The 115343-nt window shown below is 43.4% G+C and carries 100 protein-coding genes (1 of these 100 only partly in view); 43 read left to right on the forward strand and 57 right to left on the reverse strand.

Annotation, left to right across the window (positions count from 1 at the left end):
• Positions 1-178, reverse strand: the 5' portion of a protein-coding gene (gene bioB, locus L6421_RS00915; RefSeq protein WP_237262097.1) for a biotin synthase BioB. It extends 842 nt beyond the left edge of the window; the window shows 178 of its 1020 coding nt (coding positions 1-178); its start codon is at positions 176-178; the stop codon falls past the left edge of the window.
• Positions 179-472: 294 nt separating this feature from the next.
• On the opposite strand from bioB, the gene L6421_RS00920 reads away from it, so the two are divergent.
• From L6421_RS00920 to L6421_RS00930, 3 genes are all read left to right on the forward strand, one after another.
• A complete protein-coding gene (locus L6421_RS00920; protein ID WP_237262098.1) occupies positions 473-1150 on the forward strand; it encodes a ComF family protein in 678 nt (225 codons plus the stop codon).
• Between the two features lie 160 nt (positions 1151-1310).
• Positions 1311-2207, forward strand: a complete 897-nt coding sequence (locus tag L6421_RS00925; protein ID WP_237262099.1) for a cation diffusion facilitator family transporter — start codon at positions 1311-1313, stop codon at positions 2205-2207.
• A gap of 78 nt (positions 2208-2285) precedes the next feature.
• The gene (locus L6421_RS00930; protein WP_237262100.1) at positions 2286-3533 is read left to right on the forward strand and encodes a diguanylate cyclase; all 1248 of its coding nucleotides are present in this window, start codon (positions 2286-2288) and stop codon (positions 3531-3533) included.
• 21 nt (positions 3534-3554) lie between these two features.
• Here the strand turns inward: L6421_RS00930 and L6421_RS00935 are convergent, their stop codons facing one another.
• Positions 3555-4241, reverse strand: coding sequence for a zinc metallopeptidase (locus L6421_RS00935; protein WP_237262101.1), 687 nt, complete (start codon positions 4239-4241; stop codon positions 3555-3557).
• Between the two features lie 391 nt (positions 4242-4632).
• On the opposite strand from L6421_RS00935, the gene L6421_RS00940 reads away from it, so the two are divergent.
• Positions 4633-7353, forward strand: a complete 2721-nt coding sequence (locus L6421_RS00940; protein WP_237262102.1) for a methyl-accepting chemotaxis protein — start codon at positions 4633-4635, stop codon at positions 7351-7353.
• A gap of 223 nt (positions 7354-7576) precedes the next feature.
• Here the strand turns inward: L6421_RS00940 and L6421_RS00945 are convergent, their stop codons facing one another.
• The 10 genes from L6421_RS00945 to hisB all read right to left on the reverse strand — a co-directional run bounded on the left by L6421_RS00945 (position 7577) and on the right by hisB (position 15143).
• Positions 7577-9409 (reverse strand): thioredoxin domain-containing protein, encoded by a 1833-nt coding sequence (locus L6421_RS00945; RefSeq protein ID WP_237262103.1) that lies wholly within the window; start codon positions 9407-9409, stop codon positions 7577-7579.
• Between the two features lie 28 nt (positions 9410-9437).
• Entirely contained in the window at positions 9438-10556 is a 1119-nt protein-coding gene (tatC, locus tag L6421_RS00950) for a twin-arginine translocase subunit TatC (RefSeq protein WP_237262104.1), read from the reverse strand.
• 8 nt (positions 10557-10564) lie between these two features.
• On the reverse strand, positions 10565-11077 hold the full coding sequence (gene tatB / locus L6421_RS00955) for a Sec-independent protein translocase protein TatB (RefSeq protein ID WP_237262105.1): 513 nt from the start codon (positions 11075-11077) through the stop codon (positions 10565-10567).
• A gap of 28 nt (positions 11078-11105) precedes the next feature.
• Entirely contained in the window at positions 11106-11351 is a 246-nt protein-coding gene (tatA, locus tag L6421_RS00960; protein WP_237262106.1) for a Sec-independent protein translocase subunit TatA, read from the reverse strand.
• Positions 11352-11586: 235 nt separating this feature from the next.
• Positions 11587-11913 carry a histidine triad nucleotide-binding protein gene (locus L6421_RS00965; protein WP_237262107.1) on the reverse strand — a complete coding sequence of 109 codons (327 nt, stop codon included), beginning with the start codon at positions 11911-11913 and terminating at the stop codon, positions 11587-11589.
• 36 nt (positions 11914-11949) lie between these two features.
• Positions 11950-12291, reverse strand: coding sequence for a phosphoribosyl-ATP diphosphatase (locus tag L6421_RS00970; RefSeq protein WP_237262108.1), 342 nt, complete (start codon positions 12289-12291; stop codon positions 11950-11952).
• Positions 12288-13061: an imidazole glycerol phosphate synthase subunit HisF gene (gene hisF, locus L6421_RS00975; RefSeq protein WP_237262109.1), complete on the reverse strand. Its 774-nt coding sequence runs from the start codon at positions 13059-13061 to the stop codon at positions 12288-12290. The genes L6421_RS00970 and hisF overlap by 4 nt, the downstream gene beginning before the upstream one ends.
• A gap of 99 nt (positions 13062-13160) precedes the next feature.
• Complete coding sequence (gene hisA / locus L6421_RS00980) at positions 13161-13901, reverse strand: 1-(5-phosphoribosyl)-5-[(5-phosphoribosylamino)methylideneamino]imidazole-4-carboxamide isomerase (RefSeq protein ID WP_237262110.1); 741 nt, start codon at positions 13899-13901, stop codon at positions 13161-13163.
• Between the two features lie 15 nt (positions 13902-13916).
• A complete protein-coding gene (gene hisH, locus L6421_RS00985; protein ID WP_237262111.1) occupies positions 13917-14555 on the reverse strand; it encodes an imidazole glycerol phosphate synthase subunit HisH in 639 nt (212 codons plus the stop codon).
• Positions 14556-15143 carry an imidazoleglycerol-phosphate dehydratase HisB gene (hisB, locus tag L6421_RS00990; protein WP_237262112.1) on the reverse strand — a complete coding sequence of 196 codons (588 nt, stop codon included), beginning with the start codon at positions 15141-15143 and terminating at the stop codon, positions 14556-14558.
• A gap of 464 nt (positions 15144-15607) precedes the next feature.
• Between hisB and ccoN the strand changes: the two genes are divergently transcribed.
• The 9 genes from ccoN to ccoS all read left to right on the forward strand — a co-directional run bounded on the left by ccoN (position 15608) and on the right by ccoS (position 24300).
• Entirely contained in the window at positions 15608-17038 is a 1431-nt protein-coding gene (ccoN, locus tag L6421_RS00995; protein ID WP_237262113.1) for a cytochrome-c oxidase, cbb3-type subunit I, read from the forward strand.
• A gap of 78 nt (positions 17039-17116) precedes the next feature.
• On the forward strand, positions 17117-17947 hold the full coding sequence (gene ccoO, locus L6421_RS01000) for a cytochrome-c oxidase, cbb3-type subunit II (RefSeq protein WP_237262114.1): 831 nt from the start codon (positions 17117-17119) through the stop codon (positions 17945-17947).
• A 6-nt stretch (positions 17948-17953) separates the two neighbouring features.
• Entirely contained in the window at positions 17954-18136 is a 183-nt protein-coding gene (locus L6421_RS01005) for a cbb3-type cytochrome c oxidase subunit 3 (RefSeq protein WP_237262115.1), read from the forward strand.
• A gap of 22 nt (positions 18137-18158) precedes the next feature.
• Positions 18159-19067: a cytochrome-c oxidase, cbb3-type subunit III gene (ccoP, locus tag L6421_RS01010; protein WP_237262116.1), complete on the forward strand. Its 909-nt coding sequence runs from the start codon at positions 18159-18161 to the stop codon at positions 19065-19067.
• A 109-nt stretch (positions 19068-19176) separates the two neighbouring features.
• The gene (locus tag L6421_RS01015; protein WP_237262117.1) at positions 19177-19317 is read left to right on the forward strand and encodes a hypothetical protein; all 141 of its coding nucleotides are present in this window, start codon (positions 19177-19179) and stop codon (positions 19315-19317) included.
• A gap of 139 nt (positions 19318-19456) precedes the next feature.
• Complete coding sequence (ccoG, locus tag L6421_RS01020; RefSeq protein ID WP_237262118.1) at positions 19457-20923, forward strand: cytochrome c oxidase accessory protein CcoG; 1467 nt, start codon at positions 19457-19459, stop codon at positions 20921-20923.
• Between the two features lie 106 nt (positions 20924-21029).
• Entirely contained in the window at positions 21030-21551 is a 522-nt protein-coding gene (locus tag L6421_RS01025) for a FixH family protein (RefSeq protein WP_237262119.1), read from the forward strand.
• 1 nt (position 21552) lies between these two features.
• Entirely contained in the window at positions 21553-24018 is a 2466-nt protein-coding gene (locus tag L6421_RS01030; RefSeq protein WP_237262120.1) for a heavy metal translocating P-type ATPase, read from the forward strand.
• A gap of 33 nt (positions 24019-24051) precedes the next feature.
• On the forward strand, positions 24052-24300 hold the full coding sequence (ccoS, locus tag L6421_RS01035; protein WP_237262121.1) for a cbb3-type cytochrome oxidase assembly protein CcoS: 249 nt from the start codon (positions 24052-24054) through the stop codon (positions 24298-24300).
• A 167-nt stretch (positions 24301-24467) separates the two neighbouring features.
• Here the strand turns inward: ccoS and L6421_RS01040 are convergent, their stop codons facing one another.
• The 13 genes from L6421_RS01040 to L6421_RS01100 form a co-directional block, all read right to left on the reverse strand.
• The gene (locus tag L6421_RS01040; protein WP_237262122.1) at positions 24468-25127 is read right to left on the reverse strand and encodes a hypothetical protein; all 660 of its coding nucleotides are present in this window, start codon (positions 25125-25127) and stop codon (positions 24468-24470) included.
• Positions 25127-25726, reverse strand: a complete 600-nt coding sequence (locus L6421_RS01045; protein ID WP_237262123.1) for a hypothetical protein — start codon at positions 25724-25726, stop codon at positions 25127-25129. The genes L6421_RS01040 and L6421_RS01045 overlap by 1 nt, the downstream gene beginning before the upstream one ends.
• Positions 25727-25798: 72 nt before the next feature.
• Positions 25799-26137 (reverse strand): Hpt domain-containing protein, encoded by a 339-nt coding sequence (locus L6421_RS01050; RefSeq protein WP_237262124.1) that lies wholly within the window; start codon positions 26135-26137, stop codon positions 25799-25801.
• 31 nt (positions 26138-26168) lie between these two features.
• Positions 26169-28247, reverse strand: coding sequence for a two-component system response regulator (locus L6421_RS01055; RefSeq protein ID WP_237262125.1), 2079 nt, complete (start codon positions 28245-28247; stop codon positions 26169-26171).
• 132 nt (positions 28248-28379) lie between these two features.
• Positions 28380-28853, reverse strand: a complete 474-nt coding sequence (dtd, locus tag L6421_RS01060) for a D-aminoacyl-tRNA deacylase (protein WP_311195286.1) — start codon at positions 28851-28853, stop codon at positions 28380-28382.
• Complete coding sequence (gene pip, locus L6421_RS01065; protein ID WP_237262127.1) at positions 28819-29775, reverse strand: prolyl aminopeptidase; 957 nt, start codon at positions 29773-29775, stop codon at positions 28819-28821. The genes dtd and pip overlap by 35 nt, the downstream gene beginning before the upstream one ends.
• 111 nt (positions 29776-29886) lie before the next feature.
• Complete coding sequence (locus L6421_RS01070) at positions 29887-32202, reverse strand: ATP-binding protein (RefSeq protein WP_237262128.1); 2316 nt, start codon at positions 32200-32202, stop codon at positions 29887-29889.
• A 2-nt stretch (positions 32203-32204) separates the two neighbouring features.
• Positions 32205-33044 carry a molybdate ABC transporter substrate-binding protein gene (gene modA / locus L6421_RS01075; RefSeq protein WP_237262129.1) on the reverse strand — a complete coding sequence of 280 codons (840 nt, stop codon included), beginning with the start codon at positions 33042-33044 and terminating at the stop codon, positions 32205-32207.
• 189 nt (positions 33045-33233) lie between these two features.
• Complete coding sequence (gene typA, locus L6421_RS01080) at positions 33234-35054, reverse strand: translational GTPase TypA (RefSeq protein ID WP_237262130.1); 1821 nt, start codon at positions 35052-35054, stop codon at positions 33234-33236.
• Positions 35055-35326: 272 nt separating this feature from the next.
• On the reverse strand, positions 35327-35845 hold the full coding sequence (locus L6421_RS01085; RefSeq protein ID WP_237262131.1) for a DUF6691 family protein: 519 nt from the start codon (positions 35843-35845) through the stop codon (positions 35327-35329).
• 17 nt (positions 35846-35862) lie between these two features.
• The gene (locus L6421_RS01090; protein ID WP_237262132.1) at positions 35863-36351 is read right to left on the reverse strand and encodes a YeeE/YedE family protein; all 489 of its coding nucleotides are present in this window, start codon (positions 36349-36351) and stop codon (positions 35863-35865) included.
• Between the two features lie 215 nt (positions 36352-36566).
• Complete coding sequence (locus L6421_RS01095) at positions 36567-37451, reverse strand: DUF808 domain-containing protein (RefSeq protein WP_237262133.1); 885 nt, start codon at positions 37449-37451, stop codon at positions 36567-36569.
• An 18-nt stretch (positions 37452-37469) separates the two neighbouring features.
• Entirely contained in the window at positions 37470-37664 is a 195-nt protein-coding gene (locus tag L6421_RS01100; RefSeq protein ID WP_237262134.1) for a CPXCG motif-containing cysteine-rich protein, read from the reverse strand.
• Positions 37665-37813: 149 nt separating this feature from the next.
• On the opposite strand from L6421_RS01100, the gene L6421_RS01105 reads away from it, so the two are divergent.
• Entirely contained in the window at positions 37814-38032 is a 219-nt protein-coding gene (locus tag L6421_RS01105) for a YjfB family protein (protein WP_237262135.1), read from the forward strand.
• Positions 38033-38552: 520 nt separating this feature from the next.
• Here L6421_RS01105 and metH read toward each other — a convergent pair.
• The gene (metH, locus tag L6421_RS01110) at positions 38553-42263 is read right to left on the reverse strand and encodes a methionine synthase (RefSeq protein WP_237262136.1); all 3711 of its coding nucleotides are present in this window, start codon (positions 42261-42263) and stop codon (positions 38553-38555) included.
• A 259-nt stretch (positions 42264-42522) separates the two neighbouring features.
• Here metH and trmA point away from each other — a divergent pair, with 259 nt between their 5' ends.
• From trmA to L6421_RS01125, 3 genes are read left to right on the forward strand one after another with little or no spacing between them, the layout of a single operon-like run.
• Positions 42523-43620 carry a tRNA (uridine(54)-C5)-methyltransferase TrmA gene (gene trmA / locus L6421_RS01115; protein WP_237262137.1) on the forward strand — a complete coding sequence of 366 codons (1098 nt, stop codon included), beginning with the start codon at positions 42523-42525 and terminating at the stop codon, positions 43618-43620.
• Entirely contained in the window at positions 43621-44385 is a 765-nt protein-coding gene (locus L6421_RS01120) for a sulfite exporter TauE/SafE family protein (protein WP_237262138.1), read from the forward strand.
• A gap of 49 nt (positions 44386-44434) precedes the next feature.
• Positions 44435-45124: an MOSC domain-containing protein gene (locus L6421_RS01125; protein WP_237262139.1), complete on the forward strand. Its 690-nt coding sequence runs from the start codon at positions 44435-44437 to the stop codon at positions 45122-45124.
• 120 nt (positions 45125-45244) lie between these two features.
• Here the strand turns inward: L6421_RS01125 and L6421_RS01130 are convergent, their stop codons facing one another.
• The gene (locus tag L6421_RS01130) at positions 45245-46270 is read right to left on the reverse strand and encodes a DUF3616 domain-containing protein (RefSeq protein WP_237262140.1); all 1026 of its coding nucleotides are present in this window, start codon (positions 46268-46270) and stop codon (positions 45245-45247) included.
• Between the two features lie 148 nt (positions 46271-46418).
• Here L6421_RS01130 and L6421_RS01135 point away from each other — a divergent pair, with 148 nt between their 5' ends.
• The 3 genes from L6421_RS01135 (at position 46419) to L6421_RS01145 (ending at position 49251) form a co-directional block, all read left to right on the forward strand.
• Positions 46419-47285: a tRNA 2-thiocytidine biosynthesis TtcA family protein gene (locus tag L6421_RS01135; RefSeq protein ID WP_237262141.1), complete on the forward strand. Its 867-nt coding sequence runs from the start codon at positions 46419-46421 to the stop codon at positions 47283-47285.
• Positions 47285-48217: a lysophospholipid acyltransferase family protein gene (locus L6421_RS01140; RefSeq protein WP_237262142.1), complete on the forward strand. Its 933-nt coding sequence runs from the start codon at positions 47285-47287 to the stop codon at positions 48215-48217. Before L6421_RS01135 ends, L6421_RS01140 begins: the two co-directional genes overlap by 1 nt.
• A 107-nt stretch (positions 48218-48324) precedes the next feature.
• On the forward strand, positions 48325-49251 hold the full coding sequence (locus L6421_RS01145; protein ID WP_237262143.1) for a DMT family transporter: 927 nt from the start codon (positions 48325-48327) through the stop codon (positions 49249-49251).
• Between the two features lie 14 nt (positions 49252-49265).
• Here L6421_RS01145 and L6421_RS01150 read toward each other — a convergent pair whose 3' ends face one another.
• The 11 genes from L6421_RS01150 to def form a co-directional block, all read right to left on the reverse strand.
• Entirely contained in the window at positions 49266-50018 is a 753-nt protein-coding gene (locus L6421_RS01150; protein ID WP_237262144.1) for a CHAD domain-containing protein, read from the reverse strand.
• Between the two features lie 160 nt (positions 50019-50178).
• On the reverse strand, positions 50179-51084 hold the full coding sequence (locus tag L6421_RS01155; RefSeq protein WP_237262145.1) for a DMT family transporter: 906 nt from the start codon (positions 51082-51084) through the stop codon (positions 50179-50181).
• The gene (locus L6421_RS01160; RefSeq protein WP_237262146.1) at positions 51081-51671 is read right to left on the reverse strand and encodes a class I SAM-dependent methyltransferase; all 591 of its coding nucleotides are present in this window, start codon (positions 51669-51671) and stop codon (positions 51081-51083) included. Before L6421_RS01160 ends, L6421_RS01155 begins: the two co-directional genes overlap by 4 nt.
• Before the next feature lie 10 nt (positions 51672-51681).
• Positions 51682-53133: a TrkH family potassium uptake protein gene (locus tag L6421_RS01165; RefSeq protein WP_237262147.1), complete on the reverse strand. Its 1452-nt coding sequence runs from the start codon at positions 53131-53133 to the stop codon at positions 51682-51684.
• 28 nt (positions 53134-53161) lie between these two features.
• Positions 53162-54562 (reverse strand): Trk system potassium transporter TrkA, encoded by a 1401-nt coding sequence (gene trkA / locus L6421_RS01170; protein ID WP_237262148.1) that lies wholly within the window; start codon positions 54560-54562, stop codon positions 53162-53164.
• A 150-nt stretch (positions 54563-54712) separates the two neighbouring features.
• The gene (locus tag L6421_RS01175; protein ID WP_237262149.1) at positions 54713-56053 is read right to left on the reverse strand and encodes a sigma-54-dependent transcriptional regulator; all 1341 of its coding nucleotides are present in this window, start codon (positions 56051-56053) and stop codon (positions 54713-54715) included.
• Entirely contained in the window at positions 56050-58230 is a 2181-nt protein-coding gene (locus L6421_RS01180; RefSeq protein WP_237262150.1) for an ATP-binding protein, read from the reverse strand. Before L6421_RS01180 ends, L6421_RS01175 begins: the two co-directional genes overlap by 4 nt.
• On the reverse strand, positions 58227-58910 hold the full coding sequence (locus L6421_RS01185) for a DUF4390 domain-containing protein (RefSeq protein ID WP_237262151.1): 684 nt from the start codon (positions 58908-58910) through the stop codon (positions 58227-58229). Before L6421_RS01185 ends, L6421_RS01180 begins: the two co-directional genes overlap by 4 nt.
• 3 nt (positions 58911-58913) lie before the next feature.
• Positions 58914-60251 carry a 16S rRNA (cytosine(967)-C(5))-methyltransferase RsmB gene (gene rsmB, locus L6421_RS01190; RefSeq protein ID WP_237262152.1) on the reverse strand — a complete coding sequence of 446 codons (1338 nt, stop codon included), beginning with the start codon at positions 60249-60251 and terminating at the stop codon, positions 58914-58916.
• The gene (gene fmt / locus L6421_RS01195; RefSeq protein WP_237262153.1) at positions 60248-61213 is read right to left on the reverse strand and encodes a methionyl-tRNA formyltransferase; all 966 of its coding nucleotides are present in this window, start codon (positions 61211-61213) and stop codon (positions 60248-60250) included. Before fmt ends, rsmB begins: the two co-directional genes overlap by 4 nt.
• Positions 61214-61219: 6 nt before the next feature.
• The gene (gene def, locus L6421_RS01200) at positions 61220-61726 is read right to left on the reverse strand and encodes a peptide deformylase (protein ID WP_237262154.1); all 507 of its coding nucleotides are present in this window, start codon (positions 61724-61726) and stop codon (positions 61220-61222) included.
• 48 nt (positions 61727-61774) lie between these two features.
• On the opposite strand from def, the gene dprA reads away from it, so the two are divergent.
• Positions 61775-62893 (forward strand): DNA-processing protein DprA, encoded by a 1119-nt coding sequence (gene dprA, locus L6421_RS01205; protein WP_237262155.1) that lies wholly within the window; start codon positions 61775-61777, stop codon positions 62891-62893.
• Here dprA and L6421_RS01210 read toward each other — a convergent pair.
• On the reverse strand, positions 62886-63791 hold the full coding sequence (locus tag L6421_RS01210) for an ATP-binding protein (protein ID WP_237262156.1): 906 nt from the start codon (positions 63789-63791) through the stop codon (positions 62886-62888). The two genes, dprA and L6421_RS01210, sit on opposite strands and share 8 nt — an antisense overlap.
• 346 nt (positions 63792-64137) lie before the next feature.
• On the opposite strand from L6421_RS01210, the gene topA reads away from it, so the two are divergent.
• From topA to L6421_RS01225, 3 genes are all read left to right on the forward strand, one after another.
• The gene (gene topA, locus L6421_RS01215; RefSeq protein WP_237262157.1) at positions 64138-66660 is read left to right on the forward strand and encodes a type I DNA topoisomerase; all 2523 of its coding nucleotides are present in this window, start codon (positions 64138-64140) and stop codon (positions 66658-66660) included.
• Positions 66661-66831: 171 nt separating this feature from the next.
• Entirely contained in the window at positions 66832-68595 is a 1764-nt protein-coding gene (argS, locus tag L6421_RS01220; RefSeq protein ID WP_237262158.1) for an arginine--tRNA ligase, read from the forward strand.
• Entirely contained in the window at positions 68596-69270 is a 675-nt protein-coding gene (locus tag L6421_RS01225; protein ID WP_237262159.1) for an SPOR domain-containing protein, read from the forward strand.
• A 79-nt stretch (positions 69271-69349) separates the two neighbouring features.
• Here the strand turns inward: L6421_RS01225 and L6421_RS01230 are convergent, their stop codons facing one another.
• Positions 69350-70405 carry a GGDEF domain-containing protein gene (locus tag L6421_RS01230; protein WP_237262160.1) on the reverse strand — a complete coding sequence of 352 codons (1056 nt, stop codon included), beginning with the start codon at positions 70403-70405 and terminating at the stop codon, positions 69350-69352.
• A gap of 185 nt (positions 70406-70590) precedes the next feature.
• On the opposite strand from L6421_RS01230, the gene L6421_RS01235 reads away from it, so the two are divergent.
• From L6421_RS01235 to L6421_RS01245, 3 genes are read left to right on the forward strand one after another with little or no spacing between them, the layout of a single operon-like run.
• On the forward strand, positions 70591-70845 hold the full coding sequence (locus L6421_RS01235; RefSeq protein ID WP_237262161.1) for an accessory factor UbiK family protein: 255 nt from the start codon (positions 70591-70593) through the stop codon (positions 70843-70845).
• An 8-nt stretch (positions 70846-70853) separates the two neighbouring features.
• Positions 70854-72389, forward strand: a complete 1536-nt coding sequence (locus L6421_RS01240) for a YifB family Mg chelatase-like AAA ATPase (RefSeq protein WP_237262162.1) — start codon at positions 70854-70856, stop codon at positions 72387-72389.
• Positions 72390-73076 (forward strand): sulfite exporter TauE/SafE family protein, encoded by a 687-nt coding sequence (locus tag L6421_RS01245; protein ID WP_237262163.1) that lies wholly within the window; start codon positions 72390-72392, stop codon positions 73074-73076.
• An 88-nt stretch (positions 73077-73164) separates the two neighbouring features.
• Here L6421_RS01245 and L6421_RS01250 read toward each other — a convergent pair whose 3' ends face one another.
• The 9 genes from L6421_RS01250 to rep all read right to left on the reverse strand — a co-directional run bounded on the left by L6421_RS01250 (position 73165) and on the right by rep (position 86310).
• Positions 73165-74508: a TolC family outer membrane protein gene (locus tag L6421_RS01250; RefSeq protein ID WP_237262164.1), complete on the reverse strand. Its 1344-nt coding sequence runs from the start codon at positions 74506-74508 to the stop codon at positions 73165-73167.
• A gap of 55 nt (positions 74509-74563) precedes the next feature.
• Entirely contained in the window at positions 74564-75160 is a 597-nt protein-coding gene (locus tag L6421_RS01255) for a response regulator transcription factor (RefSeq protein ID WP_237262165.1), read from the reverse strand.
• A gap of 116 nt (positions 75161-75276) precedes the next feature.
• Positions 75277-76665 carry an HlyD family type I secretion periplasmic adaptor subunit gene (locus L6421_RS01260; RefSeq protein ID WP_237262166.1) on the reverse strand — a complete coding sequence of 463 codons (1389 nt, stop codon included), beginning with the start codon at positions 76663-76665 and terminating at the stop codon, positions 75277-75279.
• 2 nt (positions 76666-76667) lie between these two features.
• Positions 76668-78860 (reverse strand): type I secretion system permease/ATPase, encoded by a 2193-nt coding sequence (locus L6421_RS01265; RefSeq protein ID WP_237262167.1) that lies wholly within the window; start codon positions 78858-78860, stop codon positions 76668-76670.
• Between the two features lie 281 nt (positions 78861-79141).
• Positions 79142-81082 carry a bifunctional diguanylate cyclase/phosphodiesterase gene (locus L6421_RS01270; RefSeq protein ID WP_237262168.1) on the reverse strand — a complete coding sequence of 647 codons (1941 nt, stop codon included), beginning with the start codon at positions 81080-81082 and terminating at the stop codon, positions 79142-79144.
• 125 nt (positions 81083-81207) lie between these two features.
• On the reverse strand, positions 81208-81870 hold the full coding sequence (locus L6421_RS01275) for a transglutaminase-like cysteine peptidase (RefSeq protein ID WP_237262169.1): 663 nt from the start codon (positions 81868-81870) through the stop codon (positions 81208-81210).
• 79 nt (positions 81871-81949) lie between these two features.
• Positions 81950-82888 (reverse strand): OmpA family protein, encoded by a 939-nt coding sequence (locus L6421_RS01280; RefSeq protein ID WP_237262170.1) that lies wholly within the window; start codon positions 82886-82888, stop codon positions 81950-81952.
• 158 nt (positions 82889-83046) lie between these two features.
• Positions 83047-84237 (reverse strand): iron-containing alcohol dehydrogenase, encoded by a 1191-nt coding sequence (locus L6421_RS01285; RefSeq protein ID WP_237262171.1) that lies wholly within the window; start codon positions 84235-84237, stop codon positions 83047-83049.
• 39 nt (positions 84238-84276) lie between these two features.
• Positions 84277-86310 carry a DNA helicase Rep gene (rep, locus tag L6421_RS01290; protein WP_237262172.1) on the reverse strand — a complete coding sequence of 678 codons (2034 nt, stop codon included), beginning with the start codon at positions 86308-86310 and terminating at the stop codon, positions 84277-84279.
• Between the two features lie 94 nt (positions 86311-86404).
• On the opposite strand from rep, the gene L6421_RS01295 reads away from it, so the two are divergent.
• The 6 genes from L6421_RS01295 to mobA all read left to right on the forward strand — a co-directional run bounded on the left by L6421_RS01295 (position 86405) and on the right by mobA (position 93595).
• Positions 86405-86989, forward strand: coding sequence for a class I SAM-dependent methyltransferase (locus tag L6421_RS01295; protein ID WP_237262173.1), 585 nt, complete (start codon positions 86405-86407; stop codon positions 86987-86989).
• A gap of 119 nt (positions 86990-87108) precedes the next feature.
• The gene (locus L6421_RS01300; protein WP_237262174.1) at positions 87109-88101 is read left to right on the forward strand and encodes a Tim44 domain-containing protein; all 993 of its coding nucleotides are present in this window, start codon (positions 87109-87111) and stop codon (positions 88099-88101) included.
• 57 nt (positions 88102-88158) lie between these two features.
• Positions 88159-88614 (forward strand): hypothetical protein, encoded by a 456-nt coding sequence (locus L6421_RS01305; protein ID WP_237262175.1) that lies wholly within the window; start codon positions 88159-88161, stop codon positions 88612-88614.
• A 150-nt stretch (positions 88615-88764) separates the two neighbouring features.
• The gene (gene truD, locus L6421_RS01310) at positions 88765-89982 is read left to right on the forward strand and encodes a tRNA pseudouridine(13) synthase TruD (RefSeq protein WP_237262176.1); all 1218 of its coding nucleotides are present in this window, start codon (positions 88765-88767) and stop codon (positions 89980-89982) included.
• A 100-nt stretch (positions 89983-90082) separates the two neighbouring features.
• Positions 90083-92956 carry a PAS domain-containing hybrid sensor histidine kinase/response regulator gene (locus tag L6421_RS01315; RefSeq protein ID WP_237262177.1) on the forward strand — a complete coding sequence of 958 codons (2874 nt, stop codon included), beginning with the start codon at positions 90083-90085 and terminating at the stop codon, positions 92954-92956.
• Between the two features lie 18 nt (positions 92957-92974).
• Positions 92975-93595 carry a molybdenum cofactor guanylyltransferase MobA gene (gene mobA / locus L6421_RS01320; protein WP_237262178.1) on the forward strand — a complete coding sequence of 207 codons (621 nt, stop codon included), beginning with the start codon at positions 92975-92977 and terminating at the stop codon, positions 93593-93595.
• Between the two features lie 41 nt (positions 93596-93636).
• Here the strand turns inward: mobA and hisI are convergent, their stop codons facing one another.
• Together hisI and L6421_RS01330 are read right to left on the reverse strand one after the other, a co-directional pair.
• Positions 93637-94077 carry a phosphoribosyl-AMP cyclohydrolase gene (hisI, locus tag L6421_RS01325; protein WP_237262179.1) on the reverse strand — a complete coding sequence of 147 codons (441 nt, stop codon included), beginning with the start codon at positions 94075-94077 and terminating at the stop codon, positions 93637-93639.
• A 12-nt stretch (positions 94078-94089) separates the two neighbouring features.
• Positions 94090-95157, reverse strand: a complete 1068-nt coding sequence (locus L6421_RS01330) for a 3'-5' exonuclease (protein WP_237262180.1) — start codon at positions 95155-95157, stop codon at positions 94090-94092.
• A 266-nt stretch (positions 95158-95423) separates the two neighbouring features.
• Between L6421_RS01330 and L6421_RS01335 the strand changes: the two genes are divergently transcribed.
• Positions 95424-96284 (forward strand): UDP-2,3-diacylglucosamine diphosphatase, encoded by an 861-nt coding sequence (locus L6421_RS01335; RefSeq protein WP_237262181.1) that lies wholly within the window; start codon positions 95424-95426, stop codon positions 96282-96284.
• 97 nt (positions 96285-96381) lie between these two features.
• Here the strand turns inward: L6421_RS01335 and L6421_RS01340 are convergent, their stop codons facing one another.
• The 3 genes from L6421_RS01340 to L6421_RS01350 form a co-directional block, all read right to left on the reverse strand.
• Positions 96382-97497, reverse strand: coding sequence for a GNAT family N-acetyltransferase (locus tag L6421_RS01340; RefSeq protein ID WP_237262182.1), 1116 nt, complete (start codon positions 97495-97497; stop codon positions 96382-96384).
• A gap of 5 nt (positions 97498-97502) precedes the next feature.
• On the reverse strand, positions 97503-98819 hold the full coding sequence (locus tag L6421_RS01345) for a BtaA family protein (protein WP_237262183.1): 1317 nt from the start codon (positions 98817-98819) through the stop codon (positions 97503-97505).
• Positions 98820-99037: 218 nt separating this feature from the next.
• Entirely contained in the window at positions 99038-100159 is a 1122-nt protein-coding gene (locus tag L6421_RS01350) for a glycerate kinase (RefSeq protein ID WP_237262184.1), read from the reverse strand.
• A 236-nt stretch (positions 100160-100395) separates the two neighbouring features.
• On the opposite strand from L6421_RS01350, the gene L6421_RS01355 reads away from it, so the two are divergent.
• From L6421_RS01355 to L6421_RS01390, 8 genes are all read left to right on the forward strand, one after another.
• Positions 100396-103431, forward strand: coding sequence for a response regulator (locus L6421_RS01355; RefSeq protein WP_237262185.1), 3036 nt, complete (start codon positions 100396-100398; stop codon positions 103429-103431).
• 2 nt (positions 103432-103433) lie between these two features.
• Positions 103434-105773, forward strand: a complete 2340-nt coding sequence (locus tag L6421_RS01360; RefSeq protein WP_237262186.1) for an EAL domain-containing protein — start codon at positions 103434-103436, stop codon at positions 105771-105773.
• Between the two features lie 495 nt (positions 105774-106268).
• On the forward strand, positions 106269-106844 hold the full coding sequence (gene ectA / locus L6421_RS01365; protein ID WP_255695490.1) for a diaminobutyrate acetyltransferase: 576 nt from the start codon (positions 106269-106271) through the stop codon (positions 106842-106844).
• Positions 106845-106850: 6 nt separating this feature from the next.
• On the forward strand, positions 106851-108119 hold the full coding sequence (gene ectB / locus L6421_RS01370; RefSeq protein ID WP_237262187.1) for a diaminobutyrate--2-oxoglutarate transaminase: 1269 nt from the start codon (positions 106851-106853) through the stop codon (positions 108117-108119).
• The gene (locus L6421_RS01375) at positions 108116-108514 is read left to right on the forward strand and encodes an ectoine synthase (RefSeq protein ID WP_237262188.1); all 399 of its coding nucleotides are present in this window, start codon (positions 108116-108118) and stop codon (positions 108512-108514) included. The genes ectB and L6421_RS01375 overlap by 4 nt, the downstream gene beginning before the upstream one ends.
• 114 nt (positions 108515-108628) lie before the next feature.
• The gene (locus L6421_RS01380; RefSeq protein ID WP_237262189.1) at positions 108629-110074 is read left to right on the forward strand and encodes an aspartate kinase; all 1446 of its coding nucleotides are present in this window, start codon (positions 108629-108631) and stop codon (positions 110072-110074) included.
• Complete coding sequence (locus L6421_RS01385) at positions 110062-110955, forward strand: tetratricopeptide repeat protein (protein ID WP_237262190.1); 894 nt, start codon at positions 110062-110064, stop codon at positions 110953-110955. Before L6421_RS01380 ends, L6421_RS01385 begins: the two co-directional genes overlap by 13 nt.
• A gap of 57 nt (positions 110956-111012) precedes the next feature.
• Positions 111013-112458, forward strand: coding sequence for a sodium/proline symporter (locus tag L6421_RS01390; protein WP_237262191.1), 1446 nt, complete (start codon positions 111013-111015; stop codon positions 112456-112458).
• A gap of 57 nt (positions 112459-112515) precedes the next feature.
• Here L6421_RS01390 and L6421_RS01395 read toward each other — a convergent pair whose 3' ends face one another.
• Positions 112516-113070, reverse strand: coding sequence for a thioredoxin family protein (locus L6421_RS01395; RefSeq protein WP_237262192.1), 555 nt, complete (start codon positions 113068-113070; stop codon positions 112516-112518).
• 205 nt (positions 113071-113275) lie between these two features.
• Here L6421_RS01395 and L6421_RS01400 point away from each other — a divergent pair, with 205 nt between their 5' ends.
• Positions 113276-114172 (forward strand): diguanylate cyclase domain-containing protein, encoded by an 897-nt coding sequence (locus L6421_RS01400; RefSeq protein WP_237262193.1) that lies wholly within the window; start codon positions 113276-113278, stop codon positions 114170-114172.
• A gap of 45 nt (positions 114173-114217) precedes the next feature.
• On the opposite strand, the gene L6421_RS01405 is transcribed toward L6421_RS01400, so the two are convergent.
• Both L6421_RS01405 and L6421_RS01410 read right to left on the reverse strand, forming a co-directional pair.
• Positions 114218-114826, reverse strand: coding sequence for a superoxide dismutase (locus L6421_RS01405; RefSeq protein WP_237262194.1), 609 nt, complete (start codon positions 114824-114826; stop codon positions 114218-114220).
• A gap of 138 nt (positions 114827-114964) precedes the next feature.
• Positions 114965-115261: a YcgL domain-containing protein gene (locus L6421_RS01410; protein ID WP_237262195.1), complete on the reverse strand. Its 297-nt coding sequence runs from the start codon at positions 115259-115261 to the stop codon at positions 114965-114967.
• Positions 115262-115343 lie beyond the last annotated feature (82 nt).

A 115343-nucleotide genomic window follows, 5' to 3' on the forward strand; every position in this document is an offset into this window, starting at 1 on the left:
CTTCAGCGCAACCTCCAGATTTGATGTTTACCAGAGTGCTGGTTTGCACCTCATTTGGATTGAAGTACTGGCGATGAACACTTTGCGCTTGGAACATCAAGTCGTTGAAAGGTTGATCCATAATCGCGCGGATTTCATCCACAGTCCAATCATGTCTAATTTCTCCAATATTTTGCATATTCATCACTCTATTCCAGTATGGTGTTTTGTGCCTTGAGCCAATGGTCGTTTTGTATTGGCAGCTAAGGAATCAATTTGTAATTACGTTATTATAGCTTATAGAGAACTTTACACGAGTGAGCTGCGAAAGAAAAATGAGAGAAAATTTTCCTGAATGGGGCGGGAAATGCAGTCAATAGCTAGTTATTGGCCAATTTTCCAATGAAATCCAGGTGAGTTTAGCCATTTATATTCGAGCCTTGAACTTTGCGAAGGTCTCAAGTAACCCCTTTTACAAGAAAAGGAGTCTGAAGTGCATTGGTTAGAAAAGTGGCTGTTGCCACCCAAATGTGTCATTAGCGGTCAAGAGTCGGCTGAACGTGATATTGCAGAACAATTGGTTGAGCAATGGGCTGTGCCTAAGGCGGTGTGTCCACAGTGTTGTGAACCGAGCTTTGCAGGAGAAGTTTGCGGAAGGTGTTTAACCCAACCACCAGCGTTTGATCAAACGCAAGTTGGGTTTTATTTTGATGCCGAATTGACGGATTTGATTCATGGGCTTAAATACCAAGGTAAGCCGGCTTATGCACGTGTTTTGGGGGAGTTGTTAGCGGAAAAAATACAACCCCAAGGGGTGGAAGCCTTGCTTGCGGTTCCTTTGTATTCTGCTCGTTATCGACAAAGGGGGTTCAATCAAGCGGAGTTGATTGCGGAAACCCTTGCCGACAAGTTGGCGATTCCGCTAATTAAACAAGCGGTCTTTAGGGTTAAGGATACGCCTAGCCAAACCCATTTGAATGCCAAACAACGCGGTCATAACCTAAAAAACGCTTTTGATGTCGATTCCGCCAGGCTACAAGGAATCGAAAAAATCGCTTTGCTGGATGATGTCATTACCACAGGTGCGACCATGCAGTCGTTAGCCCAAAAAATCAAACAACATACCTCAATCGAACAAATACAGGCCTGGGCGGTAGCCAAAACTAAATAGTTTAATTTTTATCACTTAAATCTTATATTTTAGGATTGATATTTATACTTAATAACTAGGTGAGATTTTTAATCAAGATGGTACAATCAAACCCGATATTCAATTCAATATCTAAGCCCTATTGCTAACCAGTCGTTATTTAATCCCGCTAGGAAAATTTATGGACGTTCAGCCGGTTTCACATCATCACAATCATATTGCCAAAGTCGATAATTCCAGTCAACGTAAAGTCCTGATTGCCGGAGTCATTACCGCAAGCTATATGCTGGTTGAGATTATCGGTGGATTATGGGTGAACTCAATCGCTTTAGTGGCCGATGGGGTGCATATGCTGACCGATGCCATGGCGTTGGGTATCGCCTGGTGGGGGTTTTATATGGGACAAAAGCCCGCCAATGAACGTATGACATTCGGTTATCAGCGTTTTCAGATTTTAACGGCGTTTGTAAATGGATTTACTCTGTTGTTGATAGTGGTTGGGATTATCGGTATGGCGATACATCGATTTATGGAGCCTCAGGAGGTGATGGGTAAAGAGATGTTCATTATTGCGGTGATAGGTCTGTTGAATAACTTGATCGTGTTTTGGATTTTACATTCAGGTGACCAGCATAATATGAATATGCGTGGGGCTACTCTACACTTTTTAGGGGATACCTTGGGTTCCGTGGCGGTTATTGGCGGTGCGATATTGATTTACTACACCGGTTGGATGCCGATAGACCCAATTTTATCGGTCATTATGGCGGTAATCATCGGTATAGGGGCTTATCGTTTAACGCGTGAATCGTCCCACCTTTTATTAGAAGGGGTTCCAGCGGGTTATGAAATTCAGGATATTAAAGAAGATTTGGAGTGTCATTTTGATTATTTGACTTCCGTCCACCATATTCATATTTGGGCGATTGCCGAGGATCAAGTGGTGATGACCCTACATGCCAAGACCGATTTACAGCATATTAATGATAGGACTTTGTTGGAAATAAAAGATTATCTCTTGCATGAACATAAAGTACATCATGTCACGCTTCAACTGGAAACAGAATATCTTTTATAAATTTTGAATGAAACGTCCAATGAATTTGAAGAGTGAAATTTACAAAAAATCTAAGTAGATGAAAGGATAACTTATTTCATGCCACAAGAAATTATCTTGGTGATTGAAGATCAAAAATCAATCGCCCAGTATTTGCAGCAAAGACTAAGTGAGGTTCTACCCTATTCAGTAGAGGTGGCCGAAAGCTATGCTGAAGCTAAAAGAGTCATAAACTCTGGTGTACCTATTTTAGTCTGTTTGAGTGATTTGAACTTGCCGGACGCGGCTGAGGGGGCAACGGTTGAATTGTTGCGAAAAGCGAACATCACAACGGTGGTGTTAACGGCCAGCTACAGTGAAGAGACTCGCCAGAAAATGCTCGCACAACGGGTAGCCGACTATGTGGTTAAAGATGGCGCATCAGCGATTGATTACGCGATTAGTGCGGTTGTGCGTTTAGCGCAAAACTCCGATAAATGTGTCTGGTTGATTGCTTCCGGTTCACGTTCTTCAAATAGACTGTTGGGTTTATTAAATATTCAACGTTATGTCGTTAAGGTGTTCGATGACTTCAAAAGTGCGCTTAAAAAATTAGAAGGGGGCGCGGTACCTGAGCTACTGATGTTGGAAGGTGCTGAGAAGATAAAAGGGGGTGATGTTTTGGCATTTATCGCCAATGTACGCTCAAGTTATTCAGTCAATCAGTTGCCAATAATGGTGTGTGAGACTTCCGAGAATGTAAGTTTGGCCATCAAGTTGATGAAGTACGGAGTGAATGATTTCTATAATTTAAGCCTTTCAGCAGAAGAGTTGTTTGTGCGATTAAACCAAAACATAGACCAAACCCATTCTTATAAAGAGATTGAACGTATATCAAGAACTGATGCATTGACCAATTTATATAATCGGAGGTGTTTCTTTTATTTTGGTGAAAGCTATTTCAAGCAGCTTCAGCAATTAAATACCCCGTTTTTTGTCGTGATGGTCGACATCGACCATTTCAAGAAGGTCAATGATACTTATGGTCATCAAAAAGGTGATGAGGCGATTGTCTTTACCGCAGGGGCTTTAGCCAAGTTGTTTAGCGGATTTACCATCGCCCGATTTGGGGGTGAAGAGTTTTGCGTGTTGGGTGAAGCGAAAGATAAAGCGTCAATTTTGAAAGTTTGTGAGGATTTTAGGCAAGAGGTTGAAATCTTTTCAAAATTTCAAACGGATGTCGGATTTACCGTCAGTGTCGGGGTGAGTTTTAAGGGCGAGAACCTTGAACAAGCGATAAACTTTGCCGATAGCGCGCTTTATTTGGCAAAAGAGAGTGGGCGCAACCAGGTGCAAGAATACAAATAAATGAGACTCGACAAATTAAAACTATCGTTTTAAAGCCTTCAGCCATTTCCATAGATTAAATAAACTCGATAGCGAGGCCGCCACGTAAGTCATTGCGCAGGCAAACAAAATACGTTTGGCTGTTTTGTGGTCTTTTTTGTTAAGGTATTCACCTTGTTCTAAAAGCGGCAGAGCACGTTTAAAACTGGCATCGAACTCCACCGGCAAGGTGCTTAAGTGGATGATTACCGGTACACCCATCGCAATAAACCCTGCACCAAAAGTCAGTAGCGCCACCATCGGAGTATGCGCTAAAGGAATCAATAACGGCGTTATCATTAATGCCATACCCGCAAACTTTTGCATGATGGCGGCACGTTCGATCAGTGCGGTACGCTGCTTGAGTTCTGGGTAGTCGTATTTGTCTTGTAAAGCGTGACCGATTTCATGAGCCACCGTGGTAATCGCGGTTAATGAATTGCTATGCGCGTTGGCTGTTGAAATTCTAACGACTTTTTCAATCGGGTCATAGTGGTCGCCTTGTTCGGTCTCTTCCACTTTCACTCCAGTGAGTTCATGTTTTTGTATCAGGTGCTCGGCAAACTGTAATCCCGTTCCGGGGATGTATGGATGCGGGGTGCGGTGTTTGTTTAAAATCGCTTTGGTCCACAAGCTTGGCAGGGTGGTCAGAATAAATAAAACGATAAACAATACAATCAGAATACCCATGGGATGCTTTTCAGTTCTTTTGGTAATTGCGTGCTATTTTACGGGATTTGATCAAGTTTGTTTTACTACGTTGTGTTGTTCATGACTAAATAATCATATTTGAATTATTTTTATAATTCACAGCCTAATTTCGTTTAATAGAGCTATCATCGGGAGTATTTATATACTGCTAATTTAAAGATTATGCCGTTATTAGCTTTAATAACACAATAATTGAGTATGATTTTTAGAGTAACATTAACCTCACTAAAGTAAATACATTGATTGCTTGAGTTGATAAAAGGTGGCAAGATTTTCTGGCATAAACAATGCTGTTAATGCTATCGTAAATCGAAGACGGTTTGCTGAATATTTAATATATTTCAATTAGATAGGGTAAGGGTGGTTAAATATGTTTTCAAAGTTGAAACTTAAACAAAAAATTCTCGGTGCTTTGCTTCTGGTTGGGATCATACCTTTTGGTTATATTGCGACTAAATCAGTCATGACGGCAAGTTCTTCCTTGGAAAAACAAGCTTTTTCACAATTGGAAGCCGTTCGAGATATTAAAAAAGCGGCTATTAACCGATATTACGCGACCTTTGAAAATCAACTTATTACAACGGCGAGCAATGCGACGCTTATTTCGGCGACTTCTGAGTTGAATAAGGCTTTTCAGGAGTACTCTCTAGAAGCAGGTGTTACTAACACGGAACTACCTGCAATAACTAAGAAAGTTAAAAGTTATTGGCAAGATGAGTTTGGTAAAGAATACCAGAAGCAAAGTGGTACAGACTTCAATCTTAATGTTTTCGATGCCTTATCTGAAACCGCAATAAATTTACAATATGCTTACATTGCCAATAACCCGAACCCTTTAGGTAATAAAAACAAACTAAGTCAATCTGAGGATGTATCGAGTTACAGTAAACTTCACGGTATTTATCATCCTTGGCTAAACCAATTGTTAGAAAAATTTGGCTATTACGATATATTTTTAATCAATACTGAAGGTCAGGTGGTCTATTCAGTATTTAAAGAGCTTGATTATGCAACCTCTTTAGAAAATGGTCCTTGGAAAGATAGTCCTTTAGCTCAATCTTATCAGCAAGCTAAAAGCTTAAAAGAAGGTGAGGTAACCGTTACCGATCTTGCTCTTTATTCTCCATCCTATAATGCCCCGGCAGGATTTGCAGCAACACCAATCACTCAAGATGGACAACGTATTGGAACTTTGATTTTTCAACTTCCGTTAGCGAATATTACCGAGATTATGTCTGATCGTTCTGGAATGGGTAAATCAGGAGAGACTTATTTGGTGGGGTCTGATCAATTAATGCGTTCAGAATCATTCCTTGATCCAGTTAATCATTCGGTTATAGCTTCTTATCGAGATCCTGTTAAAGGAAAGGTTGATACTCAAGCATCTGTTGCGGCGATTCAAGGTCAGACAGGTGCTGAAATTATTAAGGATTACAATGGGAATCCGGTGTTGTCGGCCTATGCTCCGGTTAAGTTTGGAAGTCATCAATGGGCGATTCTAGCTGAAATCGATGAATCAGAAGCTTTTGCCGATATAAGCAATTTGGAGAACATCATTTTTATCAGCTCTATTGTGATACTTGCGATTATTGTTAGTTTTGGTTTGTGGTTGTCAAATACACTCGCCTCTCCGGTTATTCGTTTAACGAAAACAATGAATGAAGTCGGTAAGCAGTTTGATTTTTCTCAACGAGTTTCAGTTTCAAGTCAAGATGAAATCGGTCAGATGGGTAGTGCCTTTAATAACTTGCTCATGACGACTGCAGATGCTTTAAATGATGTCAATCAAACAATGAGTGATATCGCTAAAGGTCAATTTGAAAGCCGGATTCAAGCCGAATTGGTTGGAGATTTAGCTGTATTAAAAAGCAATGTGAATGCATCAGCTGAAAGTGTTGACAACACTATGAAGGCTTTAGATGAAATTATGATAGCAATCAGTAATGGTGATTTTAAAGCTCGTATGAATCAAAAAGTGGAAGGCACATTTCGAAATAATGTTGATAATGCTATGCAATCAATGGATGCAGCCATTACCGAACTGGGTCATGTGATCCAACAACTTAGTATTGGTAATTTTTCAGCTCGTGTTAAAACAGAGTTAAAAGGTGACTTAGATAATCTTAAAAACAGTACCAACCAGTCTGTTGATCAGCTTGAAAAGGCCATGAGTGAGATTATTTTAGCCATAATTGCACAAAGCCAAGGTGATCTAACGGTTACTGTACATGGTCAATACCAAGGTGAGTTATTAAAATTAAAAGAGGCATATAACCTTAGCAAACAGAAGCTAAACAGTGTGTTACAACAAGTCAACAATGCGGCCAATATGGTCAGAACCGCGAGTGAGGAAGTTGCTACAGGAAGTATCGACCTGAATGATAGAACTCAGAACCAAGCAGCCGCTTTAGAGGAAACAGCCGCATCTATGGAGGAGCTTACTGCAACCATTAAGCACAACACTGATAATGCCAGTACCGCAGATAAGCTTTCAAGAGATGCGCGTATGCAAGCTGAAAATGGACAGGTAGTGATGCAAGAGAGCATTGAAGCCATTTCTGAAGTTGAGGCATCCAGCAAAAAGATTGAAGAAATCATTGGTCTGATTGATGGTATTGCATTTCAAACCAACTTGTTGGCTTTAAATGCCGCTGTAGAGGCCGCTAGAGCGGGTGAGCATGGAAGAGGTTTTGCGGTTGTTGCTGGAGAGGTTCGAAATCTTGCTGGTAAATCAGCAGAAGCTGCAAAAGACATTAAGTCATTAATTGAAACAACATCCAGAAATATTGTTAATGGATCACAGAAAATTGAACATACCAGTGAGTCTTTGAAAACAATCAATGAGGCTATTCAAAAAGTCAGTGATGTTGTTAGTGAAATCGCAGCGGCTTCATCCGAACAGCAACAAGGGGTTGAGCAGGTTAATCAGGCAATTACGGCCATTGACCAAACGACACAGCAAAATGCAGCATTGGTCGAAGAAACCACTTCTGCAGCTCAATCTATGAGTCATGAAAGCGTCAATCTTTCCAAAGCCGTTTCTGAATTTAAGTTGGAAGTGACGACCCAATTACCAAAGCGTAAATCGTAACTGTTTGCGAGTTAAGAAACGATGCTAAAAATTTTGCATCGTTTCTTAACTTTAGTTTCATCATCTTATGAAAAACGCCCATACAAAAAATCTAATTTTAAGTTCACTCTTTAAAAAAACGATAATTATAGATGTGTTTCTTTCTTTGTCTTAAACGACAAATGACTTTAATAGGCACAGGGTAATTAACTAGGTTTAGTGTTACTTTATTAGGTGCTGACCATTATTGAATACATTTCAATGTAGCTAAATAACTTGGATAGTTAACTGGTTGAGCTAACAGCTTGTCTTGTTCGATGTTCACACTTTGTAACCGAATGGTTTTGTTCATATCACAACTGATTAGCGCGGTTGGGCTGGGAATAGAACCATCTGCCATAATCCATTCACCTTGCTGTTGTGGCAAAATTTTGCTGGCGCCATATTGCCAGCCACTGTCGTCATAGAATTTTTTCGGAATCGTTGTCTTTAGTTCGTGAATCACATCGTTAAATTGTTGATCGTCTGTGTCGTGTTGATAATCCTTCAAGCCATTCAGAATGAATGCATAATCTTGCAGGTTGGCTTCGCCCATTAACTGTCCGTTATCGGCAATGGCTCGTGGTGGAGAGTCGTTTTGAATGAGCTTACTTAGTTTTGTTGCCAGTTGTTGTGCTTGGTTTTGGTATTGGGGTTCTCTCAAAACCTGCCAGGCCTGGCTAAAGGCGCTCAGCACCAAGCCGTTCCAGCCTAAAATGCTTTTTTTATCAATCGGGATTTGTTCTATGGGCGTTTGTAATTTATTGCGAATAACCTGCCAAGTTTCGATGGGTTCTATTGGTAGAGGGTGCCAACCCAGTTCATAAGGCGGAGGATTGCCAAGTAACCAGGCCTGGTCGAGTAATTGATACTCTGTATCCGTTAGTTTGTTTTTTAATTGCGCTTTACTCAATAGATAGTCGCCGCCTTCCCGTTTGTTTAGGTCAATCGCGGATTGGCTACTACGATAGAGCTGCGTTTTTGGTGAATACAGGTGATTTTGCAAGTAATTCAAGGTGTCTTTGGCAGTGGTAATATAGTCAGGGCGATTGTACTTTTTACCTGCGGTCAAAAAGGTCGTTGCTAACAATGCATTGTCATACGTCATCTTCTCAAAATGGGGTATCTGCCAGTTGGGGTCTACGGTATAGCGGTAAAATCCACTGTTGATATGGTCAAATAAATGCTCATTCTGAATATGATCCAAAGTCACAATAAGCCACTCTTCAATTCCTGCCGGTAAATTTTCAATTGCAAGCAAAGCATTCAGTAACGGCGCTTTAGGGAATTTGCTGGTACCTTTTAAGCCTCCGCTAAAATCATCTTTAATGGTGGTAAGATGATGGAATAAACGTTCTTCAAAGGCATTGGCCGTGATTGAGGTTGATTGCTTTTTAATCGGTTTAGATTGTACTGTTTGACTCGCGTTTTGGGCGAGCAGTGAGATGGCTTCTGGTTGGAGCTGCCACAGTGTGACCACTCGTTTCAATGTCTTTTGGAATGCTCGATTGGGCAAATAAATGAAGGCGGCGAACGGGTAGCCATCCGGGGTCAAAATGACATGTTGCGGCCAGCCTGCTTGTCCTGTCGTTTTTTTAGCGAATTCGATCAGGGTTTTATCGAGTTCAGGATTAAGTTCACGGTCGATTTTGACAGGGATGAAGTGTTGGTTTAAATACTCGGCCGTTGTGGGGTTTTGATAGTTCTCTTGTTGCATGACATGGCACCAGTGACAGGCAAAGTAACCACTAGAGATAAACACCAATTTGTTCGCTTTCTGAGCTTGCTGAAGAGTTGTGCTGTCCCAGATTTGCCAATGCACCGGGTCTTGAGCATGCATCGCTAGATAGTCACTATTGTGATTAAGCAGGGCATTGTTTGGCTGAGATTCTGATTGTTGAGACGTTTGTGCAAACAGTGAGGTTGAAAGCAATAAAACAAGGATAAAAACAAAGGAGCTTAGGATGTTTTGAAAAGCCACCAGGCCTGGTAGCTTTTGCATTTTTTTTAAAATCGTTTGTATAAACATTGAAAGCATAGCCAGCACTATGCCGTAAACCTGAGGATTAAGCTTTATGCTCAGGCTTGTCTTTGGAACTGGTTGCATCCTCGGCTGTATCCCCGTTAGAGTTTGGCTCTTGAGGAATGCCCTGGTCGGCCTCGCTGGTTGACGGAATGTTTTGTTCATGAGCGTTTTTTGAAGACTCTTGTTTGTCCTTTTCAGCTTTCTCGGTTTTTTGACGTGCTTCGTAATCTTGTTCTAGTTTACGCATTTCAGCATCGATATTGTCAAATTCCGCATCCCAGTCCAAATCGTCATCGACTTGATCAGCATAACGGTCATCAAACTCATATTCTGGCGTAGTGTTTGAAGCAGTTGTCGAACTTGTTCTTGAGGTTTCATCTGTGGATTCATATTCCTCATCGTCAGCAATCTTATTTTTGCTGCGTTTCTTAACCACGATAGCACCAATGATTAAACCTAACTCAAACAGTAACCACATTGGTACGGCAAGTAAAGTCTGGGAGATCACATCGGGAGGGGTTAACAGCATGCCGATAACAAAAGCACCGACAACGATATATGGACGAGCGTGACTCAGCTTCTCAGGTTTGGTCATGCCGCTAACAATAAGCAAAATGGTGACAATAGGCACTTCAAACGCCATGCCGAAAGCGAAGAACATCTTTATGACAAAGTCTAAGTAGAGCGAGATGTCGGTCGCGATGGTAACGCCTTCAGGGGCGGTTTGCGATAAAAATCCGAAGACTAGCGGAAAAACCACATAGTAGGCAAACAGACCACCAGCATAGAATAGGAAAGAGCTAAAGAATAAAAGCGGTGCCACAAGCTGACGTTCATGCTGATAGAGAGCAGGAGCGATAAAACGCCATAACTGATAGAGCAGGTACGGCATGGCCAAATAAATCGATAATACAAAACTCAATTTAAACGGTGTCAAGAACGGCGAGGCGACCGCGGTCGCAATCATGCTGGTGCCTTCCGGCAAATAGCGTGTTAGCGGTTCTGAAATGTAGGTATAGATTTCATTGGCAAATGGAAAAAGAAACACAAAAAATACGATAATCGCCAAAATACCACGAGTTAGACTCGTTTTCAGATCCAGCAGATGCTGGACTAAAGTCATTTCTTGGTCGTTAGGTGGCAGCGCAGCGTTGCTCATAAGGGCGATTAACTTTTTTGTGTTTCTTTTGCAGGCTCTGTTACTGCAGGCTCAGAAGGAGCCTCCGCTTGAACAGGTTGTGCGGGTTGTTCTGGTGAGTTTGAAGCTTGGCTTGCCGTATCGTTGCTGGCACTCGGTTGTGCCGATGCGGCTGGTTTTATTGGCGCAACCGGTTGGGCTGGCGCTTTATTAAACTGGCTAGTGGTTTCTGGAGGGGCTTCACCACCGAAGGTCGGGCGCTGAAAATCATCCAGATTAACATCGTTAAAGTTCAGACCTTGCTCTAACTCTTTACCGATGCTATCCATCTGCTTTTTCTCTTCTTCAAGATTCATAGATTGCTGAATCTCTCTAAGAGTTTCTTGAACCTGGCCATCTTCTTTAACAGAATTGACAAAGCGACGCATCTTGCCCATGAAAGTCCCGATTTTACGGGCAACTTCAGGCATACGCTCAGGGCCAATCACTAGCAACGCAATGACTAGTATGACCATTAGTTCAAGAAAACCGATATCAAACATCTATGAAGTACTCAGTTAAAAGCAAAGGTTATGCTTTGTCTTTTTTCTCTTCCGCTTTCTTTTCATCGGCAACTACGTCAAACACGTTTTCGCCTTCCTTTTGCGCAAGTTTCTTCTCTTCTTCAGTCGGTTTGGCTTCTTCTTCTTTTACAGCAGATTTGAAACCTTTGATTGCACCACCTAAGTCGCTACCAATGTTACGTAGACGTTTTGCACCGAATAATACTAATACGATTGCAAGGATGATAAGTAATTGCCAAATGCTAATGCCCATGGTTTTGCTCCATTTTTAAATCTAATCTGTGGCTATTTCACTATTGGATAAATTAAAGATTTACCCAATGATACGTTTGAAATTTTTTAATGACCGCCAATCATACCAAATTCAATGATTTGTTGGCACTAAATAATATTCAATTCATGGTATTTAATTGAGATTTTCTGGTAGCAAACAGCCCAAAAAGGATTTTCAGGTCAGTTTGACTACCTCAAAGGTTAGGTGTCAAAGCCTATTTATTACCCATTAGGTGAATGTGGATATGGAAAACCTCTTGTCCACCCGATTCACCGGTATTGATTTGGGTTTTAAAGCCCTCTAAGCCTTGAGATTGTGCAAGCTGAGGCAATAACAGCATCATGTGCCCCATGCAATCCTTGTCTTCTGGAGTGAGTTCAAAAAGAGTTGGGATCGGCTTTTTAGGAATGATCAAAAGGTGAACCTTGGCTTTAGGGTTTATGTCTTTGATGACAATGCATTTGTCATCTTCATAGACGATATCTGCTGGAATTTCACGGTCGATGATTTTACAAAATAAAGTTTTATCTTCTGTACTCACGGGTCTCATCCTTTATTGATTCTGACTTGAGTGGGATTATTCACTACGGCTGGCTTTTTCGTCATGTCCAGAAAGGCCAAAACGTCTTTGTAATTCTGCTGTAACATCGTTGCTCGACAGATTTTGCGAGGCTAATAGTACCATAGTGTGAAACCACAAGTCGGCGATTTCATATACGAGGTGTTCTTGGTCTTGTTTAGCGCCGTTGCTATGTTGTAAGTCTTTGGCCGCCATCACGGTTTCTGCAGCTTCTTCAGCGACTTTTTTTAGGATTTTCTCCACGCCTTTGTCATATAGGCTGGCGACATAGGAACTTTCGGGAGTATCGGCTTTACGTGCTTCTAAAACGGCATCGATCTGTTTCAGGATATCGCTCATAGTCGCACCTCAATACCTTCTTTTTGCATTGCAAGTTTGGCTTCTTCAACGGTGTGCTCACCAAAGTGGAAGATGCTTGCGGCCAATACCGCCTCAGCATGGCCTTCGGTAATGCCTTTGGCTAGGTGGGACAGCTCGCCTACGCCACCAGACGCAATGACGGGGATGGATACGCTGTCGGCTATGGCGCGTGTTAGCTCTAAATCAAAGCCGATTTTTGTACCATCACGATCCATGCTGGTAACCAGTAGTTCTCCCGCCCCTAAGCACGCCATGCGTTTTGCCCAATCTACGGCATCAATACCAGTTTCTTTACGACCGCCGTGGGTGAAAATCTCCCATTTGTTCTCTTCATCTGGTTGGCTGACTTTTTTGGCATCGATGGCTACCACGATGCATTGTGAACCAAAGGCATCGCAAGCTTCTTTAACAAAAGCGGGGTTGAAGATGGCAGCCGAATTGATGGCGACTTTGTCCGCACCGGCATTCAGCATGGTGCGAATGTCTTCGACACTACGAATCCCTCCGCCGACAGTCAGGGGGATGAATACCTGGCTGGCGACTTGTTCAACCATATGAACGGTGGTGTTGCGTTCGTGAGCGGTGGCGGTTATGTCTAAAAAGGTGATTTCGTCCGCGCCTTGCTGGTCGTAGCGTTTGGCAACTTCAACTGGGTCGCCGGCATCGCGAATATCAACAAATTGTACACCTTTGACAACACGGCCGTCATCAACGTCTAAACATGGAATAATGCGTTTTGCGAGACTCATGTGATTTCCTATTAAGAATCTTATTGGGCTATATATAACGGTTTATGTATTTAACAGTTTATATATGGCTTTAAATTTAGAGTTACCAGGCCTGGTTAATTATTTGGGCGCAAGTTGGTCTGAAAGTGCTTGGCCTTCTTTGAAGTCTAAAGTACCTTCGTAGATTGCACGTCCGGTAATCGCGCCAGTCACGCCGTCGGCTTCAATTTCAGCAAGTTTGCGAATATCGTCTAGGTTAGTGATTCCACCCGATGCGATAATTGGAATGGTTAGGGCTTTGGCGAGTGCTTGGGTCGCTTCAATATTCACACCTTGCATCATGCCGTCACGACCAATGTCTGTATAGATAATGGCTTCTACCCCATCGTTTTCAAACTGTTTGCCAAGTTGTGTCACTTCGTGGTCGGTGACTTCCGCCCAGCCGTTGATGGCTACCATGCCGTCTTTTGCATCTAAACCGACCATAATGTGGCCTGGAAATGCTTTACAGGCTTCGGCGACAAATTCAGGATTGTGAACCGCTTTGGTGCCGATGATACAGTAACTTACGCCCGCATTCAGGTAGGCTTCGATGGTTTGCAAGTCGCGGATACCACCACCAATTTGAATCGGTAGGTTAGGGAAAGCTTGGCGAACCTGGTAGACGGCTTCGCCATTGACCGGTTTGCCGTCAAAAGCACCGTTCAAGTCAACCATATGTAGGCGACGCGCATCTTGATTGACCCATCTTTCTGCCATGGCAACGATGTCGCCTGAAAAAACTGTCGCGTCCTCCATGATACCTTGACGAAGGCGGACACATTCACCATCTTTTAAGTCGATAGCTGGAATTAATAACATGATTGAACCTTTAAACTATTGTCCGTTCCACTGTAAAAAGTTTTTGAATAGCTGTAGACCGTGGTCAGCACTTTTTTCAGGGTGGGCTTGAATTGCAAATAAATTGTTATGGCTTAACACTGAAGGGAAGGTGATTCCATGGGTGGTTAGGCCTGTGATAATGTCTGGGTTTTTTGGCTGTACATAGTAGCTGTGCACAAAATAGAAACGGCTGTCTTGTGGGATGTTATGCCACATTGCGTGTTCTTGGGTTTGGTGGATTTGATTCCATCCCATATGTGGGGTTTTAAGATTTGAGCCAGGCTCAAATTCAAAGTGTTTCACTTCACCAGGGATGACATCCAGACATTTTATGCCTTGATTCTCATCGCTATGGCTCATCAAAACCTGTAGCCCCATACAGATGCCAAGAAAAGGTTTCTCTTTAGCGGCTTGTTGTACAGGGTGAATCATTCCGGTTTCCTGCAAAGCGGCCATGCACGCTTTGGCCGCACCTTGACCTGGGAAAATGACCGCGTCTGCAGCGGCAATGTCATCAGGATTATGGGTTACCAAAATACGGGTATTAGCTGGTGCAACATGTTCTGCGGCTTTTGAAACCGAGCGTAAGTTCCCCATGCCGTAATCAATAACCGCAACTAACTTTTGATCCATTTACAAACTTCCCTTGGTAGATGGCATCTTGCCAGCCATGCGTTCATCTTCAGTCAGCGCCATGCGTAGAGCACGACCAAAGGCCTTGAAAATGGTTTCCGCCTGGTGGTGTGAGTTATGGCCTCTCAAGCAATCGATATGCAGTGTTGCGTTGGCGTGGTTCACAAAACCTTGGAAAAACTCAAAAACCAATTCGGTTTCAAAATTGCCGATTTTCTCACGAGTGAAGTCGGCGTTGAATACCAGGCCAGGTCTTCCTGAAAGGTCAATGACAACACGTGACAAAGCCTCATCTAATGGCACGTAGGCGTGTCCATAACGAGTGATGCCTTTCTTGTCACCAACCGCTTTATTGATGGCTTGGCCTAAGGTGATGCCCACATCTTCAACAGTATGGTGGTCGTCGATGTGAGTGTCGCCGTTCGCCTTGATGTTCAGGTCAATCATGCCATGACGAGCTATCTGGTCAAGCATGTGTTCAAAAAAAGGTACGCCTGTATCGAGTTGAGCGCTACCTTCACCATCCAGATTAACGGAGATTTCGATTTGAGTTTCTAGCGTATCGCGTTTTACATTTGCAGTGCGCATAACATGATTCCTGTGATTAAGATGGCAATATGATAACTGAAAATTAACTTATTGGATATGGTAGGGCGTTGTTTGCTATTAAATTTACCACATCTTGTGGTTGCTTATATAAGAACGTGCTTATATGGGTTTACCCTTAGTTTCAGTATGGGGTAGAAATTTTATTGATGTGTGCCATAAATAATTTTTGGTGTGCATAAGTAGCGCTTTTTTGGGATAATTCGAGAGATTTTTTGAGGATGTTTGGCTCTATAAAGCTTCTAGCGAAGCCTAATTCTGTCGGTTTTCTTGATGTGAATTAAGTTTTAACGGGGTTTTGACTGAGATGCAGTAGTTTAAGTAGGTATAATGCCAACTGAGGAGTCTGTATCTTAAATGGTCCGTCTTTCCGAGGGTAAGTAGTTAGTCTTGGTTAGGTGATAGGTAAAGACAAAATATTAAGACTATAAAGGGGAATCCGACTGATGGATACTACAGCAAAACCACAATATGATAATGGTGTGGTTAAGTATTTAACAGTAGGTGCAATCGTTTTCTTGGTGTTAGGTACTTTAATGGGTACTTATGCAGCAGCAGAACTTGCGTGGCCTGCGTTAAACTTTGATATTGCGGAAATCACTTTTGCTCGACTACGTGTTATTCATACGAATACCGTTATCTTTGCATTTGGTGGTATGACGTTAATGGCGACAGCGTTTTATACGGTTCAAAGAACCAATGGTGTAAAACTTTGGAGTAATGGTCTGGCTTGGTGGACAGCGATTTTGTTCACAATCGGTCTTTTAGCGGTAGTGGTAACACTAGCTCTAGGTATGACGACTGGTAAAGAATACCACGAGCAAGAATGGCCTTTAGCAATTGCTATTGCAATCGTTTGGACAATGTATACGTTCAACTTTGTAATGACAATCGCTTCACGTAATAAAGATACTCATCCGAGTGTTTACGTTTCAAACTGGTTTTTCATGGGGATGATGATTGCGATCACTTACCTATATGTGGTAAACGGTTTAGCTATTCCTGTTTCTTTATTCCGTTCTTACTCTATGTTTGCCGGTGTACAAGATGCCATGATTCAGTGGTGGTGGGGACATAACGCAGTAGGTTTCTTCCTGACAGCTGGATTCCTTGCAATCATGTACTACTTTGTTCCTAAGCAATCACAGCGTCCGATTTATTCGTACCGTTTATCTGTAATCCACTTCTGGGCATTAATGTTCGGTTATGTATGGTTAGGTGCTCACCACCTTCAGTACACCGCTCTTCCAGACTGGACAGGTTCTTTAGGTGCGGTAATTTCACTTGCGATGATCATTCCTTCATGGGGTGGGGCATTGAACGGTATGTTAACGCTTTCAGGTGCTTGGGATAGACTACGTACAGATTACATCCTACGTTTCTTGATTATCTCTTTAGCATTCTATGCAATGTCTACATTTGAAGGGCCAGTAATGGCGGCTAAAACTGTAAACGCGCTATCTCACTATACGGATTGGACAGTTGGTCACGTTCACTCTGGTGCGTTAGGTTGGGTTGCAATGGTTTCTATCGGTGCGCTATATCACATGGTTATGAAACTATGGAACACTGAAATGTACTCTATGCAGTTAATCAATTTCCATTTCTGGTTAGCAACTATTGGTACTGTGTTCTACATCGTAGCAATGTGGGTATCAGGTATTATGCAGGGTCTAATGTGGCGTGCTTATGATGAGTACGGAACACTTGCTTATACTTTCGCTGAATCAGTTTCAGCTATGCACCCTTACTACGCAATGCGTGCCTTCGGTGGATTATTATTCTTCTCTGGTGCGGCAATCATGCTTTATAACGTTGTGATGACGGTTCGTATGGCAAATGCAAAAGCTGCAAACACAGTTGAAGCACACGCATAAGTAGTAAAGTCAGATTAAGTGGCTGTGTGATAGCAGCCCTTAAATTGAAAAAATTTATGAGTTGAGGAGCACAAACTCATGTCAGATAATGAAGCACCAAAAAATATCCAGGAAAGTTTAGAGAAGAATATCTTCGCTTTATTCCTGGCGACGGCGCTAGCAGTTTCGATTGCTGGTATTGTTGAAATCGTACCGTTGTTTTATCTTAAGTCTGCTGTTGATTACACAGAAAAAACAGATAAGTACGGTAACGCTAAAAATGAAAAGTTCCCAGAGTTGGTTTGGGAACGTACTTTTACTGAAGATGCTAACGGTAAGTTAGTTTCAGACAAAGCACTTTATAAGCAAGATAAGAACGGTAAGTGGGTTCTTGCGGATTGGAAAGCTGGCGACGGTGTTCGTCCTTACACTCCTCTTGAATTAGCTGGTCGTGATTTATATCTTCGTGAAGGTTGCTATATTTGTCACTCTCAAATGATTCGTCCATTCCGTGATGAGCGTGAGCGTTATGGTCACTTCTCACTAGCGACGGAATCTATGTATGATCACCCGATGCAATGGGGTTCTAAGCGTACTGGTCCTGACCTAGCTCGTTTAGGTGGTAAGTATTCAGATGAATGGCAAGTATTACACTTGTTACGTCCTCAGGATATGGTTCCAGAATCAGTAATGCCTGCATATCCATGGTTGGCTGAAAGAAAAGTATCTGAAGATTTCTTTGGAACTAAGCGTGATATGTCAACACGTTTATCAGTAATGCGTACATTAGGTGTGCCTTACACAGACGAAGAGATTGAAAACGCTAATGCGGCTATCGAGGGTTATACCGAGATGGATGCAATGGTTGCTTACCTACAAGTATTAGGAACGATGGTTAAGCTGGATGACAGCAAAGTCTACCGTCGTTAATAAATTGTGAGTAATTTAGAACGTTATTTTAGTACAGACTGGGCGTCGATGACGACCCAGGATTGGGCAGGTTTAATCATTACAGTGTTGGTATTTCTTGGCATGCTCATTACGTTTTATTTGGCATTGCGTCCTAGTAAGCGTAAAGAGATGGAAGAGCAAAAGTACAAAATACTGAATGATGACTAGTCATTTTTGAGGAGATTTAAATATGGCACATCATAATCCATGGCCAGATGAAGGTAACACTGGTCATATTTGGGATGAAGATATCCGCGAATTAGATAACCCACCACCGCTTTGGTGGATGCTATCTTTCTATGCTGGTTTCATCATGATTGTTTTCTACGCTTTGTATTATCCAACGATTCCTTTAACGGATGAGATGGGTGAGCATACAAAGGGTATGGCAGGATGGACTCAGGTTAATGAATACAATGAAGATTTTGCAGTATTGAAAAATTGGCGTGTAGCTAAGTTTGCAGATAAAGAAGAGAAGTTGGCTTCAATGTCTGTTACCGACATCATGAATGATGAAGAACTTAAGTCATATGCTGTTGCTACTTCAAAAGTATTATTTGGTGATTACTGTGCAGCATGTCACGCTGCCGGTGGTGCTGGTAACCCAAACTTCCCTGTATTGGCTGATGATGATTGGCTATGGGGTGGTAATATCAAACAAATTGAAGCTTCATTGATTCAAGGACGTATTGGTAATATGCCTGCTAAAGGTATGATGGGTAACCTTACAGATCAAGAAATTGAAGATGTGACTGATTACGTAATCGCGTTATCAGAAGGTAAAGGTGGTGATGCTTCAGTTGCTGCTGGTAAAGCGGTTTATACTAAAGGTATGTGTTTAGCATGTCACGGTCCTGCTGGTAAGCCATTGGCTCCTGCTGGTGCGGCAAACTTAACAGACCAGGTATGGCGTTTCTCATCTGATCGTGATGCGATTAAAGGTGTAATCACATACGGTGTGAATGTTAAGAAGAATGGTGAGTACATCGCTGGCACACGTCAAGCAATCATGCCATCATTTAAAGAACGTTTACCTAATGCGGATGTAAATATTAAGCGTTTAGCGGTATATGTACACTCATTAGGTGGAGGTCAGTAAGTTGGCTTTCAAACCACAAAACTGATAAAGTAAAAGGAGAGCTTATGTTCTCCTTTTCTGTTTTTGGTAGTTTAAAAATCTTGATTTTAATCAACTTTGGAGAGAAGTTATGAATGAATTAAATAGTGATTTTGTTCTTTGGATTTCAATTGGCGCTTTAGTATTGAGTATTGTTGCATTGATTGGGTTTGGTTGGAAAGCAACTCGTGGTATTGAAGGCCTTGAGTCTGACGAGCATAAAAAAGATTAAGCTTTTCTATAAACAAAAATAGGTCCATTGATTGGGCCTATTTTTGTTTATAGAAATAGATAAAAAACATTACTTATGCTAAGCCTATTATTTTTAATAGAATAGGTTTTCATTTTCGACTGGTAGCAAGGATAGCCCTATGTCAGATAAAAAAGAGTTGTACCGTGATAATGGTCAAACTGGTTCAGTACTCGATGAGATGTCTCTAGATAACAAGAATCTTCAGAATATTGGTGTAGAGATACTTCCAATCCATACCGGCGGAACGGTTCATGCCAAACGTATGCCAGGTAAGTTTCGCTCGATCAAGTGGATTACCGCCTCATTTTGGATTGCTTTGTTTGTGTTTCCTTATCTGCGTTGGGATGGACATCAGGCTTTGCTGTTTGACCTAGCTAATCGTCAATTCCATATTTTCGGTATTACCATTCTGCCGCAAGACATTTGGATGCTTGCGATGGTGTTGCTGTTTTTTGCATTATTGCTGGCTGCTTCTACCGCTGTTGCCGGTCGTTTGTGGTGTGGGTATTTCTGCTTTCATACCGTCTGGACAGACGTTTTCACATGGTTAGAAGAGAAGTTTGAAGGTCAGCCTAATAAACGTATCAAATTAGATGAATCGAAAATGAGTCTTGAAAAACTCAAGATTAAGTTACCTAAGTTTGCGGCATGGGCGTTCATCGCATTCATGACTGCATTTAGTTTTGTTGCTTACTTCACCGATGCATTTGACTTGTGGGCACGTTTGTTCAGCTTTGAATGGGGGACAACAGAAACCACGGTCATTTTAGTGTTGGCGACTTCTACCTATTTCTTCGCAGGGATTTTACGTGAACAAACCTGTATTGGTTTTTGTCCATATGCACGTATTCAAGGTGCAATGATTGACACTCAAACGGTTGTTCCAACCTATGATGTCGATCGTGGTGAGCCAAGAGGAAGAATGAAACGTGTCAAGCCAGGTGAGGAAGCACCGGAGTTGGGTGATTGTATCGATTGTAACTTGTGTGTCGCGGTCTGCCCAACTGGCGTTGATATCCGTCGTGGTCAACAATTCGGTTGTATTACTTGTGGATTATGTATCGATGCATGTGACTCGGTTATGGATAAGATCAAGAAACCGCGAGGATTGATTCGTTATGCATCACTCGCTGAATTTGCGGGTCAAAAATTACCTCCGTTATTTAAAAGACCGCGAGTCATTGTCTATAGCGCGATTATGGGGTTTGCCGCCATTATGATGGTATATGGTTTGTTGACCATGTCACCTATCGATTTGAAAGCGCTGCATGAGCGTTCACCTCTATTTGTGCAGATGAGTGACGGTAATATTCAAAATAAATGGACCATTAAGGTGGTAAACAAATCCAATGAAACGATGCTTGCCAATATCTCTGTTAGCGGGCCTGAAGGGTTGACTTTCGTAGCTGACAAACAGATAACGATTCAACCAGGTAACGTTGGCGCCACGACCTTATTGGTGAGAATTCCTAAAAAGAATTTAGTCGACACCAACACACCAATTACCATCTTGGTGAATGATGTGAATAATCCGGCTATTAAAGCTTCTTACAATACCAGCTTTCTCAGTCCTAAAAAACGTTAATAAGTTAGTCATAATGTAATGTAAATTAACGTTTGATTTATCGCTATAATAGCCCTACTTGGAAAGCCCTAAGTAGGGCTTTTTTGTTTATTTTAGGAGAAATTCAATGACTGATTCTAAGCCAGATACTCGTGATTGGAGCGTAGCTTGGAAAAATCCCTTTGTAATCGCATGGGTAGTAATTCTAGTAATAGTGTTAAGTGTGAACTTCTTTATGGTGAGTATGGCAATAGTCACCAATCCAGGGCTGGTAGTTGATGACTACTATGAGCAAGGCAAACACATGGATACCATTCTTGCCGAAGAGAAACGTATGGAGCAGATTGGATGGCAATTAGAAGTCGATTTGCCGATTTTAAGCGAAGCTAAACCTGATACGATAAAACTGGCGGTTAAAGATAAAGAGGGTAATCCTTTAGAGGTTGATACGGCAATTCTCTATTATTATCGTCCTTCAGATAGAAAACTGGATGGGCAGATCAGCATGAATAAAGTCGATGGTGTTGGAATGTACCAGCAGACCATCAGTCTACCTGTTAAAGGAAAATGGGATTTGATAATGGAAGTCACTAAAGGGGATATCCGTTTCAATATTGGTCGCTCAATTATGGTTCAAGATCCTGAATAAAATGTCAAACTCCTGCTTTCATTGTGGTCAAGCCATTCCAAATGAAGATTTGGTATTAAGGCCGATCAAGGGAAAAACCCAAAGTTTCTGCTGTAATGGCTGTGCCTCTGTTTGTGAGGTCATTCATGAAGCCGGAATGGAGAGTTTCTATAAAAGAACCCCTTCTGGGGAGCTTCTATCTCCTCCACCTCCACCCAATAAAGACGTGGAGTTTTTCGATTACGATGAAGTGCAATCGCAATTTGTTGAAAACCTATCAGACCGCCGTGAAATTACCCTAATGTCAGAAGCGATCCATTGTGCGGCATGTGTATGGTTGATAGAGCATACTTTGGCAAAAATGGATGGCTTATTGCTCGCACGGGTAAACTTCACCAATAAGCAGATCAAAATCCGTTGGGATAATAGCAAAACCAAACTCTCTACCATCATTAAAGAGTTAAATTCGATTGGTTATGATGCGACCCCTTATGACCCTTCAGCTAGTGAAGCCGCTTATAAAAAGGCGAATCGAGATTTACTCTATCGTTTAGGCTTTGCCGGCTTTGCGATGATGAACGTGATGTGGTTCTCCGTTGCACTCTACACGGGTGCGGCGGATGATAGCGAGTATCGAAATTATTTTCATTGGTTAGAGTTCATCATTGCCACTGCGGCATTGGCCTATTCTGGTCAACCTTTCTTGAAAGGTGCATTGACTGCACTTAAATCTCGAACCGTTGGCATGGATGTTTCCATCAGCCTGGGGATGTTAACCACCTATTTTTATTCATTATGGGTGACCATCGAACCCACACATTCCGGTGATGTCTATTTCGATACCCTAATCGATTTTATGTTCTTACTGTTGATTGGGCGTTATTTAGAGGCGATATCTAAAAACAAAGCGATTGATTCTTCACGTCGATTAATGGAATTGCAACCTAAGGTTGCCAGAAAAACCCATGATGGAGTGGAAGCGATTGTTCCAGTAAGAACGCTACTTCGCGGTGACTCTATCGTCGTCAAGCCAGGTGAACAGATTCCGGTGGATGGTGTTGTTCTAAACGGGCAAAGCATGGTGAACGAATCCATGCTAAGCGGGGAATCCAAAGAGGTCAGCAAGGGTGTCAATGATGCCGTCATTGCCGGCACATTGAATGTCGATGGCCACTTGACCATCACGGTCGAGAAAATCCTTCAGGATACTCAGTTAGGTAAGATTGTGCATATGGTGGAGGAGGCTCAAGGTTCTAAAGCACCTATCCAGTGTACTGCCGATAAGATTATGCCTTGGTTTGTCTCCACCACCATTTCATTGGCATTGGCGAGTTTTGTGTTTTGGTTTTTCAATGAAAGCCTCGAATTTGCCGTTATGACGGCGACGGCTGTTTTAATCATTACTTGCCCATGTGCGTTTGGATTGGCGACACCGATGGCGATTGCTGTGGCTTCTGGTGTGTCTGCGCGTAATGGCATCTTGGTTAAAAATGGTACGGTGTTGGAGATTCTGCACTCGATAGAGCATTTTGTGTTCGATAAAACCGGTACTTTGACTAAAGGTAAGATGAAGGTGGTTAAAGAAGCCTACGTGGATTCTGATTCGCGCGAAACCATTCTCAAAGCCACGGCTTCAATCGAGCATTTATCGGAGCACAGTCTGGCTACTGCCATCGTAGAGTCTGTAAAACAAGAGTTCAATTATGGAACAAATAGTTGGCTTAAAGTAGATGGATTCAAAATCACTGCAGGTAAAGGTGTCGAAGGCAGTATTGATGGTGTTTTCTATCAAATAGGTACGGCGGGTTGGCTGGCTTCATTGGGGATTGCCATTCCGCAAGAGTTGAATGTACAGGCACTTAAGCAAGCAAAATTGGCGCAAACCGCTGTTTGGATTGCCAAAGACGCCGTTGTGCAAGGGGTGCTGTTTTTGGAAGACGAGATTCGTCCAGAAGCGGTTGAACTGATTGCCAGGCTAAAAGCCAAAGGTAAAAAGGTGACCTTGCTGAGTGGCGATTTGCAGGTTGTCGCTGATCGAGTTGCCGAACAGTTGGGTGGTATGAATGTCATTGCCGAAGTGCTTCCCGACGATAAGAACGAAGTCATTCGCAGTCTTCAAGCAAAAGGGCAAACGGTTGCCATGATTGGTGATGGTGTCAATGATGCCCCGGCATTGGTGAGAGCGAATGTGGGGATTGCTCTAGGTTCGGGAACGGACGTTTCGATGGAAAGTGCGGATATCGTGTTGATGAATAATGAATTGCTTGCGGTTGACACGGCGATTGAGCTTTCAGCGAAAACACTGCGCACCATTAAACAGAATATCGCCAGTTCGATTACCTATAACTTGATTATGGTTCCGCTTGCAATGACGGGGGTATTAACCCCCTTGATTGCCGCGATCACGATGCCATTAAGTAGCTTGGTTGTTATTGGTAATGCCGCACGAATTCGCAGTTTTTTCAATAAGAAAAAGCAGACAAACTAACACTGTGTATAGGAAGATTTAGGAAACAGGCTGATGGATGTGATTTATGGGTTAATCCCGATGATGTTGTTTTTTGGGTTTTTAGTTGTTGTGGTCTTCATCTGGATGGCTAAAAACGGTCATTTTGATGATATGGATGGTCAAGCCAATAGAATTTTTATGGATGATGACTTTCCTGAAGATATTCAATCGGATACCCCAAAAAACACCGATAAAAAGAATCAAGAACAAGCTGGTGAAGCTAAAAAGCAATCGACTAAGCCCGAACCTGAAGCCAAATAGCTCAAAATGGAGAGAATTTGGGTAGTAAGTAGGGCTAAGACTGATTAAATAAAGTTTGGTTTGTGGCTTTCAAATCAAACCTACCAGGCCTGGTAGGTTTACAGAGTTTTCCAATTGCAATGAACTAAAAATTGTACGTATGCTAGCTGTTTGTATTGGTAGGGTGGCTACTGTTTTGAGGTGTATTGCAACGCTTCCGGACCTTCCGCATCAATAATAAGCTCCAAACCTAACTTATCAAAAAACCAATGCGCTAATCCATCCGATTGGATTTCCTTGCGATCAGGTTGTCCAAAACGTTTATCGATTGCACGTTCAGTTAAATTGTTTCTAGGGATAAGAGCCATGCTCGAAATCGGCGAATTGAAGAACTTGGCTATTTCAGAGGTGTAAAGCTCAACCTCACGCTCACCAGAGGTGGTTAGAGAGGTTTTTTTCCCATTGCTATAGGCATTCTCTAGTTCTTCATTCGTCGCTTCTAATTTTAGGGTTAAGCCGGCTTTAATTGAGCCGATATAGATAACCGGAAAATAAGCCTCCAGCGATTTATTCGATTCATCCTTATCGGAGAATAGTTTAACCTCAACATCCTTGCCATAAAGTGCCATAGCATCGCTTAATGTGGATTTATGTAGGGTCAAGCCTAAAGCATGCAGTTTTCCTTGCCCATCAAAGCTCGAGTTCCATGGTAAATGAGCCGTGTCTACCGGTTCACGATCTGGCTGAATTAACAGCATTAATGAAAAACCAATCGTACTGATAAAAAATAGAATCCAAAAAACAGGCAGTTTCTTTGGAGTGTGTTTTGTCTGACTCGGTTTGGACATTACTGGTTATCATCCATTTTTTTGGTATTACCATGTTGTGCTTCGTCACTGCCTTCGCCCAGCTCTTCATTAGCCGTTTCACCACGTGGTAGGAATTTTTCGATTGCAGGATTCGAGATACCGTTTCCGGCATCATATACCGCAATACCTGTCTGCATGAAGGTGATCAAGACTGCGACAAAGATAACCACTGCGGCAAAACGTAATGTAATCACTTCACCTAAATTGGTCTGATTGCCTTCGGTTGAAAAGTCATTCATACTGAATCCGCCAGGGAAAATCATATCAATCAGTAGATACAGTCCGACCATTCCTAAAGCGATGGCATAACTGATCAGCAATATTCTGCCTCGTCTCCAAGCCATAATCCAATGTGACGCAACAAACCAAGTATCATTTTGAGATACCCTTTTGCTGGTCATGTATAGGTATCCAATCACTAAGCTAGAAATCAAAGGAATAAGAATTAATTCCAGGGAATCGCCAATCTCTAGAATGATCATCGACATGAAAAGGTGGGTGATAATGATGTTTATATTGAAAATATGGTGAGGTGTTTTAGCACGTCTTTTTTCATCGTCGGTTACGCGATAATGCATGTTGGCTGGTTCCTTGTTTGTCTACCCGTAGGCAATCAATAAAATAAGCAATCTATTTTAAGGCAGGAGTTTTTAAAATGTATTGATATAGTCTTTAAGTTCTTGTTCAACTGCAATACTTGCCGTTTTAATTTTGCTGAATAGTGAATCGAAATCGGCGGCATCATCGTTTTTAGCCTTTTGTTCCAACTCAGCACAGAGCATCGATAAATTATTTGCACCGATATTCGCAGAACTTCCTTTTAATGAGTGCGCTTGAGATTGCACTGTAGCCGATGTCTTGCTGGCAACGGCATCCTCAAGTTTAAAAAGGGTGTCAGGGGTGGATTCAAGATAGACGTTTAAAACTTCCTTGAGGTCATCGCCAATGATTTCTTTGAGCATGTCCAAGTTGCTGATATCAAGCTGCATGTTGGTCATATTCCTTTTAGTAAATGTAAAATTAGAGTGTGTTATATTTTTGTAGCCAAACAGTAAACTCATCTTTTGGCATAGGTTTACCGAATTTGTAGCCTTGCAAAATATTGCAATTATGAGACTGCAAAAAGGCTTGTTGCTCTTTTGTTTCAATGCCTTCGGCAACCACGGAAAGCTTCAAACTATCCGCCATGGCTAAAATGGTTTTGGCAATCGCCTGGCCTTCTTTGGTATCCAAGTTAATCACAAACGAACGGTCGATTTTTATGGTGTCGATAGGAAAGCTGTGTAAGTAAGCGAGTGATGAATATCCTGTACCAAAATCATCGATTGAAAGCGAAGCGCCAATCGCTTTGAGGCCATTCAAGATATTGATATTGGTCTCGGCATTACTCATCGCCAAGCTTTCCGTGATTTCCAGGTCAATGAAGTGAGCGGGTAAGGTCGTGTTGGTCACGACGTGTTGCACCAGTTCCATCAGGTTTGACTGGGTAAATTGGCGGCTGGATAAATTGATACCTATATGAAGTTCAGAATAACCCAAGGAGTGCCAAGTTTCAGTGTCTTTTACGGCGGTTTCCAGTACGAATTTACCAATTTCAATAATCATTCCAGTGCTTTCGGCGATAGGAATAAAGATACCAGGAGGGATAATGCCGCGTGATGGATGTCGCCACCGAACAAGAGCTTCAGAGCCTGTCGGTACCAGGGTGTTCGCATCTACCTGCGGCTGGTAGAACACTTCGATTTCATTGTTTTGCAACGCACGGCGCAAGTCATTTTCCAGGGCAAGAATATCTTGCGCGTTGTCATTCAACTCGGGTTTATAAAAGATAAATTGATTTCCGCCACGGGATTTTGCCGTAGTACGAGCGATATTGGCATTTTTGAGCAGTATTTCCGAGTTATCAGCATCATCAGGAAAGATTGAAATCCCAATGCTGTAGCTGATAAACAGCTCTTTTTGATCAATAATGAATGGTGCGTTCAAATCCTGGGAAAAACGGTTCAGTAAAAGGTTCAATTCATGTTGAGATTGTAGGTTTGTAATCAATACAGCAAACTCATCACTGCCTAAACGAGCAACAAAATCACCCTCTCGGGTAATTCGACTTAATCTTTGCGCCAAAGAGGTTAATAGCTGGTCGCCTTGCTCTTGTCCCAGGTTCTCATTAATCTGTTTAAAGCGGTCAATATCAAAAATGATGACGGCACTTAAACGTTGAGAAGATTGATTGGTCAAGTATTCATTTACCGTAGCGGTGAAGCTAGCCCGGTTAGGTAGTTCCGTGAGGCTATCGTGTTGAGATTGATATTGAATCAGAGATTCAGCCTTATGTAAGCGGCTTATATCCTGGGCAGAGCCAGTAATTTTAATGATTTGGTTGTCTCTGTCAAAGGTGACTTCACCCAAACACTCGATGTGTGTGAGATTACCATCATGTTGCAATATTCGGAAGCTGATTTGAATATGAGACTGACCTTGACCCGCTTCTGCGATAGCTTGTTGAATAATCGGTTTATCTTTGGGCAGAATGTTAGATAAAAACTGTTCAAGGCTAATCCCCGTTTGTTTTGGGATTCCAAATAAGGCAAAAGCCGATTCGGAGCCAGACACTTCGTCGGTGGTGGCATCCCATTCCCAATATCCGAGTTTGGCGAGTTTTTGGGCAAAAATTAACTGGGACTGGCTACGGCGGAGTTTTTCCTCAATTTCGGAAGAGCGTAGCGCGTATTTCACACGCTGTGCCAGCAATTCCCAGTTAAGGGGTTTGGTTATAAAATCGGTTGCGCCAGAATCGAAGGCGAGTTCTATCGATTCGGTGTCTTCTAAGGAGGTGAGCATCAAAATAGGAACAGAGTGTTCTAATTCATAATTTCGTATCGCTTTAATGGCCTCATAGCCATTCATTTCCGGCATCATGGCATCAAGCAGGATGAGATTGGGCTTGTTTTCAATATAACTGGAAAACCCCTCTCTACCGTTTTTTGCATCAATAACCTGATAGCCATAATGTCGAAGTACTTTAGATACCGTTAAGCGTGTAACGGGATCGTCTTCAATAACCAGAATAAGTGGTGGGTTAGCGGTTGTCGATAGCATGAAGAATTATGTTTTCCAAAGTTATGATGCGTATAGATTAGTTTAGCGATTTATACAGTGAATTAAAATAAATAATCCAATGAATGGGTGTTTAATCCCATAAAGCTTAACTGAGATTAACTCTTGCTCAATTCAAACTTCCAACCAAAATGTCACTGGGCCATCATTGGTCAATGAAACTTGCATGTCAGCCCCAAATTTACCCGTTTGGATGGAGGGGTGTTGTTGACGGCAATGTTCGACGAATTGATCGAAAAGCAGGGTGGCTACCGCCGGTGATGCCGATGATGAAAAGCTGGGACGTAGCCCGCTTTTGGTATTGGCGGCTAAAGTGAATTGCGGCACCAATAATAGTTCCCCCTTTACCTGCTTCACGTTTAAGTTCATTTTGTCGTTTTCATCAGAAAAGAGTCGGTAGTTTAATAACTTATGAGTCATTTTTGTTATAGAGTCAATGTTGTCGTTCGGTTGAAATGCTGTCAAAACGACCAGGCCTGCTGATATTTCACCAACCGTTTTTTGTTCTACCTCAACTTTACCTTTCGTGACTCTTTGGATTAAACAGATCATCTTAACCAAGTAACTCCGCATACCATTCAGTTGCACTGACTAAGGCTTTAGCCGTTTCAGGTTCCATCGCAGAGTGGCCTGAATGATTACAGATAACCAGTTTTGAGTTCGGTAACGCTTTATGCAGTTCAAACGCTTGGTTAACCGGGCAAACCATATCATAGCGTCCATGAACAATGGTCATGGGAAGGTGGCTAATGGAGCTGGCATTGTTGATTATTTGATTGGGTTCGATAAAGGCTTGATGTTGGAAATAATGACATTCGATTCTGGCCATAGCCAAAGCGTGGAACGGTTCCCCGAAATGGTTGACGGTGCTTTGATCGGTTTCAATATTTGAGGTACGACCTTCCCAGACAGACCAGGCCTCAGCGGCTCGCATACGGGCAACTTCGTTGTCGCTTGTCAATTGCTCATAATATGCCGCAATCATATCGTTACGTTTGTCAGGTTCTATCGGGGCAATAAAGTCCTCCCAGTATTCGGGGAAAAATGTATCCGCTCCCTTTTGGTAGAACCAGGCTAGGTCTTGGTCTCGGCATAAAAATATACCGCGCAAAATCAGACCTAAAATCCGTTCAGGATAGGTTTGCGCATACAGTAGCGATAAGGTAGAGCCCCAAGAACCTCCAAACAGTAACCATTTATCAATCTGTAGATGACGACGGATCTTTTCAATGTCCTCAATCAGGTGAGCCGTTGTGTTATTGGTCAAACAGGCATGAGGTCTCGATTTACCACAGCCCCTTTGGTCAAACAAGACAATACGGTATACGGCAGGATCAAAGAACTGTCTATGAATCGGAGCATAACCACCACCCGGGCCACCATGTACAAACAGTACCGGAATTCCAAATGGGTTGCCGCACTCTTCAATATGTAATGTATGGGTGCTATCAACTTGAAGACTGTGTTGGACAAAAGGTTCAATTGGGCTGTAAAGGTATTGAGCAAACATAGAATCTATAATCTTCCAGATTGAATATTGATTGTTATCAGTTTACTAGAAAAAATGCTTTTTTAAAGCGCTAAGCATCATAAGGCTTCAATTGAAAGGCTTCTTGGCGCTTTAAGGGATCTCTTTTTTAGGTAAGAAATGTCTGAAAATGGCAATGAGTTTAGGCAGGTTAACAGGTTTGGTTAGGTATTCGTCCATGCCTGCAGAAACAAAACGTTCGCGATCTCCAGTCATCGCATTGGCGGTAAGTGCAACAATCGGTGTTAACCGGTTTTCTGAGTTTTGTTTTTCCCATAATCTAATCTGTTTGGTCGCTTCAATGCCATTTAAATTCGGCATGTTTTCATCCATTAGGATTAAGTCATAGTGTCGGTTTTTGACCGCTTCAATCGCTTGAAGCCCATCTTCGGCCAAGTCGAACGTTAAGCCTTGTTTTTTGAGGATAGCACTCATCAGTAATTGGTTGGTCTTATTGTCTTCTACCAATAAGATATGGCCATGATAATCTATGGCTTTATTGTCAAGTGCCACAGGTTTTTCATTGATGGTGACGGTTTCGGCAGGAATGCTGAAGTAGAATCGACTGCCTTTGCCAAGAGTCGACTCCACCTTGAGTTCACCACCAAGCATACTGACTAATTTAGAGCTAATAGCTAATCCTAGGCCGGTTCCACCAAATTTGCGAGTAGTAGAGGTTTCTGCTTGAGAAAAAGCTTCGAAAATTCGCTCAACAGCATCTGGCGATATCCCAATCCCTTGGTCTTCCACTGAACAGTGAAGCAAGCCGTTGCTATAATCGATTTTTAAAGAAACCGACCTGTTGGCCTCGGTGAATTTGATTGCATTTGAGATTAAGTTTGAAAGCACTTGTTTGATTCTTAAAATATCGCTTTTTAGACCATTAGGCAAAGTTGGTGAAAGTATGATTGAAAATGAAATGTGTTTTTCACTGCAGCGGGCACGGAACAGATCCGCGGTGCTTGCAAACTCTTTACTTGGATTGAAAGCCACAGGGTCAATATCAAGTTTGCCACTCTCAATTTTACTGAAGTCTAGAATATCATTGATAATGCCTAATAAAGAATGACTTGAATTATCAATCGTATTTAAATATTTGGTGCTTTCAGGGTCATGATGCTTATCTTTCAGTAGTCCAATAAAACCAAGAATGGCGTTGAGTGGTGTGCGGATTTCATGTGACATATTCGCCAGGAATACCCCTTTGGCTTGAGTCGCCTCTAATGCTCGGTTTTTCTGTTCCTGTAGGTCGGCGTTGATTCGTTCATTCTCAGAAATGTCAAACATGGAAATAATATAGCGATGGTATTTGTCGGATTTAACGGCATTAATCTGAAAGGTGGTGATGCTGCCTTTATAGTCGATTTTGCATTTATGCGTTAAATTTGGGAACTCAATTAAGTAATCTATCCAGTTTCGGTCGTCGAATTGGTAGACCAGTCCAGGCTCCTTAACGAATAAGTCACATATACAGTTATAGTCCTCAGCAAAAGATTCTAGGGAGTCGTAGTCGGAGAATAGTTTGAAGAACCCGCCACTGGCATCAATGATTTTCACCCCGTCATTGACGATAATGATATTGGATTGCGAATCTAAAATATCTTGGGTGTAATCTTGATTGGTCTGAATTTGGTGGGTTGTGGTACGTATATTACGGCTTAATTTATAAAATCCTAAAAGGCCTAGTAGCAAAACGCTGATTGTCAAAGTCAGCTGAAGGTTTCGATATTGGTTTTTTTTCTCATTAACGATCTTCAAAGTCTGTTGAAAGTCGAGCTTGTTTTGGTAAAAGATATGGTTCGCATCTTCTTTAATGCGATGGAATATGGGTTTGAAAAACTTAACTTGTAGTTTTAAGTCTGAAATCGCCTCGGCAAGCTCGGGAGATTGAGAATTTCTGAGGCTGTCGATATGTATCAATTGCTGGGTAAGTAGAGTGATTTTTTGATTGATGATATTAAATTTCGGCAAAATATCTGAATACGAGAAAGAAAATTTATTTAACAGTTTTGGCTGGTAAAAAAGGATTTCAAATTGCTCTTCGGTATTAGGTAAATTCAAATCAATCCGATGTTTATAGGTTCCACCTTGGTTAAGTATGCTAAGAACGTGTTCGATTTCCGCTTCTGATTCAAGGATTTCATTGGTGATAATTCTTCTCAAGTGAACGTTTGGAAAAGCCGCCATTTGGAAAAAGTTAGATTCGATTTTGTGAATTTCCAGAACAATTTCTTGGCCAAGAATATTTTCGACTTCTGAGTTTCTTACTTGGCGATCCAGGTCAGATATGAAGTTTGAGATGCTCAAGTTTAGAACAGCTTGCGAGCCAATCCCGATAATGAAAATAATCAAAAGCCAAAATAGGTTTTTGGGGGTTTGGTTGATGAGTTTGTTCGGTTTAGGTAGCATTGTTATTGAACCCTCTCGGCAATGGGTGTTATGTTTTTCAATGCGATTTGTAACTCTTCATCGGTTAAAAAGCCATACTCTGCAAACACCTCCAAACCATGTTTGCTACTGGCAAAGTTCATGAATTGGATGGTTAAATTAGGTTTTTTTGAGTAGGAGAGTAGGCTCATTTCTAATTTTTGAGGCTTTGCAATGGATTCGGGTAATAGAATGGCATCCATAAAGTCAGCGGTTTCAGGCCATTTTGTGGTGGCATACCAGTTCAATGCAACATCGGCATCTTGTTCTTTGATGGCACGAAAAATTCGATGTGAATCCGTCGTGAAGTAGGTGGCGTTATCGTAAACCGCTTTCGTTAATCCGGCTTTATCTAGGATTGCTTTGGCATTTTTTCCTACCGCTCCAGATTCGGGTGAGGAGAGTACCACTGAATACTGTGGATTAGTGAGTTGCTTAAGATCATTGGTTAGGTGTTTTGGGTTGCCTTTAGCGACAACCAAGGCGATTCGGTTATAACCGACAAATACTTTTTCTTGGAGAAGGGTTTCACCTTGCTTAAGGCTTTTAATTCGATAAGAATCTGTACCAGGGAAGAATATGTCCCCTTTCTTTTCCGCTTTAATCGTTTTATAGAGGAAGCCCGAACCACCTTGCTTGATGTCTATTTTTACCGAGTGTTGCTGTTCAAATTCTTTGGCCAATACACTTAATGGGCGGATCATGGTGATGCCGCTATAGATTGTTAAGTCGATGGTATTGTTATTGGTGGGGTTTTCAGGGGTGTCACATCCGCTTAATAAAGAAGAAGTCAGTAACGCTAACAGTAAAAAATATTTACGCATCTGGTACGAAACCCTTAATGATTCGATAATAAACGGTTCTTCAACTTGTCTTTCAATATATCTTTTATATCCAAGAAAATGTCAGAAGATGAATTTTTATTCTATCACCTAAATTGTTAAGGTTTTTGGAATTTTAGGCATAAAAAAACCGGCTTAAAAGCCGGTTTTTTATTAAATTAATCTTAAAGATTAACCTTTAGAACGACCTGCACGTTTACGTTCGTTTTCAGTTAATAACTTTTTACGAATACGTACGCTTTCAGGCGTTACTTCAACTAATTCATCATCATCGATAAATTCTAGAGCTTGCTCAAGAGAGAAACGAACTGGTGGTGTCAATGTTAAGGCTTCATCTGTACCAGAAGCACGCATGTTGGTTAACTGCTTACCTTTGATAGGGTTTACCGTTAAGTCATTTGCGCGGCTATGAAGACCGATAACCATCCCTTCATAAATCTCTTCACCATGACCAACGTATAAACGACCACGGTCTTGTAGGTTGAATAATGAGAATGCTAAAGCTTTACCGGTTTCCATCGAAATCAATACACCACGAGTTCTTTCACCAACCGTTCCTGCAAATTTAGGACCGTAATGAGAGAAACTTGAGAAGATTAAACCTTCACCCTGAGTTGCCGTCATGAATTCAGTACGGTAACCGATCAATCCACGTGAAGGGATGATGAAGTCGATACGTACACGACCGTGTCCGTCTGGAACCATGTCTTGCATTTCTGCTTTGCGTAAACCTAAACCTTCCATGATAGTTCCTTGCGCTTCTTCAGGAACATCAACCGTTAGGGTTTCGTAAGGTTCTTGCATCTCGCCATCCACTTCACGGAAGATAACTTCTGGACGAGAAATCCCCATTTCAAAACCTTCACGACGCATGGTTTCGATTAATACTGATAAGTGAAGTTCACCACGACCAGATACACGGAACTTGTTCGCATCTTCAGTGTCTTCAACACGTAGCGCCACGTTAGTTAACAATTCTTTGTCCAAACGCTCACGAATCTGACGAGAGGTCAGTAATTTACCTTCGCGACCAACAAACGGCGAGTTGTTAACCTGGAAAGTCATGCTTACAGTCGGTTCATCAATCGTTAATGCCGGTAACGCTTCAGGGTGGTTAGGATCACAAATCGTTTCTGAAATGTTTAGAGGGTCGAAGCCAGCGAATGCAACGATGTCACCCGCATGTGCTTCATCAATGTTAATACGCTCAAGACCGTGGAAACCAAATAGTTCACCCATCTTACCGTTACGAATATTACCTTTTGCATCGACAACACGAACCTGCATACCTACCTGTACCGAACCACGTTTAATACGTCCAGTACCGATAACACCTTTATAAGTATCATAGTCTAGAGAGATACACTGTAGCTGGAAAGGTCCGCCTAGATCAACGTCTGGTGGAGAAACTTTATCGATAATCGTTTGGAAAACAGGCTGCATGTCGCCTTCACGAACGTCTTCATCGAAACCAGCAAAACCATTTAAACCAGAAGCGTAAAGCACATCAAAATCCATCTGCTCGTCTGTTGCACCTAGACGGTCAAACAGGTCAAAAGTCTGGTCTAAAACCCAGTCAGGACGTGCGCCAGGACGGTCGATCTTGTTGATAACAACAATCGGCTTTAGGCCTTGGGCTAGTGCTTTTTCAGTTACAAAACGTGTTTGAGGCATAGGGCCTTCAACCGAGTCAACCAATAGTAAAACAGAGTCAACCATCGATAAGATACGTTCTACTTCACCACCAAAGTCGGCGTGGCCTGGAGTGTCTACAATGTTGATACGGTAATCATTCCACTTAACAGCGGTGTTTTTAGATAGGATGGTGATCCCACGCTCTTTTTCAAGATCGTTAGAATCCATCATACGCTCACCCATATCTTTACGTTCATCCAACGTACCAGATTGCTTTAATAGTTGGTCTACCAAGGTTGTTTTACCGTGGTCAACGTGGGCAATAATTGCGATATTGCGAATATGTTGAGTTGTCATCAAATGGCTCTCTATTTTACGAGTGGTTTCTTAGACTTAGATAATCCAGATAAGATTTTAAGAGGATTGTGTAGGTTTTAAGAATTAAAAAAGAGGGTATTATAATGAAATTAAACGGAATTTATAGGAAATTGATGAATTTTATTTATAGAACTTGTTAATAAGATTAATCACTTAGCGGATTTTGAACTTACCGACTGGTTTGGAATTGCGTTGTATCGATAAAATAATCAGTAAGTTCAGATACTGTGTCTTGAGTTAGGGAGGAGGTTTTATTTTTTAAAAGTATCGGCATAACTTCCATTATGGGCGATAAAGCTTTGTAAAACCCCATAAGCCATGGTGCCCAATAACAGTCCAATCAAAGTGAATAATGCGCTGATTTTACCTTCACCGAGCATGGCCGGTACCGTGCCGGGGCAAGAAGCGGTCATTGCCCAGCCAATACCAAATAAAAACGCGCCGGCTACTAGACCCTGCTGATAAGGTTTTTTAACGAAGTCCACTTCCATGCCAGTCGTTACCGCTTGAATATGGTATTTTTTCATCAGATAGACACCGATCATCGCAACCACAACCGCCGTGCCGATGACTTTCATTAATTGCAGGTCGATAAACAAAAACATCTTGGCGTGGTAGTCGAAGGTGGTGGCGCCAGCATGGCTCATCAGGAACCCAAAAGTTGCTCCCATGATTAACGCCAAGATATTTGCTCTATAAGCATATACAAAGGAGATGATGGTTAGCTTTAAGCTCTCAATAGGCGGTTTTTTATGCGATTCATTTTCCATAACGATAACCGTGATTCTCAAAAATTAAATAAAAGTTGAGTCATTAAAAATGCACTCATAAAAAACACCACACCCGCTAAAAGGCTAGGAGGGTTCATCATCGCGCCACCCACCAAGGCGTGGCCTGTTGTGCAAGCACCTGCTAAACGAGCCCCAAAGCCCAGTAGCATGCCTCCAAAAATCAGCCAAATTGCCTTGGCTGCATTTGATTGAGGCAACACTTGGTCATACATGCCCATGTCAAAACTCCAATGCCAAGGTTCTGCTGAACCTAAAGCACTGAGTAAACCACCGATTGGAATTCCGATCAAAAACCAGAGTTTTGGGTTGTTTTTATCGCGGTACTCACCTTCATGGTAGTAGCTCATGTTTTTACATATATAGCCACATACATTTCCGTAACCGGTTGAACAACCAGCTGGTTTACCAATTAGCCAAAAATGCAAAATTACAAATAAACCAATCGCTAAGCCTCCGAGCCATCCACTCCAGACCGTAATTTCCATAACCGCAAACCCTAATAACTTCAAAATATAGGGTATTGTTAATGGTTTTATTAAGCGAGTCAATACAGGGTTTTTAGTAGATGGATAAGGAGGGCTTATTTAGGAAAACGGTGATATAAGTTCGCCCTAATGTGAAGTTGGTTAACTTGTTGATTATAAGTCGCTATTTTGGCTAAGAGGAATATGGTTCAGCATTGGTGACGAGCTGTGTCGGTCTAGGTGTTGTGATCTGGTTTTTTCTTTAGGTTTTTTATCAAAACGATTACTGTTCCAACAATTAACCCTGCAACAAACTCGCTAACCAAACTTGGCCACGTTTCCATAAGATGATGCACGTATTCGATGTTGTGGACAAACATTCCTCCACCAACCAATAACATTGCGATAGTACCGATAATCATCAGTAAACGGATGAGTCTGGGTAATGATGTCACTAATGCTTGGCCGACTATGGTCATTATTTTGGAGGTGAAGCCTGAAGTTTCCAGTGATTTTTCCTGGAGGCGAAATCCCAAATCGTCCATGCGAACCATTAGAGCAACCAAACCATACACTGCAACCGTGGCGATTAACGCAATCAGGCTAACGATTAGAATTTGAGTTGTTAGAGGTTGTTCTATTACTGTTTCAAGTGCGATGAGGATGATTTCAATGGAAAGTATAAAATCAGTACGAATCGCCGCTTTGATTTTAACGGATTCATTTTCTAGGAAATCTGTGCTGACTGATTCTTCTGTATGTCTAGTCTGATGTGTGGTGGTTTTTAGATGCATTAGCCATTCATAGATTTTTTCGGCACCTTCATAGCTCAAATATGCGCCACCAATCAATAAAATCGGCACCAGTAGCCAAGTAGCGAAGTAGCTTAATAAAAAAGCCAGTGGCAAGATGATAATCTTATTGAGGATAGAGCCTTTAGTGATTTCCCAAAGTACCGGCAGTTCACGCGATGCGTGAAACCCGGTGGCTTTTTCAGCGTTGACCGCCAAGTCGTCACCTAAGAGGCCTGCTGTCTTTTTAGCCGCAATTTTGCCCATCGCTGCTGTATCATCCATCAACATCGCGATGTCATCTAAAATCGCAAAAATTCCACTTGCCATAAAATTTTCCTAATTTACCTAGTAGATATCATCCTCTTCGCTCAACGCTTGGATATTAGCCACTCCGCAGTGATCTATATCAATGATTAAGTGAATGGGCCGACAACAGACAAAACAGTCTTCAATGTATTCTTGGTGGGGTTCTGATGGGTCAATCACCAATTCAGTGGTTTCCCAACAATAAGGGCATTGTATGTTTTGTGTGTCGAGCATCGGTATCACCTGGTTTTTAAATCTTCAATGATTTTTATTTTAACGATAACTTTATCGAGTTACTGAGAAATAAAGACATGCTTAAACTAAAGTTTCAGTTTTAAGTGCCGATAACTTAAAAGTAGGATTTTATTTGTAAGGTGATTGATATGGATATTTCAGGTGTTTCAGCGAGTGGCATGGTCAGTGCAGTATTGGCACAAAAGGAAGTCTACACTCAAGAACAAACCAGTGTGGGTATGCTTAAAAAAGCCTTAGACACCCAAACACAAAATGCGTTGGCTTTAATTGAATCGATTCCGCAAATAACACCAAGCACACAAGGGCTACCAGCCAATTTAGGGAACAATATCAATACCACTGCTTAGTTTTTGATGGCTGTTCAGCCTTTTTTTTACCCTATGCTCACAATTTATTGACGGCCATAGGATTTGCTAGGCCTGGTAAATTGGATAGTTATCTATTTCGTTGAGAAGCCTTTTTTGAAATTTATAAATTTCTAATTTTATCTATCAGGCTTCCCCTTCCTTTCTTTGCTTGCCCAAAGAAAGGAAGCAAAGAAAAGGCACCCTGCTGATACAATCTATTTCACTAAGCTTGCTGGCTAAGATTTCAAAACTCGCTACGCTCAAACGAAGAACTTGGCTGTAGCGAAGCGGAGAGACAAGAAACAATGAAATCTTTTAACGCCCACTACGCTAAGTGAAATGACGATTGCTTACAGAAGGGGGCTTTTTCTACGTTATCTCAACTTTTACTGACAGGTTTCATCCTGGGCTGAAATATTTAACCAGGCCTGGTAATTTGTTGAATTGCTTGTCCATAAAAGCAAAAAAGCCTAAGAAACGATTTCTTAGGCTTTTTAGTTTTAAGAAGTTGAAAATTGTTTTAGTTGGCAAAATCTTCTGGGTCATACCCTAAGTTGGGGGCCAACCAGGTTTCGGCTTTTTCGACTGTCCAGCCTTTGCGGTGGGCGTAGTCTTCTACTTGGTCGCGACCTAAAGAGCCAACCCCAAAATAACGTGATTCCGGATGGGCGAAATAGGTGCCTGAAACGGCTGCTGTTGGATACATCGCAAAACTGCTGGTGATTTCCAGGCCGATTTTTTCATCGGGTTTAAGTAGCTCCCATAGAATGCCTTTCTCGGTGTGGTCTGGGCAAGCTGGGTAACCAGCGGCAGGGCGAATCCCTTGATAACGTTCACGAATTAAATCTTCGTTTTCCAACGCTTCGTCTGGTGCATAGCCCCAATCTTCTTTACGTACAATCTCATGCAAGGTCTCAGCAAAGGCTTCGGCAAAACGGTCTGCCAGGGCTTTGAGCATAATGGAACGATAATCATCGTGTTGCGCTTCAAAACGCTCGGTATGTTCATCAATCCCAATACCGGCCGTTACCGCAAAGAAACCGATGTAGTCGGCCACACCAGAGTCTTTTGAAGCGATAAAGTCAGACAGGCAGTTATTGGCGCCACCGCGTTTTTTCTCCGCCTGTTGACGTAGATGATGGAAGCGGTGAATCACTTCTGAGCGGCTTTCATCGGCGTAGACTTCGATATCATCGCCCACACGGTTGGCTGGGTAGAAACCGTAAACTGCTTTTGCGGTCAACCATTTCTCTTCGATGATTTGTTTAAGCATAATTTGCGCGTCAGCAAAGACTTTTTTGGCTTCTTCACCGACCACTTTGTCGTCCAAAATACGCGGATAAAGACCATGTAATTCCCAAGACTGGAAGAATGGAGACCAGTCAAAACGCTCAACCAGTTTTTCCAACGGGAAATCCTCTAATACCTTAGTGCCTAAAAACTTAGGTTTAACCGGCGTGTAATCCGACCAGGCCTGGTCAGTTAAAGAAGGGTTTTCTCGCGCTTTATTGATTGGGATTCGACGTACCTCTTTAGCACGCGCTTTACGCTCTTCACGCACCTGTTCATATTCGGCGCGAATCTTGGCGGCAAAATCGCCTTTTAAATCGGCAGAAATCAAACTTTGCGCCACACCTACGGCACGCGAAGCGTCTTTAACATAGACTACCGGATGATCATATTGCGGTTCGATCTTCACCGCGGTGTGTGCTTTAGAGGTGGTTGCGCCGCCAATCAGTAGCGGTAAATCCATATTGCGTTCTTTCATAAGCTTGGCCACATTCACCATCTCTTCTAAAGAAGGGGTGATAAGCCCAGAAAGACCGATGACATTCGCACCTTCGGCAATGGCAGTGTCCAAGATTTTCTCGGCCGGCACCATCACACCTAGGTCGATGACTTCAAAGTTATTACACTGTAATACCACGCCCACGATGTTTTTACCGATATCGTGAACATCCCCTTTTACCGTAGCCATGACGATTTTACCCTGCACGCGGGTGGAGTCTTTTTCCGCAAGCAGGAACGGGTCAAGGTAGGCGACCGCACGTTTCATTACACGAGCCGATTTCACCACTTGCGGCAGGAACATTTTACCTGAACCAAACAGGTCACCGACCACGTTCATACCGTCCATTAACGGTCCTTCGATGACATTGATCGGTGCACCCAGTTTAACGCGGGCTTCTTCGGTGTCTTCTTCAATAAAGTCGGTAATGCCTTTTACCAGCGAGTGTTCCAGACGCTTCTCAACCGTAGCGTCACGCCACGCCAAATCCGCTTCTTTAGAGGCTGCGGTGCCATCACCCAAAAATTCGGCGGCAATCTCCAGTAAACGTTCACCGGCCTCTGGGTCTTTGTTGAGAATGACATCTTCAACCGCTAAACGTAAACGCTCGGGAAGGTCGTCGTAAATCGCCATTTGCCCGGCGTTGACAATCCCCATGTCCATGCCTTCTTTAATGGCGTAGTACAAGAATACCGAGTGAATCGCTTCACGCACCGGGTTATTACCACGGAATGAGAAGGAGACATTGGACACCCCGCCGGAAATCTTGGCGTATGGTAGGTTCTGTTTAATCCAGGTAACGGCATTGATAAAATCCAAACCGTAGTTGTTGTGTTCTTCAATCCCGGTGGCGACCGCAAAGATGTTCGGGTCAAAAATGATGTCTTGCGGTAAAAAGCCCACTTTTTGGGTTAAGACTTCATAAGAGCGTTTACAGATTTCGATTTTACGTTCAAGCGTATCGGCCTGACCGTCTTCATCAAATGCCATTACGATGGCCGCCGCACCGTATTTTTTGACCAGGGTGGCATGCTTAATAAAGGCTTCTTCACCCTCTTTAAGCGAGATGGAGTTGACCACCCCTTTACCCTGAATGCACTTCAAGCCCGCTTCGATGACTTCAAATTTTGAGGAGTCAATCATAATCGGTACACGGGAGGCTTCCGGTTCAGAGGCCAATAGGTTCAAGAAACGCACCATGCACGCTTTGGCGTCCAGCATACCTTCGTCCATATTGACGTCGATGATTTGCGCACCATCCTCAACCTGCTTAACCGCGATATTGATGGCGTCGTCGTAGTTTTCTTCAATGATTAAACGCTTGAACAGAGCCGATCCGGTGACGTTGTTACGTTCACCGACGTTTACAAACAAGCTGTCTTCGTCGATGTTTAACGGCTCTAAACCGGATAAACGACAAGCGGGTTTGATTTCTGGAAGCGCACGTGCCGGTTTGGCTTGTGCGGCTAAAGCCATCGCTTGAACGTGGTCGGGAGTCGTTCCACAGCAGCCACCGATGATATTGATCCAACCACGGTCAGCCCAGACAGCAATCTCTTCGGCCATTTGCTCTGGGGTCTCGTCGTATTCACCGAATTCATTCGGCAGGCCGGCATTCGGGTGGATCGAGACATAGGTTTCGCAGACACGGCTTAATTCTTGCACATAAGGACGAAGTTCTTCAGGCCCTAAAGCGCAGTTTAAACCGACTGAAAGTGGTTCGGCATGCGCCACCGCATTATAAAACGCTTCGGTGGTTTGCCCCGATAAAGTACGCCCTGAGGCATCGGTGATGGTACCCGAAAGTTGAATCGGTACTTCATAACCGACTTCATCTTCAACCTCTTTGACCGCAAAAATAGCGGCTTTGGCGTTTAGGGTGTCAAAGATGGTTTCAATCAGAATGGTGTCCACGCCACCTTCTAACAAAGCATGGGTGGCTTGTTTGTATGCGATGACCAGTTCATCAAACGAGGTGTTGCGGTAACCAGGGTCATTCACATCTGGAGAAATCGAAGCAGTGCGGTTGGTTGGCCCAAGCACCCCGGTGACAAAACGCGGTTTGCCGTCTTCGGCTTCGGCAATGTCACAGGCTTCACGCGCCACTTTGGCGGCGGCGATATTAATCTCGGTGACATACTCTTGCATGTCGTAATCGGCTTGGGCAATGGTGGTGGCGTTGAATGAGTTGGTCTCAAGAATATCCGCACCCTTACGCAAGAACTCAAGATGAATCTCACGAATCACTTCCGGTTTGGTGATGACTAGGATGTCATTATTGCCTTTGATGTCCATGTGATAATCGGCAAAACGCTCGCCACGAAAATCTTCTTCGGTCAGATTCAGGTTCTGAATCATGGTGCCCATGGCTCCATCAAGAACCACCACACGTTCTTTAAGAAGGTTGCGAAGAGTTTGAATGCGTTCTGTACGTTTTGTCATGAGTTTGCCGTTTATTGATTGCCGTATTGCGTTACAAGAATTTCCAAGAACCGCACATTTTACCCGATTTAAAGCCCAACCACTAATTTTGAGAAGCGATTTTTATGAAATAAATACACGCTATATCCTATATGGCACCGCTCTAAAGTCATGGTATAAATAGGGTTTTTATTTAAGCATTAGAAGAGTCATACCTAGTTGTAGGTGAATCAAGTATAATTGCAGCTCTTTTAATCACCCAAAACATAAAGCTTAAATTATGCTCTGCCAAGTTTATCCTGAACAATATGAATCGCAGTTGGCCGATAAGGTAACTCGATTAAACCAACTGCTCCCGCCATCCGCCCAAGACAAACCGCAAACCGTGTTTGCTTCTAGTCCAGAACATTACCGTGCGCGTGCCGAGTTTCGTATTTGGCATGAAGGCGATGAGTCGGATTACATCATGTTCAATCAGGAAACCAAAGAGAAGGTAGCGATTAAAGAGTGCCCGATGGCGATAGAGTCGATTGCCGATTTGATGCCGAAATTAATGGCTGAAATCATCCGGCAACCGGTGTTGCGTGAACGTCTGTTTCAGGTGGACTTTTTAGCGACGTTGAGCGGGCAAATGCTGGTGACCTTGATTTACCGTAAGTCAATCCAAGATGACCAGGCCTGGTTAGATGCGGCACAGGCTTTGAAAACTTGCTTGCCAATTACCCATATTATCGGCCGTGCGCGTAAACAGAAGATTCTATTGGACGAAGATTTTGTGGTGGAAGAGCTGCAGGTGGATGGTAAAAAATTCATTTACCAGCAAATAGAAAATAGCTTTACCCAACCAAATGCCAAGATGGCGCAAAACATGTTGCATTGGGCACGTAAGATGTCACAAGATGCAGAAGGTGATTTGATTGAATTGTATTGTGGAAACGGTAACTTCTCCATCGCCCTAAGTGAACATTACAACCGTGTGTTGGCAACGGAAATCTCCAAAACCTCGGTGGCATCGGCGCAATTCAATATCGCCGCCAACCAGGTAGATAACCTTACGGTCATTAAAATGGCCGCAGAAGAGATTAGCGCAGCCCTTCAAGGCCAACAATTCAATCGTTTAAAAGACATCGATTTGAATAGCTATGATTTTCAAACCATTTTTGTCGATCCACCGCGCTCTGGTCTGGATGATTTAACCCGCCAGATGGTGACTGAGTTCGAGCGCATTATCTATATCTCCTGTAACCCGGAAACTTTGGCGATTGATTTAGCCTCCATCCAGAAAACCCATGAGATTGTCGAAACCGCTTTGTTCGACCAGTTTCCGTACACCCACCATATTGAATCGGGTGTGTTTTTAAAGAGAAAGGAGCCGTAGATGATTTTAGCTTGGATAGGTGCTCTGTTTATCGGTTTAACGTTAGGGTTGTTAGGTTCTGGCGGGTCGATTTTAACCGTTCCGGTTTTAACCTATATTGTGGGTCAAGAGACCAAAGTGGCGATTGCCGGTTCTCTCATGATTGTCGGGATTATCAGCATATTTTCAGCTATCCCTTACGCTAGACAAGGTCTGGTCAAGTGGCGCACCGTGGTGATTTTTGGTGTGCCAGGCATGGCCGGTGCGGTATTTGGGGCTTGGCTGGCACATTATGTCAGTGACGCTTTGCAGATGTTGATCTTTTCCGTGCTCTTGCTTGCCGCCTCTTACCTGATGTTTAAACCCGTCAAGCTGGATGCTGAAACGGAGCTTGAAGAGCGAGCGATGTTTAAAATCGCGATAGACGGCTTTTTAGTTGGCGGTGTCACCGGCTTAGTGGGTGTTGGCGGAGGTTTTTTGATTATTCCCGCTTTAGTTCTGCTTGGCGGCTTATCCATGCGTTTGGCGGTAGGTACAAGTTTGGTGATTATTGCGGTCAAATCCTTTGCGGGCTTCTTAGAGTATTTAAAAGTGCTGGAGGCATTGCAACTGAGTGTAGATTGGCAAATCATCGGTATGTTCTCGGTAATCGGTATCGTCGGTGGATGGTTAGGACATAAAATCAGTAGCCAAATCAATCAAGAACAGTTAAAACGTGGTTTTGCGATATTTTTAGTATTAATGGGAGCGTTTATTCTGTATAAAAACCTTCCGAGTCTGTTCTAACTGGTTAAACCAGAATAAAAATCGCGCCTCTTTCAAATAAGGAATGGCTATGAAAATTGTTTCCGTGAATATCGGTAAAATCGTTGAAAAACCTTGGCGTGACGGCACTTCAACCGCGATTCATAAGCAAGCCGTTCAAGAGAGAATCAAGTTATCTAAATTTGGGCTTGAGGGTGATGAACAGGCGGATTTGAAAAGTCATGGCGGTGAAGACAAGGCGGTGTTGGTTCTGCCAAGCAGTGCTTATATGCGTTTTGAAATCGCCCATCCTTATGGATTTTTAGGTGAAAACCTAACCATCAATGATATTGACGAAGCGGAAATCCGTTTAGGGGATCGATTGCAAATCGGTTCTGTGCTGTTGGAGGTGACTCAGCCACGTTCGCCTTGCTGGAAATTGGATGCTTTGGTGACTGAAGACAGTCAGAAATGGCAAGCCGGTGAGTTTTTAAAAGCCTATGGTGAAAGTGGTCATGTCGGCTTTTATTGCCGAGTATTAAGTGAAGGTTGGTTAGAAACCAATCACTCAGTGAGGTGGTTGACCCGTAGTGCTGAATCGGCTGAAAAGTTTCCAGCGGTGAGTATAAAAGACCTGTTCTTGGCTAAACTTAACCCAAGTAGCGAAAAAGATTGGAAGACCTTGAAACGTGCGCTAAAACACCCCGCCTTGTCCAAAGCTTGGCAAGCCAGCATACAGCAACTGTTGGATAGCCGGGAAAGCAAAAAATCGAAACAATAAAATTTAATCCAAAACGGCCAATTTTCATTGGCCGTTTTTATTTACCTTCAGTTTGAAATTATTCACCAACGGATATTACGTTTGGTTTCTAGAAACGTTTAAGTGGCTGGTAACCAATACCTAACCATGCGTTTTGATTGGACAGCGGTAAAGGTGTGCTTGACCATTTTTTAGTCCATCCTGGACGATTAAAAAATCGATGCTATGGGCTTGTTTCTTTATGAACTGAATCCCTTCAGGTTTGCCAGAAGATGGGGGGAGGTCACAGAGGTGAATCAGGTTGTCGCTGGGTGTGTCGTTAGCGGTAATGGCGTTTTCGGCGTTCCATAAACTCACTTGGTAGGGCAGTGGTTGGTCGCCAACAGCGCCGCTTAACACCAAAAATTGCTCAGGTTTTGAGAGGGGAACTTCAGATAAACCACGCACGCCATTTCCGGCCGTAGTGATATACAGCAGTTTGGATTTTTTGATGGCGAAGCGGTTTTTGGCAAGTTTTAAACGCAGTATTGGCACAATATTGCCTCGGAACACAGGGCCTCTAAATCCCAGAAGTAACCGACCTTGGCCATCAATCGCCAAACCTTCTATATCAATGCCGTTCTCTTTGCTTGGTAAACCGATAAAGGGTTTTAATAAAGGGTGTCGTGTCAGCTCTTGTTGGATGGAGAGCGATTGTTGTTGAATGACCCTGGCGGCGGAATCCAATTCGAGTCTGACCAGTTTTTGTCTTGCCGGCTCAGCATAAATGGTTTGTAACCGTGCGATGTTGTCCTTTTGGTTAAGCGAGTTTTTAAGTTTTTTGCGTTTGGCACTGTGTGAGCCGAGCGCATATAAATATGGGGCTTGCCAGGCCAAAGCTTCGATATCCATCTCTTCAGAGTCATCACTTAATTGAATCACATTAATCGATTTCCAGCTTTTTTTATTGTCGGCTTTGAAAATTTGGATTTGATTGCCTTCATCGGTCGCTAAAGCCATAAAGTTATCGGTAATGACGACTCCGCTGATATTTAATGGATCGATTTTAAGCGGCTCAGAAAATGACCAGGCCTGGTCGTTTAGTATTTGAGCAATCGGTTTAGCCCAGGTCAAAGGGCTAACAATTAGGTTAGATAATAAAACCGTGAATAAGATGATAATGCGCATAGGTTTCCAATTCAATAAACTTACCAGGCCTGGTAATCTGGTGATAAATTTTACCCTAAGGCTTTACAAATATATCGGTTAATGCAACTTATTTTGGGGATAACTCGTTGCCAGTGTAGAATAAGCGGCAACAGAAAAGGTTAGAGCTATGACAGACGAATCACAAACAAAATTAACCAAAAAAGAGCGCACCAAAGATTGGATTAAACCGCCTAAATCCATTATGAAATTGGTGGGTCGTGCCATGGCGCAATACAAGATGTTGCGTGATGGTGACCGAGTGTTGTTAGGGCTTTCGGGGGGCAAGGATTCTATGGCGTTATTGGTGATTTTAAAGCACCTGCAACGTCATGCCCCGGTTAAGTTCGAGTTGGCGGCCTGTACCATTGACCCTGAAATTCCAGGTTTCGATCCATCGCCACTTAAGGCGTGGTGTGCCAAGATGGATGTGCCTTACTTTTACGAAACTGAAGACATGGTAGGCCTGGCTGAAGAACGTATGAAAGGCGATTCGTTTTGCAGTTTCTGTGCCCGTCAAAAACGCGGGATTTTATACACGGTTTGTCGTCGTGAAGGCTATAACGTCTTGGCTTTGGCACAGCATTTAGACGATTTGGCGGAAAGCTTTATTATGTCGGCCTTCAATGCAGGTCAGCTACGCACCATGAAAGCCCATTATTTGAACGATGATGAAGACGTGCGCATCATCCGCCCGTTGGTGCGTGTCCGTGAAAATCAAACCCGTGATTTTGCGATTGCAGCGGAATTGCCGGTAATCGAGGATAACTGCCCTGCGTGTTACGCCAAACCGCAGGCCAGAGCGGAAACCAAAGCGCTGTTATTGGAACAAGAGAAAAAGAACAAGCATCTGTACGCCAATCTGTGGCGCGCCATGCAACCATTGATTGCCGATGATAACCATGAAGGGAATGCGGCACTCGATTTCGATTCAAATCCAAACGAGAAAGTTAAGCCGCTTGATAACGCTGATGCAATCGATGAAGTGGACCTTTAATGGCTAAAAACCCGAAGAAAACCACTAAAAAAATCAATGACCAGGCCTGGTTAGGTGGTTTATTGAAAGCGCTGATTATTTTCTTTAGCTGGTTGCCGTTGCGTTTAAACCAGATATTGGGTACTGGCTTGGGTTATTTATTGTATTGGATTCCAAACAGTAACCGCCGAGTGGCAAAAATCAACTTGGCGCAAGTTTATCCACAATTAACTGAGCAACAGCGCCAGCAATTACTTAAAGCGAATTTAATCGAGACGGCGAAGGCTACCACAGAACTTGGCCTTGTATGGTGTTGGGATAGCCCTAGTTTAGTGGGTCTGGTCAAACAGATAAAAGGCCAAGAGCTGTTGGATAAAGCCGTTGCTGAAGGCAAGGGAATCATTTTTCTAGCGCCACATATCGGTTCTTGGGAGTTGATTGGAACCTATATGTCGATGTTATATCCATGCACATTTTTATATCGTCCTCCCAATGTGCCGTCCATTGAGAAGTTTATGGTGGATTCACGAGGGCGTTTTGGTGCTAAGTTAGCGCCGACCGACGCACGCGGAGTGAGATTGCTTATGAAGGCGCTTAAAAACAATGAGGTGACCGCAATCTTACCAGACCAAGACCCTGGCGAAGCAGGTGGGGTTTACGCGCCTTTTTACGGCAGACCGGCGCGAACCATGACCCTGGTCAGCAAATTACTGCAAAAAACCGAAGCTGCTCCGCTATTTGTGGTGATGCAGAGACTGCCCAAAGCCCAAGGTTATGTCTTGCACATTCTGCCAGCGGATGAAAAGCTGGCTAGCGAAAATCCAGAAGAAGCTACCCAGGCATTGAATATTGGCGTTGAAGCCTGCATTGCGGTCGCTCCGGAACAGTATTTATGGAGTTACAAACGTTACCGTAAACCGCCTACTGGAATCCAAGACATCTATAAAAAATAATTCGGCCTGAAAAGCCTTTTTAGCGATAATCCATTCCGATATATAATCGGCCTTTCAATTCGAAAAAGAGTCCTGCAAAGGTTTCCCATCCTACAAGTCACCCTTCCATGAACCCATCCCATTTAATACAAACCACTCTTTTTACCTCGCTATCCATTATCGGTTTTTCGGCTAATGCGGTCATTTGTCGCTGGGCTTTAGACCACCAGTTGATTGACCCGATGAGTTTCAGTAGTTTGCGTTTGGGATCGGCCGCTGCCGTGTTGTTTGTGGTGATGTTTTGGTTTTCACTGCGTAAAGCCCAAATCAAAGCGGGTGAGAAGGCAGAAAAACCGCAAGTTGTCGGTCGTGGTAGCTGGAAAGCGGCGTTGATTTTATTTATCTATACGGTGTTCTTTTCATATGGCTATGTCGCGATAAGTACGGCAACGGGTGCGCTGCTATTAGCTGCGGTGGTGCAGCTGACGATTTTGGGTTATGCGTTACGACAAGGTGAAAAACTGCACTCTGCCGAGTGGTTGGGTGTGGCGATTGCGTTATTGGGTTTGTGGTATTTGGTCTATCCAAAACTGACCACTCCCTCTTGGTGGGGATTGGTGATGATGACCATTTCCGCCTATACCTGGGCACTTTATACCTTAAATGGGCGGAAATCTAAGAACCCTTTGTCCGATACCGCTTATAACTTCTACCGTACGCTACCCATGGTTGCCGTGGCGAGTATTCTGAGCCTGTTATTTACCGAACAGCTGTTTTTAACTTCAAAAGGGGTGTTGCTGGCGGTGGTTTCTGGCGCGGTTACCACGGGATTAGGTTATATCTTATGGTACTCCGCGTTGCCTAAAATCTCTTCGAGTTTAGCCTCGGCCACACAATTGTTGGTGCCGCTGTTTGCGGCATTCGGTGCTATGTGGCTAATCGATGAGCCGATTACCGTGCCGTTTATGATTGCAGCCACCCTGATGCTGGGTGGGCTGGGGCTGGTTTTGCATGGTAGAAACCAACATCGAAAAGCCAGTCGTAAGATAAGTTAGCCGTATAGGACTTTTTAAAAAGGCATTTTGCGTAGCGCTTTTCGTAGGTTTGAGATGGTTTGCGATTTTTTGTCCTTCAAAAAAGTAATGCCATGTTGATAGGTTTTGGGGCTGATTAAGGCTTCGTGCTGTTTTAATAACTTTACCGCTTGGTAAAAATCATGAAACTCACCAAGTTCAGTCTGTATTAACTTGGTTAACTTTAAGAGCTGCTTTTCATCCGGGTAAAAACGTTCCAACTGATAGTGCAAACGTTTAATCACTAAACGGATTTTATGTAAGTGCTTGTCTTCTAGTTCAATAGACTTCAGTTCTTTAAGGGCTTTTTTTAGGCTTTTTTCAATTTCTTTATGGGTCATCTGATGACGGTTTGAATCGTATTGAAGTGAGCGTTTATCGCTTGAGAAGTTTTCAATCTGACTCAAATCGTTGAGCCACTCTTCTTTCAGTACAATTCTAAAATCCTGGTTCATTTCTAGACGTTTCAATATCAAGGGTTGGCGAATATTGTCTAATTCAGCATGCCATTTCTTAGGCAGTTTCGGCAGGATTTCATTAAGAAACACATCTAGATCCCGAATTTTATTACTGGATTGAATCAGTTTTTTTAAACTCAGAGTCATCGAATCTTCGGGGCTCATGACGACAATGGATTTACGCGCGGCAACACGCATGTCATGCAAACATTTAACGAGTTTGGTGTCATCATCGGATAAGCGGTTATAGCGAATGATGGCTTGATTTAATTTCTTTAAATTGTCTTTCATGATCTATCTATTAGCTCTTAAAGGTATCAGTGCTATTTTGTCATGGTGGTGACGCTAAGAATTTGAACAAATTGTTAAAAATTTGCTTTGCAGCGATGAATCTCGAGCAACAAGCTTTACATGACAAGAGTCGTTTGGGCGGGGTATATTGCAGATTGGGTTATTTGTTTTTATAACTGAGTAACGAAACCCCTGCAACCACGCACAGCATCCCAAGCGCATGCCAGATGGTAAAGGCTTCATTCAGAATCCAAATGGCCAACCCCATTGTCATGATTGGGCCAAGAGAGCCGACGATCCCCGTTTGCGCTGGACCAATTCGATGAATCGCCTCGCTGATCATAAAACTGGGAATGACGGTGCTGAAGACAGCAAGCAAGCCCAGCCATAACCAAGCTAACGGCGTTATCGTCAAATCGGCATAGTTGTTGAATATCGTAAAATGAATGAGTACGAAAATACTGGAAACACTCATTGCCAAACCGGTAAACCAAACGCTCCCCATCGCTTTGATTTCTTGCTTACCAAACAGCACATAAAATGAAAAGGACAATGCCGCCAATGCCACCAATAGCGTGCCAAGCGGTACATTCTCTCCAACCAACGATAACTCTTTATAAAACACAATCCATAGCCCGGTGTAGCTGATGAATAGGGAAATCACGATTTTGCGGGTTAAGGGTGTTTTGAAAAACAGCGCGCCCAATAAGGCGACCATTATCGGGTAGGTGAAGAGGGTTAAACGCTCCAGTTGGGCACTGATCATCTCAAGCCCTTTGAGGTCGAACCAGGATGAAAGATAGTAGCCTATGAAACCTAAAAAGGCGATTTTCAGCCACTTTTCAGAGAGGTTGTCCGGCACGGATTGTTTGTGTGCTAACCAGAATAAAACACCTAAATAGAGCGGCAGGGCAATCGCCATACGTAACATCAATACGCTATCGGTATTGAGGCCCTCGGCATAAGCAAGCTTGATGAAAATCGACTTTAAAGAGAATAATCCGGTGCCGATGATGGCAAGTAATAAACCGAGATTAAACGCCGATATGGGGAATCTTTGGCTCACTTCTTACGGCCAACGTACCAGGCGTAACGTTGTTTAGGGCTGTCGGCTTGTGTGGCGTTTTCACTTGGCAACCAACCTTCGCCGTACACCAAGGTTTGTAGTTTTGACCAGGCCTGGTTGAATTCATTTGGCTGGATATAAAAGTCAGGATTTTGAGGGGCGTTAGCTTGAACTGGCGCTAAAAAGGTTTGGTAAAACAGCAAACCATTGGGTTTTAACGCTTCTTCAATGGCTTTGAATTGGCCACGGTCCAGATAGCGGCTGACCACTATCACGTCGAATTGCTGATAGGGCAGTAGCATCTGCTCTAGGTCCGTCAGTAGCGGCATGATCGGTAAGTGATTCAGGCTGGCCCAGTTGTTTAATACCGTGAGTGCGCTATCGGATATGTCCCATGCATGGGTTTTCAAGCCACATTGCGCCAAAAAGCGTGCATTACCACCTAAGCCACAGGCCAACTCTAACGCCTGTCCGTTGAACGGCAACAATCTGCTATGTTGTTTTAAGACAAAACAAGGATTGGCTGGAGTGTTTAATGTGGACTCAGCATATTTAGCATCCCATTTTTCAGCGTTTTTTGAGTTCATGCTATTCCCGTCATTTACGCCAAAAAGCCGCCGTAAACAGCACCAGTAAGGTAAAGATTTCCAAACGACCTAATAGCATGGCGAAGGTGAGTACCCATTTAACCGGGTCACTCATGCCTTGGAAGTTGGCTGCGACTTCACCCAATCCAGGTCCGAGATTGTTCATCATCGCCGCAATCGCCGAGAAAGCGGTCACTTGGTCAACTCCCAACGCCATGATGGTGAGCATCAAAATGGCAAAGGTAAAGACATATACCGAGAAAAACCCCCATACCGCGGTCATGACCTTTTCAGGAATGCTTTTACCGCTCAGTTTGACTGGCATAATCGCATTGGGGTGAAGTAGCCCGATAATCTCACGCATACCTTGTTTAAACAACAGTACAAAACGAATCACTTTCATGCCACCGGCGGTTGAGCCTGCGCAACCACCAATAAAACTCATCAAAATCAACATGACCGGTAAAAAACCAGGCCATTCGGAAAAGTCGGCGTTGGCATATCCAGTGGTCGTGGCTAAAGAAACGGTTTGAAATAAACCGTAACGGATGGCCTCTTCCCAGGTAGGGTAAACCGATTGTAGATAGAGGTAGAGAATGGCGATGATGGATGCACCAACCAAAAGCCCTGCGTAGGCTTTGAATTCGGGATCGTAAAAATAGGAGTAGCCACTCAAGCTTCGAAAGGCGGTGAAATGCAGCGCGAAGTTTATCCCTGATAAAAACATGAAAAAGATGGCGACCATTTCAATATCCACGCTATTGAAGTAACCGATACTGGCGTCGTGGGTTGAGAAACCACCAATGGCGACTGTGGAAAAGCTATGGCTGAATGCATCGAACCAACTCATTCCTGCAAACCAATAACTGATGGCACAGGCCACCGTGAGCCCAAGATAAATGAACCACAAGGCTTTAGCGGTTTCAGAAATCCTCGGGGCGATTTTAGAGTCTTTGATTGGGCCGGGGGTTTCCGCGCGGTAGAGCTGCATCCCCCCGATGCCCAACATCGGCAGAATGGCGACCGCTAAAACGATAATCCCCATGCCGCCCATCCACTGCAATTGTTGGCGATACCAAAGAATGGAGTGGGGCAGTTCATCTAAGCCGATGATAACAGTGGCACCCGTTGTGGTTAAGCCCGAGAAGGATTCAAAAATCGAGTCGGTCAAGCTCAATGGCACTTCTTGAGCCAAAAAGAACGGTAACGCACCCGCCAAACCGAGTACCGTCCAGAACATGACCACAATAATGAAACCATCACGAATCTTGAGTTCGCGGGAGTGGTTGCGAACCGGATACCAGATGATTAAACCGGTGAGTAATACGCCGATTAAAACGCTGATGAAATCGTAGAAGGCTCCGTCTTGAAAGTATGCGGCCACAACGATAGGCGGTACCAGGCTGATGCTGTAGACCATCAGTAATAAACCAAAAACTTTTAAGATGATTTTTGAGTGCATAGTGAAAAATTTCTTTTAGGTTTATCGGTTAACTGAACCAGCTACGTTTGACTTCCGGTGAGAACAATTTGGCGATTTCTGCCGCATTTTCAGAATTGCTTAAGAAGAGAATGGCATGATCTTCAGCTTCAATTTCTAGGTCGCGATGGGCAATGATGACTTTGTCATTACGAATAATACAGCCCACCGTAATGTCGCTTGGCCAATCGATATCGCCGATTTTCTTACCGATGATTTCAGAAGTGTTTTCACTACCGTGAGCAATCACTTCCATCGCTTCGGCCGCACCTTTACGTAAGGTCGCCACTTTGACAGTGTCACCTTTGCGTGTGTAATGCAGTAAATGGCTGGTGGTGATGCTATCCGCTGAAAGGGCGACGTCAATACTGTTGCGCTGAATCAATTCAACATAGGATTGGTTGTTTACCAGAGCGATGACACGACGCACCCCAAGTTTTTTCGCCAACATGCCTGAGATGATATTCGCCTCATCGTTGTTGGTTACCGCAACATAAAGGTCGATTTCATCGATGTTTTCTTCAAGCAGCAAGTCTTTATCGGAAACGTCGCCATGAATGATAATGGTGTTGTCTAAAGATTCGGCTATCTCTCGGGACTGCTGCATATTGCGGTCAATCAGTTTGACTTGGTGAGCCTTTTCTAGTGCCTGTGCCAGGTTAAAGCCGATATTGCCGCCACCGCCAATCATAATGCGGCGAGAAGGACGCTCTTTACTGCGGCGTAACTCATTTACGATAATTTGGATATGTGCGGCTTCTGCTAAGAAAAATACTTCATCACCCGCAAGGATGGTGGTATCGCCGGTTGGCATAACGACTTCATCTCGGCGGTAAACGGCAACAATACGGGTTTTGATGTTGTTTGGCAGGTGGTCGCGTAATGAACGAATCTTTTTACCCACCAACATGCCGTCTGCATAGGCACGCATCGCCACCAACCGAACCTTACCTTCGGCAAAGTCAATGACCTGAAGTGAGCCAGGGTAATCGATTAACTGCAGGATATAGTCAGTCACCAGCGATTCCGGGCTGATTAAGACATCGATTGGAATGGCGTAGGTATTGGCTTCGCGATCGAATAGTTCAGGGTGGTCAAGATAGGAGCGACTGCGAACACGGGCGATTTTCTTGCCGGTTTTATACATGCTGTGAGCCAAATGACATGCGAGGATATTGGTTTCATCGTTTTGCGTGGCGGCAATCAGCATGTCGGCATCTTCCAAGCCGGCTTGAGCCAAAATGTCGGGGTGGGAACCATGGCCGACAACGGTACGAATATCCAGTCTATCTTGCAAACGTTGCAGTTGTAATCGATCTAAATCAACAACGGTAACGTCATTGTTTTCCTGGGCTAACAATTCAGCAAGAGAAGAGCCGACTTGTCCGGCGCCTAATATAACGATATTCATTGTTGTGGTGTCATCTCAGTTTTTAAAGTTAACCCACTTTGACAGAGGGTAATGGTTTCATTCTACACCAGAGCCGGACGCACATAGAAATGATTAAACCGAATTTCTCATATCCGATTAAACGTTTCTAACGATTTGAGGTACGGGCTTCTATTGTGGGTTTTTAGGGTCTATGCCAAGTGCTTTTAATTTGCGGTACAAATTGGTTCTATCCACTCCGGAACGTTTGGCCGTTTCGGAGACGTTTCCGCCGGTTTCGCGTAATAGCTGGCTTAAATAACGAGCTTCAAACTGCTCTTTTCCTTCTTTTAGCGGCAGGCTGGTATCAACCACTTCACCAATCGAATTGCTTGCCTGAGAGTTCATCAGTAACTCTTTGACTTCGTCATCGCTGACATCATCACTGCCTAAAATCAACAGGCGTTGAATGAGGTTTTTCAACTCTTTTAAGTTACCAGGCCAGGTGTGTTGGCGCAGAATGTTTTGTGCGGAAACGCTAAAATGGCGATACTCTAAACCTTCATAAGTGACGAAGTGGTTGACAAAGTATTCAATCAGTTCTGGAATGTCTTCTGTGTGCTGACGTAACGCAGGGATATGCATTTGCATGACCTTCAAGCGTTGATAAAGGTCTTCTCTGAAATTCTGGTGGGCAACCATGCCCTCTATATCGGTTTTTGTTAACGCAATGACACGAATATCGATACAGATGGCATCACTGTCATCGTCTAGTTTATAACACTGTTTTAAAACGATATTGGCTAGAATAGACTGCGCTTCTGCGGAAAGTTCTTCGATATTGGCGATAATCAAGGTGCCTTGATGGACTTCTCTTAAGGTTTTTTTAAGATTATCCATATTTTCAGGTTGGCATAACTTGTTGAAGTCGAGAGAGTAGAAGTGTAAAAATGCAGAGGTATTGCGCTGACTTGTCTTGTGGATCGCCTCGGCAAAACGGTGCTTTCCTGTGCCCGATTCACCGGTGACTAAAATCGGCATGGTGAATTTAGAAAGGCGTTCTAGGGTTTCGCGGAGCTGAATGACGGCTTTGCTTTTACCAACAGGCATAAAATGTTCAGGCTGTTTTTGCTTGAGTTGGCGATTTTCCTGGTTGAGTTGATTGTGTTCGATGGCGCGTTCCGCGGTCACGATCAATTTCGCTAAAGACAGCGGCTTCTCAAGAAAGTCATAAGCACCTAAACGAGTAGCTTCAATGGCTGTTTCAATGGTGCCGTGCCCCGACATCATAATTACCTTGGTGTTTTCTAGCACCCCTTCGTCTTGCATCTGTTTAAGTAGCGAAATTCCATCTATATCAGGCATCCAAACATCCAAGAATATGATGTCCGGTAAGAAACTACGCCAAGCTTGTTGGGCTTGAACACCATTAGCGGCGGTTTCGACTTGATATCCCTCTTCAATAAAAATTTCTTCCATTAAACTGCGGATATCGCGTTCATCATCCACAATTAATAATTTGCCTGGTTTCATTCGTTCTCACTTGAGATTGTTGGAAGCTTTATTATAAAGCAGGTGCCGTTATTGGGTGAAGAGGTTAAGTTAATTTTGCCGTGATGTTCTTCAACAATTTTACGCACTACCGCTAGACCTAGGCCAGTTCCTTTTGGTTTATCTGTGGCGTAGGGTTCAAAAATCCAGTTTTGAGCTTCTTCAGGGATGCCCGGACCATTATCGCAAATGGATAAGGTTAACCAGTCGGGGTCATCACTGTAGGTTTTAACTATGATTCTTGGCAAGATGGTGTTTTCGGTCGCTTCAATCGCATTCTTGATCAAGTTATGTAACAGCTGGCGCAAGCGTGAGCTGTCTACCAAGGTCTTTGGACAAGGCTCTTGGAGTTCGGCAAACACTTTCCAAGCGGCGTCTGGGTCACGATACATCTCGGTAATGTTAGAGATTAAGGTGTTGATTTTAGTCGGTACCAATTCCACTTCGGGTGTGTTGGCGTAATCACTGAAAGCTTGCACTAGTTTTTGCATGGTAGAAACCTGTTCGGTAATGGTTTCTGTCATTCGGGTGAGTAGGGCCTGGTCGGTTTCATCCAGTTTTCTGAACAGCTTATATTTTAAGCGTTCCGCTGAGAGCTGAATGGGGGTAAGAGGGTTTTTTATTTCGTGCGCAAGACGGCGGGCCACATCACTCCATGCCGCATGTAATTGAGCTTGAACCAGTTCGGTAATGTCGTCGATAACGATAACGTAACCGCCGATTTTTTGGTCGATACTGGGTAGGGTGGAGCCATGGATCAACAGGATTTTTTGGCCTTTTTTACAGGCGAAATCAATCTGGGTTGACCACGGTTTAGAGCTTTTTTCAAACTTGGGGGCGATTTTATTGACCAAGTCCATTAGGTGGGCGGTATCTTCGCGATCGGTAATATCGGCGATTTTTTTGCCGATATGGCGCTTCAAGTCGGTGTTGAGGATTTCTTGTACGGCATCGTTAATGGTGCGGATGCGATAGTGCATGTCCAGCGTGACGACCCCGCTCGATAAGTTTTTGATGACGGCTTGAAGATAGAGTTTCTGTACCTCTGTTTGTTGATGCCCGAGCTTGATTTCGTTACGTGCTTGAGCGATACGTTGAATCATATCGTTGAAGGATTGGATTAAGTCTCCAAATTCGTCATTTTCGGGTACGGGCATTTTGACCGTGTAATCCCCTTTGGAAACCGCACGAGTTCCTTTGGCGAGCGTGCGGATTGGGCGGGTGAAGTTCTGTACGGCGGTAATGGTAAATAACACGGCAGTAACCAGGGTGAGTAGCAATACCATGGAGAGTATCAATACAAAACTGGCGGTAAGCGGGCCCTTAAGGTAAGAGAGCTCTTTGTACTGCCCCGACGCGGTGGCGACTGAATCCGAAAGTAGGGTGATATCCGCGGGTACCGGGAAGATGACTTGTAATGCAAATTGATTGCTGAGCTGGCTGTCCGAGAATGGAATGACCACTCGAATAAAGTTCTCTTGCAAGGTTGCGCCAGCCCGGCTCTCAAGAGCCGCATAGGTTTTGCCATTACGAATTTGTTGAAACAAGTTGGCTCCCGGAGCTTCCGGAAGGATTGCGGTGGCGTATTCACTACTGAATGCGACGAGCTGTTGGTTGATGTTATAAAGCGCGACCTCTTGAGCGTTAAGTTGCTGGCGTATCATATTGACCGCGAGGCTCGGCGATTCCGTCAATAGGGCTTTATTGGCCTTGGAGATGGAGAGTGTTAGTTTTAAGCTGTCACGGGTTTTATTGTCAAGGGTGATGCGAACCAGGGAGGTGGCGTTGTCCAAAGCGACTTCGGTTTTAACGTCAAACCATTGGTTGATGCCTTGCTGAATGAACGTGAGAGAGAAGTAGAAAATGATCGCCGTTGGAATACCTAAAACTAAGCTGGCTATAACGGTTAGACGGACGGTTACTTTGGAGCCTGGGACTTTCTTGCGAAACTGGGTATAGAGTTTGAATACGGTTCTGAAGAGCAGGACCAATAACAATGTTACCCCGCCTATCGTAAAAAACAGCAAGGTCGAGTAGCTGTCGGCAAAGCTCGAAGCATTTTGTAGCGTTTGGCTCATCACCACCAAAGCCATCAGCAATAAGCTTGATATCAGGGTTACCCAACCATATTGTTTGATATAGCGCCAGTATGAATTCATTGCCAACTCAATGGGGTTTGTAAGGAGGTTTCAAACCACTGACTTTCAAGTTGCCAAGTTGAGGTGGTCAAGGCTTCTAAAATCAGTGGTGCCGGTAGTTTCCAATAATCTAAAGAGATTTTCATGCGTAAAGTATACCGCTGTTCCGGGTGCAATTCTGAAAGAGATGCAATCGGAAAGGCTTGCAAGGTAGCAAGCGTTTGCAAGGCCTCCTCTAAGGTAGTGAAAGATTGTGCTTTTTGATTTCGGTGATTATACAAGGCATACAGCCGGTTTACGCCATAAGCATAGAGATCGGTGCTATATTCCACCACATTCCGAATCCGTTCATATTTAATCCCCAAAGTTTGCGTGGCTTCGGTTAATTCAATTCGGGTGGTAAAACTCAACGGAATTTCATGGTGTATGGCATCAATCACCGTTTGCGGTAGGTTGAAACGGCTCTCGGAGTCGATCAGTAACTGTTTGTCTTTTTGGTAATCTCTAACCTTGAGAATGGTGATTTCATTTTCAATTGCAGCGGATTGGGCTGTTACCAGGCCTGGTAGGATTAAAATCAGCACACTCAAAATGCTGCTTAAAACCGGGCGTATTTGCGATTTTTTGGGGTGAAATAGCTGATGACCAAGCTGTTGGCCGCTTTGCAAATTCATTGAAATAAATGCAAATAGCCAGGTCATGGATTACAGACTCTTCTGCAATAAGCAGTAAAAGAAACCGTCCATGCCTGAACGTCCTGGTAAATATTGGTTACCGGGTGTTTCAAAGGTTAGGGTCGTTTCTAAGGTTAGCGGTATGACGCTAGCACTGGGCTCGGATTCAATAAAGTTCTGCATCTGCAAAGTGTTCTCTTGCGGCAGTACCGAACAGGTTGCATACAGCAGTTGGCCACCAGGTTTTAAGGTCGGCCAAAGCGCTTTAAGGATAGCCCCTTGAATTTCCACCAAGGTCTCGATATCCTCTTCGGTTCTATGCCATTTAATGTCAGGATGACGGCGGATGATACCGGTCGCTGAACAGGGTGCATCCAGTAGGATTTTATCGAACAGCTGTTGGTCCCACCACTCATCTGGAATAGAGGCGTCGCCTACCGCATAGTCAGCATGCAACTCTAAACGGTGTAAGTTTTCAGCCAGCCGTTCCATCCTTTCAGGCGCTTTTTCTAAAGCAAAGACAAGTGCTTGGTTGTTGGACAATTCCAATAAATGTGTGGTTTTGCCACCCGGTGCGGCACAAGCGTCTAATATCCGTTCACCGGCTTTGGGTTGCAAGATATTGGCGGCTTGTTGCGCCGCACCGTCTTGCACACTGAAACCGCCTTCTTCATAGGTTGGCAGTTGGGTGATATCGGTGCTGTTTTCGAGAATCACGCCTTGAGGAGCGGTTGGATGCGCTGAGGCTTGAATGCCTACGTTATTAAGCTTTTCGAGAAAGGCTTCACGAGTTTGCTGGATGGTATTGACCCTTAAGGTCAAGGGTGCAATCTCGTTGTTGGCTTGCATGATTTCCTGCCACTCTTCCGGGTAGCCTTTACGCAACGCTTTGAACAACCATTGAGGATGGGAATATTTTTGCGCCGGTTTGAGGTCGACTTCATCACAAATCGCTTGTTGGTCACGGATGAAGTTACGCAATACGCCATTGACCAATGCCTTGGCCCAGGGCTTTTTAAGTTTTTGCACCACGGCAACGGTCTCGGAAACCGCTGCATGTTCAGGTGTGTCCATATACAGGATTTGATAAAGGCCAATCAGAATCAGTTGGTTGATATCTTCATCTTTGTCTTTGAGCTTCTTTTTCAGTAGTTGTGCACGGATGGCCTCTAAACGTGCCTGCCAACGCAAGGTGCCAATCACCAGGTTTTGGGTGAAATTACGTTCTCTACGGTCACTGAACTGAGCCAGGCCTTCAGGCAAACTTTGGCTTAATGAACGGCCGCTTTCAATAACCGTCAAACAGATCTTTAGGGCGATAAATCGGCTGTTTAAAACGGTTTGCTTATTCTCGGTAGCGTGGCTCATGAAAACTGATAACCCACCAAATTACGAGCCTGGGCAAAATCATACGCACTCATCGCCTTTTTACCTGCCGGTTGCACCAGTTGTAGACAAATCGGTTGGTCACCGGTAGCGACAATCAATCCTTGTTTGTTCAAACCTAGTACCAGGCCTGGTGAGTTTGCTGATTCGTTCGTTGCAAATTCGGTTTGCTCTTCTGCGGTTAGTTGACGTGCTTGCCAGACTCGTAAAGGTTGTTCTTGATACAGTGTGTAAGCCACTGGCCAGGGGTTAAAGGCTTGGATTTTACGGATAATCTTCAGGGCGGGTTGCTGCCACTGGATTAAGGCCTCTTCCTTATGCATTTTTTCGGCATAAGTGACTAGGGATTCATCTTGTTTTTCAGGGATGATGTTGCCATTTTGTAGACCGTCCAAAGTCGCCATCAGTGCCTTGCAACCTAATTCACTCAAACGGTCATGCAAGGTTTGCGCAGAATCTTCGTCGGTGATGTCGGTGCTCAGTTTATAAAGCATGTCGCCTGTGTCCAAGCCCGCATTCATCTGCATGATGGTCACGCCACTTTGCTGGTCACCCGACTCGATTGCACGTTGGATAGGTGCGGCGCCGCGCCATCTTGGTAGTAAAGAGGCATGAATGTTCAGGCAGCCCATTTTAGGCATATCCAACACCACCTGCGGCAGAATCAGGCCATAAGCAACCACTATCATAATGTCCGCATTCAGGTCGTTTAAGATTTGTTGAGCTTCCGCATCACGCAAAGATTCGGGTTGGAATACCGGAATGTCATTTTCCAATGCAAGCTGTTTAACCGGGCTGGCGGTTAATTTTCGGCCGCGGCCTGCAGGCCGGTCAGGCTGGGTATAGACCGCAACCACTTCATGCGGTGAATCGATTAATGTTTGTAATGGCGCAACTGAAAAATCAGGGGTACCTGCAAAAATAATGCGTAATGCTTGGCTCATATCGGTTTATTGCTCTTGTTCTTCCATTGACTTACGAAATTTCTGCAGTGCACGGGTGCGTTTCAATCCAGAGAGATGGTCAATGAACAGCGTGCCGTTTAAGTGGTCGATTTCGTGTTGTAAGCAGACCGCCAATAGGTCGCTGGCTTCCAATTCGATGATTTTGCCATCGCGATTCATGCCGCGAACGATAATGTCGCTCGGTCTTTTGACCTTCGCATAGATTCCCGGAATGGAAAGGCAGCCTTCCTCCCAGGTGATTTCACCTGCAGAACGGATGATTTCAGGGTTGATCAACGCAATCGGTTGATCTTTGCTTTCTGAAATGTCGACCACAATCAAACGCTGCTGCACGGCAATTTGCGGTGCGGCTAAACCAATGCCGGGCGCGTCATACATGGTGTAGAACATATCGTCGATGAGTTTATCAATCTCATCGTTCATTTCAGGAATTGGCGCGCAGACTTCACGAAGTCCAGATTCAGGGTAGAGAACGATATCGAGTTTTTCCATAGTGTCGTATATACTTCAGTAAATAATTGCGAACTATTATAGCCGACTATGTCAAATTTTGCCGATTTACCCACAATGTTATCCATGCAGATAGCGCATGTCTCCTTTAGGCAGTTGCAAGCGGTACAGCAGCACTTTGGAAGTTTACAAACCGCATTGGAATCACCGCAAGCCGACTGGCAACGTGGTGAATTATTGAGTGAAGCGCAATTGGCCATTCTGTTTGCGGATGATTTGCAAGCGCGGTTAGATGAAGCTTTAGCTTGGGGTGAAGAGAACAACCAGGCCTGGTTACTGTTAGGTGATAAAGAATATCCACAGTCGTTGACTGAAATCAGTGAAGCGCCGATTGTTTTGGGTGTCCGCGGCAATATCGAATTGTTGAGTGATCCGCAAATCGCTATTGTGGGTAGTCGTCATGCTTCTCGATTAGGCGTGGAAACCGCAAAAGATTTTGCCAAACATCTCTCTTCACAAGGATTGGCGATTACCAGCGGGCTGGCTTTGGGGATTGATACAGCGGCCCATAAAGGGGCTTTGGAAGGGGTTGGTAAAACCGTTGCTGTGGTGGCAACCGGTTTGGATCGCATTTATCCAGCATCCAACCAAAAATTGGGTCATCAGATTGCTGAAGAGGGGGCGATGATCTCAGAGTTTCCTTTAGGCACTAAACCACTTAACTATAATTTCCCACGCCGAAACCGGATTATAAGTGGCTTGAGTTTAGGCACTTTAGTGGTGGAGGCTGCATTGAAGAGCGGTTCATTGATTACCGCAAGAACCGCTTTGGAACAAGGTCGGGAAGTATTTGCCGTACCTGGTTCCATTCATAATCCATTGGCGAAAGGCTGCCATCAATTAATCAAACAAGGTGCAAAACTGGTTGAATCCGGGCAAGATGTTTTAGAGGAGCTGTCAAGCAATCTACAGTCGACGTTGAATCTGTTTGCAGAGCAATCAACCGTTGAAAAGAAGTCAGCTTCAGCCGTCAACACCCAAAGTCAGAGTAAATTGTTGGAGTGGATTGGTTATGATGCGATTGGCTTAGATGAATTGGTGGTGTTGAGCAAAATGCCGGTGTCTAGTTTGCAAGGTGAATTGATGTTGTTGGAGCTTTCCGGTGAGGTTGAGGCCTTATCGGCGGCGCGTTGGCGAAGAATCAGGTAATGCTGCAGCGACAAACGACCGTCGAACCTGAATCTCGATATTCTAAAGAGTCGAAGCTTAAACGGTTGGCAATCATAATGCCGCGGCCATGGCTGTGTGTGGCACGGTTCTCTGAGTAGTCCAGGTAGTTTTCATAATCAAATCCATTGCCTTCGTCAGAAATGATGACTTCAAAATACTTCGCGGTACGTTTGACTCTGACCACCACCTTTTTGTGCTGGTTTTCAGGTAAGTCATGTCGATGTTGAATCTCTTTCTGCAGTTCTGATTTGTTGATTAATTGGGTTTTTAATTCGTAACCAATGCCTAAATTACCATGCTCGATGGCGTTTAACATCAGCTCAAATAATCCAACGCCGATGCGCTTCTGATCGTTTGTCATGTAAGCTAGGACAGAAGAAAGGGCTTGAGCTTCTTGAATGGTTCTGAGTTGAAAAGTCGCTTCTTGTAAAAGAGGGTGAGCGGCATTGAAGTTTTTAAGATGCTGACTCAATTCACTGTGTTTTTCTTCGCTGTTCAAAGCCGCATGAATGACGGTTTCAAATAATGACACATCATAGGGGGGGATTAGATAGAAAAACACCCCTAACTCAACTCCCTTCTGAATCGCCGCAGATTGTGTGCAGTTGGCTTGTAAGATTAAAGGAATGAGATTGACGCTTGAGTTTTCTCGATAGGCTTGAAACTCATCGAAGTCATGACTATTTAAAATGCTTTCATCCAAGATGATGGCTTGGTGATGGAAGGCCGAGCTTTGATGTAAGGTTTTTATTGCCTGAGAAAGCGTCTCACAAAAAGTCAGTACAAAAGGACGGTTGTGCAGCAGATTTTGTAGATCAGTTCGGTTTGTTTGGCTCATGCCGATAACAATGAGTTGCTGTTCTGAGGGTTGCGACAAAATGTTTTCCGGGGTTGGCATTAAATATCTACTATGCTGGTTAAAGCATCTGATTAACTATTTTATTTTAAGGGTTGTCACAAAATTATACCTAATAATCCTATTAATATATATGTCATTGAGTAAAAGGGCGTATTTATTTGGTGGTAGTCAAAAGTAATTGGATCAATTAACTCTATAAATGTATCCAAAAGTAAAATTAGTGTTTGCAAAAGCCCTAAAAATTATGCATCTTAAAAAAAGAAGAAAATTTTTGAATGTTGAAAGTGCTGTTTTTAAAAGAAAAAACAAAAAGGCACTGGACATCAAACCGACACAGATAATATTTTAAATTAGAGTTAACTATATGACGAATTTGGTGATAGTGGAGTCCCCCGCTAAAGCAAAAACCATCGAAAAGTATTTGGGTAAGGATTTTACGGTACGTTCCAGTTACGGTCATATCCGCGATATTCAGAAAAAAGGTATGGGGATTGACCTTGAAAATGGTTTTTTACCAAATTACGAGATTTCGTCTGATAAAAAGAAAAATGTCACCGAGCTGAAAAAACTAGCTAAATCGGCCGATACCGTCTGGTTGGCAACGGATGAGGACCGCGAAGGGGAAGCCATTGCATGGCACCTAGCGGAAGCCTTGAACCTGGATATCAATACAACAAAACGTATCGTTTTTCATGAAATTACCAAACCGGCTATCCAGGCCGCGATTGCCTCGCCACGCACAGTGGATTTGGATTTGGTCGATGCGCAACAAGCGCGCCGTATTTTAGACCGTATTGTTGGTTTTGAACTCTCCCCAATTTTATGGAAGAAGATTCGTACCGGCTTATCTGCTGGGCGAGTCCAGTCGGTTGCTGTACGCCTGATTGTTGAGCGTGAAAGAGAAGTTGAAGCGTTTGAGGCCAGTTTTGTCTTTAGGGTTCAAGGTCAGTTGGAGTTGCTTGATTCGGCAGGCAAAAAAGTGGGTGAATTGGATGTTAAACGTACCGCAAGTTTTGATACTGAAGCCGAAGCCACGGCATTTCTAGAGGCGGTGGCTAAGGCCAATCTTTCCGTTATCTCTTTAGAAGAGAAACCGGCTAAACGTTCGCCAAAAGCTCCTTTTACCACCTCTACTCTGCAACAAGAAGCTTCATCTAAATTGGGCTTTTCGGTTAAGCAGACCATGATGGTCGCTCAGCGTTTATATGAGTCCGGAAAGATTACCTATATGCGTACCGACTCGGTGAACTTATCAGAGTTGGCGATTGAACAAGCTAAGAATACCATTACCGCTGATTACGGCGCACAGTACAGTATGCCGCGTCGATATAAAACCAAAAACGCCGATGCACAAGAGGCTCACGAAGCGATTCGCCCGACTGATTTTGGTGTTGAGAATGTAGGCGGGGAACGTAATGAGCAACGTCTATATCAATTGATTTGGCGTCGAGCGATTGCTTCGCAAATGGCCGATGCACAACTTAAGAGAACCACGGTTGATGTGGGGATTGATTTGTTACCAGGCGATAAGTTGACTGCCAAAGGAGAGGTGGTTAATTTTGACGGTTTCTTGAAAGTCTATGATTTTGATGCATCTGATGAAGGTGGTTTATTACCTCCGATGACCATTGGGCAAGCGTTAAGTGTTAAGGAGTTAGGTGCTAAGCAGAGTTATAGCAGACCGCCTGCACGTTACAACGAAGCGAGTTTAGTCAGAACGCTTGAAGAGATGGGAATTGGGCGGCCTTCAACCTATGCGCCAACCATTGATACCGTTCAACAGCGTGGTTACGTGGTTAAAGAGGATCGCGAAGGTAAGCCAAGAGAGTATCGCCAAATCAGTTTGGTCGATGGTAAGGTAACAGCGGAAACTTTGACTGAAATGGCCGGAACTGAGAAGAACAAACTATTTCCGACCGATATCGCTGGCATTGTTACTAATTTCCTAACCAAGCATTTTGGTGAGATTCTCGATTATCAATTCACCGCGAAGGTGGAAGATAAGTTTGACGTGATTGCCCAAGGGAAAATGCAATGGCAAGAGATGCTGGCTGAGTTCTATAACCAGTTTCATCCTAAAGTGATTGCTGCGGAAGATGTGTCAAGGGAAGAGGCTGGACAAGCCCGTTCTTTAGGCAATCATCCGGAAAGCGGTAAACCGATGTTTGTTAAAATCGGACGTTTTGGGCCTTATGTGCAAGTGGGGGATGGTGAAAATGAAGAGAAGCCAACCTTCGCCAGTTTGATGCCAGGACAAAAGATGGATCTCCTGACTTTGGAGCAGGCTTTGGAACTGTTTAAATTGCCTCGTGAAGTCGGTGAAATGCCGGAAACATTTAAGGCAACTGCGGTGGATGGGTCTGAATTTGGGGTTGAGAAAGGACAAAAAATCATTGCCAAACAAGGCCCGTTTGGTCCTTATTTAGAATACGGTACTAAAATGTATGCACCGATTAAGGGGTTTGACCCTTTAAGCATTACTTTAGAAGAGTCGGTCGCATTGATTGAAAATAAAATTCAAGCTGATGCGGATAAGATTGTAAAAACTTTTCCTGGAACCGATGTGAAAATACTGAAGGGTCGATGGGGGCCTTATATCACGGATATCACCACCAAGAAAAATGCCAAAATCGCCAAGGATGAAGATGCTTTAGCACTCTCTTTTGAAGAGTGTGTTAAACGTTTGGATGAAGCGCCTGAGCCTAAAAAACGTGGACGAGCTGCCGCAGCTAAAAAAGCGCCTGCCAAAAAACCGGCTGCGAAAAAGGCTCCTGCGAAAAAGACAACGGCTAAGAAGCCGGCAACCAAAAAAGTAGCGACTAAAAAACCCGCCACTCGGAAAGCTCCGGCTAAAAAAGCACCAGTTAAAAAGGCCACTGGTGAATAACCGAGTTTTGCTGATTGATTAGCATACTCATAAGACAGGTTTCATTAACTTCCTTAAACCCGCGTAATGGCGGGTTTTTTTATGGATTTAAAATTAAACTCGTTAGTGGCTATTAATTTAGTAAAATATCCTGTTTTATAAAATCATCAGTTCAAGTAAAGAGACGTTCGCATGAAGCAGCAAATCGCGCAGATTTTGACCGAAGTTGTTCAAAAACTAAAACAACAGGGTGTGATTCCTGAAGACACAAACCCACGTATTAATGTGGAAAACACTCGAGATAAATCGCACGGTGATTTTGCAACTAACTTGGCGATGATGATGACTAAACAAGCCGGTATGCCGCCAAGAGAGTTGGCTCAAAAAATTGTTGAGCTGGTAGCCGATGCCGCTGTGGTGCAAAAGGTTGAGATTGCAGGGCCAGGTTTCATTAACTTTTTTGTCGATGATTCCGCCAAGTTTGATGTCGTTCAGGCCATTTTTGAGCAAAAAGCCGATTTTGGTAAATGTAATGTCGGTCAAGGCCGTTCCGTTTTGGTTGAGTTTGTTTCGGCAAACCCAACCGGACCTTTGCATGTAGGCCATGGCCGTGGTGCGGCCTATGGTGCAAGTGTCGCTAACCTGCTTGAAGTTGCGGGCTTTAACGTCGCTAAAGAGTACTACGTCAACGATGCCGGCCGTCAAATGGATATTTTGGCGACTTCGGTTTGGTTGCGTTACTTAGAGCAGTGTGGTGAGCAATTCACTTTTCCAAGTAATGGTTATAAAGGCGATTATATCTACACTATTTGCGACAGCTTGCAGGCGCAATTTGCAACGACATTACAGAAGCCGGCTTTGGAGGTCTTCGCTGGGATTACTCCTGATGAAGGTCAAGAGGGTGGCGATAAAGAAAAACATATCGATGATTTGATTCTTAAAGCGAAAAACTTGCTTGGCTCTCATCATTATGAAGCGGTCTTCAAGGCGGCCATCGACTCGATCCTTTCGGACATCAAAGAAGACTTAGCCGGTTTCAATGTTAAGTTCGATGAGTGGTTTTCAGAACGCTCTTTAATGGATTCAGGCGTGATTGATGCAGCGATTTCTAAATTGCAAGAAGCCGGAAAAATCTACGAAAAAGATGGCGCTTTGTGGTTCAAATCGACTGAATATGGTGATGAGAAAGATCGTGTAGTCGTACGTGATAATGGGATTAAAACCTATTTTGCTTCGGATATCGCTTACCACTTCAATAAGCTAGAGCGTGGCTTTGATGTCTTAATCGATATTTGGGGTTCGGATCATCACGGTTATGTTCCGCGTGTTAAGGCGGCAATGGAAGCGATGGGCACCAATGCAGATGCCTTGCAAGTATTGCTAGTACAGTTTGCAGTGCTTTATCGTGGAGGCGAAAAGCTTGCCATGTCTACCCGCAGTGGTCAATTTGTCACGTTGCGTGAGTTACGAGAAGAGGTTGGTAGTGATGCCGCTCGCTTCTTCTATGTTCAGCGTAAATCAGAACAGCATATGGATTTTGATTTGGATTTAGCCAAATCAAAATCAAATGAAAACCCGGTGTATTACATTCAATATGCACACGCTCGAATTTGTCGTGTTTTATCTCAGGCGGAAAGCCAGGGGTATACATTAGATATTCAAGCAGGCCTGTCTAATTTGAATAAGCTTGAAGAAGAGCATGAAATCAATCTGGCAACCGAACTTGCCAAGTATCCAGAGATTGTAGCGCGTGCAGCCGCAGTTTATGAACCGCATCAAATCGCCTACTATTTGAAAGATTTGGCACATGGCTTACATTCATATTACAACGCAAGTCAGTTTATCGTTGAGGAAGAGGCAACTCGACAGGCACGTTTAACGTTGATTTGTGCGGTACAACAAGTTTTACAGAATGGTTTGGCCATTATTGGTGTTTCTGCTCCAGAGAAGATGTAAATGGCTCGAGATTATCGGCACGGACACGGTAAACATTCAAAACAACCGTTTCAACGAAAATCGCAAACAGCTCCCAAGCCCGGAGTTAACAGTCGTTCTTCTGTGCCAATAATTTGGGCAGGCGGCTTTTTGGTTTCAGCGGTTTTATTGGTTGGCTTTTTTGTCACACAGCATTTTGTGTCACAAGGGGCTAAGGCTGATAATCCGGCAGAAACTTCTATTTTTAAGGCCGCTAAGGATCTCAAAGAGCAGACTGAAGACGCCGTGCAGGAAGTTTCTGAAAAATTGCAGCCTAAGCCCGTTGTTGTTGAGGCGGTGAATGTTCAAACGGATGAAAATGTGAAGGAGGCCGAGGATAAGCCTTCATTCAGTTTTTATGATGGTTTGGGTAAGATGGAGGTCGTTGTTGATGCCGTACCTCTCTCTGTCGCTTTAGAGCAGCCTTATTACATTCAAGCAGGTACTTTTGGATCGGAAAAAATCGCGCTAAAAGAGCAACAACGTTTAGCTAAGCTGGGGCAAGATTTACAGTTATCAGTGTTAACCACCAAGACACGAACCTATTACCGTTTGCGTGTAGGGCCTTTTAGTGACCGTTTAGTCTTAAATAAGCGACGTAATGAGTTAAGGCGCTTAGGGGTGGATACGTTATTGGTCAAAGCGCCTAAACATTAGTAAAACCTGACGTTTATAATAAAAAAGGGCGAATATTCGCCCTTTTTTATTGGTTATTCTCCAAACTCATGTCGAGTATTTATGTAGCAGTGTTTTCGGAGAGATCGGTTTCCAAAACAATACGATTACGTCCGTCGTTTTTTGCTTTGTATAGAGCCTGATCCGCTCGACCGATGAAGTCTTCGCTGTTTTCCTTAGACCCCTTATAGCTAGCGATACCAAATGAAGCGGTTATGGTTGATATAGGTTCAACTTCATTTTTACGCTTAAGATGAGCCGATTCGATGGCTTGACGAATTTCTTCAGCACGTTCATGAGCTTCTTCTAAAGATGAGTTAGCCAGTAAAATGGCGAATTCTTCTCCACCAAAGCGACAGATGGTTTCATTGTCGCGCTTGGTTTTTTTCATAATGCTTGCATAGTAGCGTAAAACACTGTCACCAACTAAGTGGCCATAATTGTCGTTAAATTTCTTGAAGTGATCGATATCACTGATAATTAAGCATAATCCTGCGGGATTTTCCTGAGCATCAAAAATTAACTCTTCCATTGCGTTATTGAACGCTTTGCGGTTACCAAGTTCTGTCAGCTCATCCTGCATCGCTTCCGCACGGGCATCGATCAATTGTTGACGCAAGTGTTTCACTTCTATGGAGCTTTGGGTCATCTCTTCCTGAAAGGCTTTACTGCTTTCTTTCATTGATGATGCGGCATGTAAGACACTGTTGGTAATGGCTTTAACTTGTTCGGCATTTAAATTAGGGTCGGAGAGTTTAGAGGTGCAAGCATCTAGTTCTTTAGTGTGGGTTTCTAATTTATCACTCCAGGCATGCATTTTTTTGACCATGACACCAATCAGGCGTCTAAATGCCCGATCAAATTCTGATGCGGCATTGTCATCTTCTACGAGAAATTCATCATATAGACGTTTTCCTACACGGTCGTTATAGCCAAATGGATCATTTAGAATCGCATCCATCGCTTGCCTAAACTTCGGATTGTCGCCTTTAAAGTATTGATACCAAACAAAATAATTTAAAGGTGTGGGATTGATATTTTGCTCATCAAAGGCAACGGTAATCGTATTGAATATACGTTTTGCTTTGTCTGGCGTGTCTTGAATATCAATTAGCACGGTTAAAATTCCTTGTTTTATAGCTTAATTGTTATCGAATTCTACCACGAAATTTACTTGATAAAAGTGGTTTAGTCGGATGTTGATAAGCGGATTAAGATGGCTATTTTATTGAACTTCGTATAGAGAATATTGCAATAAAGAGTTATAGTTTGCCTTTAATAAAAGCTTTTGAGGTCTATCCGATGTTAAATCCTTCTCAACTTGAATCTGTTGCAAAAAAAATCGCAGAAATCATTCCGGAGGGCTTTGGAGAAATGCCTTCAGCCGTTCAGTCACAGATTAAAACCGTGTTGTCGAGTGCGTTTGATAAGATGGATTTGGTTTCTCGTGAAGAGTTCGATATTCAAACCGCTGTTTTAGCGAAAACTCGTGCTAAGCTTGAGCTTTTGGAAAAACAGGTTGCTGAATTAGAAAAGCATCTTTCCAGCGATAATTGATTGTTTAAATGTTTTTAGCCTCTTTATGCACACGCGCCGTTTTAGGAATGGATTCGCCATTAGTTACGGTTGAGGTGCATGCAAGTAATGGCTTACCTTCTTTTTCCATTGTTGGTTTGCCTGAAGCTTCGGTAAAAGAGAGTAAGGATAGAGTCCGTAGCGCTTTAATCAGTTCAGGTTTCAAACTACCTCCTAAAAGGATTACCGTTAACCTCGCTCCTGCCGATTTACCTAAAACCGGTGGCCGTTATGATTTAGCGATTGCTTTGGGTATTTTGATTGCCACTGAGCAGCTACATGTTGAGGATATAGGTCAATTTGAGTTTTTTGGTGAACTAGCTTTAACGGGCGAACTGAGAGGGGTTAAGGGGCTGATTCCAGGTTTGTTGGCGGCTCATAAAGACACCAAACGCGTTATTGTTGCGGCAGACAATGAAGAAGAGGCGCAGTTGGTATTACAAACCTATCCCGACTTTGAGGGTGCTCTGTTTGCCGTCACCAATTTACGGGATGCTTGTCGGGTATTACAGCAAGAGTTCCCTCCGCTTAAAATCCAAGAAAACATTTCCATCACCGAGGCTGACTATCCAGACGATTTGGCGGATGTACAGGGGCAATTCCAAGCTAAAAGGGCGCTGGAAATCTGTGCGAGTGGACACCATTCTATGCTGATGGTCGGCCCCCCTGGTGCTGGAAAAAGCATGCTGGCTTCTCGTTTGGTGACGATTCTTCCTGCGTTAAGTTCTGAGGAAGCTGTCGAGGTCGCCAGTATCCGTTCACTTGGTGGGCAAAATATTACGGCGCAAGGTTTTTATCAAAGACCGTTTGTGCATCCACATCATACCGCTTCAGCTGCAGCGATGGTGGGTGGCGGTACGACACCAAAACCGGGTGCGATGTCGTTAGCGCATCATGGAGTCTTGTTTTTAGATGAATTGCCGGAGTTCAACCGTGCCGTTTTGGAGGCCTTAAGAGAACCTCTAGAAACCAAGATGGTGAATATTTCCCGTGTTAATCAGCATGTCAGCTATCCTGCCAATAATTTATTAATCACTGCCATGAATCCTTCGCCGAGTGGATTTTTTCCCGATGACCCTAAAGGTCGATGTAAGGATACACCGGAACAGATCTTACGCTACCAGAAAAAAATCTCGGGTCCTTTGCTTGACCGTATAGACCTGCACCTAGAACTGCCTGCTGTGGATGTGTTGGATTTACAAGGTAAACCTAATAAGAATGCTACAGAGAACAGCGCTACCATAAGACAAAGGGTCGCTGTGGTTAGGGAGCGTCAGTTGGTGCGGCAGGGTTGCTTCAATTCACAATTACAACCGAATGAATTGCAGGATATTGTGGTACTTGACGCTCCAAGTCAGGCATTAATCGAAAAAGCGGTGAATGAATTAGGCTTGTCAGCCCGTGGTTATCATCGAATACTGCGTGTTGCCCGAACCATTGCAGATATGGAAGAATCAGATAAAGTGGAAGCTCAACACGTTGCAGAAGCATTGAGTTACCGGGCGGCTTCTAAGGCGTTTGTTTAGATGGATTCTATTTATATAACAGCGTTTATCGTTGGTGTGCTTGGTGGTGTTCACTGTCTTGGAATGTGTGGAGGTGTAGTTGGCGGGCTGACTTTTAGCCTCGATAGCCGGGCGCAAACCAGTTGGTGGAAGATGATGCCCTATCAACTATTATATAACTTTGGACGAATCAGTAGTTATATGGTTATAGGCGCCTTATTTGGTGTCTTTGGGGCGACATTGGGCTCCTTGGCAGTGTTTTTACCTGCGCAGCAACTACTGCAAACCGTCGCCGGTCTATTTATGATCGCTTTGGGTCTTTATCTAGGAGGTTGGTGGTTTGGGGTAGCTAAAGTAGAGGTTTTGGGGCAAAAACTTTGGAAACGATTAGCTCCTTTTACGACGAAATTCACTCCAGTAAAACATTATCACCAGGCCTGGTTATATGGATTGGTTTGGGGATGGCTGCCTTGTGGTTTGGTTTATAGTATGTTGATTATGGCGATGAGTGCCGGTAGTGCTTTGAATGGTGCAGGAGTCATGTTGGCTTTTGGTTTGGGCACTTTACCCAACTTGATGTTAATGGGGGTTTTTGCCTTTCACTTCACCCGTTTATCCAGAATGCTTTGGGTGAAACGTTTAGCGGGTTTAAGTGTGATTCTCATGGGTGGGTGGCAACTCTATTTAGCGTATAGCGTTACAGTTTGAAGTTTTCTGGAAAGGATAAGTGTTGCGATAATAAAAAGCCAGGTGTGCTTATAACCTGGCTTTTTTGATTCAGTATGGAATGTATTGTTTATTGGTCTGAGTAATCAGTATCAACCTCAACGTAGTTAACGTTAACTTTTAGGGTGTCTAATAACGTCCCCATGCCATTTAGAATTCGGTATTCGGCAATCATGTATTCACTTTCACTGGTTACCAGCGTTCTCAAGGCGCTGTTGTACTCATCTTCCGTGTTCAGCAGGTCAAGAAGTGAGCGTCTACCAAGACTGAACTGTTTACGGTAACCTACTAGAGTTTCGTAGGTTAATTTAATGTGTTGTTTAATGTAGACAAGCTGCTCTCCTACAAATTTACGAGCATCCCATGCGTAACGTAGGTTTTCAATCGTTTGACGACGTGCATTGTTACGAATCTCAGCGGCTTGTTGAACTGCGGCTGCGGTGCGGTCACGATTCGCTGAATCTTTACCACCATTGTAGAGGTTGTATCTCATGCGAAGCATCGCCTGAAGATCCTCATCCGTGCCTTTTATGCCATTGATATCCTCATCCCAACGTTTTTCAATCTCGATGTCAAGGCGTGGGAAATAAGGGCTTTTGGCACTGCGATGTTGAGCTTGTGCTTCAGCGATATCGGCATTGGCAGAACGTAAAGTAGGGTGGTTAAGTAACGCTATGTCGGTCGCTTCAGCTAAAGTGTCAGGAAATTGAAATTGCAATGCTGGCTTGATAAGGTCGTTATCGGGCATTCTTCCCAGAATACGTTGGAATTTACTTAAAGCGTCGTTGTAGTTATTGCGAGAGGCCATCTCATTTGAGCTGGCTAAGGCAAGACGAGCTTTGGCTTGATCCACTTCCACCTGGTTGCCTATACCGGCTTCACTGCGTTGCATGATTTGGTCTAGGATTCGTTCATGGGTCTTTTTGTTTTCAGATTCCAAACGAAGCAATTCTTGTTCTTTCAAGAGGTTGACATAGGCTTCTGTCATGTCTAGAGCAATTTGGCTGGCTTTGGATTCGGCACTGAAAGCCGCTGCGTCCATGCTTGCTTGATGGCGTTGAATTTCATTCTCTGTCTTAAAACCCTCGAATAGGTTTTCAGTTACTCGAATCGAGGATTCCTTACGGGTTAAACTGGTATTTCTGTTGTTTAAAGACTCTTTTTTGGTTTCTTCCAGTCCAACACCCGCTGCGACATCAATGGTTGGTAACCAGCTGCCTTGTGCGCCATCAAGTTCCGCTTTGGCACCTTGATGGATTTTTAGTTGTTCTCTGAATTCGGGATTGTGAATGATGGCATCTTCAATGGTTGGTACCAGTTCCATTGCATAGCCAGGGGTAGCTAAACTTGCTTGTAATAGGGCAAGGCCAAATACGTTTCTGAACCATTTTGAATTTAGTTGAAGGTGTTTCATCATAATTCCTGATAATTTAATATTAGAACTTTCTAATTTATTGATTTTATAGCTATTATTGCCAGTTCTTGATTTTTAATACTAACGCAAGACGGTCAGAGACATCAAGCTTTTCAAATACATTATGTAAGTGGGCTTTTACTGTCCGTTCGGTAATTTCAAGTTGTTTGGCAATCTCTTTATTGGTCTTGCTTTGTAAAACCAACTCCGCGGCTTCCTGTTCTCGGTCTGTCAAAGAAGCTTTCCAGTCATTGTTTGGTTGGTTGCTCTTCATCAACGATTGGATCATGGCCTGCATGACATTTTGGCCTAACCAAATACTTCCTGCTTTGACTGTCTCTATAGCCTGCTCAATGCGCTCTACAGATGAGAAAGTGTTAATGTAGCCTTTTATCCCGTTTTCGAATAATTGCAGGCCTTCTTGATTATTCGGTTCGTTTGCAAAGGCGATTACATCGTATTTTTTAGCAATTTCGACAATTTCGGATACGGTTGAACTAGGTGAAATCTGTATCAGAATCATGTGTGATTCAGTATCGAAACGTGTAGCTAAATCAGTTAAATCATACAATACTTTTGCATCTGTCCCACAGGCGTTTAACCAGTTTTTCAATGCGTTTGGGTCTTGTACAAAAATCAGTGGTCGTTTCATTCGTATGTAAAACCTTTTTGGTTTTAATTCAATAGCTTGTAATTAAACCGAATTTTTGCGTATTTTATTACAAAAAAATCAGGTCCGTTTGTTTATTTTATTATAAGCAGGTCGCGTTATGATTCTCTTAGCGCGGTGTCTTTGGCCTTAATAATCGGTTTAAGTAAGTAGTCGAGAACAGTATGTTTACCGACAATGATATCAACCGTACTGGTCATCCCAGGAAGAAGGTATAAGGGGTTTTCTTTCGTCCCAAGATGGTTTTTATCGGTTTTAATGCGCGCTATATAAAAACTGTTGCCTTCTTCATCAGTAATGGTATCGGCCGATATACGCTCCACTGAACCATCCAGGCCTCCGTAGATGGCAAAATCATAAGCGGTAAATTTCACTTTAGCCTTAAGGCCAGGGTAGATAAAGCCGATGTCTGCAGGTAGGATTTTGGTTTCCAATACCAAGGAGTCGTCATCTGGGACGATTTCCACAATATCGCTTCCTGGTTGAACTACACCACCAATGGTGTTGACAAACATCTGTTTGATTGTCCCGTTCACGGGTGACTTGATATCCGTCCTGTCGACCCTGTCTTGCAGCGCTTCTTTGGATTTAATCAACTGTTCCTTTTCTGCCAAGGCCTGGTTCATTTGTTCATGAGCGTCGTTGGCAAAAGTCTCCTTTGCATCATCACGTTTGGAACGTGCTTCGGATATCGCCGATTTAAGCCTCGGTATGGAAAATTCAACCCCTTTTAGTTTTGAAAGCGCTTCATTCTCCTCACGTTCCAATTTAAGCAAATCAACTTGCGAAGCGATACCCTGCTTCACCAATGGCTTCATAAAACTAACTTCTTTTTTTAAGAGGTTTAATGAACGGGTTAATTGTTTTTGTTGGCTGTAGGCATCCTGCAAATCCAGTTTTTTCTGCTCTATTTGCTCTACCAAGATATTGTCGGAGGTGAGTAACTGTTTTTGGCGTGCTTCATAAAGATGAAATTCACGATCATACAAGTCTTGGATTTTAGGGTCGGAAATTTTTTCTTTGCTTACGATAAAAGGTTTATCAAAAGCCTCAGCCGCAAGACGCTGGGCTTTGGCGGTCAGTTCGGCTTCTCGCAGTTCACTCTCGCCATAAGAACTGGCAAATTGAGTGTTATCCAGTTTGATTAAAATCTGTCCCTTTTTGACCTTATCACCAGAATGAATGAATAACTCCTCAACGATTCCTCCTTCGAGGTTCTGTATAATCTGGATTTGCGAAGAGGGTACAACTTTACCTTCGCCGCGGACAATTTTATCCAGTTCGGCATAATTCGCCCAAACGATTAACCAGACAACAACCAAAAGAATCACCCAAACAACCATTTGGGATCTAACCGTCGGTTTTTCCAGTGCCGCTTGACTTAAACTCGACATATAGGCGATGTCTTGCTCGGCAATACGTTCTTTACGAGATGGCTGTGCCATTTTACTCTCTTCAGGTAGGTTGTCTTTGTTGGCGTCTGTCATGATTAGTTATTCTTATTAATTTTGCCTGTTTTTAGAGCTTCCAATACCGTTTGTTTAGCCCCATCGGCTATCAATTTACCGTTTTCTAGCACCATGAGCCTTTCAGTGAGTTGTAATAAGCTCATTTTGTGGGTTACTACTAAGGTTGTACTGTTTAAAGTCCCTTGTTGTAAACGATTGATCATCAGTTGTTCGGTTTTCGCATCCATCGCATTAGTAGGTTCATCAAACAGATAGATAGGTGCATCCAGTAGTAAAGCCCTAGCCACTCCAATACTCTGTCTCTGGCCTCCTGACAAGGAGGTGCCGCCTTCATTCACTTTCAAGCTGTAGCCAGAAGGGTGCTGTTTGATAAAATCATCGACTCCTGCCAATTTTGCGGCACGTATAATCGCAGAGTCTTCAACATAAGGGGCTCTATATGAGATGTTATCTCTAACATCTCCACTGAATAAGGTGACATCCTGTGGAACATAGTTAATGTTGCGGCGGACTTCGGCCGGATCCAGTTGGGTGATGTCAATCCCGTCAATTAAGATGGAGCCTTCATTGGCTTTGTAGAAGCCTAAGATAAGTTTTTCGATAGTGGATTTTCCTGAGCCGATTCGGCCGATTATGCCGACTTTCTCGCCTGGTTCAATCACAAAACTCACGCGGCTAAGCGCCGGTTTTGTCTCGCCAGGGTAGGTGAAACTAACGTTATTGAACTCAATGCGTCCTTCAAAAACAGGATGTTGAATAAAACGTTTATGTAAAGGTCGTTCAACTTCTTTAACCATTAATTCATTGAGTGATGCCAAAGAGGTTTTGGTTTGTTGATAGCTGGTGATTAAGTTAGCAAACTGCCCCATTGGTCCAATCGCTCTTTGACTCAGCATGACGGTGGCGATAAGACCACCCATGGTTAAATCACCTTCCTGAATGATGTATACCCCGGCAAGCACGATAATAACCGTACTTATTTGTTGCATAAAGCCCGTCACACGACCAAGCGAACTTTGTAGCATTTTGGACTTTAAGCTGGCTTTGGCGATTTCTCCAATGGCTTGTTCCCAACGCCATTGAGCGCGTGCTTCAACCCCAAGGGATTTAATGGTATCCATCGCGCTCAAGGTTTCAATCAAAACGGCATTCTTTTGGCTATTGGCTTCATAGGTGGCCTCAATAGCTCTTTTAACCGGGTTTCTAAGCATGAAACTGTAGAATAGTATGAACAAGATAATCGCGATAGGTATCAATACAATACTGCCGGCGATATAGAATATGACCAATAAAAAGATAACGGTAAAAGGTAAGTCGACCAAGGTCGCAATCGTTCCCGAGGTAAAGAAATTGCGAATACTGTCAAACTCTTTAAGTTGATTGGCCAATACCCCAATTGAGCCGCCTCTATTGTCCATGGTCAGGCCGAGTGTCTGTTCAAACAGTTTGCCTGACATGATGACATCACTCTTTTTCCCAGCCATTTCCAAGAAATAGGAACGCAAATATTTCAGCACAATATCAAACATGTAAACCACGCTAACCCCGATTGCGAGTACCCATAACGATTCAATTGCGTTGTTAGGGACAATGCGGTCGTAGACGTTCATCACAAAAAGAGGGTTGGCGAGTACGAAAATGTTAATAACAATTGACGCGATTAGAACATCACGGTAGATCGATTTCGAAGACCATAAGGTTCCCCAGAACCAATGACCTTCTTGAAAGCCCATAAGGTTTTCGGTTTTCTGTTCATTGAAACTTCTAGAGGTCAAATAGATTGCATACCCTAAATAGTCTTGATTGAGTTGTTCCAAACTAACGTTTTTTGAACCTTGTGGTGCTTCTGGCAGGACAATCTTTGCGGTTTGATTATCCAAGTCGAGCTCTTCCAGTATGCAGGCCTGGTTGTTGGATAGCGTTAAGATGCAAGGTAACACCAGATTGGATATGTCTTCTAACTTACGCTCTTTAAACGTGGCTTCGATGTTGGCTCTTTGGGCGGCACGTTTGAAAATTTCTGGAGTGATGTTGGCAGGGTCTATCGGTAAGCCTGCAATAAGAGACTCTTTTGAATAAGGCTGGCGGTTCAATTTGGTGTAAATAACCAGGCAGTCAAGTAAAGGACTATTGAGTTCTGAATGAGGTTTTCCCATCTTAGGGTCGGTACCTTTTAGAATTTGGGTTTCATTGTCTAAGCTCTGGTTGGCCATATTGTTTAAGCAGTCCTGGGTCTCTTTTAAGGCGAGTAGTAATTTTTATCTAGGCATTAGGCAATCTTAGCATAGTCGAAAGAAACTCAAATTGTAAATTTAATGAATTGCCATAAAATTCTTCGATAATTAAGATCTTAGCTGCTTATATTAGTAAATGACCATAAGCTGTTATGAAGTCTTTTTTGGCAATTCATTTCATTTTGATTCGATGCCATGTTGCTCGATGCTGGGAAGCTGCATGAATGTCTGCCAGTCTCTTTAAAATAGCCGCTGTATTATTAATTTAACGCGGCTGGCGCACCAAATAAATAACCTTGAGAGTATCTGACCCCCAGTTCATTAAAGGCTTTTAACTGAGTTTCATTCTCAACCGTCATGGCAATGACGTCAATGTCCAAGCCATCTGCCAGTTCACATAAGCTTGAAACATAGTTGCGGGTTTGTTCGTCATTTTCAATCGCTTTGGTGAATGCCGCATCAAGCTTGATGTAGTCCGGGCGAAGATCTTGTAGATAACGCATATTCCCCAGTCTTGTCCCGAAGTGGTCGATACCAATGTTTATCCCCAGCTTTCTCAGATTATGGATAAGCGGCCAAGCTTTAGGTTTCTGTTCGATTACCAGGCGTTCCGGCAGTTCAAATGCGATACGTGATGTTAATTTGGCGTTATCGGCTAATGTCTGTATCAAGGTTTTATGGAATTGTTCATTGTCCAATATCGCCTTGGATAGGTTGATGGAAAGCAGAGCGGTGTCGGGGTGAGTTTTTAGGTGCTGAATGGCTAGATTGATAACCAGTAAATCGATTTCTGCAGTTTTATGAAACTGTTCGACAGTGGGCATAAAGTACGCCGCAGAACGAATGGTGCCATCGGTATCTTTAAGTCGAATAAACAGCTCTTGGTCATGAACTTTGAGTTCGGTGTCGTAGGCACTTTGGTGAAACAGTAAGAAACGTTTGTCTTTAATCGCTTGAGTCAGTGATTGCTCCCAACTGCTGTCTAGATTGGATTGATCCAGGTTGGTATTGTAGTAAAAGAACGTGTTTGAACCCTGTTTTTCGGCTTGTTCAATGGCAAAGTCTAAGTTACCCATGATTGGGCCTCGACTTTGGCCAGGTTGATAACTGGTATAGGCTAATGAGATGGATGTGCTCGCATCATCCGCTTGGATTGTTTTTAAGATATTCGGCATGGACTGACAAATTGTTTTGGCCGATTCTTCTATTTGATGAGCCACCAGTCCAGGAAGAACCGCAACAAGTTCCGTTCCGTTTAGGCGAGCAAAGATGCTGTTTTCATGATGCAGACGGGTTTTCATCTCATCGGCAAGTGATTTCATCAGTTTATCGCCGGCCAGGTAACCAAATTGATCGTTGAGTTCCTTGAGTTGATTGACTCGTATCAGGCAAATCACACCTGCAGGAACATCGTCATTTGGGTCAAGCAGGCTGTCTATAATCATTTCAAAATGGCGGCGATTACTCAGCTGGGTAACGCTATCCTGATAGGCCATCCTTTGTAGTTTTTCTGCGGTATTGGCATCTCTTTCGAATACCGATTTTAGTTTGGTGACCATACCGTTCATGGCAGATACGACTTGTCTAAACTCGATGGTCGATGGCAAGTGCTGTTGAATCAGATACTCTTTTTTAACGATCGCTTCTGCCTGTTTCTCCATATCTTTTAATGGTTTCAACATGATTTGCAGGGTGTAGATTGCAATCAGGATGGCGATTAGCGCCGCTAAACTGAACCAGGCTAATAGGTTGGTCGCCGCTTTCCATAATTCAATGTAGGCGTAACCCGCATGGCTGGCTACGTTAATTGTACCAACTGGAATCCAGCCTGCTTGAACCAGTGCTTGTGCTTCGGGTGTGTGGAACTCTATGGCGTTGATGAACCAATCCGGTACGTCATCCATTGATTTTGCATTTTCACGTTGATATAGAATGTTGTTTTCCATATCGATTAAGTTGATATGTGAATAATAACCACGGTCAAAAACTGCGTTGATCATGGTTTCCATGCTGGAGATGTCTTCTGGGTTTTCTATGCTGCTCAACGAAAGTCCCAGTGAAGTTGCGGTATCCTGAGCGTGTGACTGCAACTGCTCTTGTAAGAATTGTTTTGTGTTATTCAGGTTTAAGGTAAAAGTACCCAAGAGTAAGACAATTACCATTGAGGTGATGAAAAGAATCATTTGTTTATTTAAACTCATACCTAAGTCCTTTGTAACACAGGGTGTTTTTCCCTGTATTTTAGCCTAATTTATTTTGTGTCTTCAGTGTTTACTCGATAAAGCGTTCAGTTCGCTAAACCTTCATTAAATCGTTTGTTGTCGTGTTATTGATTGTTCAATCTCTTGAGAAGGTTGTTCCAATTCTTCAGTTTGGATGTACCACCCGATACCGATTTACCTTTACCACGTTCACGAGCCAGCCAAAGGCCATCACCATTAAAACTGTATATAGGCACCAGGTCTTTTCTGCTTGATGCTTGTAAAATGCGTTTGTTGATATTGTCGAGAACCAGGGGGATAGATTTCGGGGTTTTAAAATAGGTTAAAACCATATGTGCTTGGTTTAAACGAATGGCCTTAACATAAGTGATATAGAGTTTACTTTCAGGTACACCAAGCGCTTTGAGAGTGAAGTATTTTGCAATCGAGTAGTCTTCACAATCCCCTGCATCGGTTGCCAGCATTTCAAGGGGGGTTGCCCAATAATCTTTTTTGTTCCAATGGACGATATCGTCGATAAACTGCACTTGGTTGAAAAAGTTGTTCACCAACTCAAGCTTGTCTTCTTCAGATGCGTTTTGGTTTTTATCGACCAGTTCCTGCCATTGGGCAAGCCGGGCGGCGGCAGGAGAGCCGTATTTAGCTTTGGCTTGTTCGATTTCAAGCTGGCTAACAACTCTAGGCGCTTCACCTGCAATGACCAAAACCGCTGTTGAAGCGGTTAACAGGCATAGCAAGAGAAGTTGTTTAGACAGCAGAAAGTTCATGAAGCCAGTTTATCTACTGGAAAAAATAAAGGCAACCATGAGGTTGCCTTTATTTATGAGTGAAAACATGCTGAATACGTTATCGAACTAACATCGCTTTCGGGATGGTGGTTTTCGCATCGGCAGGTAATTGCGATTTTTGGATGACTTTAATCTCTATGCGACGGTTCTTCTGCCGACCTTCAGCCGTTCGGTTGTCTGCGATAGGTTCCATTTCGCCTTTACCGTTGATGTAAATGCGGTCAGATTCAAAGTTGAGTTGTTTTTGAATGAAAGCCTTGGTGCTATTCGCACGTCGCCAAGATAAACGTTCATTAACAGGCGCTTTTGCTTGCCAATCGGTATGTCCGGTGATGAGCAAAACTTCACCCTCTTTCAAATCGTTCAAGACACCAATGTCTGCTTTTAAGATTTTGACTTGGTCATCACGAATTTCATGTGCAAATGAATCAAATACAATGTTGCTAAAGGTGATGGTTTTTGGCTCACAACCGTTTTTATTGACTAAAGTGCCAGCTGGAGTGTCAGGGCATAAATCATCCGCATCGTTTACACCGTCTCTATCCGCATCATTAACCACTGCGCAACCCACGTCATTGACAGGGGTGCCTTCCGGGGTGCCTGGGCATTGGTCTTTACTGTCCATGACGCCGTCATTATCCTCGTCCCCTTCACAGCCAAAACGATTGACCTTAACCCCTGGAGCCGTGTCCGGGCATTGGTCCAAACGATCGAATACGCCATCTTGGTCACTGTCTAGCTCGCAGCCTTTGGAGTCCACATCTACATGCAAAATAGTATTTGGACAGTGGTCAAGCTTGTCCTGAATACCATCTTGGTCTAAATCTTTATAGGCATTTTCAACGATTGAAGCATCTTGGCTTGGAATGCTTTTTAGGGCTTCGGTTTCTTGACCGGCGGGATTGTAATCCAGGGGTAAAGGTTTGCTGTCGTCTGCTTGAGCGGTGTTGAAAAAACTCGCGAAACATAGTGCTAATAATGGAGTGAAGTGTTTCATTTTCTTTTCTCAATGTCTTTGAATGTGACTAGAAAGTATTTTTTATAAGCAATCATAACCTTTTTTCGAGAGTGAATACTAGGAAAAAATCTTCAAAAATACAGATAATTACGAAGCGAAATCCGCAGGGATTATCTGTTTTCTTGAACTGGAATCGGTTAGATGGCTTTGTGTAACGCCTGAATTAATTGCGAGTCGCTCAAGGTGACTGAATTACCCAACATGCTGCCACTACGGCAATTTTCAATCACAGGTGTAATATTTTCTGTTGTCAGGCCAAAGTCGGCCAAGCCTTGAGGTGTATATTTGATTGCATATTCTTCTAATAATGTGACCAGGCCTGGTAACAATTCATTAGCCGACTGGTTTGGGTTGAGAAGCAAGCTAACCTGTTCGTATTTAAGTAAAGTATCTAGTGCATGCTGGGTTGGTAATGCTTGTAGGCTTTCAATATTGGCTTGGGTAATCGGCGCTAATAGACGCGCGCAGACAATACCATGCGGTGCTTCAAAAAAGGCACCGATGGGTCCGGCTAACCCGTGCACGGCTCCCAGTCCGGCATTCGCCAAAGTGGTGCCCGATAAGGATGCAGCCAACATCAAATTGCTGTAACCGGTTTTTTGGCGTTGTTCATCATTGGAGTCTATGTCTGAAAAGGCGTCTTTAAACAGAGTCATGCCCTGCCAGGCTAAAGCATCGGTAATAGGGTTGGGTTTTAAGGTCGTATAGGATTCGAGCAACTGGGTGAATGCATCCATGCCGGTTGAATAGAGCACGTCCTTTGGGCAGGATATTAAGAGTTCTGGGTCCAACCAGGCCTGTTTGGCTAGCAGTTTATTGTCACGAAACGACTTCTTGAAATAACCGATTCTTGATAAAACCGCATTTTTAGTGGTTTCGCTTCCGGTGCCTGCTGTTGTCGGGATGGCAATAAAAGGGCAGGTTTCCACGTGAAACGGCTTGCCTGCACCAACGCCTTCTAGATAGTCCATCACCGATGTTTGGCTAGGAAGCAATCCGGCAACCGCTTTTGCGGCATCTAAAACGCTCCCGCCTCCCAAGCCAATCACCATGTCGCTATCGCTATCACACTCTTTAACGATATTGTCGACCACTTCCGGGGACGGTTCGCCAGAGACGATAAAATGTTTTACTTCGCAAAAGGATTCAAACGTTTGAAATAGAACATCTCCAAACTCACCAGGGTGCGCCAGAGTTTTGCTGGTAATCAAAACCACCATCTCAGGCTTAGATTGTTGAATGCTTTCAATGAGTTTATGACGAATCCCCCAGCCAAAGTGGATAAGTGGCATCGGCGCGAATTCAAATGGCATGATTGTCTGTGTCATTGAAAGCTCCTTGAATAAGGTGAATGTTGTTGGTTAAGTTTAATTCTTTTTAAGGAAGGACTTCAAATTCGCTATATGGGCATTACCGGTTTGCAACTGCTCCTCTTTGGAAACCACTACACCCGGTTTACCTTCCCATTGTAACGATTCAGCGGGCAGTTCCTCTAAAAAACGACTCGGTTCACAGGCCATGTCTTCACCATATTTACGGCGTTTGGTGGCGTAAGTCATCGTTAAAGAGCGTTGTGCCCGGGTAATGCCAACATAAGCTAAACGGCGTTCTTCTTCCAGGCCTGGTGATTCCAGGTTTTGTTTGTGTGGCAGCAGCTCCTCTTCCATACCGATCAGGAAAACGTGTGGAAACTCGAGTCCTTTTGACGCATGCAGGGTCATTAGGCTGACCATGTCATGCTCTTTTTCAGACTCATTGCGCTCCATCATGTCCATTAACGCCATATGGGTCACAATGGTTTCAAGACGTTTCTCTTCACCATCTTCTTCCAAGGCCTTTTTGACGATACGTTCAATCCAAAGAATCAGGTCGCGTACGTTGTTGATTCTGCGTTCGGCACTTTTCGGGTTGCTAGCGTTTTCATGAATCCAGTTGTCGTACTCGATTTTTTCAACCAGTTGGCGCACAAAAGAGGGCACTTCTTCGCCTTGGGCGCTGTCCGCTTCTTGAATCCAGCCCAGCAGCTGTTGGCCGAAGTGTTGCACACGTTTCAAGGCTTTGTCCGAAAGAATGGTGGTCAGGCCAAATTCTTGAGTCGCATCGAATAGGCTGATACCTCGGCCGGTGGCATAGGTGGCCAATTTCTCCAAGGTTGATGCGCCTATTTCTCGGCGTGGCGTGTTGACAATTCTCAGGAACGCCGCGTCATCATCCGGATTGACGATAATACGCAGATAACTCATCACATCTTTGATTTCGGCATGGTCAAAAAAGGACTTTCCACCAGAGATGACATACGGAATGTTCTGTTCACGCAACGCACGTTCCATTAAACGAGCTTGGTGGTTTCCTCGGTAAAGTATGGCGTAATCGCGGTTTTTGGTCTTATTCTTGAATTTATGCACAATGATTTCTGAAACCACACGCTCGACTTCTTGGTTTTCATTGGCACAGGCGATGACACGCAAAGGGTCGCCGGCACCCATCTCACTCCATAGGGTTTTTTCAAACACGTGCGGGTTATTGGCAATCAACTGGTTGGCGGATTTCAAAATACGATTGGTAGAACGATAGTTCTGTTCAAGCTTAATCAGCTCTAACGCAGGAAAATCCTCCTTTAGCAGTGCCAAGTTTTCCGGTTGGGCTCCACGCCATGCATAGATCGATTGGTCGTCATCGCCCACCACGGTGAAACGTGCCTGTACTCCAACCAACTGTTTAACCAAAGCATACTGTGCGGCATTGGTATCTTGATACTCATCCACCAAGAGATAGCGTACTTTATTCTGCCACTTTTGCAGGATCTCCGGGTTTTCATTAAACAGTTTCACCGGTAAGCCAATCAAATCATCAAAGTCTACCGCATTGTAGGCCTTAAGCTGTTTTTGGTACGCCTGGTAAAGAATCGCACGCGCTTGTTGCTGTGCATCTTCGGCTTTGTTAATCGCCTCTTCCGGTGAGATGTGGGCGTTTTTCCAGTTGGAGATGTCCCACTGCACACCATCCAATACTTCCGGGTCGATGGTTTGTCTAAGCATCAATTCTTTTAAGATTTGCCCGCTGTCTGCGGCATCCATAATCGAAAAGTTCGATTTATAACCTAACGCTTTATACTCACGGCGGATGATATTCAATCCTAAGTTGTGAAAAGTAGAAACGTTCAAACCCGTGGTGTTCTCGTTTTTCAACAACTTGGTCACACGCTCTTTCATCTCTTTGGCCGACTTGTTGGTAAAGGTCACGGCGTAGATATGGTGTGATTTGACATCACATTGGCGAATCAAATAAGCGATTTTTTCGGTAATTACGCGTGTTTTACCCGAGCCAGCGCCGGCCAAAACCAGGGCGGGAGTATCAATGTGTTTTACAGCTTGGCGTTGTCTTTCGTTTAAACTATGCATGGGTGATTAAGTCGGGTACGCTTTTTAAATTCGAGGTTGTAGAAAAGGTACAATATGATAATTCAAATTGAACAAGATTACTTTGGGAAATAACGTGGCAACAATAGAAGAATTAAAACAAGATTTACATATCCAGGCACATCTCGCAGGAAAAGACCTTAAATTTGCGACCACTTGGGGGATTTTCAGCCCACGAGAGATCGATTCGGGCACCGATCTTTTCTTGAAGTATTTGGAAATCAGGGACGATGAAATCGCTTTGGATATCGGTTGCGGTTATGGCCCAATCGGTTTGGCGATTGCCGCCAATGCGCCAAAAGGCCAAGTTCATATGGTGGATAAGGACTTTGTGGCTGTGGATTATGCCAATAAAAATGCGGCACTTAATGACCTGCCTAATGCAAAAGCCTATTTGTCGAATGGTTTGAGTGCGGTGCCTAAGGATATTCAGTTCACCACGGTGGTTTCCAATATCCCGGCTAAGGTGGGTAAGGAGATGTTAAGCATCTTGTTGCATGACGTTCACCAGCAGTTGGCACCAGGCGGGCAGTTTGTGGTGGTGACCATCAATGGTTTAAGACAATACATGAAGCGTAATTTCATGGAAGTGTTCGGTAACTACGATAAAGTCAAGCAGGGCAAGGATTACACCATCTCACGCTGTGTTAAAGCATCTTAAGACGGTTTTTGTTGGATTACTTACCAGGCCTGGTAAGATTCATTTTTAAAATAAAATACAAACAACGCGACATTATTTATATAAGCGTAAATCAGGAGTTATAGGTGAAATTGTTGTCCATGTTAAATCTTTCAAAGCTGAGCTTTAAACCGAATACCATCGTTATGTTTACCTTGCTGTTCAGTCTTTTTTCAGTTTCACAGGTAGCCGAAGCCAAACGTTTTGGTGGCGGCGGCAGTTTTGGTTACAGCAAACAGGTTGCGCCAAAATCCTATAACACCGCACCTAAAGCGGCGCCAACCAAACCCGCGGCGAATGCTGGAACTGCAACTCGTCCAGCATCTGGGGCGTCAAAATGGCTTGGGCCTTTAGCCGGTTTAGCGGCTGGCGGCTTATTGGCCGCGATGTTGTTTGGTGATGGCTTTGAAGGTCTGCAGATGTTTGATATTCTTCTGTTCGCTTTAGTGGCTTTTGTCTTGTTTAAGCTATTTGCTAGTGCGAAACGCCGTCAAGCAGACTACGCCTATCAAGAGATGGCGACTCCAGAAAGAGCTTCATCTCAAAACACCCCAGCTTATCAACAGCAAGCCGCTTATCGTGAAATGCGTACCGAGGCGCAAAATACGCCACACCAAGCTTCTATTGATAATGGCGGTTCCATTATTGGTGCCGATTTAGAAGATGGAATGGGGCAAGGGTTGAGTGACAACGCACAGTACTTGAACGAAATCCCCGCTTGGTTCGATCAACAAGGTTTTGTAGACGGCGCCAAGTCGCACTTTATGGCTTTGCAGAAAGCTTGGGATAATGTGGATTTATCGGAAATCGAGTCTTACTGTACGCCAGAGTTGTATCAGGCCTTACAGCAGGAGTTGCGTGGTGTACAACCGGGCGACAACCAAACTGTGGTGGACACTTTATATGCAGAAATAGCGGCTATGGCGGTCGATGCCGAGTATTTTGTGGTGAGCATCCGTTTCAGCGGGTTTATTCAAGAAGATACGGTTCAAGGAGCCCATGCCTTCAATGAGATTTGGCATATTCGACGTTTGGCGAATGATGAAGGGAATTGGCAAGTTGCAGGTATTCAACAGGTGAGTGGTTCGTTATAATCATTGACTTGTAAATACGGTTTGCTATTTTTAACAGGCAGATAAGGTAGGGTGGTTATGCGGAGTACATGGATTAAAGCGCCGTTTTTGGTAGCGATAATGTTAAGTCTATTAGCCTTGATTGGGTGCAGTAAAGCGCCTGTGCAAATTACCTCGGCTAAAGTGGTTAGCGGTTTAGACAAAGGGTCGGGTAACTTCGATAGGGTTTTGCAGATCTGTTTTGACAAGCCATTGACCTCAACCTACTATCATAAGATTGCGATTATCACCAAAGAGAACGTCAAAATCACCGGGTTTGGCACCTTACGTCCATTAGCGTCCGATCCCGATAATAAATGCCACCTACGTAACGTCTATTTGTACATCCATAAGGATTCGCCAGTGGATGCACGTCAGTTGATTAAAGACTATGTCGTGCCGGGTAATATCCGTCAGGTTTTAGTGCAAATCTATAATGAAAAACCACAAGGTAAAGAGCTGCCAATCGCGGAGAAAATTTTTACCGATTTATAGGTGGGTTGGCTCACAGGTAGCCAATTTACAATGAATGTCATTCCAAATCTATACATCACCAGGCCTGGTATCTACCAGGCCTTTTCATTTGTGTTGGATGTTATCAAGTACGAAGGCTGATGCATCTTTTAAAAGTTCTATGAGAATTCTATGTCGCAACAATCAATTATGGTAAAGCAGGGCGATTTTTCAACCTTAGCCTATGTTAATGGTCAGCCTCAGTTTAAAGGAAAGTTTAAAACCGTTCCTGAAGACTTTAAGGTCATTGAGCAGATCGCCTATGAGTTAAGTGGCGAAGGAGAGCATCTCTGGTGTTGGGTCGAAAAACGTGGAGAAAATACCGATTGGGTCGCGGGAAAGTTGGCCAACTGGGCGGGCACATCCAAGGCTAATGTAGGGTTTGCCGGGCAAAAAGACCGTCAGGCGGTCACTCGGCAATGGTTCAGTATTCAGCTGCCGGGTAAAGCCGACCCCAATCCAGATGATTTACATGTTGAGGGGGTGAAAATCCTCAAAATGGTTCGCCATAATCGCAAACTCCAGCGAGGAGGTTTGGCAGGGAACCGTTTTGAATTGGTTATTCGAGACATTGAACCTATCGTGCAAAACGAGGCGTTTTCGTTGGAGGCGGTCAAGCATGAACTGGAAACGCGATTACAGCAACTGGCTTTGATGGGTGTGCCCAATTATTTTGGTGAGCAACGTTTCGGTCACAACGCCAATAACCTCAGAGAGGGTGAAAAACTGTTAACGGCAGACCCGCGTGATTCCTCGGCAAGAAAAGGCCGTGGAAAAAACCGTAGGGGCGGTAATCGTAATCAACAGAGTTTGTATATCTCCGCTTTGCGTTCTTGGATGTTCAATGATCTATTAAGCCAAAGAATTCAACAGCATGTCTGGAACCAGGTTTTGCCAGGAGATATTGTACAGCTGACCGGTTCAAGCAAATGGTTTGTTGCGGATGATCAACAGGATTTGGCCGAACTTCAACAACGAGTTGTCGATGGGGATTTAAGCCCGACAGGTGGTTTGTTTGGAGATGGTGTCTTGCCGACACAAGCTCAAGCATTGGCGTTGGAGAGCAAAGTGGTCGAAAGTTACCAGGCCTGGTGTGATGGGTTAGCCAAAAACAGGGTCAAACAAGATAGAAGGGCGTTAATCTTGAAACCGGAGGGCTTGCAATGGTCTTTTGACGATTCAGAGCAGCAAACAGCGGGTTTGGGTGACGGTGATGGGCAAGCTGGATGTCATCGACCCGTATGCAACCTGCATTTAAGTTTCACCCTTCCAGCCGGCAGTTTTGCCACCATGGTATTGCGCGAAATTCTGCAGGTTGAAACTGTGAAAATTCATGCGAACGATGTTTAAACTAGATTGGCGTGTTGTGATAGTAAGGTTACAATAAGTTTGCTTTAAGTAATCCATTTTATTTAAACAGAATTTTCTCAACTAGCAAATGACGGGTTTTATGTCTGAACTCAATAAAAAAATCACCCCGCTTAACAGGCTTAAACTTTCCAGTTTTAAATTGCCGTTGTATTTCTGGTTGAGCATGCTGAGTTTCGCCATTGTTATCTCATCAATGGTCTATTACCTTATCCTGCAGAATGAATCCAGAATTGTGCAGGCAGCCCAAATTTCATCGAATGGGCTTGCCTCCTTTGTGGGCGATTATCTTGAAAAGCATCAGCTACTCGTCAAATCGATTGCGTCACACCATCAAGATAGGATCTTACAGCTTTCAAAAGGCGGTGGTTACCCTTATGATCTGGCCGAAATTACCGAAGATATTCGATCACTTTTTCCGTCCCAAACCGAGTTTGCCATTATCAACCCAAAAGGTGACATCGTTATTGGCAGTAATCTTGATCAGATGGGGGAAAAGTGTCACACCTTAATTAAAGAAACCATGAAAAGTAGTGCTGCGGCTGTTTCTAGGGTGAGTGCACATCGTTCACCGAGTGGTGAATATCATTTTGACGTATTGTTTCCAATTATAGCCGCTGATGAAATGGCTGGTTTTTGGGTAAAGCTCTCTTTTAAGCCTTTAGAGCGCTTTATTGTAAATTTGAATATTAAAGAATATGACTTAGTCATCACCGAGCAAATGCCTCCCTATCACGTTTTGTTGGGTAAGGATATCACCAACAAAGCCCGTGCTCCTTTATCAGACAACTTTGAATACCTAGAGCAGGAATTGGAAGATATCGTCTTCAAGGATGTACTCGCTATTGCCCCTATTTCTAGCGTTGCCTGGCAGGTACGTGCCATTCAAAATACCGAGGTGTACCGCGAGCTTGTGGAAGACATCATCATTATCGCGCTTGCTGTGTTTTTAGCGGTTTTTTTCGTGGTTACGCTGGTTTATCTCTTTGTAAGAGGTGTGCATGAAGAGAAAGAGAAGATACGCCAAGATGCGGTACATGATCAGATGTTCAATGCCGGACCGACGATATTGTTAGAGAAACAAACCGACCAATATATGTCCATATTGTATGCTTCACCCAATGTAAGCTCATTGTTCGGAAAAAGCTCGAAAGAGGTGGTTAAAACCCCTTATTTAGATTGGATTTGTCCGGATGATGCACTTATGGTTCGCCAAACGTTACTCGATGCCTTTAAAGGGAAAACGTCAACGGTGGAAATGGTCTATCGGATAAAGAATGCCAATAATGAAGGGGCTAAATGGATTTACGATTTGAGTCATATTCTGTATAACTCAGCCGGAAAACCGGAAAGCATTCGTGGTTATATCACTTCGGTACACGCACAAAAAACCGCGGAAAAAAATGCAACCGACCTCATTCAATCGGTGCCTGAGGCTATCTTTGTTTTGGATTTGGACGGGAAAATCGTCAATACCAACCGTGCGGCTGAATATTTGCTGGCATGTGATAAAGAAGCACTGGTTAATGTGTTGTTTAGCCATTGGTTGGAAGCAGAGAGTTTGGTGCAGTACGAGCATGTAAAACGACAGTTTATAGGGGCTTTAACTCCCGAAAAAGAGCCTTTGCCAAATATCGATACCTTTTATTTAAGGGATTCGAAAGGCCATCAATTATCGGTAGAAATAAGTTTCAACCACATCGAGTTAAACGGTGAGCCGTTATTGGTTCAAGTGGTTCGTGACGTAACATTGCAAATGCAAGTACAACAGCAGTTAAGTTTTGCTAAAGAACAGGCCGAAGCTTTGGCGAAAGCCAGAAGCCGCTTCGTTGCCACCATCAGTCACGAGATAAGAACCCCGATGAATGGGGTTTTAGGTATGACCGATTTGTTGTTTGATACCGCGCTGACCCCTCAGCAAGAGCAATATCTGCAAGCCATTAAACATAGTGGAGATGTGCTGTTGAGTATCATCAATGAAGTGCTGGATTTTGCTAAATTAGATGAAGGCCAGGTCGTCTTGAACCAGGCGGAATTCAATCTTAAAGGGTCAATTGAGGAGACTTTGCATTTGCTATCCCCTATGGCCGAAGAAAAAGGTTTGGCACTCTCTTTCAATTATAGTGATCAATTACCTGAAAACTATCTGGGGGATGTTTTACGAATGCAGCAGTTGCTGTTCAATTTAGTGGGTAACGCCCTTAAGTTCACCGAAACAGGGCAGGTTCAGATACAGGTAAGCCCTGTTGCTGGCGATATATCAAGGCTGCTGATTGAAGTCGTAGACAGTGGAATCGGAGTTGCCTCTGAACACTTGAATAAATTGTTTGATTCTTTCACTCAGGCCGATGAATCTACATCCAGGCAGTTTGGAGGCACCGGATTAGGATTGGCGATTTGTAAGCAATTGGTTGATTTGATGGGTGGAAGCATAGGCGTGTCATCCGAGCTCAATAAGGGGAGCACCTTCTGGGTCAAGCTTCCTTTAGAGGCGACCCAGAGCGTGGATGAAACCCAAGGAAAAGATAAGCAAATTCACTTGCAAAACCCTGACGATTCTCCTTTGCCGTTAGCTGGAAAGACCGTTTTGTTGATTGAGGATAATTCAATTAACCAACGAGTGATAGAAGCGTTTGTAGAACGCCTCGGCGCCAAGATTGATATTGCCGAAAACGGTTTGAAAGGGGTGGATTACTGGCGTTTGGATGCACATAAGTATCAGTTGATTTTGATGGATTGCCAGATGCCTGTCATGGATGGCTTTGAGGCGACCAAAATAATCCGTAAAGAGGAACGAATGAGTTTACAGAGCCATCCTATTCCCATTATCGCCTTAACCGCCAATGTGTTAACGGAAGACAAAGAAAAATGCTATCAAGTGGGGATGGACGACTTTTTAGCGAAGCCGATTAACCGAGAGCAGTTTGATGCCACTTTGATTAAATGGGCTGGATAAATTGGAATATTGCTCTGTATGACTGCTAAGGTGTTTAGCGAAAACCTGTCTCCTACGTTCTCGGATATCAGTGGGGTTGTTATCGCGGGTGGTCGGGGAAGCCGAGTGGGTTATCAGCAAAAAGCGTTGCTAACCTACAAAGGTGAACCCATTCTAAAACCGATTATGCACTCTTTGACGGAGCAGACGGTTTCGGTTTGGGTGAATGCCAATGCAGAGCTTGAACGCTATCATGGATTAACCCGACAGTTGTTTTCAGATGAATACCAAGGGTTTCTCGGGCCTTTAGCAGGGATGCATGCTGCTTGGCAATATATTGAAACCGATTGGGCGGTGTTTGTGCCTTGCGACAATCCTAACCTGCCGCATGACTTTGTAAACCGGTTGCTGGAAGCCTATCAGTCGCAAAACAACCCTTTAGTGGTGGTTGACGATGGCGAACGTATTCAGCCGTTGTATTTATTGATGCATCGCTCTATGCAAGACTCATTGAGTGAGGCAATCGCCAAGAATCATCTGAGTGTGAATCGCTGGGTGAAGGAAAACGCCCATACAACCGCAAATTTTGCAGACTGTTGTCCCGAAGCGTTCCAAAATATGAATACCTTAGCCAGTTTTGCCGAGGCGGAAATTTCTTAAAAAAAAGCGACCAGGCCTGGTCGCTTTGAAAGCCTGAAAAACTATTTTTTATAAAGTTCTTCCGGGTCAATCAACGGATTTGTGGTAATAATCGCTTTTTGACCAACAATTTGGGTATAAAAACAGCTTCTTCTTCCTGAGTGGCAAGCAGGGCCAGTTTGGTCTACTTGTAACAGGATGGTGTCACCATCACAGTCGAAACTCAGTGATTTCAATATTTGGACTTGGCCTGACTCTTCACCTTTTCGCCAGTAGTTTTGGCGTGAACGTGACCAATAACAAACACGTCCTGTTTCCAGTGTTTCCTGTAGCGATTTTTCATTCATCCAAGCCATCATCAACACCTCTTTGCTGTCAAATTGCTGGGCAATAGCCGGAATCAAACCGTCCTGGTCGAATTTGATTTGGCTTTTTAAGGTTTCCCAATCAAATTCTTCACCTTGTTTGGCTTTTTCGAGTTGTTTGAAAGTCGTATCACACATCTGTAAATCCAATCATTTGAGTTGAGCTAGCGCGGCAAATGGGTTGTTGGTGATTTGCTCTTGTTGTTTTTTAGGCTTCTTCTCTTCCACTTTGGACTGTTTACCTTTTTCAAGCATGGCGTTGAAAAGCTCTACCGTAGCACGGGCATCCGCTAAGGCATCGTGGGCATCGCCAGGAAAAGGTTTGCCCAATACTTCCTCATAGGCCACGGTAAGCTTCGGGGTTTTAAAGAACCAATACATGTTTTCGCTGTGCCAGCGCATCGCACCGATCAGGTCTTTGCTCAATTCAGCCGCATCTAACCAGGTGTTGTAATCTAAATCGAACTTAAGCATCTTCTTTTCAGCACTTTTTTCTAGGTACATGAAGTCACTTTCTGTGCTGTAAGCCAAGACGATATCGGCCTCTAGTAAGGTGTCGTGAATCATATCCCAAGCTTGTCCAAGCGTAGGCTGGCCTTGAACCATCTCGGTGGTGATATTGTGTTTATCATTCTCTGGAATATCGTAACCCGGGTTGATCAACTGGTTGAACAGTTCTTTACCATTAATATCGCAGGCAGAAACCTGGATGATGTCCGCTTCAGGATCGGTCGAGATATTAGTGGCTTCAATATCAAGACAGACAATATTTTTGCCTTTCAGTTCCTTAGCGTGGGTTTTCAGTTTGAACAAAGCGTCATTACGGCTCTCTTGAATCAGTGGAATCACATCGGAAACACAAAACTCTTTGATGAGTTTTTCAAGGTTTTTAGAGAATTTGGTGATGGATTTGGTCAAGGCTTCACGTACCGCAGGATCTTCCGAGCAACGTTCAATAAAGCTATCTATAGAGAGAGTCTCTTCACCAATAATCAGCTTGCTTAAGGATTCAGCCACTAATTTTTTAGGGTTGTAATCAAACTTTTCCAGCGGCGGAATATAGATGCTCGCATTCAGTAATGACTTTTCGCCTTTAGCTGGTGAGGCCATGACTTCGACCCCTTTAATGTTTAAACCGTCGGAGGCCGCGACCGCGACAAGATACTCTTTGACAGGTTGGTTGCGCTTATCCAGCAAAATTAGTTGTGCATTGCTCATAATGAAGGGACTTTTAGTTAAAAATAGTGGCGAGTATTGTACCGTTTATGGCGACAGATAACTATGACATCCTGCCTTTAATCGAGGATTGATTAACGTACTTCGTTCAATCTTTTAGTTAAGGCGTTAATTTAAGCTGTTGGGAGTGTTTTTTCTTAGGCGAAATCCAATGTCAGACTTGTTCTTGTATGTTCATTTAAGCGTCATTTAACTGTCAAAAAAAGTTTGTAGACTGTTTGGAATATTGAATTATTATTGAGTTTTATATGTCATCAAACCTTTCCCTAATGAATAACCTGGAAAACACGCTATTGCCCGATTGGATGGCTTCTATCGCCCAAGATGATTTTATATTGGCCGAAAATGATCATAAGAAACATGCCTATAGAACCATCTTTATTTCCGATGTGCATTTGGGGGCAAAAGGTTGTAAGGATGTGTTTCTGGCCGAGTTCCTAAAATATAACGAATGTGAAAAACTCTATTTGGTGGGCGATATTATCGATGGTTGGCGATTGAAGAAACGCATGTTTTGGCCGCAAAGCCATACCAATGTGATCCGCAGGATCTTGACGATGTCCAAACGCGGTACCGATGTGGTCTATGTGACCGGAAACCATGATGATTTTTTACGGCGTTACTCCGGCTTGGATTTTGGCAATATCGAGCTGTGCGATGAGACGGTGTTCCAAGCCCAAAACGGTGAGCGATTTCTGGTCGTGCATGGTGATAAATATGATGGTGTCATTCAAACCCAGAAATGGCTCGCCTTATTGGGAGATTGGAGTTACGAAACCTTGATTATCATTAACCGTTACTTCAACCAACTTCGACGTAAATTCGGTATGGGGTATTGGTCGCTCTCTTCTTACGTGAAACACAAGGTTAAAGGGGCGGTTTCATTTATCTCCGCTTACGAAGAGGCGGTGGTCAAAGATTGCAAGGAACAGGGGTTTTCTGGTGTTATCTGCGGACATATCCATCATCCGGAAATCAGAATGATTGACGATGTTCAGTATTTGAATTGTGGCGATTGGGTCGAGTCCTGTACCGCGATTGTTGAGACTTTAGACGGCGAGATTAAGTTATTGCGTTGGGTTGAGATTAATCATCAGAATAATCAATGAATATCAGAATCAAACGCTAATTAAACGTTAATTAAGGGCTAATTAAGAGTTTTAAAACACCAAAAATGAAAGCAACCAGGCCTGGTAGAGTCTGTGTTTAAATCTGATTTTCGGCAAAGACCTTGGGTGCGAATTTATTGAGCAGTTTGGCAAAACAAAGCATAATCAATTTACGTTTGCATGATAAGTGGTTAATGTAAAACGCCGTGTATTCAATCGTAGGCAAACCGCCACGAGCGCTTTTAAAATTGCCCGCCCCGGAACTCAAGTTCATCATTTTTTCAGAATCATAAGTCTCTTTTAAAAGTACCGCCATCAATAGGCGGTAAAGCCCTAGATTTTTGGGTAGGTGGGTGTCGTAGCCAACCATGGGGGTGGTGATGATCTCTTGCTGGGTAAACAAGCCAATGGAGGCGATAATCCGTTGCGATTTAGGGTCTCTAAAACTGTGGAATCTCATCAAGCCCTTAAGGTGCATTTGATAAAGATAAGCCGCGGTAAATTGTGGATTGAATGAGGAGTGTTTTTCGATAAACAGTTGCGTAAAGCAGTGTTCAATTTCAGTAAAATCCGCTTGCTGATGTTCTTCGGGTTTAAGGTGTTGTAAATGGGTTTTCTGCAACAATTTCTGGTCACGTTTAGTGTGGCTGCGTTGCCACCATTGGCGGTCCTTATTGTCAAAAAGATACACTTGGCGGGCCGGTATCATCAGCCAGCCTTGCGCTTTTAGGTTTTTGATTAGCTGGGGGTGGTTGTATGGATTTAACGAACGTATATTAAAACTGTGATGTGGATAACGTTGTATTAAATCAGCCGTCAACTTCTGCAGGCTTTGGTTTGACCAATTTGGCGGTAAATTGGTGGAAACCAACCAGTTGTTGATGGATAAGGTTTGGTTGATTTTAGCCCATTTCAACAGTTTATCCGCCAAACGAATCGCTCCCCAAAACAACCGGCGCTGAGTTTTGGATTGAATCAGTGGTAATTCATCTTGTGCGTAAGAGATATAGGCTGTGTAAGGAGAACAGACGTAGCTGTTGTCATACTCTTCATGGTTCAAAGTGATGGGAACAGGCTGATTATCAATGGTAAGCATGTCGATTTGAGTGTGCACATTCGGTATGGCTTTATCAAGACCTAGGTTCAGTAAGATTTCGACATAGATTCTCGATGGATGAAAGGCGTTTAAACTGTCATTGCTACTGAACATCATGGCTTTTATTCACCGAACATTAAGGTTTGTTGTGAATGTTGCATTGATTGGTTGTGTGGTTTGCGAATATAGAGATGCACACCACCATAAATCCCCGAACGGTCTTGTTTTGTCCAGGCCTGGTTGTTTTCTTGGTTGGTTTGCCATTGGTTAAGGATCTCATCGGCTAGCTTGGTTTCCAATGGTGAGGTTTCACCTGCCGTTCTAAATACCACTCTCGCATTCGGCATAGCGGTGCGATTCACCTCTTGCCAAAGTTCGGTCAATTGGCGTTCATCCATCCAGTCTTGAGCATCCAAGAACAGGTAGGCGTTTAAGCTGTTGTCCGGTAATGATTTCAAACGTTCGGTCATAGAGGTATGGCTAACCTTGACCTTGCTCTGGTTGCTTTTTAAAACCGCAAAGGCCTCTTTTTTTAGATATCGCGGTATGGCTTTGCGGTGTTTTATGTCGTATTCGCGATTAAATGCCTGCCAAGCAAAGTAGTTTTCATCTAACGGGAAGTCGCAAGCCAATTGACGGGCACGTTCCTTGAGTAAGTTGTGCATGCCTAACTTTGAATCTTGAGACTGTTTATCCATTTCATCAAATTGTGCCGGAGGGATGCCTAGGCTATACATGACCATGGAACGGTTGCATAGAAACTTGAGCAATTTAGTATCAAAGATTGGCGCAACATGCTGATCAAACCCTTGTTGTTGCTCTTCTAAGGTACGCGCCTGCATGATTTTAGAAATATCATAACCTAGACGTTTTCCGGTCCAGTGAATCAAGCCGATAAAATGACCCAAAAGACCGTGCTTATAAAAACCGTTGGTGAAATACGTAATACGTTTCTTGCTCCATGGTCTTTCCTTAGACTCCCAGTATGCCAAAGTTTCATTATCCAAGTGTGGCTTGATATAAGCCTCATAGCGGTCCAGGTTCTTTAGCAGATTGGCTTTGCCGAAAAAATCAAAAAAAGCTTCTGAATTAGGTAGGTGTTCAATCGCTACCAGTTTTAATTTGATTAAAGCAATATGGGCTTCATTTAGGTCAACCACTTCAATCAATTCAGGTTGTTCGGTTAAGTAATTCAAAACATTGCAACCGCCAGAAGAGATAGTAAAAACGCGTGATTGATTGTTGATTTGTAAGGCTTGAATGTCCACTTCAGGATCTTCCCAAATCTGTGGATACACCAAACGGTCAAACCAGGTGGTGAACAATCGGTCTAAAAAGCCTTTACGACTGAATATGGAGGTGTTGTTTACAGCAGAATCAAGCAACGTTTTGGTTTTAGGAGTTTGGGTAAGCGCATCAAGTGTGGTCGATGAGTTCATTTTCAGCCTTCTTTAAAAGTGGTAATGACTTTTGTGGAACTTAATGAGGCTATCTTACAGATTGGTTTTTACTGCAATGTGACAGTTGTGTAACGGCTTGATGACGGGTGTTTCAGGAGTTAACAGGCCTGGTAATCTCTAAACTGACCAGGCCTGGTGGATTATTTAGAAAGGCGGACTCGAGGTTTATTTGGCTTTATTGCGACTTGTATGGTCTGTTATTTCAGAATTCTCATCACAGAATAAAGGGTTTGTTGTAAAAGATAAGGGGCATTGCCCATCGCCTCAAACTCGTTCATGATTTTATTGACGATGCTAAAAATCGCTTTGAACTCAGGTAAGTCGTCAACCGAGCAGGTCAAACTGCCGCAAATGCCGATGGTCGGTACATTATGTTGGTTGCCGAGTTCGGCGATTCGTAGGGGGAGTTTGCCAAAACGGGTTTGGCTATCAAAACGACCTTCACCGGTGAAGATGTAATCGATTTTTTCGTTCGCTAAAAGTTCATCCAACTTAAGTGTGGCGTTGATGACATCAAAACCCGGAGTCAGTTTGGCATTCAACAACCCCATAAACCCGGCGGCCATGCCTCCGGCCGCACCGGAACCCGCTTCTAAATGCACCGGTTTTCCGGTGTGTTTTTCCAGAATCTGAGCGTAGTTTTCCAGAGCTTTTTCAAGCAGTTCAAGTTGCGCTGTCTGCGCGCCTTTTTGCGGGCCAAATACATAGGTTGCACCGTGTTCACCCAATAGCGGATTGGTGACATCGCAAGCGATTTCCCACTCGATGTCCAATAGATGTGTTGGGATTTCACCAATCTTGGCTAGGTTTTTCAATGCGGCGCCACCCAAATTAATCGGCTGGTCTTTGCTGTCTAACAATGGCACGCCTAATGCCATTAATGCTCCGACTCCACCATCATTGGTAGCGGAGCCACCCAAACCTAAGATGATCTTTTTAGCACCTAAATCAATCGCGGCCTGAATGATTTGTCCAGTACCGTAGGTGTGGGTGTTCAAAGGGTTTAAATCTGGACGCGGAATTTTGGTAATCCCCGACGCTTGCGCCATTTCAACAATAGCGGTTTGGGTATCGGCTTGCCAGGCAAATTTAGCTTTGACCTTTTTACCGAGCGGGCCAGCCACCCAAATCGACTTTTCCTCTCCCGCATCGGCAAAAGTAAAACTCTCTACAAAACCTTCACCGCCATCTGACATCGGGCGTGAAAACACCACCGCATTGGGGTCAAAGTTGTGAATAACCTGGGTGGCGATTTCGCAGAACTGGGAGGCGTCTAATGAACCTTTAAAACTATCGGGAGCAATGAGATAAGTCGACATAAATAAAACCTTTTTAGCGTAAATTTACTTTGTGGTGAGTTTATATATGAATGAATTACGCCTTTGTAATCATTTGGATGGGTTTTTAACTTAATAGATTGTGTAATGAGTCTAGGGTAATTATAAAGATTACTTTTTCTTATAAAGAAAAGATTGATGCCGTTTTTTTAATTGACTACCAAAAATTGAATAAAAAATGGCAAAATGAATATGCTGTCATTTTTTAGGAGCAAAACATGACGTTTGCCAAAGGTTTCCTGCAAAGCTTTATTTTTGTGTTTATGGTATCGCTATTGGTGGTATTTGTTTTTTTATCTTGGTACCAAAACGATCAAGCTGTAAAAAACGCAGAAATCATAAAAAACCAAAATCAGCAATTAATTTCTAAAGGCTATGTTAATGCTCAAAATTGGGTCAATCATATGGTACAAAATACCCTTTTTTTGGCCAGTCAGCAATCCCTCTCTGAGTTTTCTGAAGAGAAAAGAATCTCATATCTACAAAACCAGTTCTCTTCTTTTATTAGGTACCATAAAGAGTTGATGCAAGTCCGTTTTATCGGTAATGACGGTTTTGAAAAAGTCCGAGTGAACCGTGAAGGAGACAATATTGTAGTGGTACCTAAAAATGCACTACAAAATAAATCTCACCGTGATTATTTTATTGAATCAAGTAAATTAAACAATCAGTCTATTTTTATTTCTGAGTTTGATTTAAATATCGAATTTGGCCGCATTGAGGTGCCAATTAAACCTACTATCAGGATTGCTAGCCCTGTTTTTGATAAGCAAGACAATCGCATTGGTTTGATTGTTATTAATTTCAATGGGAACTATTTGCTTGAGCAATTAACGGGTATAAATAAATTTGGAAACCAAAAACTTTGGTTGGTCAATCAAAAAGGGGATTGGCTTATTCCGCCAGATGGTGCGCGGAGTTTTGGTCGTCTGCTCGGTTTTGAGAAAGATACTGTAGAAAAAAGTTTTCCGGGATTGGCAAAGCGACTATTCTCTGACCAAAAACAAGATGGAACTTGGGAAGAGGCGGGTTACTTCATGGAAGTCAGGCAGATCGATCTTTTAGAAGATGGTGATTTGTTGGATGAGAACTCGGTTGTGAATAAGTCAGGACATTTCGAATTGATTGCCTCATTACCTAAACCCGAGCCCTGGTATTGGCACATTTTTGAATCAGATGCAGATATCAAACTGCTTATGAACTTGTTCGTATCACAATTGCTTTTGAGTTTGTTAATCGCGTACATATGGAGTCTAAAACGCTATACCGATAAAAAATTAATGAGTCAGAATTATTTGATTCGCTCTTTCTTTGATTATTCACCACAAGCTATGTTTACCTTTAATGAAGACGGTGAAGTCACCAGTAAAAACCATCAGTCAATCGTATTCCTTAAACTTGTTGAATTAGTGCCTGAAAATATGCCCTTGGATTTTTGGTCAACCGAAGGGCGCAAGAATATATGGCAAGAAGTTGCCTCTAAACCTAAATTAGATGTAGACACCACGAGGCAATTTTCTCTCGAATTGAGAGGTGAACGACGTGTCTATGAATGCCAGTGTTTTGTTATAGACCGCGGGTATCATTTTTCGCCATTGATTGCGGTTACCATCAAAGACATTAGTTCGTATAAACAATTGGAAGCGGAGTTGCAAGACCAAGGCTCACAATTAAAGGCCATTTTAGATACCGCTCCCGATGCGATTATTATGTCCGATGAAGAAGGGCGCATCACTTTGACCAATCACCGTGCCCAGGAAATTTTTAAAATAAGTGAAGAGCAATTTCTTAAAACAAGAATTGATGACTTGGTTCCTTCGCCTTCAAGTAGTATTCATCACTCTCTTAGAGAACAATTCTATAAAAACCCCTATAGTCGTATGATGAGTGATGGCATGGTTGTCCATGCCAAAGATTCAGGAGGGCGCATATTTGATGTAGAAATCAGCTTAAATAAGGTGGTTTTGCATGGAGTGGGTTATGTATTGAGCATTGTTAGAGACGTGACTAATCGAGTTAAATTAGAGCAACAATTACGTCAAAATCAAAAAATGGAAGCGATGGGGCAATTAACAGGTGGCATTGCCCATGACTTCAATAATCTCCTAACGACTATTCAAGGCAATATCGAACTTTCCACGATGTTACTTGAAAAATCCGAATTGAATAAAAGCAAAGTAGTTAATTGCTTAGACACCGCCATGAGTGCATCGCAAAAGGCTTCTCGATTAACGCGTCGTTTACTCAGTTTCTCCAGAAAAGAAGCTAAAAGATTAGACGTGATGCATGTTAGTCAATATTTACAGCAGGAATTGACTTTAATCCAGTCCGCTCTCGGTAAACTCATTGAGCTACACTTTTTCCCAAATAACGATATTTGGCCAATAGAAGTCGATCCTGAAGAGTTTATGTCTAGTATAGTCAACTTGGCAACCAATGCGCGTGATGCGATGGATAAAGGTGGTGACGTATTTATTGAAATGAATAATGTAAGCATTGTTGAGCAAAGTGAGAGTCTGTCGCAAAAAAATATCCCTGTTGGGGATTATGTGGTTTTAAGTTTTTCCGATCGTGGTCCTGGTATCGCTCCGGAAATTATAGATTCAATTTTTGAACCTTTCTTTACGACGAAATCAAAAAACCGCGGAACGGGGTTAGGATTAGCTCAAGTCTTTGCATTTACTAGCCAGTCGAAAGGCCATATAAGGGTCTATTCGGAGCTTGGAGTTGGAACATCGTTCAAGTTTTATTTCCCAAAAAGCAGTAAAGATTTTTCTGAGGTAATCAAGTTGCAGGAGACCTCTGAGACTCAAAACTCTGTGCCTACGCCTCCTGCAATAGAAAGCCAGGGTTTGGAGTTGTCTAAACCGAGCGAAGTGAATCATGGTAGAGTTTTGGTAGTGGATGATGAAGTCGATGTGATGTCCGTTGCAAAAGCCTACCTTGAGTATGCAGGGTATGAAGTTGTGACCGCCGATAGTGGAAAAATGGCGTTAGAAGTCTTAGAAAAAGAGCACTTTGATTTAATTATTACCGATGTGATTATGCCAGGGATGACGGGATTTGAATTGTTAGAAGAAGTCGAAAAGCGTTTTCCTGATTTACCTAGTATTGTCTGTTCCGGTTTTTCTGAAGAGCTTTTGAAGCAGTACGGTGAAAAAGAAGAGGGATTGAAGGTTTTAGATAAACCTTATTCCAGAGTTCAATTAATTGGTTTGGTAGAAAAGATACTGAATTCTGAGGAGAATAATTAACCATGGCGGTAAAACTACTGGTTGTTGATGATGACGATACAATTTGCGATCTCGTGGTTAATGCTTGCGACTTAATTGGTATTGAAGCGGGTAAAGAATCTAATCCATTAAGTTTATCCAAATCTCATGTTAATGATTATTTACTTTGGTTTTTAGATTTAAACATGCCCGAACGGGATGGTATTGAGGTGATTCGCTGGCTTGCTGAAAATAAATATAAAGGCATGTTGGTATTGATGAGTGGTTTTGACCGTTCTGTTTTATTGAGTGCCGAACGGCTTGCCCAAGCGCATCATTTGAATATCGTCGGCCATATAGAAAAACCTTTTAGTTTACGTAACGTACAGCTTTTAATTGAAGAAGCGGTAGAGGATTTTGAGCCACAAATATTGGATAAGCCACATTCGAATCCAAGATTGGAATTAAGTCCTTATGCCATTGAAGAGTTAATTGCGCAAAATCGTATTGTGGTTCATTACCAACCACAAGTTGAATTAGCGACGGGGCGTTTGATTGGGTTTGAAGCTTTAGTTAGGTTAAAAACAATGGCTGGCGAACTCGTTATGCCAAATGATTTTATTGAGTTAGCTGAAAAACAAGGATTGATTCAAGCATTAACCCGGAGTGTGGTTTGTGAAGCCTTGAGTGGTTTTGAAAAAATGCTGAAAAAGTTTGCCAAACTGACGTTATCGATAAACCTCTCGGCATTGGACTTGGAGGATAAAGGCTTGGCGAACTGGCTCGAGGAGCAAGTAAACCAGTATCAAATTATGCACAGTAAGGTCATTTTTGAAGTCACTGAAAGTAAAGAGATTTTTGCTATTACTGATGCGTTGGATATTCTGAATAGATTACGTTTAAAGGGGTTTAATCTCTCCTTGGATGACTATGGAACCGGTTCTGCCGTATTGAGTCAGGTACATCATTTGCCCTTGACCGAGCTTAAGATAGATCGTGCTTTTGTCAAAAATGTGTTGTTTGATGAAAAGTCACAAGTCTTGATTAAAAATGTTATTTCTATGTGTAAAGACCTACGCTTAGATGTGGTTTGTGAAGGTATTGAAAATCAACAAACTGCAGATTTGTTGGTGGGTTATGGAGCTAAAATCGGACAAGGTTATTTATATGCTAAACCAATGTCCGTTGATGATGCTTTAGAGTTAATAGAAGGTCATCAGCAGAATATGTCGTTAGACTCGGTCTGTTTAACGAGTGGTGATGAAAGCAATATTCCGCATCAAATTTCATTGAAACCCGCTGATTTGGATGGTCAAGAGGCGGTAGCGTTTTATGAACAATCGGTCTTGTCTAACAAGCCAAATCCAAAAAGCTTCTTATCCTACTCACTGCCTTTAACCGGTAACTTTTCTTTTATTGGAATCTCAGAAAAATATGGTGCGATTTTGGCCTATTTAGAACTGTTTGCAAATCAAGGCCAAACCGATATAGGCTTAGAATTTTTTGACGATGCATCAGAATTAGCGCAATTAAAAGAGAATTTAACTCAGCGGGTTTCGGTAAACAGTTTAGGTTCGGTAGGGGCTACTTTCCCGTTTCAACATTCTGAAGAGTTTGTTGAATTTGCCAGCACCTTGAAAACGCCTATCTTAGCGCCTTTTAATGGTTGTAAGGCGTTAAGGGTTGAGACAGTGGATAATGTTTACAACATTAAAGCCGGAATTGAACAAGAGTTAATGGCTATCGCCAAGAAATTCAATGCGAGTGGTCAACGTTCAATCATGGTTCATGCCCCTGTAAGCCTTAAACAGAATCCGGTGGAGTTTTTTAAGCAGATAAGTCATGTTGAGATTATTGAGTTTTTGCCGCAGAACGCCGAGGAAACCTTGAAAAAAATCAAAGAAATACGTCCTATCAACGTGATGTTTTTCGGTTCGGCAAAAAGCCTTTTGCAGATGGTTGAGGCACTGGAGAATGAGGAAATTAATTTCTATAGTACGTCCCTGATCGGATTTGGTACTTTGAAGAAGCTACTTATTAGAAAGCCGAAAGTCAAAGTTTGGGTCACGTCGACTATACCTGATTACCAGGGAAATGATCACACGGCAACAGAGTTTAGAAAGGTCGCACAAAAATATAATTGTCCGGTGAAGTATATAAATAGCATTTGTTACGACATGTATCTGTCGACAAAGTTTTTGCTGGAAACTTATGTAAGTAGTCACCAAGATAGAGGGGATATTGAAAGTCGTGTGGAAGGTTTTGAAAGGGCGTTAAAAAATACTTTTGGATTTGACTTAGGCATGGAATGTCCTTTGAGTTGGAATCCTCAAAACCGTAGTTTTTCAAACGCGGTTTATTTTATAAACATAAATGAATATTGAGTTATTGTTCGGTTTATCAGGCTGATTCTTCTCTTCAATTGAATCCCAATCCACTTTAGAGAGTTCTCTCTGATATGTCTTAATTCGCCTTCATTCGCTAGAATTTTTCAACGTCGATCATGTCGGTTTAAGATGATATCAGATTAAGCCAACTTGAATTTACGGTTCAGATTTGTTTGAATATGTAACCAATTTCATAACCCACAAGGTTTAGCTATCTTTTTTTCAGTTGTATTACATACACTGTCATTTGCGTTTAGGCGCTTTTCTATAGACCCATTTTGGTCAAGTCTAATCCAAAGGACGCGTCCTGAGGAATCAATCGTATGGCGTTTGCCCCCTAATGAATTGTCTTGTTTGGCAAGGGTTCGGCGTATTCCATTTTCCTTAATACCGTAAACATCAAAAGGTTTACCGAGTATTTTCTATTTCATTTTTGATTGATTGAAACCCATTTATGCCAATAAGCATGATTAACATTACCCGAGTATTTTTATGGAGTATGACCCCAAAACCACATTTTTAAAACCCGAGCCAACGACACATTGCGATTTTCTCTTCCGTACGCCCAAGCTGCAAGACGGTATGGCCTTATACCATCTAGTGAAAAGTTGCCCGCCGTTGGACCTCAATTCTAGTTACTTGTATTTTTTACAATCGAGTCATTTCGCCGACAGCTGTATGTTGGCTGAACTTAATGGTGAGGTTGTCGGTTTTGTTTCGGCCTATCGCAGGCCTGATGATTTGCAAAACCTGTTTATCTGGCAAGTAGCGGTATCACCTACTGCACGAGGTAAAGGCTTGGCAAAACGTTTAATAAGCGAATTGCTAGCCAAGCAAATGCAGTCTCAAATCGCACTCACCGCAGTGAGTTGCACCATCGCTCCAAGCAATAAGGCTTCACAAGGGCTGTTTAAATCCTTGGCAAAACAGTACGGCTTAACTTTAGAGGTTTGCGACTTCATCAAGCAGGAACATTTTGCAGGCCAGGAGCACGAAGCGGAACAGGAATACACTTTGCGAGCACCGCAAAGCCAGCCGCTCAACATTTTTTTAAATTTTAGGAGTTAGTTAACTATGTCGTTAAGTATTTTTAATGAATATGAATCAGAAGTAAGAGGGTATGTTCGTTCATTCCCAACCGTTTTTAAAAAGTCGAAAATGGCTGAGATTTGGGACGAGGACGGTAAACGATACATCGATTTTTTTGCAGGGGCCGGAGCGTTGAATTACGGTCATAACAACCCAATCATCAATGACGCCGTCATCGAATATATGCAAAACGATGGTATCGGGCATGCGTTGGATATGGCGACTGTGGCCAAACGAGAGTTTATGGAAGTGTTTGTGAATAACATTCTAAAGCCACGTGATTTGGACTATAAGTTGCAGTTTGTCGGTCCTACCGGAACCAATGCGGTGGAAACCGCGTTGAAAATTGCCCGTAAGGTCAAAGGTCGTAAACAAGTCATCTCATTCACCAATGGTTTTCACGGTATGTCGATGGGTTCATTGAGTATCACCGGTAACCGTTATTACCATGATGAAAGTTATGGTGTCCCAGGCTATACCACACAGGTGCCGTTTCACAATTATCTGGGCGATAAGGTCGATACGGTCGCCTATCTGCGTAAGATTTTAGAAGATGACTCCTCTGGAACCGAGTTGCCTGCGGCGATTGTGCTGGAAACCATTCAGGCTGAAGGCGGGATTAACGTCGCGGGTGAAGAGTGGTTGCGTTCATTACGTCAGATTTGTGATGATTTGGATATCCTGATGATTGCCGATGAAATTCAAATCGGTAACGGACGTGCCGGTGAGTTCTTTAGTTTTGAGCGAGCGGGCATTGTGCCTGATATCGTCACGCTTTCTAAATCAATCGGAGCCGGTCATCCGATGTCTTTGGTGCTGTTAAAACCGGAGTTGGATAAATGGAGTCCGGGCGAACACTCTGGAACCTTTAGGGGAAATAACCTGGCTTTTGTGGCGCAAACCGCGGTGCTAAAGCATTTTTGGCAAGATAGACAGTTTGAGATGGAAACCAAGTTCAAATCTCGATTAGTCGAACGCAGAATGCAGGATTTGGCCTTAACATTTCCAGCCTTAATCAGAGAAATCCGCGGCCACGGCATGATTTGGGGAGCGGAGTTTAAAAAGCCGGAATTAACCAGCTTGATTTGCACACAAGCCTTTGAAGACGGTTTGGTGATTGAAACCGCAGGTGCGGACAGTGAAGTGATTAAATTCTTGGGACCGTTGGTCATCACTGAGGAGTTGATTAATGAGGGGTTTGACATATTGGAGTCAGCGATTCGTAAAGTATTGGCGAACGGTGTGGCAGCATGATTGTAAAGAATTTATATGACGATGTGATTGGCACCGATGCCGATGTGGACAGTAAACAGTGGAACAGTCGTCGTTTACTGTTAGCTAAGGATGGCATGGGGTTTTCGCTTCATGACACCTTGATTAAGCCGAATGAGGATTTGCACCTTTGGTATAAAAATCATCTAGAAGCGGTTTACTGCATTGAAGGTCAAGGCGAGATTTACGATAAGGCCACCGGGGTAACACACCCGATTCGTGAGGGTACGGTATACGCCCTGAACAACCATGACCAACACATTCTCAAGGCCAATAAAGGTGTGGGGATGAGGATGGTGTGTGTGTTTAACCCACCGGTAACCGGGCGTGAAACCCATGATGCAGACGGTTCTTATAATTTACCGGAACCCAACTAAACGGTGTTGGTTTTGAATACAAAGTCATAGAGATCTTACCAGGCCTGGTAAGACACCAACTTATTCAAAACCGCATTCGTTTTTCTGCATTTATTCAAATTTAAAAAGAGAACCATGACACAACAAACCAACAACACCTTGAGTGTTGAAAAAATTGGCGGTACTTCAATGAGTGAATACCTTGCCGTTCGTGACAATATCATCCGTTATCCAAAATCTGCTTATCAACGTATTTTCGTGGTTTCCGCTTATGGCGGTGTAACCGACCTATTGTTGGAGCAAAAGAAAACCGGCACACCAGGTGTCTATGGGTTATTTGCCAATGACGATGTTGACGCGAATTGGCAAGCGGCTCTGGAGGAGTTGGCCAACCGCCTAAACGAAATCAATGCCACGCTATTCACTGATCCTAGTCTGTTGGTCGAAGCCAATAAATTCATTAATAGACGTATATTAGAAACCGAGCAACTGCTGACCTATCTGCAAGACTTATGCAGTCACGGGCACTTCTCGCTTGAAGCTCATCTACTGACGGTAAGGGAGCTGTTGGCCAGTTTAGGTGAAGCTCACAGTGCGTACAATCTCGCCAGCCTTTTGCAATCAGAGGGTATTGATGCCCGGTTTATCGATTTAACCGGCTGGCAGGCCAATGAGCCGATGCAGTTGGATGAGATGATCCTCGAGAACTTGCAAGGGATAGATTTCGATAACACCTTGCCGATTGTGACCGGTTACAGTCACTGTAAAGAAAACCTGATGCAGACCTATGACCGAGGTTATAGCGAAATGACGTTTAGTCGTATCGCGGTGCTGATGAAAGCCAGTGAAGCGGTGATTCACAAAGAGTATCACTTAAGCAGCGCAGACCCCAGGTTGGTAGGGGAACAACAGGTCATACCCATTGGCAGAACCAATTACGATATCGCCGACCAATTGGCCAACTTGGGTATGGAAGCCATTCACCCTCGAGCAGCTAAAGGGTTACGCCAGGCAAAAATTCCTCTACGGATTAAAAACACTTTTGAGCCCGACCATCAAGGCACCTTGATAACCGATGAATACGTCAGTGATTCACCTAAGGTCGAGATCATTGCCGGCATGTCGAGATTGCTGGCGGTGGAGGTGTTTGACCAAGAGATGATGGGAAACCGCGGTGCCTATGAGGAAACGATTCAAGAAATCACCCAACGTTTGCAGTGCGATGTGATTAATAAAGACTTCAATGCCAATACCATCACGCTGTATATAAACGACTCTTTGAAAAAGGTCAGTCGTCTCTCGCAACAACTGCAAAGCCGGTTGGCTACCGCCTCGGTGCAAACCAGCAAAGTGGCATTGGCCTCCGCGATGGGCAGTGATATGCGCATTAAAGGCTTTTTGGCTCGTGCAGTGGGAACGCTTTACCAAGAGGGGATAAATATCGAAGCGATTCACCAAAATACCCGACAAGTCGAGATGCAGTTTTTCGTTAATGAAAACGACTTTGAAAAAACCGTTAAGGCGTTACACAGCACCTTAATCGAATCTCATAACCATGGAGTGGCCATATGCGAACATTAATTTTTGTACTGGTACTTTTGTGGGTTCCGCTGGTCCATGCCGTTGAACTTAAACACGATAGCCAAACCCAAGATGTCAATACTCTCAGTAAACCGATGTATAACCCATTTGTAGAACGTTATGTGATGGATGAGTTACGTCAACTGAGGGTGGAGATGAATGACTTGGAAGTCGGACTTACCAAAGAGGTGGTCAATAGAGAACTTACCGCCGTGAACCAGGCGGTTGGTTATGCGACCGATACCGTCACCTATTTTTTCTATTTGATTGCGGGAATCTCTTCGGTATTGTTGCTGGTAGGTTGGAGCTCCTTACGTGATGTGAAAGAGCGTGTGCATACTTTAGCGGACACCAAAGTCACCGAGGTTATTGAAACCTACGAGGCCAGATTGAAGGCGCTAGAAGAGGAGTTGAACCGTAAATCTCGAGGCATCACTTCTGCCCAAAAACGCCTGAGTCAACACCAGGATATCCACAGCTTATGGTTGAAAGCGGGGCAAGAGCCGATTCTAAGTAATCGGTTAGCGATTTACGATGAAATCCTAGAGTTAGACCCTGAAAACACCGAAGCCATGACCTATAAAGCCGATGTGTTATTGGAGATGAATGAACCGCTGTGGGCCATCAATCTCTGCCAGCAAGCGTTGAAAATCGACCCTGAAAATAGACACGCCTTTTACCAGTTAGCTGGCGCTTATGCCTTGTTGAACCAACCTGGTGAAGCGCTCGATTATCTCCAAAAAGCGATAGAAGATACGGACGGTTTACTGGAAGAGGTCAAAGCGGACCCTATCTTTGCCAGCCTATTGGAGCTTCCCGGTTTTCAGTCGTTGTTGAAGAGCAAACAGTACCAATCGGAAAAGCATCATGCCGATGAATAAGATACTTTTTCGCACTGAAGAAAGTGAAGTATCACTGAAATTGAGTGGTCTTTTGCCATGATATTGACCACCTTTGTGTTATTTCTATTGGTGTTTTTTGCTGTCGGTTTATCTAGTTACTGGGCCAGTCGAAAAACCACAAGTGACTACTTGGTTGCAGGTAAAAACATGTCGCCCGCTTTGGTTGGCTTGTCGGCAGTAGCCACCAATAATAGCGGGTTTATGTTTATAGGCATGATTGGCGCCACCTATAGCATGGGATTGTCCTCTATTTGGATTATGGTCGGTTGGATTTTTGGCGATTGGTTGGCGCAGAGGCATACAGTGCCGGTGATTCAGGATATTGGCCACAAACGGCAGGTACACTCGTTTAGTGGATTGTTGACCTATTGGATTCTCCAAAATGGTACTTCTTCTCAACTAGAGCAACAAGATGATTCAAACCGTCCAGCAAGACGTTTCAGACAAATTGTCGGTCTGTTTACGGTAGTGTTTCTTACTGTGTACGCGGCGGCTCAATTAAAAGCCGGTAGTAAAGCAACAGAAGTCTTGTTGGATTGGTCGCCAGAAACGGGGGTGATTCTATCGGCGATTATGATTTTTTTCTACAGTATGGCGGGCGGTTTACGGGCCTCTATTTGGACCGATGTCGCACAGTCGATTGTCATGTTGAGCGGTATGGCGTTGATGGTGGTGTTTGGTGTTCAAGCGGTGGGTGGCCCTATCGTTTTTTGGCAGGCATTGCATGGCGTTTCAGGCTCTTATGTCGCTTGGTTTCCACAAGGTTTTGGCTTTATCGAGGCTGGGCTATTTGTATTAGGCTGGGTGGCTGGTGGAATGGGGGTGCTAGGTCAGCCACATATTATCATCCGTTTTATGACCTTGTCTAAGGACTATACGGCCAAACAGATGCAACGGTATTATTACGGGTGGTTTATCATTTTCTATGGTTTGACCATTTTGGCAGGCCTGGTCAGTCGAATACTGATGCCGGAATTGACGAGTTTTGATGCCGAATTGGCTTTACCGTCGCTGGCTGAGCAATTGATGCCCGAGATTTTTGTCGGATTGATTTTGGCGGCTTTATTTGCGGCCACCATGTCGACTGTCGACTCGTTAGTGCTTTCGTGTTCAGCTGCTTTAAGTCGAGATTTAACCCGTCAACCAATCGAATCCCTGTTTTTGACAAAAGTGGCGACTGCCTTCATTTTATTGGCCGCGTTGAGTTTAGCTTTGAGCAATAATCAAACGGTATTCAGTTTGGTGTTGGACGCTTGGGGTTGGTTAGGTTCAGCATTCGCACCGTTGATGTTGTGGTTGGCTTGGGGGCGACGCATCACTCTGGGTTGGGCAATGGCAAGCATGTTGTTCGGCATGATGGTGTTTGCGGTGTTCGCTTATGGCGGCCTGTTAAGTCAGATTTATTCCATTACGTTTGGCTTTATCGGCGGTTTTGCTGTACTTATTTTTAGCCAGTCTGCGGGTAAACGCCGTTCTATCTGAACTTGTTCAATTAAAACCGCCCGCAAACCTCATGTCTGTTTTACCAGGCCTGGTGAGTTACTTCCATTTTATGGAGCAGCCCATTGACGGGATTTGCTCTAAAGGCCCTTGTCCGGTTTGGGCCACTTGTTTCATGGCTTCCAGTAAATCCCTACGAACACCTTCAGGTGAAGTCTCTTTGCGAGATTCATCTAAACGACCGCGATACTGTAATTTCAAATCGGCATTGTAGCCAAAGAAATCCGGTGTGCAGACAGCGCCATAGGCTTTTGCCACTTGCTGTGTTTCATCCAAGACGTAAGGGAATGGAAACGCCCATTTTTCAGCAATAACTTGCATGTTTTCAAAAGAGTCTTCTTCGTATTCATTTGGGTCGTTTGACATAATGGCAATGCTGTTGATGCCAAAGTCATCACGCAAGATACGGGTGTCTTCAACTAAACGCTGTTGAATCGCTTTAACGTATGGGCAGTGATTACAGATGAACATGATTAACAGGCCGTTTTTACCTTTGGCTTTATCCAAAGTCCAGTTTTGACCATCTACACCAGGCAAATCGAATTGCATGGCGGGAGCGTTAAAATCACAAATTGGGGTTGTAAGACTGACCATTGGAAAATCCTTGAGTTAAATAGAAATTAAAAAATATTTTACAGAAAAGTGAGCCGGTTTGAACGGCTATTGTCTGTTATCACGGTGGCTAAGTTGTAGTATTTTAAAGAATTCTTTGCATTGATAAATTTTTCTTGCGAGAGACTAAGCGTTGGGTCGTGTTTAATAGAGACAATATAATATTTAGGTATGGAATTTATAATCGATGGCATTTGTCTCTGTTTCAAGTTATTTTGTGGATCGACCGAGAGCGAAGATGGCTCTGTTTTTAGGAGCGGTTGCTCTTTATCCAATTATTTTTTATATGTCTCATGGCCGTGTTGGCAATGCAATCATCATTTTAAGCGCCCTACCTGTTTTTATCGCAGCCTACTGTTATGGAATCAAATATGGTTTGGTCGCAAGCCTACTCGTTTTACCGATTAATTATTTTTTTCTGTCCATGTCTGGGTTTGACGGTATGGCGGAGTTGCGTCCGGAAAGGTTTATCGGTTTGCATGTTTTAATTTTGGTCGGAAGTCTTATGCTAGGTTATTCCAGCCTAATGCAAAAACGCCTTAAACATGAGGTTCAGCAGCGTAAAGAAATAGAAGAGCGGTTGAAATACCTAGCACATTATGATCAGTTGACCGGCGTCGCCAACCGTTATTATGGCGATGAACTGATGCAAAAGATGTTAACTAAGGCGAAAATTGAGAAATCTCGTTTCATGATTATTTTTATCGACTTGAACGATTTTAAACTATTGAACGATCAATACGGTCATCACATAGGTGATTTGGCATTGCAAACTTTGGCAGATAAGTTAAAAGTCTGTGTTGGGAGTGATGGGGTGGTGGTGCGTAATGGCGGCGATGAATTTTTTGTTTTATTGGAACCGAGTGAAAGTTTTGACATGTTGGATGAGGTTATAGGAACCATTCAACGGGTGTTCTCTAGACCGGTGGTTTTAGAAGACCATATCGTTGATTTGTCACTGAGTTACGGTATGGCGACTTATCCGGATGACGCGGATAATCAAGAAGATTTGATTAGAAAGGCCGATCAGCAGATGTACCAGTTCAAACAAAAAAGAAAAGTGAATATAAACAAGATTGCATAAAAAAGCCCCGTAAATACGGGGCTCTTAATTTACTGTGGCCGTTACTTATTTAGCGGCTGAATATAGCTCAGAAACTTTATTCCAGTTAACCACATCCCACCAAGCTTGCATGTAAGCTGGGCGTAGGTTTTGGTAACGTAGGTAGTAAGCGTGTTCCCAAACGTCTAAACCTAAAATTGGCGTACCTTTAGTGTCTGCACAATCCATCAATGGGTTGTCTTGGTTCGGTGTAGAAGAGATTTCTAACTTGCCATCTGCAGAAACCGTCAACCAAGCCCAGCCAGAACCGAAACGTGTTGCCCCTGCTGTGTTGAATTTTTCTTTCATGGCGTCAAAACCACCAAAAGTCGCATTGATGTCATCTGCTAGAGCGCCAGTAGGCGCGCCCATGCTATCACCTGTCATCACTTCCCAGAAGAAAGAGTGGTTCCAGTGTCCACCACCGTTGTTACGCACAGCTGGAGGTAAAGTACCTGCTTTAGCCATCATCTCTTCTAAAGACTGGTCCGCTAATTCAGTGTCAGCAATCGCATTGTTTAGGTTGGTGATGTAAGTGTTGTGGTGTTTCGTGTGGTGGATTTCCATTGTACGAGCATCAATAGATACTTCTAAAGCGTCGTAGTCATAAGGTAGATCTGGAAGAGTAAAAGCCATGGTGATTTCCTTGTATTTTAATTCAAGCGATAAAAGCTCTATTGTATTCACAAAAGTCGCTTTGTAAATACTTGAGCGATTTAATTGGTTATTATTGTTTTGGTATCGTTTTGCTTGGTTGCCAGAGAATGATTTGGCTTAACAGATATTGTCTAAACGTTCTGGCGGTGGAGCCATGTCACCCATTTTTTCAATCTCGTTAGGCGGCATTTGCATAAAGTACCCTTTGGTTTGAATCGATTTCAGAACCGTAGCGGCATCTTCTCGAGCCAACTTCTTTTCTGCGGTCAGTTCAAAGTCGATAACGTGTTGAGGTTCGCCAAACATGACCAGTAACTCTTTTGGTAGTTCTTCCAAACCGGTTTCTTGTGGAACAAAAAGATAAAGTTCCGCTTTTTTTGGGCTTCTAAACGCTGAAATATTGATAGCAGACATGGGTAAATCCTATTTTAATTTTGCGCGTATTGTAACAAATTACAGTTGCTTAATCAGGGCTTTAAGTCGATAAAAGCTTGAC

The organism is Thiomicrorhabdus immobilis, from assembly GCF_021654855.1.
In the GTDB taxonomy this organism is placed as follows: Bacteria; Pseudomonadota; Gammaproteobacteria; order Thiomicrospirales; family Thiomicrospiraceae; genus Thiomicrorhabdus; species Thiomicrorhabdus immobilis.

Excerpts from the sequence above, each read along its gene's own strand:
- L6421_RS01085 (WP_237262131.1), bottom strand. The coding sequence starts at position 35,845 with ATGGAAAATGAATCGCATAAAAAACCGCCTATTGAGAGCTTAAAGCTA.
- ccoO (WP_237262114.1), top strand. The coding sequence starts at position 17,117 with ATGTCAGATAATGAAGCACCAAAAAATATCCAGGAAAGTTTAGAGAAG.
- L6421_RS01090 (WP_237262132.1), bottom strand. The coding sequence starts at position 36,351 with ATGGAAATTACGGTCTGGAGTGGATGGCTCGGAGGCTTAGCGATTGGT.
- mobA (WP_237262178.1), top strand. The coding sequence starts at position 92,975 with ATGACTGCTAAGGTGTTTAGCGAAAACCTGTCTCCTACGTTCTCGGAT.
- L6421_RS01305 (WP_237262175.1), top strand. The coding sequence starts at position 88,159 with ATGCGGAGTACATGGATTAAAGCGCCGTTTTTGGTAGCGATAATGTTA.
- L6421_RS01315 (WP_237262177.1), top strand. The coding sequence starts at position 90,083 with ATGTCTGAACTCAATAAAAAAATCACCCCGCTTAACAGGCTTAAACTT.
- L6421_RS01395 (WP_237262192.1), bottom strand. The coding sequence starts at position 113,070 with ATGGTCAGTCTTACAACCCCAATTTGTGATTTTAACGCTCCCGCCATG.
- rsmB (WP_237262152.1), bottom strand. The coding sequence starts at position 60,251 with ATGAGCCACGCTACCGAGAATAAGCAAACCGTTTTAAACAGCCGATTT.
- L6421_RS01025 (WP_237262119.1), top strand. The coding sequence starts at position 21,030 with ATGACTGATTCTAAGCCAGATACTCGTGATTGGAGCGTAGCTTGGAAA.
- L6421_RS00945 (WP_237262103.1), bottom strand. The coding sequence starts at position 9,409 with ATGCTTTCAATGTTTATACAAACGATTTTAAAAAAAATGCAAAAGCTA.
- L6421_RS01100 (WP_237262134.1), bottom strand. The coding sequence starts at position 37,664 with ATGCTCGACACACAAAACATACAATGCCCTTATTGTTGGGAAACCACT.
- L6421_RS01095 (WP_237262133.1), bottom strand. The coding sequence starts at position 37,451 with ATGGCAAGTGGAATTTTTGCGATTTTAGATGACATCGCGATGTTGATG.
- L6421_RS00925 (WP_237262099.1), top strand. The coding sequence starts at position 1,311 with ATGGACGTTCAGCCGGTTTCACATCATCACAATCATATTGCCAAAGTC.
- L6421_RS01140 (WP_237262142.1), top strand. The coding sequence starts at position 47,285 with ATGGCTAAAAACCCGAAGAAAACCACTAAAAAAATCAATGACCAGGCC.
- modA (WP_237262129.1), bottom strand. The coding sequence starts at position 33,044 with ATGCGTAAATATTTTTTACTGTTAGCGTTACTGACTTCTTCTTTATTA.
- L6421_RS01180 (WP_237262150.1), bottom strand. The coding sequence starts at position 58,230 with ATGAATTCATACTGGCGCTATATCAAACAATATGGTTGGGTAACCCTG.
- L6421_RS01185 (WP_237262151.1), bottom strand. The coding sequence starts at position 58,910 with ATGACCTGGCTATTTGCATTTATTTCAATGAATTTGCAAAGCGGCCAA.
- L6421_RS01130 (WP_237262140.1), bottom strand. The coding sequence starts at position 46,270 with ATGCGCATTATCATCTTATTCACGGTTTTATTATCTAACCTAATTGTT.
- L6421_RS01045 (WP_237262123.1), bottom strand. The coding sequence starts at position 25,726 with ATGCATTATCGCGTAACCGACGATGAAAAAAGACGTGCTAAAACACCT.
- L6421_RS01030 (WP_237262120.1), top strand. The coding sequence starts at position 21,553 with ATGTCAAACTCCTGCTTTCATTGTGGTCAAGCCATTCCAAATGAAGAT.
- L6421_RS01175 (WP_237262149.1), bottom strand. The coding sequence starts at position 56,053 with ATGAAACCAGGCAAATTATTAATTGTGGATGATGAACGCGATATCCGC.
- ccoG (WP_237262118.1), top strand. The coding sequence starts at position 19,457 with ATGTCAGATAAAAAAGAGTTGTACCGTGATAATGGTCAAACTGGTTCA.
- L6421_RS01360 (WP_237262186.1), top strand. The coding sequence starts at position 103,434 with ATGGCGGTAAAACTACTGGTTGTTGATGATGACGATACAATTTGCGAT.
- L6421_RS01380 (WP_237262189.1), top strand. The coding sequence starts at position 108,629 with ATGACACAACAAACCAACAACACCTTGAGTGTTGAAAAAATTGGCGGT.
- L6421_RS01345 (WP_237262183.1), bottom strand. The coding sequence starts at position 98,819 with ATGAACTCATCGACCACACTTGATGCGCTTACCCAAACTCCTAAAACC.
- L6421_RS01255 (WP_237262165.1), bottom strand. The coding sequence starts at position 75,160 with ATGAAACGACCACTGATTTTTGTACAAGACCCAAACGCATTGAAAAAC.
- tatB (WP_237262105.1), bottom strand. The coding sequence starts at position 11,077 with ATGTTTGATATCGGTTTTCTTGAACTAATGGTCATACTAGTCATTGCG.
- L6421_RS01120 (WP_237262138.1), top strand. The coding sequence starts at position 43,621 with ATGATTTTAGCTTGGATAGGTGCTCTGTTTATCGGTTTAACGTTAGGG.
- L6421_RS00940 (WP_237262102.1), top strand. The coding sequence starts at position 4,633 with ATGTTTTCAAAGTTGAAACTTAAACAAAAAATTCTCGGTGCTTTGCTT.
- L6421_RS01040 (WP_237262122.1), bottom strand. The coding sequence starts at position 25,127 with ATGTCCAAACCGAGTCAGACAAAACACACTCCAAAGAAACTGCCTGTT.
- ectA (WP_255695490.1), top strand. The coding sequence starts at position 106,269 with ATGGAGTATGACCCCAAAACCACATTTTTAAAACCCGAGCCAACGACA.
- hisA (WP_237262110.1), bottom strand. The coding sequence starts at position 13,901 with ATGTTATTAATTCCAGCTATCGACTTAAAAGATGGTGAATGTGTCCGC.
- trmA (WP_237262137.1), top strand. The coding sequence starts at position 42,523 with ATGCTCTGCCAAGTTTATCCTGAACAATATGAATCGCAGTTGGCCGAT.
- L6421_RS01105 (WP_237262135.1), top strand. The coding sequence starts at position 37,814 with ATGGATATTTCAGGTGTTTCAGCGAGTGGCATGGTCAGTGCAGTATTG.
- L6421_RS01245 (WP_237262163.1), top strand. The coding sequence starts at position 72,390 with ATGGATTCTATTTATATAACAGCGTTTATCGTTGGTGTGCTTGGTGGT.
- fmt (WP_237262153.1), bottom strand. The coding sequence starts at position 61,213 with ATGAGCCAAGCATTACGCATTATTTTTGCAGGTACCCCTGATTTTTCA.
- dprA (WP_237262155.1), top strand. The coding sequence starts at position 61,775 with ATGTCAAATTTTGCCGATTTACCCACAATGTTATCCATGCAGATAGCG.
- L6421_RS00935 (WP_237262101.1), bottom strand. The coding sequence starts at position 4,241 with ATGGGTATTCTGATTGTATTGTTTATCGTTTTATTTATTCTGACCACC.
- L6421_RS01285 (WP_237262171.1), bottom strand. The coding sequence starts at position 84,237 with ATGACACAGACAATCATGCCATTTGAATTCGCGCCGATGCCACTTATC.
- ccoP (WP_237262116.1), top strand. The coding sequence starts at position 18,159 with ATGGCACATCATAATCCATGGCCAGATGAAGGTAACACTGGTCATATT.
- L6421_RS01390 (WP_237262191.1), top strand. The coding sequence starts at position 111,013 with ATGATATTGACCACCTTTGTGTTATTTCTATTGGTGTTTTTTGCTGTC.
- L6421_RS01340 (WP_237262182.1), bottom strand. The coding sequence starts at position 97,497 with ATGATGTTCAGTAGCAATGACAGTTTAAACGCCTTTCATCCATCGAGA.
- L6421_RS01410 (WP_237262195.1), bottom strand. The coding sequence starts at position 115,261 with ATGTCTGCTATCAATATTTCAGCGTTTAGAAGCCCAAAAAAAGCGGAA.
- L6421_RS01275 (WP_237262169.1), bottom strand. The coding sequence starts at position 81,870 with ATGAACTTTCTGCTGTCTAAACAACTTCTCTTGCTATGCCTGTTAACC.
- hisH (WP_237262111.1), bottom strand. The coding sequence starts at position 14,555 with ATGGATCAAAAGTTAGTTGCGGTTATTGATTACGGCATGGGGAACTTA.
- L6421_RS01355 (WP_237262185.1), top strand. The coding sequence starts at position 100,396 with ATGACGTTTGCCAAAGGTTTCCTGCAAAGCTTTATTTTTGTGTTTATG.
- L6421_RS01375 (WP_237262188.1), top strand. The coding sequence starts at position 108,116 with ATGATTGTAAAGAATTTATATGACGATGTGATTGGCACCGATGCCGAT.
- L6421_RS01125 (WP_237262139.1), top strand. The coding sequence starts at position 44,435 with ATGAAAATTGTTTCCGTGAATATCGGTAAAATCGTTGAAAAACCTTGG.
- L6421_RS01015 (WP_237262117.1), top strand. The coding sequence starts at position 19,177 with ATGAATGAATTAAATAGTGATTTTGTTCTTTGGATTTCAATTGGCGCT.
- L6421_RS01225 (WP_237262159.1), top strand. The coding sequence starts at position 68,596 with ATGGCTCGAGATTATCGGCACGGACACGGTAAACATTCAAAACAACCG.
- L6421_RS01270 (WP_237262168.1), bottom strand. The coding sequence starts at position 81,082 with ATGAGTTTAAATAAACAAATGATTCTTTTCATCACCTCAATGGTAATT.
- L6421_RS01405 (WP_237262194.1), bottom strand. The coding sequence starts at position 114,826 with ATGGCTTTTACTCTTCCAGATCTACCTTATGACTACGACGCTTTAGAA.
- pip (WP_237262127.1), bottom strand. The coding sequence starts at position 29,775 with ATGTTTGCTCAATACCTTTACAGCCCAATTGAACCTTTTGTCCAACAC.
- L6421_RS01250 (WP_237262164.1), bottom strand. The coding sequence starts at position 74,508 with ATGAAACACCTTCAACTAAATTCAAAATGGTTCAGAAACGTATTTGGC.
- hisB (WP_237262112.1), bottom strand. The coding sequence starts at position 15,143 with ATGCGCACTGCAAATGTAAAACGCGATACGCTAGAAACTCAAATCGAA.
- L6421_RS01335 (WP_237262181.1), top strand. The coding sequence starts at position 95,424 with ATGTCATCAAACCTTTCCCTAATGAATAACCTGGAAAACACGCTATTG.
- L6421_RS01145 (WP_237262143.1), top strand. The coding sequence starts at position 48,325 with ATGAACCCATCCCATTTAATACAAACCACTCTTTTTACCTCGCTATCC.
- L6421_RS01240 (WP_237262162.1), top strand. The coding sequence starts at position 70,854 with ATGTTTTTAGCCTCTTTATGCACACGCGCCGTTTTAGGAATGGATTCG.
- def (WP_237262154.1), bottom strand. The coding sequence starts at position 61,726 with ATGGAAAAACTCGATATCGTTCTCTACCCTGAATCTGGACTTCGTGAA.
- trkA (WP_237262148.1), bottom strand. The coding sequence starts at position 54,562 with ATGAATATCGTTATATTAGGCGCCGGACAAGTCGGCTCTTCTCTTGCT.
- L6421_RS01260 (WP_237262166.1), bottom strand. The coding sequence starts at position 76,665 with ATGACAGACGCCAACAAAGACAACCTACCTGAAGAGAGTAAAATGGCA.
- metH (WP_237262136.1), bottom strand. The coding sequence starts at position 42,263 with ATGACAAAACGTACAGAACGCATTCAAACTCTTCGCAACCTTCTTAAA.
- L6421_RS01150 (WP_237262144.1), bottom strand. The coding sequence starts at position 50,018 with ATGAAAGACAATTTAAAGAAATTAAATCAAGCCATCATTCGCTATAAC.
- ccoS (WP_237262121.1), top strand. The coding sequence starts at position 24,052 with ATGGATGTGATTTATGGGTTAATCCCGATGATGTTGTTTTTTGGGTTT.
- L6421_RS01055 (WP_237262125.1), bottom strand. The coding sequence starts at position 28,247 with ATGCTATCGACAACCGCTAACCCACCACTTATTCTGGTTATTGAAGAC.
- L6421_RS01050 (WP_237262124.1), bottom strand. The coding sequence starts at position 26,137 with ATGCAGCTTGATATCAGCAACTTGGACATGCTCAAAGAAATCATTGGC.
- tatC (WP_237262104.1), bottom strand. The coding sequence starts at position 10,556 with ATGAGCAACGCTGCGCTGCCACCTAACGACCAAGAAATGACTTTAGTC.
- L6421_RS01135 (WP_237262141.1), top strand. The coding sequence starts at position 46,419 with ATGACAGACGAATCACAAACAAAATTAACCAAAAAAGAGCGCACCAAA.
- rep (WP_237262172.1), bottom strand. The coding sequence starts at position 86,310 with ATGCATAGTTTAAACGAAAGACAACGCCAAGCTGTAAAACACATTGAT.
- L6421_RS01280 (WP_237262170.1), bottom strand. The coding sequence starts at position 82,888 with ATGAAACACTTCACTCCATTATTAGCACTATGTTTCGCGAGTTTTTTC.
- L6421_RS01400 (WP_237262193.1), top strand. The coding sequence starts at position 113,276 with ATGGCATTTGTCTCTGTTTCAAGTTATTTTGTGGATCGACCGAGAGCG.
- L6421_RS01350 (WP_237262184.1), bottom strand. The coding sequence starts at position 100,159 with ATGTCGACTTATCTCATTGCTCCCGATAGTTTTAAAGGTTCATTAGAC.
- L6421_RS01070 (WP_237262128.1), bottom strand. The coding sequence starts at position 32,202 with ATGCTACCTAAACCGAACAAACTCATCAACCAAACCCCCAAAAACCTA.
- L6421_RS00930 (WP_237262100.1), top strand. The coding sequence starts at position 2,286 with ATGCCACAAGAAATTATCTTGGTGATTGAAGATCAAAAATCAATCGCC.
- L6421_RS01300 (WP_237262174.1), top strand. The coding sequence starts at position 87,109 with ATGTTAAATCTTTCAAAGCTGAGCTTTAAACCGAATACCATCGTTATG.
- truD (WP_237262176.1), top strand. The coding sequence starts at position 88,765 with ATGTCGCAACAATCAATTATGGTAAAGCAGGGCGATTTTTCAACCTTA.
- hisI (WP_237262179.1), bottom strand. The coding sequence starts at position 94,077 with ATGTGTGATACGACTTTCAAACAACTCGAAAAAGCCAAACAAGGTGAA.
- argS (WP_237262158.1), top strand. The coding sequence starts at position 66,832 with ATGAAGCAGCAAATCGCGCAGATTTTGACCGAAGTTGTTCAAAAACTA.
- hisF (WP_237262109.1), bottom strand. The coding sequence starts at position 13,061 with ATGAGTCTCGCAAAACGCATTATTCCATGTTTAGACGTTGATGACGGC.
- L6421_RS01265 (WP_237262167.1), bottom strand. The coding sequence starts at position 78,860 with ATGGCCAACCAGAGCTTAGACAATGAAACCCAAATTCTAAAAGGTACC.
- L6421_RS01165 (WP_237262147.1), bottom strand. The coding sequence starts at position 53,133 with ATGCACTCAAAAATCATCTTAAAAGTTTTTGGTTTATTACTGATGGTC.
- typA (WP_237262130.1), bottom strand. The coding sequence starts at position 35,054 with ATGACAACTCAACATATTCGCAATATCGCAATTATTGCCCACGTTGAC.
- L6421_RS00970 (WP_237262108.1), bottom strand. The coding sequence starts at position 12,291 with ATGAGCGATATCCTGAAACAGATCGATGCCGTTTTAGAAGCACGTAAA.
- ectB (WP_237262187.1), top strand. The coding sequence starts at position 106,851 with ATGTCGTTAAGTATTTTTAATGAATATGAATCAGAAGTAAGAGGGTAT.
- L6421_RS01385 (WP_237262190.1), top strand. The coding sequence starts at position 110,062 with ATGCGAACATTAATTTTTGTACTGGTACTTTTGTGGGTTCCGCTGGTC.
- tatA (WP_237262106.1), bottom strand. The coding sequence starts at position 11,351 with ATGGGCATTAGCATTTGGCAATTACTTATCATCCTTGCAATCGTATTA.
- L6421_RS01160 (WP_237262146.1), bottom strand. The coding sequence starts at position 51,671 with ATGAACTCAAAAAACGCTGAAAAATGGGATGCTAAATATGCTGAGTCC.
- L6421_RS01330 (WP_237262180.1), bottom strand. The coding sequence starts at position 95,157 with ATGAGCAATGCACAACTAATTTTGCTGGATAAGCGCAACCAACCTGTC.
- topA (WP_237262157.1), top strand. The coding sequence starts at position 64,138 with ATGACGAATTTGGTGATAGTGGAGTCCCCCGCTAAAGCAAAAACCATC.
- L6421_RS01235 (WP_237262161.1), top strand. The coding sequence starts at position 70,591 with ATGTTAAATCCTTCTCAACTTGAATCTGTTGCAAAAAAAATCGCAGAA.
- ccoN (WP_237262113.1), top strand. The coding sequence starts at position 15,608 with ATGGATACTACAGCAAAACCACAATATGATAATGGTGTGGTTAAGTAT.